The sequence below is a fragment of the Brevundimonas intermedia genome (genome assembly GCF_027922165.1).
In the GTDB taxonomy this organism is placed as follows: domain Bacteria; phylum Pseudomonadota; class Alphaproteobacteria; order Caulobacterales; family Caulobacteraceae; genus Brevundimonas; species Brevundimonas intermedia.
In genome coordinates, this window is the sequence record NZ_BSFD01000001.1 from 18883 (window position 1) to 130395 (window position 111513).

Below are 111513 nucleotides of genomic sequence, written 5' to 3' on the forward strand. Positions count from 1 at the left end.
CGCGCCCTCTGCTTTTGAGTTAGGCAAGGTCGCCGGCCAGGGCCCAGCGTTGCGAGCCTTCGCCGAACGGACGCACGAACCAGTCGCGGTACTGTTCAAAGGTCTCGATGATCTTCTGACGCAGGTCCGGCGTGTTGACCGCCTCGCCGCGCTGACGCTTGAGGGCCGCGACGCAGTCCACGACCAGATTCTGATGGGCCGAACCGCCCATGCTCTTGAGCACGGCGGCGATATCCTGGGCCAGGCTTTCCAGCACCGTCTTCGGTGTCGTCTGAGCCATCTGGGAACTCCCCTGTTCTCGACAATCAAAGGCCTCGCAAAATCCGCAGGGGGATTCAAGCGTGGCCTGAGCAATTATCTTCCCAGATCAGGATTAACCTGACGTAACGGCGGTCAAACTTTTTGGTTCTCCGAATTCTACCCGCGTTTGCGCACGAACACGGTCCCGGCCGAGTACCCCGCGCCGAAGCTGCAGATCAGGCCGGTCTCGCCGGGGGCGAAGCCGTCGTTGTGCAGGTGGAAGGCGATGATCGAGCCGGCCGAAGAGGTGTTGGCATAGTCGTCCAGGATGATGACGTTCTCGTCCGACGTCGGTTCGCGGCCCAGCACCTTCTTGCCGATCATCGTGTTCATGTTGATGTTGGCCTGGTGCAGCCACAACCGCTTCAATTCGTGCGGATCAAGGCCCAGTTCGCCGGCGTGGTCGACGATCATGTCCGAGACCATCGGCACCACGTCGCGGAAGACCTTGCGGCCCTGCTGGATGAACAGCTTGTCGTTCTGGACGCTGTCGTCGGCGACCGGCGAATCCAGATGGTCGGTGTCGCGGGCGTTGCGGTTCAGGAAGCCGAAATTGTTGCGGATATTGTTGGAGAAAACCGTCTTCAGCCGCGAGCCCAGCACATCCCAGCCGCCCGGTCCGGCCGTCTCTGACGACTCCACGATCACCGCGGTGGCCACGTCGCCGAAGATGAAATGGCTGTCGCGGTCGGTGAAGTTCAGGTGGGCCGAACAGACCTCGGGGTTGACCATCAGCACGGCCTTGACCGAACCGCCGGCGATGAAGTCCGCCGCCGTCTTGATGCCGAAGGTGGCCGAGCTGCACGCCACATTCATGTCGAAGGCGAAGCCCTCGATCCCCAGGGCCTGCTGCACCTCGATGGCCATGGCCGGATAGGGGCGTTGCATATTGGAGGCGGCGCACAGGACGGCGCCGATCTCGCTGACCGGCTTGCCCCAGGCCTCGATGGCCTGACGCGCGGCCTTGACCGCCATCTCGGCCAGGATCGACAGCTCGTCATTGCTGCGTTCCGGCAGGTTGGGGGCCATGCGTTCGGGGTCGATCACCCCGGCCTTGTCCAGCACGAACCGCTGTTTGATGCCCGAGGCCTTTTCGATGAACTCGGGCGAGGAATGGGGCTTGGCCTCCAGTTCCCCGGCCTCGATCTGGGCCGCGTGGCGGGCGTTCCAGCCGTCGGCCCAGGCGTTGTAGCTGTCGACCAGCTCGGCGTTGGAGACCGATTGTTCGGGGGTGAAGAGGCCGGTTGCGGCAATAACGGCGTGTTGCACGGGTAGACAGTTTCCTTTGCGAACGCCTTCAATAGGACGGCGGCGGCCTGCGGTCGAGACTGGCGATGATCCCGGCGGCCCAGCGTTGGATCTGGCCGCGCGGGGCCTTGGGCGGCGGCTGGTCGCGGGCGGCGATCAGGGCTTGGACCAGATCCTCGGCCTCGCAGGGCCAGCCGGTCGGGGTGACATAGAGGGGATAATGGATCAGGGCGGCCAGGATCAGATGATCGACGGTCGCGCGGCGGCTGCGGCGCGCAAACCCCAGCCGGTCGTCGGTCAGGCCCCAGCCGGCGTAGAAGGGCCGGCCATAGACCGACACCGTCTTGCCCCGCATCAGGGCCTCGAACCCGGTCAAGGAGGTCAGGGTCGCCACCCGCGCGCAGGCGTTCAGACAGTCGACGATGTCCAGCCCGTCCGCCACGGCGTCGACGGCGGACAGGGCCGAGGCCTCCAGTCGGCCCGGCCGGTTGCCGGCCAGGACGTCGGGGTGGTTGCGATAGACCAGGAAGGCGTCTGGATGATCGGCCCGCGCCGCCTCGACCAGGGCGGAGTTGGTGGCCAGATCGGGTTCGCAGCCCAGCAGGATCGACTTGTCATTCTCGACCTGGCCGACGACCAGCAGCACTTCGCGATCCGCAGGCCAGTCGGCCGGCGCCTGGCCCTTCAGATTATATTTCGATAGGCCCGCCTCGACGATGCGGGTCCGCAGGGCGGCGGCGCGGGCCAGCTGTTCCGGCGTCGCGTCCGTCGTCTCGATCAGGGTCTCCAGCCGCGACGGGCGCGACGGGTCATAATAGACGCCCTGGTCGTCCAGGGCGACCGACAGGGCGCCGACGAAGTCGGACCCCAGGCCGCGCGAGCGGATGAAGCCGTCCTCCATACGGACGGTCGGGCCGCTAAAGTCGGCGGCGGCCTGGCGCACGGCCTCGCTCTCCTTGCCCGCCCACCAGATCAGCCGGCCGTTCGTGGCGGCGGCATGGGCGGCGGCGCGGGACGGCGACATGAAATAGCGCATCCGCGCCTTGGGCGAGTTCAGCAAGCGGCGCACCGGCGGGCGTTTGGCCGGGGCGAAGCCGACGGCGGACCAGGGCCCCGCCAGACGGTCGGCGCGGTCACGCAGGGCGATCAACCGCTCCAGCGCCTGTTCGGCCTCGCACCGTTCGCCGGTGACGGGATCGACATAGCGGCTGTAGGCGATCAGGGCGGCGGCGGCGAGCTGTTCCACCGTGCGGGCGACGCCGCGTCGGCCCGTGTCCACGGCGTCGGTCGTCAGACCCCAGCCGGAATAGAAGGGCGCTCCGAAACAGCGCACCGGCAGGCCGCGCAACAGGGCCTCGAACCCCAGGGCCGAGGTGACGCAATAGACGGCGTCCACTGCCTCCAGCAGGTCGGCCGGCCGCACGTCGGCGTCCACCAGGGTGACGCCGGCCAGGTCGGTGACGCAGCCCCGCTTCTTGCCCGCCGCCACGGCGGGGTGGCGTTTGACGATCAGCTGGGCGTCGGGTTCGTCGCGCCGGGCGGCGGCCACCATGGCGTCGAAACTGTCTTGCGTCGCCAGACCGTAGCCGATGGAGGCGTCGCCGAAGGTCTGGTCCACGATCAGGACGCGGCGGCCGGGCCGCAGCAGGCCGAGGTCCAGCGGCCCGCCCATATTGGTCTTGGACACGCCCGAAGCGACGATCCTGTCGATCAGGGCGCGGGCGCGAGCGGTCGTTGTGGCGTCGCACCAGGTGCAGGCGGTCTGGATCAGGTGTTCGAGCCGGCTGGGCCGGGTGGCGTCGTAATAGACGCCGAGGTCATCGACGATCAGGCTGAGACTGGCGGCCCCCGCCTCCCCTATCCCAACCGAACGGAGGAAGCCGTCTTCCAGCGCCACATAGGGCCGGTTGTTCGCTTCCGCCCAACGACGACCGGCGGCGGCCGTCGGCTTCATGCCCCAGCCCAGCACGGCCTGGACCTCGGCGCCCGGCAGGCGGCGCAGGTCGTAGTCGTTCAGGAAGACGTCGAGGAAGGGGACCTTCAGCACGCCGGGCGCGCAGACCCAGGCGGGAGTTTTGGCGGCGATGTCCGAAACTGGGGTCAAGGCGGGTCCGACGGAGTGAGCGCGAGGTTTAGGGCGGTTGGGGGCGGCGGGCTAGACCTGAGCGCTCAAGACCGAGTTCGCGGCTAAGAGCCCCTCCACCACCGCGCAAAGCGGCGCGGCGGTCCCCCTCCCCGCAAAGCGGGGAGGAGACGCGACGGACATCTGTCTCCTCCCCACGCAGTGGGGAGGTGGATCGACGCGCAGCGGCGAGACGGAGGGGCTCTTTTCTACCCCGCGATCTGACCGAAGTCCGCCACCTGGCCCATCACATCCCGCACCTGGCCCAGCAGCTTCAGCCGGTTGTCGCGTTCCTCAGCCACGTCGGAGTTGACCAGCACGTCCTCGAAGAATCGGTCCACCGGGGCGCGCAGCCCAGCCAGGGCGGTCATGGCGGCGGCGAAGTCCTCGGTCTCGAGCGCGGTTTCGACGGCGGTGCGGGCGGCGCCGACGGCGAAGGCCAGAACGGTCTCGGGCTCGGGCTGGTTCGGCAGGCCGGTCTGGACCATGCCGGTCGGAACGGGACCCTTCTTCTCCTCGGCGCGCAGGATGTTGGAGGCGCGCTTGTAGCCGGCCAGCAGATTGGCCCCGTCGTCGGTGGCGAGGAAGGCGGCCAGCGCCTCCACCCGACGCACGATGCGGACGAGGTCGTCGTCGCCCAGGGCGAAGACGGCGGCGACGAGGTCGTGGCGCTGGCCCCGGTCGCGGAGGAGGACGGTCAGGCGGTCTCTGATGAAATCAACGAGTTCATCTAAGAGCTTAATATCGCTGTAATCGTCATCCCGAGAAAGCTCCCAAGCCTTCTGATAGGCTAGAAGGTTAGGTCCTGGCCAAACATCGGTGATCGACTTAAGAGACAAGAAGGCGTCTCGCTCAAGTATGATCCGGATAACCCCAAGAGCTGCACGACGAAGCGCGTACGGATCCCTAGATCCGGTTGGTTTTTCTCCAATAGCCAAGAACGACATAAGCATGTCGAGCTTGTCGGCCAATGCAACTACTGTCGAAACACCGCCCACGGGCAACGAGTCATTCGGCCCAAGCGGCTTGTAGTGGTCGCGGATCGCGTCAGCAACCGCATCATCGTAACCTGCCAGACGTGCGTAGTAGCCCCCCATGGTGCCCTGCAACTCAGGAAACTCACCCACCATACTCGACGCCAAGTCAGCTTTTGAGAGTTTTGCCGCCTCTCCAGAAAGCGCAGGAGAGATATTGAGCTGCCGGCCAAGAGTACGGGCCTGCCGCTCGATGCGCTCGACGCGCTCGGCCAATGTGCCCAGTTTGGCGTGGAAGGTGACGCCGGACAGTTTGGCGTTCCAGGCGTCGAAGCCGACCTTCTGGTCCTCGTCCCAGAAGAACCGGGCGTCGTTCAGGCGGGCGGACAGGACGCGGCTGTTGCCGGCGGCCAGGGCCTTGCCGCCGTCGGTGGCCTCGACATTGGCGACGACCAGGAAGTTGGGGGCCAGGCCTTCTTTCGCCGGGTCACGAACGGCGAAATATTTCTGGTGCACCTTCATCGACAGACGCACGACTTCCGGCGGCAGGGCCAGGAACTGCGGGTCCATGTCGCCCAGGATCGGGGTCGGCCATTCGGCCAGGCCCGCCACCTCGTCCAGCAGACCATCGTCATCGACCAGGCTCAGGCCGCGCGCGGCGCAGGCGGCCTTGGCCTGTTCCAGAATGCGCAGCTTGCGGTCGGCCACGTCCAGCAGGACGAACTCCCGCTCCAGTTGGGTGCGGTAGTCGACGAAGTCGCTGACCTTCAGAAGTTGGCCCGAGCCGAGGAAACGGTGGCCCTCGGTGATCGCGTCGGACGGGATGCCGTCGATCTCGAACGGCACGACCTTGCCGTCGAACAGGCACAGGATGCGCTTGATCGGGCGGACCCAGCGCAATGTGCCGGACCCCCAGCGCATCGACTTGGGCCAGGGGAAGGTGCGGATGACCTGGTCCACCGTCTCGGCGACCAGATCCGTGGTCGCCCTGCCCTTGGACGACAGGACGGCGAACAGGACGCCGTCGCGCTCGGTCAGTTGATCGCGGGTCAGGCCGGTCTTGCGCAGGAAACCGTCCAGCGCCTGTTCCGGGGCCGAGGCGCGCGGCCCCTTGACCTCTTCCTCACGGTCGGGCGTGGCGGCGGGCAGGCCGTCGATGACCAGGGTCAGACGGCGCGGACCGGCGTAGGTGGTCAGGGCGTCCCAGGTCAGGCCTGCGGCCTTCAGCCGGTCGGAGACCATGCGCTCCAGGTCGCGCGCGGCGCCCTGCTGCATGCGGGCGGGGATTTCTTCGGAGAAGATTTCGAGGAGGAGTTGGGGCATCAGTCAGCTTGTCTGCGTTGGATCGACAGGTTGAGGTCGCGCACCACACCTGTCTCGTCGGCATGGAAACCGACCAAAATTTCAAAGGGCACAGGGCTGAGCGCCGCGCCGCTGATTATATCTGCGAACTGCTGGCCGATCACGAACTGAGCACTGACGCCATGTTCGTGCTCAAACACATGACCAAGGGGCTCATCGTCTTCTAGCGGAACCGCGAGAAACGAGCCTTGCAAGGGGCAGTCCTTCTCGCCGTCCAGTTCGAAAGTCGTCTGAAACGCCCACTGCACTTCCTGCAAAGCGACCTTGGTCATGGGGATATACAGCGCGTCATTGGCTACGACCGCTCCACCGCCGACCGGCTTGATCAGCTTTGGGCGGCGGTCAGCCAGAGAGATGACGGTCTCATCCCTCATGCCTCGGCCCGTTCCCGCTCGACATAGGCCAGGGCGCAGGCTTTGCAGAGTTCGCGGATGCGGCCGATGTAGCTTTGGCGTTCGGCGACGGCGATGGCGCCGCGGGCGTCCATCAGGTTGAACAGGTGGCTGGCCTTCAGCACCTGGTCATAGGCCGGCAGGACCAGGGGCTGGCCCTGGGGTCCAGTCATGGCCAGAAGGCGCGAGACCTCGGCCACCATGTCCTCAAACCGGCGCTTCAGACCGTCCACGTCATAGCCGTGGAAGTTGGCTTCCGACTGCTGGCGTTCGTTCTCCAGGAAGACCTCGCCATAGGTCAGGCCCTCCTTGGTGAACTTGAGGTCATAGACGTTGTCCACGCCCTGGACATACATGGCCAGACGCTCCAGCCCGTAGGTCAGCTCGCCGGAGACCACGTCCACCTCGATGCCGCCGACGCCCTGGAAATAGGTGAACTGCGTCACCTCCATCCCGTCGCACCAGACCTCCCAACCCAGGCCCCAGGCCCCCACGGTCGGGTTCTCCCAGTCGTCCTCGACGAAGCGGATATCGTGCAGCTTCGGATCGATCCCGATCGCCGCCAGCGACCCCAGGTACAGCTCCTGAAGATTGTCCGGGTTCGGTTTCAGGATGACCTGGTATTGGTAATAGTGTTGGAGGCGGTTCGGGTTTTCTCCATAGCGGCCATCACCGGGGCGGCGGCTGGGCTGGACATAGGCGGCCTTCCACGGCTTGGTGCCGAGCGCGCGCAGGACGGTGGCGGGGTGGAGCGTGCCGGCCCCGACCTCGATGTCGTAGGGCTGAAGAATGGCGCAGCCCTGCTCGCCCCAATAGCGGTGCAGGGTCAGGATCAGATCCTGGAAGGCGAGCGGCTCGGTCGAGGTGGTCAAATCGGGCTCGGGAGGGGCTGGAAAAAGGACGGCGGACCATAGGGCCCGGCGCCGCGCGCTTCAACACGCGCTGGGGATTTATGGCTCAGGCGGCGGCGAGGCGGGTCGCGGCGATCCAGGCGGCGGGATGGGCGGCGGCCAGGGCGGCGGCGGCGGCGGCGGCGTCTTCGCTGGACCGGCACAGGCCGAAGACGGTGGCGCCCGAGCCGGACATCCGCGCCAGGGCCACGCCGGGCGTGGCCGCCACGGCCTGCACTGCGTCGGCTATGGCGGGGGTCAGGGCCTCGGCGGGCGGCTGAAGATCGTTGCGCAGGCCCGCCAGCCAGTCGATGACGGCCGCAGGGCTCCAGTCAGCGGGGGGCGCAGGCCGGTCGGCGGCGCGGAGCGGCCCGGCGTCATAGGCGCGGTAGACGGCGCCGGTGGGTGAAGGCACGCCCGGATTGAACAGCACGGCCCACAGCGGCGGCAGGCGCGGTTCGTCGGTCAGGACATCGCCCCGGCCCTCGGCCCAGGCGGTGCGCATCCGCAGGCACATGGGGCCGTCGGCGCCGATCACCCCCGCCACCGCCTCCAGGGCCGCATCGTCGATGTCCAGCGCCAGAACCTGACGCGCCAGCTTCAGCGCGGCGCCGGCGTCGGACGAGCCCCCGCCCAGGCCAGCGGCGATGGGCAGGCGCTTGTCCAGCGTGACCTTCAGCGGCGGTTCGGCGGTTCCTGTCGCTTCGCCCAAGGCGCGAAGGGCGCGCAGAATCAGATTGTCAGGCTCAGCCGCCAGGCCCGCGCCGAACGGGCCGGTCACGGTCAGGGACATCCGCTCCGCCGGCTCGACCGTCACCCGGTCGCTGACATCGGCGAAGGCGACCAGGCTGGACAGCGGGTGATAGCCGTCGGCGTCCAACGGGCCGACGTGCAGGAACAGATTGATCTTGGCTGGAGCCAGGGCCGAAAGCGCGGACATCGGACGAACTGCGGCCTATTGCGACACGCCGGTCGCGGGCGTGGCGTCGTCCAGGCCGTTGGCGATCTTGCGCTCGACCTCGGACTTGCGCTCGGGCTCCGGGTCCAGGCTCAGGACGCGGTTCCACAGCCAGACCGCCTCGCGGCGGCGGCCTACCTGCCAATAGGCGTCGCCCAGGTGGTCGTTGATTTCGGCGTTGGCGGGTTCTTTTTCGACCGCCTCCTCCAGGGTGACGACGGCGGTGTCGAAATAGCCCTGTTTGAACTGGGCCCAGCCCAGCGAGTCCTGGATATTGCCGTTCTCGGGATCGGCGGCGTGGGCCTGGGCCAGCAGACCCGCGCCCTGATCGACGCGCAGCCCCCGGTCCACCCATAGATAGCCGAGGTAGTTCAGGGTGTCGGCGTTGTTCGGATCCGCCTGATGCGCGGCCCATAGCTCGGCCTCCGCCTCGGGGATGCGGTTCAGGGATTCCAGGGCCACGCCGCGCAGGAAGTGGATCTGGGCGCCCTGGTTCGCCGTGTTCAGCAGCGGGCCGTTCAGCAGGTCGAGCGCTTCCTGATGCTGTTCCAGTTGCAGCAGCTGGCCGGCCATGACCAGGGCGATGCGCGGGTCGTTCGGCTGGGCCGCAGCGGCGGCGCGCAGTTCGGTCAAGGCGGCGTCGAGTTGTTCGTCCTCTGCCAGATTGAGGGCCAGCTGGGCGCGGGCGTTGGCGTAGAGGACCGGGTCTTCCGGCCCGACACGCGACAAGGCCGTGCGGGCCGCCGCCTTCAGCCCGACCCGGTCCAGCACCTGGGCCAGCTGGATCTGGGTGGCGGAATCCTCGTGAAGGTTCAGCGCGAGACGCAGATAGACCACCGCGAACTCGTTGCCGCGCTCCGCCACGGCCTGGGCGGCGGCGGTGGTCAGGGCCTGGGCCGCGCCCTGGCGGAAGTCCGGCGCAGCGGGGGGACGCCCGCCGGAGCGCGCCCTCACCAGGGCGCGGGTGGTGGCCAGATCGACCGCCTGACCCTGAACAGCGGCAATATAGACAGCCAGGGCCTCGTCCCGCTTGCCGCGTCGCTCCAGGAACTCGCCATAGGCGCGGTGGAACAGGGCGCCGATAGTCGGCATGTCGGACAGGGCCTTCAACTCGGTTTCGGCCTCGGCATAGTCGCGGCGCTTCTCCAGCAGCAGGGCGCGGTTCTGGCGAGCGAAGGCCAGGGTCAGGGCGTCGCCCTGGGTCGGAGGGGCGGCCAGGGCGCGGGTCCAGTCGCCGGCGGCGGCCGCGATCCAGGGCGCGACCATCAGACCGGCGCGGCTGTGGGGGGCGGCGATGGGCCGGGCGGCCAGGGCGGCGTTGGCCGCGCGGGGGTCGCCGTGGACAAAGGTTTGAATAGCCGAGATCAGCCGGCCGCCCTCGGTAAAGGCTGGCGAGGCGTCGGCGGTCGGGGCAAGGCGCGCCGCGACGTCCAGATCGCCGCTGAGCAGGGCCGAGGTGAAGGCCTGTTCGCGCACGCGCGGCTGTTCCGGGGTCAGGGCGTTGGCTTGCGACAGCCAATCGGCGCCCTTCTCTCCCTCGCCCGTCATCAGGGCCAGTTTCCCGGCCAGATACAGGCCATAGGCGCTGCGGCCCTGGGCGTCGGTCGGGATTGGCGACCAGATTTCGGGAATGGGCGGCGCGGCCGGTTCTTCATCGGCCGCGACGTCGATGGCCGGGTCGCCGTTGGGCGCATCGGTTTGCGGCGCGCCGTCTTCCGGTTCGTCCTCGGCGGGCGTGGCTTCAGGCGTCTGGCCCGGCGCGAGAATGATGGCGGGCGGATGGGCGTCGGACGGATTGACGGGCGCCGAAGCCGGCCCCGTTTCCTGCGCCGCGACCCCATGGGCCATGGCCAGAGCGAGAACGGTGAGAGAGGCGGCGAACAGGCGCGAACGGGAGGCGATCATGCCGCGACCCTTCACGCTTTCACCCGCCCCCGCAAGAGGGCGGATGGTTGCTTTGCCAACTCCGCTCATCCCGGCGAAAGCCGGGACCCAGTGCTTTTGCATCCCCGGCGCGTCGGATGACCACCGACCCTCAACCTCGACCGCCTTGCGCCCAAAGATCTGGGTCCCGGCTTTCGCCGGGATGAGCGGGTTAGATGCGTTGCGTCACATGTTCGGATAGTTCGGGCCGCCGCCGCCCTCGGGCGTGGTCCAGACGATGTTCTGCGACGGATCCTTGATGTCGCAGGTTTTGCAGTGGACGCAGTTCTGAGCGTTGATGACGAAGCGCGGATCGGTCTTGGCGACCTCGTCCGCATAGACGACCTCGTAGACGCCCGCCGGGCAATACAGCCGCGCCGGTTCGCCGTATTTGGGCAGGTTGACCTGGATCGGCTTGGACGGGTCCAGCAGTTTCAGGTGGGCCGGCTGGTCCTCGGCGTGGTTGGTGTTGGAGATGAACACCGACGACAGCTTGTCGAACGACAATTTCCCGTCCGGCTTGGGGTAGACGATCGGCTGATAGTCGCAGGCCAGGCCGGTTGAGGCGGCGTCGGTCTTGTCGTGTTGCAGCGTCGGGATCGGCGACCAGCCGCCCAGCAAGGTCCGGCACCACATATCGACCATGCCCAGCGCCCCGCCCAGGGTGGTGCCGAACTTGGACAACAGGGGCTTGGCGTTCCGGACGACCGACAGCTCCTTGTAGACCCAGCTCTTTTCCAAGGCGGTCTGGTATTCGACCAGTTCGTCCCCGCCGCGTCCGGCCTGAACCGCGTCATAGGCGGCGTCGGCGGCCAGCATGCCGGTCTTCATCGCGTTATGGGTGCCCTTGATGCGGGGCACATTCACAAAGCCGGCCGAGCAGCCGATCAGGACGCCGCCGGGGAAGCTGAGCTTCGGAATCGACTGCAACCCGCCCTCGGTGATGGCCCGCGCGCCGTAGGAGATGCGCGTGCCGCCTTCCAGATGCGGGGCGACGGAGGGGTGGTGCTTGAAGCGCTGGAACTCGTCGAACGGCGACAGGAAGGGGTTCTTGTAGTTCAGGTGCACGACATAGCCGATGGCCACGTAGCGGTCGCCGAAATGATACATGAAGCTGCCGCCGCCGGTGTGCTCGTCGAGAGGCCAGCCGGTGGTGTGCTGGGCCAGGCCCGGCTGATGCTGTTCGGCGGGCACCTGCCACAGCTCCTTCAGGCCGATGCCGTATTTCTGGGGCGACTTGCCGTCCTGGAGCTTGTGCTTGGCGATGATGGTCTTGGCCAGGGAGCCGCGCACGCCCTCGGCGATGAAGACATATTTGCCGTGCAGTTCGATGCCCGGCTGGAAGTCGTCAGTCGGCTTGCCCTCGCGGTCGATGCCGAAGACGCCGGCGACGACGCCCTTGACCCGGCCCGTCTCTTCTTCCCAGACGACGTGGCTGGCGGCCATGCCGGGATAGACCTCGACGCCCAGGGCCTCGGCCTGTTCACCCAGCCAGCGCGAGACATTGCCGAGCGAGGCGATGTAGCAGCCATGGTTGTGCATGAAGGGCGGCAGCAGCGGCATGGGCAAAGACGCCTCGCCCTGCGGGCCCAGCAGCAGGAATTTGTCCTTGGTGACCGGGGTCTCCAGCGGGGCGCTGCGATCCTTCCAATCGGGGAAGAGTTCGTTCAGCGCCTTGGGATCGATCACGGCGCCCGACAGGATATGGCCGCCGACCTCGGCGCCTTTTTCCAGCACCGCGACGGTGATTTCCTTGCCGTCCTTTTCCGCCCGCTGCTTCAGGCGGATGGCGGCCGACAGGCCGGCGGGGCCGCCGCCGACGATGACGACGTCATACTCCATCACCTCGCGCTCGACGCCGGCCAGGGCCTCCAGCGGCGGCAGATTGTCGATGATCGCTTCCTGGCGGGCGTTCTCTGCACCGCCCTCGATGGCTTCTTCGGCCATGTCTTCCCCTGAAATCCAGCTTGTTCGTGTGGTTATGACGCTTATCGGAAGGTGACGCGAGGGCGGTCAAGGCCTATCGGTACCTTAGACATGAACGCGCAACCCCATGACATCGCTGCAGTCGAAAGCCTGCTCGCCTTCTGGCGGGATGCGGGGGTAGACGCCTGCTATGGCGATGCGCCGGTCGATCACACCCATCTGGCCCCGCCCCCGGCCCTGAAGGCGGTACAAAAGGCCACCGCATCGGTGGTCGCTCCCATCGGCGGATATACTCCCGAAGAAGCCGTCGCCGAGGCGCGTCGTCTGGCCGCAGGCGCCGCGACGCTGCAGGATCTGGCGGCCGCGGTGGCGGCGTTCGAGGGCTGTTCCCTGCGCGGCATGGGCGCGACCCAGTCGGTGTTCGGGCGCGGTGATCCGAACGCCCAGGTGCTGGTGATCGGCGAAGGCCCCGGCGCGGACGAGGACCGGACCGGCCAGCCCTTCGTCGGCACGGCCGGCAAGCTGCTGGACCGGATGCTGGCGGCGGCGGGCCTGACCGACAAGGTCTTCATCACCAACACCGTCTTCTGGCGCCCGCCCGGCAACCGCACGCCGACGCCGCAGGAACAGGCCGTCTGCGCCCCCTTCGTTGAGCGGACCTTCGCCCTGCTTCAGCCCAAGGCGGTCCTATTGCTGGGGGCGGCCTCGGCCAAGGCTGTGCTGCAAACCGAAGACGGGATCATGAAGCTGCGCGGCCAGTGGCGCGAATGGCGGCTCGCGGAGGGCGGCCTGTCCGCCCCCGCCCTGCCGACCCTTCATCCCGCCTTCCTGCTGCGACAGCCCCAGGCCAAACGGCAGGTCTGGGCCGATCTGCTGGCCCTTTCCGCGCGGCTGGACGGCGCAGGTTGAGGTTACCGCCGGTTTAAGGCATGCTGGTCGTTTGACGACCAACGCCACACGATCCCCGCCTGACGAGAACGGGCAGGGCGACGCCAACGGGGCCGCCGCGTATGAATATGTTCCGCCGGGCGAGTGTCGCCTCGACGCTGATTTTTGCACTTGCAGCTTCAGGCTGGGCCGCCGCCGGTTCGGCGATGGCGGAAACGCCTTTTGAGGGAATGTCCGGCGCCGCTTCCGGTTCCGCCCGCCCCACGGCCCTTAGCTCGGCTGACCGCCTGTCCTACACCACTGCCTTCGACGCCCTGCGGCGAGGCGATATCGAGGCGGCCCGCGCGTCGGCCCGCCAGGCCCAGGATCGGGTTCTGCTGGGTCAGGTCGAGTTCGAAAGCCTGTTCCATCCCGACCACGTCGCCACCTATGAGGAACTGACGGCCTGGCTGGAGACCTATTCCGACCTGCCCTGCGCCGGCCGCGTCTACGCACTGGCCCTGCGCCGCCGCCCGGACGGCGCGCCTGAGCCGGTCAAGCCCGGCGGCCTCCTGGGCCGGACCTGGAACAGCGTCGTCTCCGCCGTCTCGGGCGAACCCGCCGTCGATCCGATGAAGGCGGCGCGCATCGCCTATAACAACGACGACCTGACCGGGGCCTCGGCCCTGGGGCGCGAGATCGGGGACTGGTGGACGGTCGGGCTGGCGGAATGGCGTCTGGGGCAGTTCCACGAATCCTTCACCGCCTTCGAACGGGTCGCCAATGACCCGACCGAGGACCCCTGGGTGCGCGCCGGCGCCGCATTCTGGACCGCGCGCGCCGCCGCCCAGTCAGGCCGGCAGGACCGGGTGGAAGACTATCTGCGCCTGTCGGGCCAATGGCCGGCGACCTTCTACGGTCAGATCGCCCTGCGTCAGCTGGGCGAGGAGCCGGTGATCGAAAACCTGGGGCCCCGCCCCTATCAGGCCGCGCCCCGCCTGCAACGCGCCGTCTATTCGCCCCAGGGCGCGGGCGTCGAGGCCAATGAGCTGGAGGCCTTCGTCCGCAGCGACGCCCGGGCCAAACGCACCGTCGCCTATTATGAGGTGGGGCGCCGCTCCGAGGGCGAAAACGAACTGCGCTCGGGCCTGCGCACCGCCGCAGGCGACGCGGCGCGGATGTGGACGGCGCTGGCCCGCGTGATGATGTCGGGGAACGGCGGCGATGCGGCGCGGATCGACGCGACACGCTTCCCCATGCCGGTGCTCGAGCCGGAGGGCGGCTTCGTCATCGAGAAGGCCCTGGTCTACGCCCTGGCGCGCAAGGAGACCGACTTCAACCCCGACGCCCGCTCCAGCGCCGGCGCCTATGGGATGATGCAGGTCATGCCGACCACAGCGGCCGAGATGACCGGGGACCGGACCTTCGTCACGGATCCGTCCAAGCTGCTGGTTCCAGCCACCAACATGCGGCTGGGCCAAGCCTATATCAATCGGATGCTGCAGCTGCCGGCCTTCCAGGGCGACCTGCTGCGGGCCGTGGCCTCGTACAACGCCGGGCCGGGGCCGATGCTGACGGCGGTGCGCAAGCTGGGACCGGACGCCGATCCCCTTTTGCTGATCGAGACGATCGACGTGCCCCAGGCGCGCGACTATGTGGAAAAGGTCGTCGCCGGCTACTGGATCTACCAGCGTATGTTCGGCGGGCCGCTGAACACCCTGGACGCCGTGGCTTCCGGCGCGAAGCTGGTGCCGGTGTCGCTGGACTATGTTCCGCCCGCGCCGCCGGCCGAGCCGATCCTGGTCGCCCAGGAGCCCAGGGTGGCGGGCGGTCGTTAAGGCCCGGAAGGCCTAGAAGATGGCCGTGAGCAGCATCGCCCAGAAGGCCGCGCTGACGACGGCGGCCAGGGCGTAGCCCGTGACCGGATTGATCAGTCGCGTTGCGACAACCTGAGCCCGGGCTTTTTCGCCCTGGGTGGTCTCGATGGCCGGAGCCCGCATTGGTCTTCCTCCCGGCGGAACAGTCGGTTCCGTGTGTGATCCACGGATAACGCCGTCAGCTTAATACAGGGTGCGCGGGACTGGTTTCCGGGCCGTTAAGCCAGAGCCTCAGCCTCCCATAGACGAAAGTCGGGCTGAGCCAGCAGGCTCGCCGCATAGGCTCCGGCGGTCCCGTCGTCGCCGTAGTCGGCGAGGTCAATCTGGAAATGCCGCAACCGCGCGGCGACGGGCGTATAGAAGGCGTCGGCGATCGACCATTCGCCGAACAGCCAGGGCCCGTCTGCGCCAAAACGACGGCGCATCTGCCCGAACAGGGTCACCAGCCGCGACAGATCGCGATCCAGGGCCGGGTCGGACGGGGTCTCCGACCGGGCGTCGCCGACCATGGGCCGGTCAGAACTCGTGCCGCAAAAGTTTCGCAGAGCGGAAAAGCCGGAATGCATTTCGGCCGTCGCGGATCGGGCCAGGGCGCGGGTGATTGAGTCGGCTGGCCACATCCGCGCCTGAGGATAGTGTTCGTTGGCCCATTCGGCGATGGCCAGGGTGTCCCAAATGAGTTCACCGCCCACTTTGAGCACCGGCACGAAGCCGGACGGCGACACCTCCCGCAGCGCCGCCTTCTGCGCCTCCGTCTCATAACGAGCGTCAATCACCGTGAAATCCGCGCCCGTGCGCTTCATCACCAGCCAACCCCGCAACGACCAGGTTGAGTAGGTCCGTGGTCCAATGATGAGTTCCATTTGGGTCCCTTTGCTGCGGTTTAGATCGCACTCTGCTTAGCTGCCTCAAGGCGGCCCGGAGTGCGATCCGTCTTGCGTTATATGGAGGTTCAATAGGCGAGTTACAGCAACAACGGTCCTACCGATATCAGGGCCAGGCTTTTATCCGTTCGTGCGGGGCGAACCGGCATGGTAACTGCAGAGCGAACGGCACTACTCCGGTTACTGGATCGATTTCGGCCAACTTTTCATCACCGCTAGGCTGTTCTTGTGCAGTGCGGTATATGAGTGTGTCGCTCGCTTCCCGACCGGAACGACCCTTAAAATCCGGCCCTGGCCGAGCCCTGATGATGGTGCGATGACTGATACGAACGAATATTCACCATCCCCTCGCGAAGCTGGTGGGGAGACGATCGACCTGCATCGCCTGATTGCGGTATTCCGTCGTCGGCTGAAGCTGTTCGCGGCCGTTGCGGCGGGGGTTTTCCTGATCGTCGCCCTCGTCACGCTGAGCGAAACGCCGAAATACACGGCCACTGCGAACCTTCAGATCAACACCCGTACTCAGGAGGTAGTCGACTCGAAAGCCGTCCTGTCCGGGCTGACGCCCGAGACCAGCGTGGTCGATACCGAAGTCGAGGCGCTGAAGTCGCCGGAGCTGGCGGCGGCCGTGGTCGATGAGTTGCGTCTGATCGAAGATCCAGAGTTCAACGATCGTCTTCAAACGCCAGGTCTGGTCGGAACCGTCAAGGGCTGGTTCGGCCTGGCCCCCGACCGCAGCGCCCCGACGACAGAGGCAGGTCGCGAGGCGGAACGCCAAAGAGTCATCAGTGGGATAGGCCAGCGGCTCAGCGCCCGCCGTGTGGGCCTGACCTATTCCATGAACCTGTCGTTCACGTCGGAAAGCCCCGTCAAGTCGGCCCGGATCGCCAACCTGCTCGCCGACAAATATCTCGAATCCCAGTTGAACCGTAAGCTGGACGCCACCGGCGACGCCAACAGCTTCCTGGGTTCACGCCTGAACGAACTGCGTCAGCAGATGCAGACGGCGGACGCTGCGGTTTCCAACTATCGCATCGCCAACAACCTGCTCAGCTCCGAGGGCTTCACCCTGACCGAGCAGGAAATCTCCGCCTATAATCAGCAGTTGGCGTCGGTTCGCGCGCAAGAGGCCGAGCAGGTGGCCCGTCTTCGCACTGCGCGCGCCCAGCTGGCCTCCGGCTCCAGCGGCGACGACGTCGGCGAAGCCCTGACATCGCAGGTCGTTCAGAACCTTCGGGCGCAACGCGCCGCCATCAGCGCCCGCGTCGCGGACATGAGCAGCCGTTACGGCCCGCTACACCCCGACATGGTGCGTTCGCAACGCGAACTGGCCGACATCGACGCGCAGATCCAGGCCGAAATCCGTCGCATCATCTCGAACCTGGAAGCCCAGGTCCGGGTCGCTCAGGAACGCACCGCTTCGGTGCAGTCCAGCCTTTCGGCGGCTCGCGGCGCCCTGGCCAGCAACAGCGGCGCTTCCGTCCAACTGCGTGAGCTGGAAGGCAACGCCGAGGCGGCGCGTGCGGTCTACCAAAGCTTCCTGGACCGCTATCGCCAGACCAGCGCCCAGGCGGGCACCGAACAGGCGGACGCCACCCTGGTGTCGCGCGCCTCCATCCCGACGTCGCAAAGCGCGCCGAATGTAATGCTGAACCTGGCGCTCAGCCTGGTTCTCGGTCTCGGCGCAGGTCTCGCCGCCGTCGTTCTGTTGGAGATGATGGAAGCCGGCGTCGGCACGACCGATGACGTCGAGCGCAAACTCGGCCTGGCGGCCGTCGGCTCCATTCCGCTGGTCTCGTCGATCGCGGAATCGGCGGATCGCGGCGTCAGCCCCATCGACTTTGCGGTCAAACGACCACTGTCGGTGTTCGCCGAGTCCTTCCGGTCGCTGCGGACCTCGATCAACTATGCGGCGGGAAGCCAGGGCTGCAAAGTCGTGGTGGTCACCTCGGCGCTTCCCGGCGAAGGCAAGACGACGACGACCGTCGGCCTTGCTCAAGTGTCCGCCATCGCCGGAAGCCGGGTTCTGCTGATGGACTGCGACCTGCGTCGCCGCGCCGTCACCCGCGCCATGGGCTTGAACACCGAAGCCGGCCTGGTGGAACTGCTTCAAGGCAAGACGACGCTCGAAGCGATCATGACGCGCGACGAGGAATCGGGCGCCTATATCCTGCCGCTGTCCAATGTGGTGGCGACCCAGGATGTGTTCGGCACACAAGCCATGGACGATCTATTGGCCAAGCTGCGCGGCTCGTTCGACCTGATCCTGATGGACACCGCGCCAGTTCTGGCCCTGGCCGACACACGGGTTCTGGCGGCCAAGGCCGACATGACCATCGTGCTGACGCGCTGGCGCAAGACCCCTGCCCGCGCCACCAATACGGCGATCAAGATGCTGCAGCAGTCCGGCGCCTACATCCTGGGCGTCGCCCTGACCCAGGTCGATGTCAACGCCCAGGCCAAGCAGGGCTATGGCGACGCCGGCTACTACTACAGCGAGTACAAGAAATACTACTCGGCCTAGCCCAGGCCAGGACGGACGAACCGAGCGCTGCGGCGCGCGGTTCGTCCGCCTTACTTAGACGGTCAGAATCACTGACGCCATCCATCGCCTTAAGGGGGAAATGGCGATAGACGGGCATCCTGTTGTTCAAGAAGGATGTTCGATGCGCGCGACCGGCATGATCGGGTGGTTGTCATGAAGACCCCGATCCTCGTCACCGGCGCGGCCGGCTTCATCGGCATGCACACGGCCGAACGGCTGCTTGATCGCGGCGAGACCGTGATCGGGGTCGATAATTTCAACGACTACTATGACCCGGCGCTGAAGGAAGCCCGCGCCGCGCGGCTGGAAGCGCGCGAGGGCTTCACCCTGGTGCGGGCCGACATCGCCGACCACGAACAGATGCTGGCCCTGGTGCGCGACACCGGCGTGGAGCGGATCGTCCATCTGGCCGCCCAGGCCGGGGTTCGCTATTCGATCGAGAACCCCTTCGCCTATGAGCGGTCCAACCTGGCGGGCCATCTGTCGATGCTGGAGGCCGCGCGCCACAACGGCGTGACCCATCTGGTCTATGCCTCGTCCAGCTCGGTCTATGGCGACCGGCCGCTGGAGGGGGCGGGCTTCCGCGAGGATGATCCGACGGTGGAGCCGGTGTCGCTGTATGCGGCGACCAAGCGTTCGTGCGAACTGCTGAGCCAGAGCTACGCCAAACTGTACGGCTTCCCCCAGTCGGGCCTGCGCTTCTTCACCGTCTATGGCCCCTGGGGCCGGCCCGACATGGCCTATTTCAGCTTTACGCAGAAGATCGCGCGCGGCGAGGCGATCGAGGTCTATGGCGAAGGCAAGATGGCGCGCGACTTCACCTATATCGACGACATCGTCGACGGGATCGTGGGCGTGCTGGACCATCCGCCGGCGCAGGGCGGACACGAAGTCTACAACATCGGCGACAGCTCGCCCGTCGGCCTGATGGAGATGATCACCACGCTGGAAGGCGCCCTGGGCGCAGAGGCGGAGAAGGTCATGCGGCCCATGCAGCCCGGCGACGTCACGGCCACCTATGCCGACGTCTCCAAGCTGAACGCCTTGACGGGGTACAAGCCCAAGGTGACGCTGGCCGAGGGCCTGCCCCGGTTCGTGGACTGGTGGCGGGGATACGAGAACGGGTGAGCCCCCTCGCCGCCCCGATCAGATGCTGAAATCCTCGGTCGAGAACCGGCCGTCCAGCCAGGCGACGATGCGTTCGGCGGCGTCCTCGGGCGACATGCTGGTGGTGTCGACGGTGATCTCGGGAGCCTCGGGGGCTTCGTAGGGGCTGTCGATGCCGGTGAAATTCTTCAGTTCGCCGGCGCGGGCCTTTTTATACAGGCCCTTGACGTCGCGCTGCTCGGCGACGGCCAGGGGGGTGTCGACATAGACTTCGACGAACTCGCCGGGCCCCAGCAGTTCGCGGGCCATGCGGCGTTCGGCGCGGAAAGGGGAGATGAAGCTGACCAGGACGATCAGGCCGGCGTCCACCATCAGTTTCGACACCTCGGCGACGCGGCGGATGTTCTCGACCCGGTCCTCCTCGGTGAAGCCCAGATCGCGGTTCAGGCCGTGGCGGACATTGTCGCCGTCCAGCAGATAGGTGTGGCGGCCGTCGGCGTGCAGCCGCTTTTCGACCAGATCGGCGATGGTGGATTTGCCGGCGCCGGACAGGCCGGTCAGCCAGACGACGCGGCCCGTCTGGTTCTTGATCGTGGCGCGCGCCGCCTTGTCGACCGACAAGGCTTGCCAGTGGATGTTGTGGGCCCGGCGCAGGGCGAAGTTCAGCAGGCCGGCCCCGACCGTCCGGTTCGAGATCCGGTCGATGAGGATAAACCCGCCCAGATCCTTGTTCTGGACATAGGGGGCGAAGGCGACGGGGGAGTCCAGCGAGAGGTTGCAGACGCCGATCTCGTTCAACTCCAGCCGCTTGGCCGGCTGCTGCTCGAGGGTGTTGACGTTCACCTTGTGCTTGGGCTCGGTGATGGTGGCGCCCACCAGTTTGGCGCCGATCTTGAGCAAATAGGGCCGACCCGGCAGCAGAGGCTCGTCGTCCATCCAGACCACGGTGGCCTCGAACTGATCCGCCGCCTCGGGCGGGGCGTCAGCGCTGGCCAAAACGTCGCCGCGCGAAACGTCGATCTCGTCGGCCAAAGTCAGGGTGATCGACTGGCCGGCGACGGCTTGATCCAGGTCGCCGTCGGCGGTGACGATGCGGGCCACGCTCGAAGTGCGGCCCGACGGCAGGACGCGGACGGGATCGCCGGGGCGCACGGTCCCGGCGGCGATCTGGCCGGAGAAGCCGCGGAAGTCGAGATCGGGGCGGTTGACCCATTGCACCGGCAGGCGGAACGGATCGGCCTGCAGATCGTCGCCGACTTCCAGCGTCTCCAGCAGGCTCATCAACGGCGGGCCGGCGTACCAGGGCGAATGGGGACTGGGCTCGGTGATATTGTCGCCGCGCAGGGCCGACAGGGGGATGGCGTCGAAGGCCTGCAGCCCGATCTGGCCGGCGAAGGCGCGGAAGTCGGCGACGATGTCGTCGAACACGGACTGCGACCAGCCCATCAGGTCCATCTTGTTCACCGCCAGGATGACGTGGCGGATGCCCAGCAGACTGACCAGATAGGCGTGCCGCCGAGTCTGGGTCAGGACGCCACGGCGCGCGTCGATCAGGATGACGGCGGCGTCGGCGGTCGAGGCGCCGGTGACCATGTTGCGGGTGTACTGCTCGTGGCCCGGCGTGTCGGCGACGATGAATTTGCGCTTTTCGGTCGAGAAGAAGCGATAGGCCACGTCGATGGTGATGCCCTGCTCCCGCTCGGCGGCCAGGCCGTCGACCAACAGGGCGAAGTCGATGTCGCCCCCCTGGGTGCCGACACGGCGGCTGTCCGCCTCCAGCGCCGCCATCTGATCCTCGAAGATCATCTTGGAGTCGTAGAGCAGCCGGCCGATCAGGGTGGACTTGCCGTCGTCCACGCTGCCGCAGGTGATGAAACGCAGCAGGCTCTTGTGCTGGTGGGCGTCCAGATAGGCGTCGATGTCGCGGGCGATCAGGTCCGATTGGTGAGCCATCAGAAATAGCCCTCCTGCTTCTTCTTCTCCATCGAGGCGGACTGGTCGTGGTCGATCATCCGGCCCTGGCGTTCGGAGGTGGTGGTCAGCAGCATTTCCTGGATGACCTCGGGCAGGGTCGCGGCGGTGCTCTCGACCGCTCCGGTCAGGGGGTAGCAGCCCAGGGTGCGGAACCGGACCGACTTCATCTGCGGCGTCTCGCCGGGGCGCAGCCGGAACCGGTCGTCATCGACCATGATCAGGGCGCCGTCCCGCTCGACCACCGGCCGTTCCGCCGCCAGATACAGGGGCACGATCGGGATCTGCTCCAGGTGGATATATTGCCAGACGTCCAGCTCGGTCCAGTTGGAGATGGGGAAGACGCGGATGCTCTCGCCCGGCCGTTTGCGGGTGTTGTAGAGCCGCCAGAGCTCGGGGCGCTGGTTCTTGGGGTCCCAACGGTGCTCGGCGGTGCGGAAGGAGAAGATTCGCTCCTTGGCCCGGGACTTCTCTTCGTCGCGCCGGGCGCCGCCGAAAGCCGCGTCGAAGCCGTGCAAGGTCAGGGCCTGCTTCAATCCCTCAGTCTTCCAGAGGTCGGTGTGCAGGGCCGAGCCGTGGTCGAAGGGATTGATCCCGCGCGCGACGGCTTCCGGGTTTTGGTGGACCAGCAGTTCGACGCCCAGATCGGCGGCGGCCTGTTCGCGCATCGCGTACATGGCGCGGAACTTCCACGTCGTATCGACATGCAGCAAAGGGAAAGGCGGCCTGGACGGATAGAAGGCTTTCCGCGCCAGGTGCAGCATCACCGCCGAATCCTTGCCGATCGAATACAGCATGACCGGGCGCTCGGCCTCAGCCGCCACCTCGCGCATGATGTGGATGCTCTCGGCCTCAAGGCGCTGAAGATGGGTCAGCCGCGCGGGGCTGGGCCGGGCCAGTCTGGATTTATTCAGGGCTTCGGTCAGAATAGCGGCGTCCACTAGGTCAGGCTCCATAGAGGGCCGACGTAAAACGATAGTGTGCAATGGGTCGCAAGCGATTGATACTGGTGGTCGCTGTGAGATTTTGGAGACGGTCCCCGTCCTGTCGCCCCTCGGTGACGGAACCTTGACCGCGTGTTGCGCCTTGATGGCGAGAACAGAAGGCTGATGTCCCCGATGAAATCCATGACCGCCGCTCTGGCGCTCTCCGCCGGCCTAGTTGCCTCACTTTCGGGCTGCGTGACCGCGCCTTCGCCGTCCGAATATCGGGCGCCCCAGCCGACCAAGGCTATAGAGCTGGAGCGGTTGTGGTCGGGGCGCTGGCTGGAAATCGCCCGGCTGCCGGACCGGTTGACGGACGGCTGCGTGGCGGGGGCGTCGATCTACACCCCCGTCGGCGGCGACCGCATCGACGTGCGTGACACTTGCCAGGTCGGTTCGCCCGAGGGCAAGGAGAAGGGCATCGACGGCGGCGGGCGCATCCTGGACCCGGGCACGAACGCCAAGCTGCGGGTGCGCTATCTGCACGGACTGGTCACCTGGGATTATTGGGTGCTGGATCGGGCCGACGACTACAGCTGGTTCATCTCGGCGGACCCGACATTCGAACGGCTGTTCATCTATACGCGCGAAATCCCGACCCAGGCCGAGGTGCGGGCGCTGACGGATCGGGCGCGGGCGCTGGGTTATGACGTCAGCCGGTTGGAGTTTCCTGCTCAGCCGACGCGATAGGCCGACAGCAAAAGGCCCCGGCGAACGCCGGGGCCTTTTTCATCGTGACGACGGTCAGTTCATCGGCTGGACCGATACCGTCGGCGGCGACTGGACCTGGACCGACGGAGCCGAGGCTGCCGGCGCCGTGTTCAGAGCGGGAGTGGACGCCGCGCTGTAGGGCTGCGGGCCGGTCGGCTCAGCCGGCGTTTCGACTCGGGCGGCGGGGCGTTCCGCCGCCGGCGCGGCGCGGCGTGGCGCAGGTTCAGCCTGGCGCGGCGTCGGCTCGGCTGCGGGGGCCGCCTGAACCGGAGCCTGAACAGGGGTCGGCTCAGCCAAGGGCGTTGCAACCGGCGCCAAGGCCGTCGGCGCCGTCTGCGTCGCGGGCGCCAAAGTGGAAACCGACTCAGCCGGGGCCGCCGGCGCAGCCTGCTCGCCGCCACCCATCATCAGAGCCGCCGCCGTGCCGATGACGGCGAGTGCGCCGATCGGGGCGATGATCATCCAGGTCTTCACCGGCTTGTTGCTCTTGTGACGGCGCTGCGCGTAGCGCGGCACAAAGACCCCGTCAGTGGCGCGACCGGTCGCATCCATAGAAGCGATGTCAGGCTTGGCGTCTGCATAAGTCATCGACATGATGTGTCCTCCATAAGATCGAACAAACAACACGCCGTTCTTCGAGGTTGTTCCCGCTCCCCAGCAATGACCTTGAAGAAGCACAGCTTCGGCCGCAGTTGGGGCGAGATCAGATCTTTTCCGGGTCTGAATGCACACATTAAAGCGGAAAAATCCGCGGGCAGGCTCTGGATTTCCCCGACGTCACCGGAACAAATGAGACACGGCCCTCGATGATCGCGATGGTTTCAAGGCGTTTATTCGCCGCGCGGTTGACCGGACGGGCCGCCTTCGTTCATCACGAGGGCGGGTGGAACACGCATAGACCGGAGTAACGGCGAGCATGGGTTTGGTAGCGAATATCGGTAGGGACGTGCGGTTCGCACGCGGCCTGTTCCGTCTGCTCAAGCGCATCAAGCCGATCGAGCTGGATAGCGACGTCCTGCTGTGTGACGACATTGAAGAAGCCGTCGACAAATTCCCCGACAATGTGGCCCTCGAGGACGAGCGCCGCAGCCTGACCTATCGCGACCTGGACGCCATGGCGAACCGCTATGGCCACTGGGCGAAAGGTCGGGGTCTGAACCGGGGCGACACCATCGCCCTGATGATGACCAACCGGGTCGAGTATCTGGCGGCCTGGATCGGTTTCTCCAAGGTCGGCATCGCCACGGCCCTGATCAACACCAACCTCAGCGGCCCCGGCCTAGCCCACTGCCTGACCATCTCCAACGCCTTCCAGGTGGTGGCGGACGAGGACTGCTGGCGTCAGGTCGAGGCGACTCGCCCCCTGGTCGGCCACAGCCTGATGCTGTGGGTTCTGGGTCTGGGCGACGAGGACGAGACCAGCGACCGGCGCGGCCTGGACAAGCCTGTGCGCGGCGCCTCGTCCGTGCGTCCCGCCCGCTCGGTCCGCGAGGGCCTGACCAACCGCGACACCGCGCTGTACATCTACACCTCGGGCACCACTGGCCTGCCGAAGGCGGCGCGCATCCCCCATTCGCGCGCCCGGACCTATATGCGCGCCTTCGCCGGCGCCACGCGCTCGACGCCGAAGGACCGGATCTTCAACGTCCTGCCACTGTATCACTCGACCGGTGGTCTGGTCGGGGTCGGCGCGGCCTTGCTGAACGGCGCCCGGCTGGTTATCCGCAAACGCTTCTCCGCCTCCAGCTTCTGGCCCGACGTCGTGGCGTCCGGGGCGACCATGTTCGTCTATATCGGCGAACTGTGCCGCTATCTGGTGAACTGCCCGCCCCAGGCCTATGAGCAGAAGCACAAGCTGCGGCTCGCCTTCGGCAACGGCCTGCGCGCCGACGTCTGGCCCGAGTTCCAAAGCCGGTTCGCCATTCCCGACGTACTCGAGTTCTACGGCTCGACCGAGGGCAATGTCTCCCTGTTCAACTTCGACGGCAAACAGGGCGCCATCGGCCGCGTGCCCAGCTATCTGAAGAAGCAGATCAATATCCGGCTGGTCCAGTTCGATGTGGACAGCGAACAGCCGATCCGCGGCCCGGACGGCCTGTGCCGACTGGCCAAGGTCGGCGAGATCGGCGAGGCCATCGGCGAGATCGGCAACGACATTCGCCACGACTTCTCGGGTTATGCCGACAAGGCCGCTTCGCAGAAGAAGATTCTGACCGACGTTTTCAAGAAGGGCGACCGCTGGTTCCGCACCGGCGACCTGATGAAACAGGACGCCGAGGGCTACTTCTACTTCGTCGACCGGCTGGGCGACACCTTCCGCTGGAAGGGCGAGAACGTTTCGACCTCCGAGGTCGAACAGGCGCTGATGGAGGGGCCCGGCGTGTCGGAGGCCATCGTCTATGGCGTGCCGGTGCCCGGTCAGGACGGCAAGGCCGGGATGGCGGCCCTGGTGACCGACGCCAAGTTCGACCCCAAGGCCTTCGCCGCCCATGTCGAGGAACGCCTGCCCGCCTACGCCCAGCCCGTATTCGTGCGCCTGATCGAAGCGGCCGAGACCACCGGCACCTTCAAATACCGCAAGGCTGACCTGGTGGCGGACGGCTTCGATCCCGACAAGACCGGGGCGGCGCTGTATGTGCGTGGCGGCAAGACCGGCTATCAGAAGCTGACGCCGGCGGCGCGCACCGCCATTCTGAACGGCGAAGGCCGCCTCTGAAGCGAGATAAGACGGCGTTCGCGAAACGCCGTCTTAATCATTAAAGGCCCATCCTTAGGCCCTCTCGGGTCAGGGTATTGCGTCACATGTTCCAGATCATCGGCATTGTGCTGCTGTTCGGTCTCGTCTTCGGCAGCTACGCCATCTCTGGGGGCAAGTTCGAGGTCATTCTCCACGCGGCGCCGCACGAACTCATGGCGATCGGCGGAGCGGGCATAGCCGCCTTCCTGATCTCCAATTCGATGACGGTCATCAAGGGCTCCATGGCCGGCCTGGGCAAGACCTTCGCCGGACCGAAGTGGAAGAAGCAGGACTACAAGGACCTGCTGTCCCTGCTGTTCCAGCTGACCAAGACGATGAAATCCAAGGGCGTCGTCGCCCTGGAAAGCCACATCGAAAAGCCCAAGGAATCGACGATTTTCCAGAAGTACCCCAAGGTGCTGAAGGACCATTTCGCGGTCGACTTCATCTGCGACACATTGCGGATGATGACGATGAACCTGGAGGATCCGCACCAGGTCGAGGACGCGATGGAGAAACAGCTCGAGAAGCATCACCACGAGCATCTCGAGAACGCCCACGCCCTGCAGACCTTGGCCGACGGCCTGCCCGCTCTGGGCATCGTTGCCGCCGTGCTCGGCGTGATCAAGACCATGGGGTCGATCACCGAGCCGCCGGAAGTTCTGGGCACCATGATCGGCGGCGCCCTGGTGGGCACCTTCATGGGCGTGTTCCTGGCCTATGGCCTGGTCGGTCCGTTTGCCGCGCGCCTGACCGCGATCGTCAATGAGGAAGCGGCCTACTACAAGATGATCCAATCGGTGCTGATCGCCCACCTGCACGGCAATGCGGCCCAGATTTCGGTCGAAATCGGCCGGGGCGACATTCCGTCCGCCTGCCAGCCTTCGTTCGCAGAAATGGAAGAAGTGCTGAACAATATCGGCAGCGACTGAGGCTGAACGGGCGGAACATCGGGTCCGCCGAACAGTTTCAGACGCGGCCTGACGCCGCCGTTCCCGGCTTGCCCCGGGGTTCCGGGCGGTCTTATCGTTTGAGGCGAGGCTTCAGACCTCGCGAACAGCAGTCGGAGGATATCCCATGCGCATCACCGCTATCGTCGCCGCCTCGGTCGCCGCACTCGTCATCGCAGGATGCCAGAAGGCGCCGGAGGAAAAGGCCCACGAAGCCGCCAGCGACGCTGTTGAAGCCGCCGGCACCGCCGCCGACGCCGCCCTGACCGCCGAACAGGCCGCAGCGGAGGCCGCAGCCGCCGCGAATGAAGCCGCACAGGACGCCGGCGCCGCCACGGCGGCCGACGAGGCTCATCCCGCAGGCGACACCACCCATGCCGCCGCAGCGTCAGCGCCAGCCGCTGCTCCGGCCGCCGCTCCGGCCCCCGATCATGGCGCCGACCATAACGAAGGGCACTGAAACCACCGGGTTCAGGAACAGGCCGCCTCCGCACGGAGGCGGCCTTTTTCGTATTGGGGGTCGGAGGTGCTAGAGCCGCGCCATGACGCGTGACGACACCTCCCCACACCTGACCTGGACTGATGAAGACGAACCCCGTTCGGGACGGTTCGGCGATGTCTATTTCTCGCGCGATGACGGGCTGGCGGAGACCCGGGCTGTCTTTCTGGAAGGCTGCGGACTGCCCGAAGCCTGGGCCGGGCGGCGCCGGTTCACCGTGGCGGAACTGGGGTTCGGCACCGGTCTGAACATCGTCGCCCTGCTGGACCTGTGGCGACGGACTCGGCCGGAAGGCGGGCGGCTGCACATCTTCTCCATCGAAGGCTTCCCTCTGACCGCCGAGGAGGCGCGCCGCGCCCTGTCGAACTGGCCCGAGTTGGCGCAGGCCGCGCACGCCCTGACCGAGGCTTGGCCGGATCGGACGCCCGGATTCCACCGCCTGGACCTGCCGGCGTTCAACGCGGTGCTCGATCTGGCTGTCGGGGACGCGGCCTGGGCGCTGGACCAATGGCCGGGTCAGGCGGACGCCTGGTTCCTGGACGGGTTTTCGCCTGCTTTGAATCCCGGCATGTGGTCGCAAGAGGTGATGGACGGGATCGCAGCCCGTTCAGCACCCGACGCACGCGTGGCCACCTTCACCGTGGCGGGGGCGGTGCGGCGGGGATTGGCGGAGCGCGGTTTCGTCGTCGAGAAAAAGCCCGGCCACGGTCGCAAACGCGAACGGCTGGAGGCGCGCCGAACGAACGAAGCCCCTGGCGCTCGCCCCGCCGGGCCTACCCGCGTCTCTGGCCGCGTCTCTGGCCGCGTCGCCGTCATCGGCGCCGGGATCGCTGGAGCCTCTGTCGTGCGCGCCCTGACAGAAGCAGGGATCGCCGCAATCGTCATCGAAGGCGAGCGTCCCGGCGCGGGGGGATCGGGCTTTCCGGCCGGTCTGGCGACGCCGCGACTGGACGCCGGCGATCAGGCCATCGCGGGCCTTTACGCCCAGGCGCTGGAGCGGGCGCGACATCTCTATGAGGCCACGCCCGGCGCCGTGCTGGACCGGGGCGTCCTGCAATTGCCACAGGCGCCGCGCGACGCCGCACGCTTCGCCAAGATTGCGGCCCAGCCAATCTGGCGCGAGGGCGCCATGACCGTCATCGACGCCGAGGGGGCGGAGGCGCGGTTGGGCGAACCGGTGACCGAAGGCGGGCTGCTGATGGCCGACGCCCGCGTCATCCAGCCCGCCGCCGCCCTGAACGCCTGGCTGGCTGGAGCGGACGTCGTAAAGGGCTTCGCAGCCCGGATCACACGGGACGCCGACGGCTGGATCATTCATGACGCCGAGGGGCGGGCTCTGGCCCGGGCCGACGCCGTCGTCGTGACGGCCGGCTGGGGGTCGGCCGAACTGTCGCCGACGAACAGCCTGACGCCCGTCCGGGGCCAGGCCGACTGGTGCGAGGGGCCATCCGCGCCCGCAGCGGCCTGGGGCGGCTACATCGCCCCGATGCAGACGGGCGTCCTGTTCGGGGCGAGCCATGGGCGGGGCGACGTCTCGCTCGAACCTCGAGACGCCGAAACCGCGAAGAATCTCGAAATCCTGCGCGACCGTCTGCCCCGGCTCGCCGAACAGGCGGAGACGGCCGACCGCCATCGCCGCGTGGCCATTCGCGCCACCACGCGCGACCGCCTGCCCCTGGTCGGACGGCGGGCGGACGGGGTCTATGTCTTGACCGGATTAGGCTCGCGCGGTCTCTGTGTCGCGCCCCTGCTGGGCGAACATGTGGCGGCGCTGATTTCAGGCGCCCCCTCGCCGCTTCCGGCAGCGTGGGCGTCGCGGGTCGATCCAGATCGCCCGTCGGCGGCCTGAGCGCGGTTCAGCCTCTGTTCATCTGCGTCGCGGTTAGCTTGCCCTGCCGCCAGCAAGGGGATTTTCGATGCGTATTCTGTCTTTGACCCTGGTCGCCTCGACAGCCGCCGCTCTCTGCCTTTCGGCCTGTGCGCCCGCAGCGACGACCGCGGCCGTCGCAGAGGGTGAAAGCACGACGGCCCGCTGTTTCCGCACCGACAATATCCGCAACTTCCGGGTCGACCGGCAAGCGGACCTCTATATCCGCTCGCTGCGTGACGATGTCTTCCTGATCAACACCGCCGGCGGCTGTCCCGATCTCGATTCCGCCGTATCAATCGCCGTGACGCCGACGGCCGGTGGTTCGGACAATGTCTGCGTCGGCGATTCCGTCCACGTCCTGGTGCCCGGCGCGTCGTTCGGATCGGGCAAATGCCGGGCCTTCGTGACCAAGTCGCTGAACGCTGAAGAGGTCGCCGCCCTGCCGAGCCGCGCCCGTCCCTGACTCCGTTCCTGGCCCTGCCGCTGCCCCTGTTCGGGGCGCCGGAACGCGTATTTGGAACCGGCTTGAAATTGGACGATCACGGGTATCAAATCCCTCCCCTAACGGGAGGATCATCATGCGCGGAATCGCCAAACTGACAGTCTTAAGCCTCGGCATCCTGGCGGCGGCCTCGCCTGTGGCGGCTGAGACCTGGACCCGCTTTTCAGCCAGCGACAGCATCGTCTACATCGTGGATCAGGACACGCTGACAGCCACGGACGGCGTCACGACTGTCCGTTTCGCCCGCGTTCCGGCCCGAGGCGAAGCCGCCGACCTGAGCCACGAGGTCGAGGATGTCGCCATCCGCTGTTCCGACGGTCAGTCCCGCACGGTCGCAACGATCACCCATGGCCCGGACGGAGCGGAAACCGACCGCTACGCCGATGAGAGCCCTTGGGACGCCACCCCGTCGGGCGGCGTCTATGGAGGACTGAAATCCTTCGCTTGCGAGGACATGCGGCCACAGGGCAAGTCCTTCCCGACGGTCTCCGCCTTTATCGCGGGCGGACGGGGCGGCTGATCAGGCCTTGGACGGCGCGGCCGGGACCCGACCGGCGAACTCGCTTCGCCAGCCGCCGACTTCGACAGACAGGTCATAGGTCTGATTGGCGTCCATCCCCTCGATGCGAATCCTGTGTTCGCCGTCGACGGCGACACCCCGTTCGCCTTGGCCGAGATCGACCCGCGCCGCGCCCTTGCCGGTCAGCAACAGGACAGGCGCCCGGCCGGACCAATCCAGCCGCGCGGACACCCTCTGAGCCGCGCCCGATCCGACGAAGCGGCGATGGAAGCCCTCCGGGCCCATGATCTGGACATCCACGCCGCCCGATCCCGCCCAGACGTCCTGAAGCTGTTTGCCGCCTTCGACCGTATAGCGCCGGGGGCCGGCCTCAAGGTCCAGACGGTCATAGACGTGGAACACCGCCGCCCGAACGCCGGTGTTGACGAAGGACAGACGCACGCCGCCGTCGGCCAGAATTTCGTGCCCGCACTCCAACGCATAAACGCTGGGGCAGGCTGGTCTGAAACCGGAGACCTGCTCGGCACGCGCCGGGGTCGCCGGGATCGGGGGGGTGGTGCGTCCGGCAAGGGCGGCGGCGCGCACGGCGGCGTCTTGGGTCGCGGGCAGTGAAACCAGCCGGGCGTCCAAGCCGCTGAAGTCCAGGCAGGAGGTCAGGTCGCCGCAGACGGCCCGGCGCCAGGGCGAGATATTGGGCTCCATGACGCCGAACCGGGCCTCCAGGAAGCGGATCACTGAAGTGTGGTCGAACACTTCGGAATTGACCTTTCCGCCTCGACTCCAGGGCGACAGCACATACATGGGCACGCGTGGGCCCAGGCCGTAGGGGCGCCCGCGATACTGTGGCAGGTCCAGCTGCTTGTCGGCGAGGGCGGCCTGAAGGTGATATTCGCCCGACAGATCGACGGTCGAGCCGCCCCGCAGGCCGCCCTGGGCGTCGCGCGACGGCGGCGCCGGCGGCGGCACATGGTCGAAGAAGCCGTCGTTCTCGTCGAAATTGACCAGCAGGACCGTGCGCGCCCAGACGTCCGGGTCCGCAGTCAGGGCGTCGATCACCTGAGACGTATAGTCTGCGCCCTGGGCCGGGCTGGACGGGCCGGGGTGTTCCGAGCCGCTGGCGGTGGCGATGACATAGGAGACCTGGGGCAGTCGCCCGGCCAGGACGTCGGCCTTCAGCCCGTCCAGCGCCCGCGTGGTCAGGCCCCGTTCGACCAGGGCCGGATCCGATCCCGGCGCACCTATTGCGGCCTTCTGGAAGGCCTCGAAACCGACCAGAGGATTGTCGGTGAAATTGTCGGCCATGTCCTGATAGACGCGCCAGTCGATCCCCGCCGCCTGCAACCGCTCCACATAGGTGGTCCAGCGATAGGGCTCCTCGTCGCCGCCGTCACGCGGCAGATTGTCGTGCGAATTGCCGATACAGGGGCCGCCCCGCTCGCCCGACCCGTCGTTCGTGCCCGACCACAGCATGACCCGGTTGGGATTGGTGCCGGTCTGCAGCGCGCAGAAATAGGCGTCGCACAGGGTGAAGGCGTCGGCCATGGCGTACTGAAAGGGGATGTCCGCCCGCTCGTAATAGCCCATGGAATGGGCATGCTTGGCCTCGGGCCAGCGCCCCATCCGTCCGTCATCCCAGGCCGCCTGGGCGTCGGGCCAGCTGTGCGGTGTGCCCTCGACCCGCATATGGGCGAAGGTCTGGCGGGTGTTCAGTGGAAAGGGCGCCAGCCACGCCGGCCCCTCGCCGCCGCCGTCGTGCTGGAGCAGGACGTCTCGGGACTTGCCGTCGACGCCCGGCGCCGGGGCCGGATGCGGATCCGAGAAGCCCCGCACCCCGTTCATCGTGCCGAAGTAGTGATCGAACGACCGGTTCTCCTGCATCAGGATCACCACATGGTCGACGTCCTGGATCGTGCCGGTCCGCACCCTGGGCGCAATACTCAAGGCCCGCGCCAACGACGGAAAAGCGGCGGCGGCGGCGAGGCCGGCCAATAGGCCGCGACGATCGATCTGGGGCATGGCGCGTCCGTGCTGAGGCGGCGGCCACGGGGGCCGACATAGGCGACGACGGCCTAGCTTAACCTCGGCGTCGATGCGCGAGGTTCATAGAAGTCGGGTGTGACAGAAAGACTTCAGCGGCGACATGTCGCGCGATTATTTCTCGGCCACATCGTCGATGGCGCTGGTCTATCGACAACGCCTTATTGAGACACGGCGACAGCGGCCCCAAGCGTCAAAGCGGCCGGGCGCAAGCCCGACCGCTCAATGAACCCTTTTGGGTATTCTAGAAGAATAGACGCAAGCTCGCGCTGATATTCCGGCCCGGCAAGGCGCGGGCTAGCGCCACGCCGGTAGCCGGCAAGGTTGGCGCGCTGACCTCCGTGAGCGCAATCTCATCCAGCAAGTTGGTCGCGTAAAGGGACACCACGACCCGCTCCATGGGCCGCACCTCCAAGAAGGCGTTCACCGTGGTGTAACCCGGCATGACCAGTTGGTTGACGTCCTGGGAGAAGCTCTCCGTCGTGCCGACGAGGCTGGCGCCGACCGTGAACAGGTTCGTTTCGTACTGCGGCATCATCGCGAAGATCATGTCCGCCTGGCGACGCGGCGTATTTCCGATCAGGGCGGGGTCCGCCGCTTCAGTGATCTCGGCGCTGGTCAGGGTCGCGCTGCCAGTCAGGCTGAAGGGGCCGCGCTGGATACCGCCTTCAAATTCAGCGCCGATCGCCTCATAGCCCTGGGTGACAAGGAAGAACGCCGTCTGACCGTTGGCGTCCGGCCGCAGTTGTTGATTGGTCTCGCCGACTTCGGCCCAGAAACCGGTCACGTTCGCGAAGAGACCGGGGGTCCGGAACTTTACCCCGACCTCGGCTTGATCGACCGGGTCGTAGGAGATGTCCGTGTTGGTCAGACCGCCCGTCGCCGGATTGATCGCCGTCGTGCGCAGAATGCGCTCGCCGGCCGCTCGGCCGCCGCTGCTGTAGCGAGCGAAGGTCGAGTAGCTCTGGGACAGGCGATAGTTCGCACTGATCGAGTATGAGGTGTAGTCGTAGTCATAGTTGACCGGAATACGGCTCGACGTCTGGCCGAAGGTTTGCTCGGCCTCAGAAAGCACGCCGTCGCCGTTGATATCGATCGCCCGGGACGAGGTAGGGGTGTTGCCAAAGGTCTCGCCACGCACTTCACCCGTCTCGAACCGCACGGACCCCCCCAGCGCCAGTCGCCCGATTCGGTAGTTGAGCGAGGCGTAGGGCGCCAGAATGCGGTACTCCACATCGGTCCGGGCGTTGGTGGCCCAGCTATAGACGCCATCCTGAGTACGGCGAGTGCCGTCGGTATTGATGATGTCCACCAGAGCCGAATTCCCACCATCGACAACGTCCTGGAAAGCCGTGATCTGCTGGCGATCAAAGGCGATGTCCTGAGTGGCGTTATAGACGCCGAAAGTGGTGGTCAGGTCGCCGCCGCCGACGGCCCATACGCGGCTCGCGCGCAGGTCATTGGTGAAGTTGTTGAGGCTATCGACCTGGCTGTTGACCAGACTGGTGACGGCGATGACGCCATTCCCGTTCAGGCTCGCAGGATTGGTGATCGCCTGCCCACGCTGCGGGCCCGAGGCATAGGCGATCGTTCCAGACCGGCCGCCGAAGGCCAGCGGCAGGGACGCGGCAGGGGCCAGCCCCACCGGGAAGTTGAAGAACTGGTCACCCGACTGATCCGAGAACCGCATATGTTCGGTGATCGTCCAGTCGCCAAGATTAAAGCGCGTCTGGAAGCCGATTGACCGGACCAGCGCATGACTGCCGTCTTGAATGTCGGTCTCGGCCACAGTCCCGTCGGGGGTCATGTAGGGAATGACGCCGATGTTTCGCGACGTGAGACTGCCCTCTCGGATCGAGAAGCCGGGGAGATCGCCATAGGACGGATCGTCATTTGTGCCGCTCACCGCGATTGGAGCAGACTGATAGATGGGCACGCGGTCATCGAGCAATTTGCCCTCGATGCGGAAGAAGCCGCCGTCAAAGTCCTTGGTCACATTGAAGCGGAGCTGCCCGCCGCGATGGCCTTCAAAGCCGATGTCGCGAACCCCCTCGCCTTCGCGGTAGAAGCCCCCGACGTGGAAGCGCAAAGTGTCGGAGAGGTGTCCGCCATAGCTGAAGTCCACGCGCTGGCTGTCATAATCCAGACCGGTCGAGACCTGCACCGACCCACCCTCGACTTCACCCGTGTTCGAGATCAGGTTGATCACCCCGCCGGGTGCGTTCGAGGCGAAGGTCGAGGCCGAGCCGCCGCGGATCGACTCGATCTGGGCGACGTTGAAGTCGAAGCGCATGAAATGGTCGGGCGTGAACGCCACAATGTCGCCAATCTGAAGCACCGGCAGACCATCTTCCTGGAACTGCAGATACTTGGCGCCGGTGCTTACCATCGGCAGCCCGCGAATCGTGTAGTTGCCGAGCGTCTCGCCGGAGCCGGCCTCGGCCCGGATGCCCGGAATGGTGCGGAAGATGGCGTTGATCGAGGTATTGCCGATCCGCAGCACATCAACATCGTCGATGGAACTGGTGGAGGTGGCGCTGTCGAGACGATCCCGCGCCTTGGCGACGCCCGTGACGACGACGTCGTCATTTGCCCTGGTGCGACTGGCCTCCCAAGCCGTCTGGCGCGCCGGGGCCTGTTGGGCCTGGGCGAAAGACGGTGTAGCGAACAACAAGGGCGCCAGCGCAACGCCAAGGTATAGAGATCTCAAAACAGCTCCTCCCGAACTTATTCAACGAATATTCGATCTAGAGGAGACATTTCTCATCTAAGCGAATTCGTCATTTGTGGTGATCAGACTGACCAAACAAATACGGCGAACTGCCCTTCAGATTTTATAATGAGGGACTAAGCATTTTTACTGAGTGTTTCAGCCGCCATGTCTGGCGAGACGCGTCGCCGAAGGTCACCCGATAAGACGGCCACGCAGAGGCGGTGTCGCCTCGCCCACCTCGTCGATAGGGTCAGACCTTCCGGCGCCGGAGAGCGGTCCCTTCGTCGCGCGCCTCAGTTGAGCGCTATGTCTTTGAAAGGCTTATCACACCCATTGCCACAGCCTGGGCCGTTATCTACGCTCGCAATCAAACGAAAGCAGAATTATCGGCATGAACAGATCCATTGGTGTGACCAGCGAGCGCCTTGGACGCATTGTCGAAGAAGCCGCAAGCGAAGTTTATATATTTGGCGCGGATGACTTCTTTTTTCGCCTTGTAAACAAGGGTGCAAGAGACAATCTCGGCTATAGCGCCGAAGAACTGACTCAACTGACCCCCTGGAACTTGAAACCCAACATCAGTCAAACAGAGTTTCTCTCGCTCATTGGGCCACTCCGATCAGGCGAGATTGACAGGCTCGACTTCGACACAACCCACAAACGAAAAGACGGCACGGAATACAATGTATCCGTCAAGCTTCAGCTGTTTGATGATGGAGCCGATGCGGTCTTCTATGCCGCGATCCGGGACACGACGGATTATCAAAGGGTCGAAGCCGAACTCCGGAGCACGGCCACCCGTCTGGATGTGATCCTGGGCAATACCACGATGGCGGTCTTCCTGATGGATGAACGGCAACATTGTGTGTTCATGAACAGGGCGGCGGAGAAGCTGACGGGCTATGCCTTGCACGAAACCGTCGGAAGGCCGCTTCACGATGTGATCCATCACACCTATCCGGACGGCTCGCCCTTCCCCCTGTCGGAATGCGCCATAGACCGCGCCTTTCCCGAGAAGGCCGGAATCCAAGGAGAAGAGGTTTTTGTCCATAAGGACGGCTCCTTCTACCCCGTCGCCTTCACCGCCAGCCCGATTTACGACAACGACGCCAGGGTCGTCGGGACCGTCATCGAAGCGCGCGATATCAGCGAGCAGAAGCGCAGCGAGGAGGCTCGCCAACTGCTGATGAACGAGGTCGATCACAGGGCGCGCAATGTTCTGTCGATCATCCAGTCGCTCACCCGCCTGACGCGCGCGGACAATCTGGAGAGCTACAAGGATACTCTCACTGGCCGGATCGGCGCCCTGGCGCGCGCGCAGACCTCGCTGGCCAGCCGGCGTTGGGAAGGCGGGCGGCTGGAGGATGTGATCCGGGAAGAGCTGGACGTTCTTTGTCCGAAAGACACCGTCGACACCCAGGGCCCTGAGGTCAGCCTGTCGCCGGAGCAGGTTCAGCCCCTCAGCATGCTGCTTCACGAACTGGCCACCAACGCCAACAAATACGGCGCCTGCAGCAATGGCGGCGGTCGCGTCTCGGTGACCTGGACGCTGGACGACAGCCAGGTGAGTATCCAATGGCGTGAAACCGGGGGACCTCCGGTCGTCGCCCCCACGCGAGAAGGTTTCGGCTCATCCCTGAAGGCCAATGTGGTCCGTCAACTTGGCGGCGTCATCACCCGCTCGTGGGAGACCAACGGCTTGGTCGTGAAGGTCGCCTTCCCTGTTGAATGCGCGCGAGCAACGGCCCCGAAGACGACAGACTGAGAATGGCGCTCTTGATCGCCCCGGTTCAGACATCCACGCGCTGGGCCTTGGGCGAACCCGGAGATTTCATCCTTTAAGGCCTGGTGCGGGCGGCCGGGGTCGAACCGGCAAGGACTTTCGTCCGGCAGATTTTAAGTCTGCTGCGTCTACCAGTTTCGCCACGCCCGCGAGCCGGTCCGGCTCTATAGCCAGAACCGACCCGCGGGGCCAAGCGGCTCAGTGCGCCGGCGCGGCCGTGGCGGGGCGCATGGCGCGGAAATCGACGCCGGAATCGGCGATCAGCCAGACCAGACCGGCCCAGGCGGCGACGTTCTGGCTCAGTTGGGCCGGATCGATCTTGTCCAGAGTGTCGTTAGCGGTGTGGTGCAGGTCGAAATAGCGGGTTCCGTCCTGGGCCAGGCCGAAGAAGGGCACGCCGAGCGGTCCGAGCGGGCCGATATCGACGCCGCCGTCGGTCTCGACGCGGTCCGACGCGAGGACGCCGATCGGATAGAGCACCCGCGTCGCCGCCTTCTGGAAGTCCGAGCCTTGCGCGCCGGCGGGCAGCCGCAGGGCGTAGACCCGGTCGGCTCCGAAGTCGCTTTCGCCGGCGATGATATGCTTCTCCGCCGCCGCGCCTAGGGCGCGGGCGTAGACCCCGCCGCCGTTGCCGGTCTCGGGCGTCGGCTGGGCCACTTCTTCGGAACCGTAGAAGATAACCCGGATCGTACGGGCGGGCCGGCGGCCGCTGTCGGCGATGGCCTTGGCCGCTGCGACCGTGATGGCCCCGCCTGCGCCGTCGTCGATGGCGCCAGTGCCCAGGTCCCAGCTGTCCATGTGCGAGCCCAGCACGATGACCTCGTCCGGCCGGGTGGCGCCCGGCAGATCGCCGATGACGTTCTGGCTGTGGGTCACATAGGTGTGGGCGGTCGAGATCAGGCGCATCCGCATCGGCTCGCCCAGGGCGATCAGACGGCTGACCTGGTCGGCGTCCGGCGCGGACAGGGCGAAGGACGGGATGGTGGGCTTTCCGTCGACATAGCGGGTGGTGCCGGTGTGGGGCATGCGATCCTCGTCCGAGCCGACCGACCGCATAACGAAGGCCGCCGCACCCTTGGCCGCCGCCACGCCCGGCCCGGCGCCGCGCACTCGGGTCTGGGGCCCATAGCCCGAGCCGTCCTGCATGGCGTGCATCTGGCCCAGGTCGACATAGACGATCTTGCCGCGCACGGCGGCGTCCGAAGCGGCCTGAAGATCTTCAAAACTGGAGAAGCGCACGACGTCCGCCTCGACCCCGCCGCGCGGCGTGGCCGGCGAGTGGCCCAGGGCGGCGGCGACCAGAGATTGGGCGTTCTTGCCGACAATGGCGGCGGAGCCTTCGCCCCGTTCCCAGCCGACCAGCGGGAATTCTTCGATGCGGACGTTCTGGAAGCCGTGGGCGCGCAGATAGTCGGCGGCCCAGGCGGCGGCGTCCTGTTCCGATTTCGACCCGGCCGGCCGGGCGCCGAAACGGGTGGTCAGTTGGGTGACATAGTCCAAGGCGATGTTGGACGTCAGAGCGGCGTCACGGATCGCGATGGCCCGCTCCACGGTCGCGGCGTCCTGGGCCGAAGCCTGGGGTGCGAGGGCGACAAGGCCGAGCGCGAGGGCGCTGACGGACAGCAGGCGAAGGGACATCGGCAGACTCCGGACTGGGGAAGACCGCGACCCTAGAAAGACTCAGCCGTTCTGGAAATAGGGTTCGACCGTGCCCTGGAGTTTGACGGTCAGAGCCTTGCCCTTGCGGTCAACCCGATTGCCCAGCGCAAGCCGCACCCAGCCCTCGGAGACGCAATATTCCTCGACATTGGTCTTTTCCTCGCCCTTGAAGCGAATGCCGACGCCGCGTTGCAGCACGTCCGCATCGTGGAAGGGGCTGGACGGATCGACGGAAAGGCGGTCGGGGGGCGTGTCGGACATGATCGTTCGGCGGCTCGAATATCGGGAAGGCGCGGTGATAGCCGCGCCCGGCCCGTATGCCAACCGAAACCGCCGATCAGCGGCCTATGACCATCTGGGTGGCCAGGGCCGCGAACCAGTAGACGGCGCCGAACAGACCCATGATCAGGGGCCGCCTCAGGCGGTGAGCAAGATAGAGAAATTCGCCGATCATGTCGGACCATCCACCATGAAGTCGCCCTCTGACGGAGCGTGGGAGGATAATCCGCTAGAATGGTTAGCTTGTCGGTTCAGCCGGACTAGGGATGAGTCCGGATGCGGCCTACTGCACGGTTTGGCGCGGCTGAGCGTTTTCCCCGCCGGAAGGCTGATAGGCCTGCGGCCCCGCAGCGGCGGGCGTGGCGGCCGGAGCCGCAGCACGGCGGGCGGGGCGGCGGGCCGCAGGACGCGGCGTCTGACGCGCCGGCGCTGCGGCGGGGGCGGCGACGGGCGTGGCGGTCGGGGCGGCCGTCTGGCCGGGGACCGGGTTCTGGGCTGCCTGAGCAGCCGGCGGCGGCGGGGCGGCTTCGGCGGCGGCGGCGCGGGCGGCCATCTGCTGGGCCTGGAAGCGGGCGGCCAGCTTTTCCGTCAGTTCCTTGGCCTGGGCCGGCGTCATCTGGGCCATGATAGCGGCCAGGGTGCGCGGGCGCATGGCGGCGGCGACGGGCAGACGCACACGATCTTCGAGCGTCGCCAGGACCGGAGCGGCCTCCTTGGGCCGCATGGCTGAATAGACCTGGACCAGACGGTCGATCTCGGCCTTCTCGCGCTCGTCGACCTGACCCAGCATCTGCTTCATCTCGGCCTTAAGCGCCTCGAGCGCCTTGACCTTCGCATCGAGTTTCTGTTCGGCGGCGACCATCAGCGGCAGGGTGGTGGCGAAGTCCTGATCTCGGGCGTCCAGTTCGGTGCGGCGCGCCGACAGCGATTGGATGATCTTCAGTTCGGCCGGAGAGATGCCCGCCTGCTGGGCCAGCTGTTCCGGCGACAGGGCGCAGGTGCCCGGCAGGGCCGGCTTGGGCGGCGCGCCCGCAGCGGCCGGCGCGGCTTCCTCGGCCCAGGCCTTGGCCCCCTCGAACAGGCCCGGCGCGACGCCGATGGCGCGTACCGCGACGACGCCGCCGATGGCGACGGCGATCAGGGGCAGAAGGCGGGGGATACGGGCCATGGACTAGGGTTCCGGACTCAGGCGGCGAACAGATCGTCGTCGAGATTACGACGCGCGGCGTTGAGGCTTTGTTTGGCAGTGTGGTTAGCGGAGCCGGCGGCCGTCAGGGCCTGAACGATGGCGGCGACATTGTCGCGTCCGCCCGGCGCCGCCGTGCGCTGTGCGCCGTCCTGGGTTTTCGCAGGCTTGGACATACCCTGGATCCGATCGGCGAGCGCCGCCATGCGGCGGGCGCGTTCTTCGTCGTCATTGACCAAGGCCGTCGAAGCGCCGACGGACGGCGCCGGCTCCAGGTCGCGTTCGCGCGCAGGCGCCGGCGCTTCGACCTGCTGCGCGACCGGCGCCCGGGCGATCAGGCTTTCCAGCTGTTGCTTGACCTCGCGCGCCTTGATGATGCGGTCATGAAGGAGATCCGTCTCCTGACCCGAGGCGCGCAGGGTCGCCAGCGCGGCCTCTGCGCGGCCGGCGGCCGTGTTCAACTCGCTCACCGCCTGGGCGAAGGCGACCTGGCCGGCGCGCAGGGTCGCCAGCTTGCGTTCCAGCTTGATCCCATAGCCCACCGCCGCGACCAGCAGCAGCATCAACACCGCATCCATGATCATGCCGGCCATCAGCGGGCTCCTCTTATGCGGGCGGCGCTCTCGGGATTGACCGGCGCCTCGATACGCACCGCGATATGCTGGCCCTTTCGGCCCATGCGTCCCGTCGTCAACGGAATCGAGCCCGCGCGGATCGAGACTTCCGAATCCGGCGTGGCGTTCAGCATCATCGTGTCGCCGACCTTAAGGTTCAGCACGCTGGACAAGGGCATCATCTGCTCATCCAGCACGGCGCGGACCTCGGTCTCGGTCGTCCAGAGTTCGGTGGCCAAGTGGCCTTCCCAGATGTTGTCGCGACCGAACTTCTCGCCCATGAACTGCTGCAGCAGCATTTTCCGGATCGGTTCCAGCGTCGCATAGGGTAGAAGAAGCTCGATTCGGCCGCCGCGGTCTTCCATGTCGATGCGCAGCTTGATCAGAATCGCCGCATTGGCCGGGCGCGCGATCGCCGCGAACCGCGGATTGGTCTCGAGCCGGTCAAGGTTGAAGCTGACGGGCGTCAGGGGTTCGAAGGCCTGGCGGGCGTCATTCAGCACCACCTCGACCATCCGCTGCACCAGCACCCGTTCGATGGTGGTGTAGGGCCGTCCCTCGATCCGCAGGGCCGCCGTGCCGCGGCGCCCGCCCAGCAGCACATCGACGATCGAATAGATCAGGTTGGAATCGACGGTCAGCAGACCATAGTTGTCCAGCTCTTCAGCCCGGAACACCGCCAGGATGGCCGGCAGGGGGATTGAGTTCAGATAGTCGCCGAACCGGATCGACGAGATATTGTCCAGCGACACCTCGACGTTGTCGGAGGTGAAATTCCGCAGCGAGGTCGTCATCAACCGCACCAGGCGGTCGAACACGATCTCCAGCATCGGCAGACGCTCGTAGGAAACGAGCGCCGAATTGATGATGGCGCGAATGCCGGATTTTTCACTGCCATCGTCGTCGCCCAGATCGAAGCCCAGCAGGCTGTCGATCTCGTCCTGGTTCAGGACGCGTTCAGCGACGGTGTCCGCAGGGTCACCCATGCCGCCGAAAGCCTCGAGCGAGGTGTCGGTCATGCCTACTGAACCAGCATTTCTTCGATCAGCACGGCGTCGACCTTGCCGGGCGCAGCGACCAAGTTGATGCGGCGCAGCAGTTCGGCGCGCAGCTGATAGGTGCCGGCCGAGCCGCTCAGATCCTCCGGCCGAAGCTCGCGCACGAATCCGGTGAACATGTCCTGCAAGCGCGGCAGTTCGGACTGAAGTTGGGTCGCCACTTCGGCGTCATGCATTTCCAGCGTCAGTTTCAGCTTCAGGAAGGTCGCCCGTCCGTCGGGCGACTGGATGTTCATGACCATGTCCGGAAGGGTGTAGAAGGTGACGCCGTCGGGACCTTCAGCGATCTTGCCCAGGGTCGGATCGGGCTCGCCGCCTTCCGCCGGCGCGCCATGCCCCCCTCCCTCTTCCTTTTTCTCTTCCTTGCCGTGCCCGCCGGCTTCAGCCTTTTCCTCGCCGTGACCGGCGGCCGCCTCTTCGCCGTGACCTTCTGCAGGCGCTTCAGCGGCCGGCTTGGGCTTCATCATGAAGAAGGCCGCAGCGCCGCCTCCCCCGAGGACCAGCAGGGCGACCGGGGCGATGATGAACAGGATCGGCAGTTTCTTTTTCTTGGGCGCGCCCTCCTCGCCCTCGGCGCCCTCCGCAGCGGCGGGCGCGTCGGCTTCAGCGTTCGGGTCGCCCTTTTTCTTGCCAAACTTCATTATGCGCTCGCCCCGGAGAATCTCATGGGGAAGATCGACCGAGCTTGGTTAACGCCACGTTTACAAACGGCAGATTTTGCCGGGCTAAGGGGTGACCCTTAGGGCGCAAACCCGCATTCCGCCTTGATTAACCCTGTTGGCACGGCCGTTGCGTGGAGGATTGGCGAAGGAGCACGCCTCTCGTGGAAAACGCCGCCTATATCGGATTGTCCCGTCAGATGACGCTGCGCCGCGAACTCGACATCGTGGCCAACAACGTCGCCAACGCCGACACCACCGGATTCAAGGTCGAACAGCTGATGGTTGGGACGGAAGTGGGCCAGCGCGCCCGCAACGACTCCATCCGCCCCTCGGCCAGCTTCGTGCTGGACAACGGCGTCGGCCGCGACTTCGGTCAGGGCTCGATGTCCGAGACCGGCCGCAGCCTCGACTTCGCCATCGCCGGCGAAGGCGCCTTCTTCACGGTCCGCGACGGCGCCGCAGGCGAAGCCTATACCCGCGACGGCGCCTTCACCCTGGATCCCGAAGGGCGACTGACCACCAAACAGGGTCTGGCCGTACTGGGCGGCGGCGCGGAAATCGTGCTCGACCCGGCGCTGGGCGAACCCTCGGTCGGCGCGGACGGAACCATCACTCAGGACGGCCAGATCACGGGTCGCCTGTCGGTCGTCCGCTTCGACACGCTCGGCGTGCTCGAGAAGGGCGGCGACGGCCTCTATCGCAACGGGTCCAATACGCAGCCGGTCGAGGCCAACGACGCCCAAATCCATCAGGGATCGCTCGAGGCGTCGAACGTCAACTCGCTGACCGAAATCACCAACCTCATCGAGATCAGCCGGGCTTACGAAAGCATCACGCGGATGATCGAAAACACCACCGACCTGAGCCGTCGCGCCGTAGAGCGCCTCGGCAAGGCCGCTTAAGGGAGAGCCGGACAATGCGCGCGCTCAGAACCGCAGCCTCGGGCATGGCCGCCCAACAGCTGAACGTGGAGGTCATCTCCAACAACATCGCCAACATGAACACGGTGGGCTTCAAGAAGCAGCGCGCCGAGTTCCAGGACCTGCTCTACCAAAACGTCGAACGGATGGGCGCGCAGTCGTCCAGCCAGGGCACCATCGTGCCGACCGGCATCCAGATCGGCGCGGGCGTCAAGGCCGGGGCCGTCTATCGCGTGACCGAACAGGGCACGCCGGCGCAGACCGGAAACGACTATGACATGGCCATCGACGGCGAGGGCTATTTCCAGATCACCCTGCCCTCGGGCGAGATCGCCTACACCCGCGCCGGCAATCTGCAGGTCAACCAGGAAGGCCAGATGGTCACCGACGACGGCTATGCGCTGGAGCCGGCCATCACCATCCCGCAGGATGCGGTGGACGTCACCATATCCAAGTCGGGCCTGGTCCAGGTCACCCAGGACGGCCAGACCGCGCCGACCACGGTCGGCCAGATCGAACTGGCCACCTTCTTCAATGAGGCGGGGCTTGAAGCCATCGGCGACAATCTGCTGCTGGAAACCGCCGCATCAGGCGCCGCCAATATCGGCACGCCGGGCGACGCCGGCTTTGGCAGCATCCTGCACGGCTACACCGAGGCGTCCAACGTCGACGCCGTGTCGGAAATCAGCTCGCTGATCATCGCCCAGCGGGCGTACGAGATGAACTCCAAGGTGATCTCCACCGCCGACGAAATGTTGTCGGTGACCGCTCAGGTGAAGGGCTAAGCCATGATCGCGATCCGCCGCGCCCTGCTTCTCGCCGTCGCCTTCAGCGGCGCCCTTTCCGGCGGCGCTTGGGCCGGCGCAGTCTCTCTGAAGTCGAATCCGGTGGACGACGACGGCCGCGTCACCCTGGGCGACATCTTCGACAACGCCGGCGCGGCCGGCGATGTCGTGGTCGCGCAACGCGTCGGGCCCTCGGTCGTTCTCGAGGCCGGCCAGGTCCAGGCCCAGGCGCGTCAGGCCGGATTGAACTGGGACAATCCCAATGGGCTCCGCCGCATCGCGGTCCGACAATCCTCCGGCCCGGTCCAGCCTGTGCGGGTTGCGACGGCCAGCCAGCAGGCTCCGGGCCAGATAAGCACCGCTGCCGGCCAGCAGGTCATCGCCCGCAACGACATGGTGCGCGTCACCTATCAGGTCGGCGGCGTGAACCTCAGCGTTATGGGCAAGGCCATGCGCAATGCCGCCGTGGGCGAACCCGTCGCGATCCTGAACACCAATTCCAACCGCATCATTGACGCGGTCGCCTCCGGTCCTGGACAGGCCGTCGCCGGCCCCGCCGCCGACATGGCGCGCGTCAACACCCAACAACTCGCCGCCCGCTAGGGAAACCTCGTCATGCGCAACATCCTGATCGTCGCCGCCGCCGCCGCCTCGCTCGGCGCCTGTTCCACCGCCGTCGAGGCCGTACGCGGCCCGCAACTGGCGCCCATCGGCTATCCCGCCGCCCTGATGCCGGTTCAGCAATCCTATATGGCCGGCCCCGGAATGCGGAGCGAAGCCACGCCCGCCAGCGCCAACAGCCTGTGGCGGGTCGGCGCCCGCACCTTCTTCGGCGACCAGCGCGCGCGCCATGTCGGCGACATCCTGACCGTCAATATCGACATCGACGACAGCGCCCAGACCCAGAACACCACCACGCGGGCGCGCTCCAACGATTCCTCCAGCGGCGTGTCCAACTTCTTCGGCCTGGAGAACAGCCTTGGCCGCGCCTTCCCCGGCGGCTTCGATCCCGCCAACATGGTCGGCCTGGAAAGCGAGACCAACGCCTCTGGCTCAGGCTCGGTGTCCCGCTCCGAGCGAGTCTCGCTGACCGTCGCAGCCGTGGTGACGGAGGTGCTGGCGAACGGAAACATGGTGATCCAGGGTCGGCAAGAAGTGCGCACCAACCGCGAGGTCCGCGAACTGACTGTCGCCGGCATCGTGCGGCCGGAAGACATTTCGTCGGCCAATGCGATCAACCACACCCAGATCGCCGAAGCCCGCATCTCCTACGGCGGTCGCGGCGACATCAGCCGGATGCAGGCGACCCCTGCGGCCCAGAGCCTGGTGGAGCGCTTCAGCCCATTCTGAGCTGATCCCTGTGATGCAGGGGCGCCACGGACGGAATTCGTTGAAGCGGAGCCGTGAACCCTTAACGTGTAACCGCGTTTGTTCGTCAGACGCGAGTGCTGACATGTTCAAGGTTCTGATCCCCGCCGCCGCCTCCATCGCGCTGGTCGCCTTCGCCGCCAGCACCCAATCGGTCGATTCCGTCGCTGCCGAGGCAATGCCTGTGGCCTCCCCCGTTCAAGCCCCGGCCATGGGTTGGCATCTTAGCCACGAGGGCGCGATGGCGAAACTGGCCTATGGCGTTGAGAATTCCGACCAACTGGCCCTGATGGTCACCTGCTCGCCCGGCGATTCCACCGCTGTGGTCTATGGCGACGTCCAGCCGGAAACGCCGCGCCTGATCGCAGCTTCAGACGGACCGGCGCCGATCGATCCTATCAGCGGTGGAGACGCGACCGAAACCCGGCTGCCCCTCCGCGACGCCAGCCTTACGGGCCTGGCCTCGCAAGGCGTCCTGAACGTTCAGGGCGACGCCGGATCCTTCGCCCTGCGCGCAAGCGCCGACGAACGTCGGATGATCTCGGGTTTTCTTACCTATTGCGGATCGTCGCGCGCTTGACGAAATGGATGGGGGCGCCGTTTCGCGCCGGAACGTCAGCGGGGGCTGATCGATGAGCTTCATCCTATCGGCCGTTCTGGCGCTTGGTCTGCAGGCTTCAGGGCCTCAGGCGACGCCGCCTTCAGCTTGGACATGGACGCTTTACGAGGGTGACGGCCCGATCGTTCTCGCCAACGAACGCCCCGACACCCCCGATCTCAAGGCCACCCTCCAATGCGCGCCGGGGTCCAGCGTCGTAGACATAACGGTGTATGCGCCGGACGACCGACGGTCCCCCGCCCCGTCCGGCTTTGCCCGCCTGACCTCGGGCGCCGAGACGACCACGGGCGAGGCCCGTTTCGGCAGGGGCGGTCGGGTGGAAACCACCTTGCGCACCGACCACCCTCTGTTTGCGGCCTTCGTCGGCTCGGGCGACATGGCCGTTTTGACCGGCGACCAGACCCTCGCCGTCAAGGTGGACCGGCCCCATCTTGCCAAGCTACGCCGCTTCGCGGATCGTTGCGCGGGATAGGGGAAGCCGTTCATGCATTTATCGAAAATCCTGCCGTCGGTGCTCGCCCTTTCCACCCTCGCCGCCTGCGCCACGCCAGGCGGCGCGCCTGACACGACACCTGGAGCGAGCTCTGGAGCGCCGGCGCCTCTGCCGAATTATGACTGGCATCTCAGTTTTGAACCGCAGGAGGCGGGGCTGGCCTATGGCGTGGCCAACAGCGACGAGGTGAAGCTTCAGCTGCGCTGCGCCACCGGATCGGGGGCGCTCGACCTGGCCGCCATGCTGGAAAAGCCGTCCCGCCAACTGCATCTGGAGTCCGGCGGCGACACCGAGCGCTATCCTGCCGCATCCGAGGAGGCCGGCATCACCGACGGCCACTACGCCCAGGCCTCAGCCAGGACCAAGGACCCGGTCTTCCAGCGCTTCCGGCGTCTGGGCTGGATCGCCGTCTGGGACGGTGAAACCCGGCGAACCTACGCCGCCCACCCGCAGTCGCTGGCCGACATCGAACGCTTCTTCGTCGCCTGCAAATAAACCGCGCGGCTTGACGCCCCCCTCGCGCTCGGCTTGCCTGTGCAGTCTGTTTCGGAGGGGTGTCATGAAGTTCCATTCTCTGGCCGTCGCAGCCATGATCGCGGCTACGCCACAGGCGGCGGCCTTGGCGCAATCTCGTCTCGCGACGCCCCCCGCCGCCGTTTCCGCCAGCCCGGCCGAACGCGCGCTGGACGCCGTGATCGCCGATTACGAGACGTATCTGAAGTCTATCGACCCCATGGCCGCCGCTAGCGAGGGCGACGTCGAGGCCATGGCGCGCGTGCCCGACCTGTCGCGCGCATTCGAACTGGCCCAGCGCGCCCCGCTCCAAGCCTTCGTCGACCGGCTCCAGGCCATCGACCCGGCAGGTCTTTCCCAGGCCGCAGGCATCAACCATGCCTTCCTGCTCTATACCCTGAACCGCAGCCTCGAGGGTCTGGACTACGACACCTCGCGTCTGGCCTTCGACAGCGAGGGCGGGCCGGGAACCTGGGCCCTCTACGTCGGCGGAAGCACGCGCCTGAACTCGGTCGCCGAGGCCGAAGCCTATATCCGTCGCATCCAGGGCTTCGGCGGCCTCTACGCACAGACCACCGACAACGCCCGGCGCGGCCTGGCGACGGGCATGGTCCAGGCCCGGTCCGTGACCGAAAGCGCCCTGGCCACGGCGCGCAACGACGTGGCGATTAAGACAGACGCCGAACCTCTGCTTAAGCCCCTGACCACCCTGCCCCCGACGGTATCTCAGGCCGATAAGGACCGGCTGACCGCCCAGGCCGCGTCGACTGTGGCCGAAGTCATCGTTCCGGCGCGTCGGGCCTGGCTGACCTTCCTCGAAACCGAATACCTGCCCAAGGCCCCGGTCGAACCCGGTCTGGGGAACCGCCCCGGCGGCAAGGCCATGTACGCCTATCTGGTGCGCGGACACACCACCACCGACCTGACGCCGGACCAGATCCACCAGATCGGCCTTTCGGAAGTGGCCCGCATCCGCGCCCGCATGAATGTGGAGATGAAGGCCGCCGGCTGGACCGGCGACTTCGCAGGCTTCCTGACCTTCCTGCGGAGCGATCCCCAGTTCTACGCCCCGACGCGCGAGGCCCTGATCGAGAAGGCGTCGGAGATGGCCAAGCGCGCCGACGGCGGTCTGCCGGCCCTGTTCGCCACCCTGCCCCGCCTGCCCTATGACGTGCAGCCGGTCCCGCCGCAGATCGAGGAAAACTACACCACCGGCCGCTATAACGGTGGTTCGATGCAGAACGGGGTCGCCGGGCACTATGTAGTCAATACGTCGAAGCTGAACCAGCGGCCGCTGTACGAACTGCCGGCCCTGACCCTGCATGAGGCGGTTCCCGGCCACCATATCCAGATCGCCCTGCAACAGGAGGCCGACGGCCAGCCCTATTTCCGTCGCCAGGCCAATGTGACCGCCTTCACCGAGGGCTGGGGCCTGTACGCCGAATATCTGGGCGAGGAGGTGGGCTTCTATCGCACGCCGTATGAGCGGTTCGGCCGTCTGTCCTACGAGATGTGGCGCGCCTGCCGTCTGGTCGCCGACACAGGCCTGCACTGGATGGGCTGGTCCGAGGAACAGGCCCGCGCCTGCTTCCGCGACAACTCGGCCCTGGCGTCCCACAATATCGAGACGGAGCTTCAGCGCTACATCGGCTGGCCCGGCCAGGCCACGGCCTACAAGATCGGCGAAATCCGCCTGCGCGAGATCCGCGCCCGGGCTGAACGCGAACTGGGGCCGAAGTTCAACATCCGCACCTTCCACGACGCGCTGCTGACGGAGGGACCGCTGCCGCTGGCCCTGCTGGACCAACGAATGGACGCCTGGATCGCGGCGGAGAAGGCGAAGTAGGCGACGGTGTCTCCTCCCCGCTTCGCGGGGAGGTGGCGCGGCGCTTCTTAAGCGCCGTGACGGAGGGGTTCTTTCCGCATCACCAGCGTCTGTGGGGCGTCCAGAACCCCTCCACCACGCTTCGCGCGGTCCCCCTCCCCGCTGCGCGGGGAGGAGACGGGCGTCTACGCCCACCCCGGAACCGGCAATCCCTTCGACGTCAGGAATTCCGGATTGAACAGCTTCGACGCATAGCGCGATCCCGGATCGCACAGGCAGGTGACGATGGTTTTGCCCGGCCCGATCTCGCGCGCCAGCCGCACGGCGCCGGCGATATTGACCCCGGCCGAGCCGCCCAGAGACAGGCCTTCGTACTTCACCAGGTCGAACAGGATCGGCAGGAACTCCGCGTCATCGATCCGGTAGGCGTGGTCCGGCTTGAACCCTTCCAGATTGCCGGTGATCCGCGCCACCCCGATCCCCTCGGTGATCGACGAGCCCTCGCCCGTCATCTCGCCCTTGGTGAACCAGTTGAACAGGGCCGCGCCCGCCGGGTCGGCCAAAGCGATCGTCACCTCCGGCTTGCGCTCACGCAGATAGGCGGCGACGCCCGAGATGGTGCCCCCCGACCCAACGGCCGAGACGAAGGCGTCGATCTTGCCGCCCGTTTGTTCCCATATCTCCGGGGCCGTGGTCGTGTAGTGGGCGTCGCGGTTGGCGGTGTTGTCGAACTGGTTGGCCCAGATTGCGCCGGCCTCTTCGCTCTCGTTCAACTCGTTCGCCAAACGCCCGGAATAATGGACGAAATGGTTGGGACTGGAGAAGGGGGCGGCGTCCACCTCGACCAGGCGCGCGCCCAGCGAGCGGATGGCCGACTTCTTCTCTTCCGACTGGGTGCGCGGAATGACGATGACCACCGGATGACCCAGGGCGGCGCCGACCAGGGCCAGGCCGATGCCGGTGTTGCCCGCCGTGCCCTCGACGATGGTCCCGCCGGGTTTCAGCGCGCCGGACGCCCGCGCGCCCTGGACGATCGACAGGGCGGCTCGGTCCTTGATCGAGCCGCCGGGGTTCATGAACTCGGCCTTGCCCAGGATTTCGCAGCCCGTCGCGTCGGACAGGCGGTTCAGGCGCACCAGCGGCGTATTGCCGATCAGGTCGATGACGGACGATGTGACGGACACGTTTCAGCTTTCAGGCGAGGTCGAACGGGAGGGGATCAGGCGGCGACCTGACGCTTGCCTAGGTGGATGCCGCACTCGACCTTGTCCATCCCCGACCAGCGCCCGGCGCGCGCATCTTCGCCGTCATCGACGGCACGCGTGCAGGGCCAGCAGCCGATGGAGCGATAGCCCTGTTCGACCAGGGGATGACGCGGCAGATCGTGCGCCTCCAGCCAGGCCTCGACATCCTCGGCGTCCCAGTCCGCCAGCGGATTGATCCGCAGCACCCCGTCGAGCACCTCGAACGGCTTCAGCTGGGCGCGTGTCGCAGCCTGATAGCGTTTGCGCCCGGTGATGACGGCGTTGAACCCCGCCGTCGCCCGCGCCAGCGGCTGCACCTTCCTCAGGTCGCAGCAGGCGTCGGCGTCGGTCCGCCACAGGTCGTCGCGGGCGTCCAGTCTGGCCTTCTCGTCCGCGTCCGGCGTGACCAGCCGCACGTCGGTCAGGCCCAGGGCCTTGGTCAGCTGGGTGCGATAGGACAGGGTCTGGAGGAAATGCTGACCGGTCTCCAGAAACACCACCGGCACGTCCCGGTCCGTCTCGGCGACGATGTGCAACAGGGCCGCCGATTCCGCTCCGAACGAGGATATGGCGCCGACGCGCAAACCCAGGGCCGGGTCCAGCGCCGCCTTCAGGATCTCCGACGCATCCTTGCCCGCCGTCTCGCGGTTCAGCCGGTCGGCCAGACCTTGCAGGTCGGGGTCGTTCGACGCCGCACGCCGCCTCTGCCAGATGGTGGGCGCCGGATCGACGGCGGGCTGATACGACCCGCTGAAGGCCTGATCCATCCGCGCCCAGGCCGCCGCATCCGCGCCCGGCGCCAGCTCGACCGCGTCGAAGCCCGATCGCCGCAGATGCCGCGCCTGATCCGGCAACACCTTGCCGGCCGCGATCAGCCGCCCGGCATAGCCCCGCTCGCGCAGCACCGCCGCCAGCGAGAAGCCGCGCCCGTCGCGAAAGGCGTCGAACTCCAGCACCAGGACGTCGGTCCCGGCGGCGGCCGCCTCGACCTCGTCCAGCGGCGTCGTGACCGACAGACGCGGTCCGTTTTGAACCCCCTCAAGCGTTTGCAGCATCGAGCGTCTCATAGATGGCGTCACGGAAGGGATCGGGACCGACGCGGCGCACCGTGTCGATAAACCGCTCGCCCTCGGCGCGGATTTCAAGATAGCGGTCCAGGGTCCGCTGGATGGCGGGCGCGACCTCGTCGGCGGGCAGGCTCTTGCCGACGATGTCGCCCAGGGCCGCCTGTTCGTCCGGCGAACCGCCGACGGTGATCTGGTAGTATTCCTCGCCCTTGCGATCGACGCCCAGCACGCCGATGTGGCCGACGTGGTGATGGCCGCAGGCGTTGATACAGCCGCTCATATTGATGCGGACCGGCCCCAGCCTCTCCTGATAGTCCATATCGGCCAGCCGCTTCGACAGGGCCTGGGCCACGGGGATCGACCGGGCGTTGGCCAGGCTGCAATAGTCCAGGCCGGGACAGGCGATGACGTCCGTCGCCAGATCGGCGTTGGCGGTCGCCAACCCCGCCTCGCGCAGCGCCCGCCATAGCGCCGGCACGTCGTCCAGTTTCACATGCGGCAGGACCAGATTCTGCTCATAGGCGGCGCGCAGTTCGTCGAAGCCATAGCGCTCGGCCAGATCCGCAACCGCGTCCATCTGGTCCGCCGTGATGTCGCCCGGCACGCCCCCGACCGGCTTCAGCGACACCACCACCGAGGCATAGCCCGCCTGGCGGTGACGCCGCACATTGTTGCGCGCGAACCGGGCGAAGTCCGGGTCGGCCAGCAGGGCGCGGTCGAACGGCGCGCTGGCCTTGGGCAGGTCCTCAAACGGCGGCGGGGCGAAATAGGCCTTGATCCGCTCGGCCTCGTCCTCAGGGATCCGCAGGTCTTCGTGGCGCAAGGTGGCGTAGCGCTTGTCCACCTCCTCGCGGAAGGCCTCCAGCCCGACCGAGGCGACCAGGATCTTGATCCGCGCCTTATGGATATTGTCGCGCCGCCCCAGCAGGTTCCACGCCCGCAGGATGGCGGTCAGATAGGCCAGCAGGTCCGCCGCCGGGACGGCCGAAGCGATCTCCTGGCCGATATGGGGCAGACGCCCCTGCCCGCCGCCGACGAAGACGCGGAAGGCGGTCCCGCCGTCCTCGCCACGCACGATCTGAAGCCCCACGTCATGGGTCCGGATCGCCGCCCTATCCTTCTCGGCCCCGATCACCGCGATCTTGAACTTGCGCGGCAGGAAGCTGAACTCCGGGTGGATGGTCGACCACTGGCGGATGATCTCGCACCAGGGGCGCGGATCCTCGATCTCGTCGTCGGCGGCGCCGGCGAAAACGTCGGTCGTGGTGTTTCGGATGCAGTTGCCCGAGGTCTGGATGGCGTGCATCTCGACCTCGGCCAGATCGCTCAGGATCGCCGGCAGGTCGGTCAGGGCCGGCCAGTTGTACTGGATGTTCGTCCGTGTGGTGAAATGGCCGTAGCCCTTGTCATAGGTGCGGGCGATATGGGCCAGCCGGCGCATCTGGCGACTGTTGAAGGTCCCATAGGGAATGGCGACCCGCAGCATATAGGCGTGCAGTTGCAGATAGACGCCGTTCATCAGCCGCAGCGGTTTGAACTCGTCCTCGGTCAGGGCGCCGGAGGCGCGGCGCGCCACCTGGCTCGAGAATTCCTCGACCCGTTCACGCACCAGGGCGTGGTCGAACTCGTCATAGCGATACATCAGGCGGGCTCCCGCACCAGGCTGTTGCCCACGGTCGGCCCGGTCGCGCGGATTCGCTCTTTCAGCCGGTCCCGGCCGGACGGCGTATGGTCCTGAACCTCGACCAGATAGGGGTTCACGAAGATGTCCGGTCGCGCGGCCGCATCGGCCAGCACGATCGCGGCCGTCGTCTCGTCGAGCACGGCGGCCTGCTCCAGCCGATCAACCGGCTGATTGTCCACGCCCGCATAGATGACCCGGCCGTCCGAGAGGCGGTTCGCCGTCACGATTTTCACGCCGCCACCTCGTCCCGCTGGTCTACCTGGCTCGCCGAGAAAGCCGCCGTCTCGCCGACGAACAACAGGGCCGGGCCGGTCAGGGCCGCGCCCCGCACCAAAGCGCCCAGCCCGTCCAGACGGCCGGTCAGAACCCGCTCGTCCGGCCGGCTGCCGTTCTCGACCACCGCCACAGGGGTCGATGGGGACCGTCCGGCCGCGATCAGATTGGCGGCCGTCTCCTCGGCCCGATCCGTGCCCATATAGATGGCCAGGGTGTGGTTCGGCCCCGCCAATCGCGACCAATCGGCCTCGGCCCCGCCGGGCTTGGCCTGGGCGGTCACGAAGGTCACCGCCTGGGCGTGGTCGCGGTGGGTCAGCGGAATCCCCGCCGAGGCCGCACAGGCCAAAGCCGCAGTCACGCCCGGCACCACAAAGACCGACACACCGGCCGCCCGCATCGCCTCCAGCTCCTCGCCGCCGCGGCCGAAGACGAAGGGATCGCCGCCCTTCAGCCGGACGACCCGGTGACCGGCGCGGGCCTCCTCGATCATCAGAGCCTCGATCTGGTCCTGGGGCACCGAATGTTCGCCACGCGCCTTGCCGACATACAGCCGCTTGGCGTCGCGCCTCGCCCGCTCCAGCACGGCGTCCGGCACAAGACGGTCGTGAATAATGACGTCGGCGTCCTGCAACACCCGAAGCGCCTTCAGCGTCAGCAGCTCCGGATCGCCCGGCCCCGCTCCGACGATATGAACCACGCCCTGTTCCGGCGCGGCCGAATTCAGCAGTCGCAGCATTTCACGCCGCGCCTCGGCCGTGCGGCCCGCTGCGGCCAGATCGGCCGCCGGTCCGCGGAACGCCTTCTCCCAGAACCGACGCCGGGCCATGAAGTCGGGCACATTCGCCTTCACCGTGTCACGCAGCTCGCGCGCTAGCCGGGCGACATTGGCCAGACCGGCCGGCAGCACCCCTTCGATCCTCGAGCGGACGTCGCGCGCCAGGATCGGCGCCGATCCGCCAGTGGCGACCCCGATCACCACCTCGTCGCGATCGATCAGGGCCGGGGTCTGGAAGTCGCTGAGGTGGGGCTTGTCCACCACATTGACCTGAGCCCCCGCCGCCCGCGCCAGGGCGCCCAGCCGCGTCAGCTCCTCCGCGTCGTCCAGCGCCATGAACACCAGCCGCGCCCCCGCCAGATCGCCGGCGTCCGGCGACCGCAGCAGCGGCGTCGGGGCCGTCTGGGGCGTCTCCATCCGGGGCGGCGCCCCGTCCGGTGTGAACCACAGCAGCTCGGCCGGGGTGTTCAGAAACAGTCGCAGCTTCGCCAGCGCCGGCTCTCCGCCGCCGATGAACACGATCTTTGCGGCCTCCAGCGGGATGGCGGCGAGAAATACACGCATGGGTCTTGCTTTCAGGGTCGCCGGGAGAGGAAGAAGGGCCAGCGGCAGGACGCGGACCTTCGGCTTCTGCCTCCAGACCCGCAAACCAGATTGCCTTTGGCTCGCTGATAGGATTTCTAACGGCGATGGCCCGTTCCCTGCTCCCGCTCAACGCCCTGCGCGCCTTCGAGGCCGCCGCGCGTCATCTGAATTTCTCGCGCGCCGCCGACGAACTGGCGGTAACGCCGGGCGCCGTCAGCCAGCAGATCCGCCTGCTGGAAGACATTGTCGGCGGCCCGCTGTTCGTGCGCGAGGCGCGCGGCCTCCAGTTGACGGACCTGGGCCGCTCGTCCGTGCCCCTGCTGCGCGAGGGGTTCGAGCGGCTGATGGACGCCTCGGCCCTGCTGCGCGAACCGCCGCGTCGCCGCCAGGTGTCGATCAGCGTGGCCCCCGGCTTCGCCTCAAAATGGCTGATGCCGCGCATGGACGACTTCCACGCCGCCCATCCCGAGATTGAGCTGTGGATCTCGGCTGATATGGAGCCGACCGACCTGAGCGAAGGCAAGGTCGACCTCGCCGTCCGCTACGGGCCCGGCGACTATCCCGGCCTGACCGTCGACCGGCTGATGACCGAGACGGTTCTGCCCGTCTGCGCCCCTTCGCTGATGGACGGCGAAAACGCCATCCGCAAACCCGCCGACCTGATGCGCCATATCCTGCTGCACGACATGTCCAACGACGGCGATCCCAGCCGCCCGGACTGGGCCATGTGGCTGAAGGCGCGCGGCGTGCGCCACCCTGACCCCCGCCGGGGTTCGCGCTTCAACCAGTCGGGCCTGCTGATCGAGGCCGCCATCGCCGGGCGCGGCGTCGCCCTGGCCAAACGCACGCTCGCCCAGGCCGATCTGGCCTCGGGCCGCCTGGTCGCCCCCTTCCCCGACGGCTCGGAAGCGGTCGGCTTCGCCTATTACGTCGTCCAGCCCCGCGACCGCCCCCCCTCGCCCAGCGCCACCGCCTTCGTCGCCTGGCTCAAGCGACAGGCTGTGGATCACGACAACACGATGGGGCAGCTGTAGGTCCCTTTAGACCGGCATCGTTCATCCGCCTGGGTGCACCGGAAGACGTCTTCTCTGTTTTGAAGAAAGACGAACTGATGCGGCTCGAGTCTTGATACAAGACTTTGCGCGGCGCGATGTAGCCGCTTAGAACGTGCCGAAATGCTACAACCGTCTCGCAAAAGGTCAAAGACGAGGAAGGTCGCCCGTCCGGACGCCCGTTGGTTCACGCCTGCGGTCCTGGGTCTAAGCCTAGTCACTGCGATCGGGTCGGCAGGTCTGGCCGCCAGCCTGACCTGGCCCGCGATACCATCTCCATTCGGCCTGGCCGCACATCACGAAAAGCGCGCCAATCTCGCCCTGGACACGAACAAGTCGACGCCGCTGACGCTTGAGCGGGCCGGCTTAGAAAACGAACTGACCCTGGCCGCCGCGCCCGCGACTGCGACCGCTTGGCTGCGCGCCGCCTATATTCGACAACAACAGCAGTCGGGCGTTCTGGACGCCGAGAGCCTGCGATATATCGAGACCTCGTATCGTGTTTCCCCGCTTGGACCCGGGGCAAGCCCTTGGCGAGTGCTGTTCGTCTTCGAAAACTGGAACCTTGTGACGCCCGCAATACGGGCGGCGGCGATGACAGAGGTTCGATCATTCGCCGCTCACGACAACAATGCACACGCCCTCGTGAACACCATCACAAACCCTGCCGGACGTATGGCCGCAAGACTTGCGATCCGTACGCCGCCGAAAGCGCCCGCCCCATGACGGCGTCTTCAAGGGTCAATACTGCTTTGATCTACGCTCGACCGTAACGCCGTTTTTTCTCTATCAAATCGCTACAATAAACGCTATATTTACCAACAATCGACTGAGAGGCTGCACGCAGCCCATGTTCGAAGGGGATAGTCATGAAGAACTTCAAGCTTGGCCAAGCCGCCATTGCCGTTGCCGCGCTCGCTTTGGCGACCGGGCCTGTGATCGCTGCTGACTGGACCGCTGTGGCCCAGGTGACGGCGTCTTCGACGGTGTCCGTCTCGCAACTTTCCGTTGAACTGAAGGCCGCAGTGTCTCAGACGACCGCCAGCCTCGTGGGTCGGAATGTTTCTGCGGCCGAAGCTCAGGCGGCCTATGCGAATGCTCTGCAGGCGGTTATCGCCTCAAGCGGCGCCTCGCCCGAAGTGGCGCTGGCCGCCCTGGAAGCCGCCGTGCAGGAACTGCAGGCGGCTTCAGCGCTCCCGCCGGCCGCCGCCGCCGCCGCGCAGCAGACTATCCAGATGATCCGCTCCAGCATGGTTGACGCTCCGGCTGCGACGGGCGGCCAGACCGGCTCTCAGCCCATCGGCGCGCCTCCGTCTTCCGGCGCCGGCGGCGGCGGTCCCGACTATAGCTCGGCCGCCTAGTCGTCTGATTTCGACTCAAAGCCGACCCTCCCCGGTTTGGCTTCTCAAGGACCTAAAGATCATGCGCTTTAAGAGCAGCACTAATCTCCTGCGCATGAGCGCAGCCTCGATCATGGCCTTCGGCTTCGCCGCCGTCGCCTCTGACGCATCGGCCCAGTCGGTGGCGTCCGCGCAGTCCCAATCCGTGGACATGTTCGCTCGTGATCGCGGGGTCGGAGTTCGTGAGCGCCCCAAGCCTGAATACGAAGCCCTGGGCATTGCTTCGGGCGCCTTCACGATCTTCCCGAAGATCCAGGTTGACGCCGAGTACAACAACAACATCTTCGCCTCGAGCACGGATGAACAGGACGACGTCGTCTTCCGCATCCAACCGGAAGTCTCGATCGAATCCGATTGGTCGCGTCACTCGGTGCAGGCCTTCGCCAACAGCGTGATCAGCCAAAACGTTGATTTCGACAGCGAAAACACCACCGACTGGACTGTCGGCGCCAATGGCCGTCTGGACGTCGTGCGCGGCTCTTCGGTCAGCGCCGGCGCCCAGTATGGTCACCTGACCGAACCCCGGACCTCCACCAACACGGCCTCGGCTTCGGTCAGCCCGATCGAATATGATACGGCCTCGGCCTACCTCAGCGCCGTGCGGGCCAAGGGTCGTGTACGCCTGTCCAGTCGCGCCGATGTCACCTCCTTCGATTATGAGGATGGCCGCACAGCTGCCGGAAATCTGATCGACCAGAGCGCGCGCGACCGCACCACCTTCTCGCTCGCGGGCCGGCTCGACTACGCCCTCAGCCCCGCCACGGCTGTTTTCGGACAGATCACGGGCAACGAGAAGGACTATGATCAGGGGACCATCAACACGCCGGCCCGTGACTCGTCGGGTTATGAAGCCCTCGTCGGCGTTAACTTCGAACTGGGCGCCGTCAGCCGTGGTGAAGTCGCCGCCGGCTACATCAGCCAGAGCTATGACGACGCCGCCTATTCGGACATCGACGGCTTCGGCGGTCGCGCCCAGATCGAGTGGTTCCCCACTGAACTGACCACGATCACGGCCTCGGCCTCGCGCACCATTCAGGACGCGGGCATCGTCGGGTCCGCTGGTTATCTGAGCTCGCAAGTCGGGGGCAAGATCGACCATGAATTGCTGCGGAACGTGATTGTCTCCGGACAATTCAGCTACAGCGAAGACGCCTACAACGCCGTGGATCGCGACGACCAGCGCGTCAACGCGTCGCTGGCCGCCACCTATCTGATCAACCGCTATTATGGCGTCACCACCACGGTCTCCTACCTCGACCAAAGCTCGGACGGCGCGTTCGCTGGCCCCAGCTATGATGTGACGCGCCTGTTCGTTTCGCTGGTCGGTCAGTTCTGACCTCGGAAGACGGCCTGGACATGAAGGCGGAGACTGCCGTCACGTCGCACGACGGCGCTTCCGGCGAACCTAGACGGCGCAGACGCAGTCGCCCGGCCGCCATGGCCCCAAATCGACAGCCCGTCGATTTGGGGCTGTCAGATTATGTGCTGTTGGGCGTCCCGATACTCGTATTCAGTCTCGCCCACCTCTTTGGCGGCGCGGCGGAGCCGACGACGGCTCTCTGGTTCACGGCGATCATCGCGCTTCTTCTGCCCGCATCCGTCTTCTTCGGCGAGCGCCGAAATGAGGTGGGGCTGGCCTGGCCTGAAAGGCCCGCATCCGTCCTGTTCCTTCTGGTCATCCTGGTCGCAATCTGGACCCTTGTGGCGCCGGCGCGCGGCGCCTCGACCCCATGGGCGGCCATAAACGGCCCGGGCGCCATCACCTGGGACAAGTCTTCGACAACGATTGAAATCGTCAAACTGGTCGGTTTGGCCAGCCTATTCTGCCTGGGCTGTTTCGAAGGCGTTCGAAGACGGCGCGTCACGGCGGCGCTTCATATCATTCTCATCATCGGCGCCGCCTGGGCGGCGTTTGGGGCTGTCGTCATGATCGGCGGCTTCGCCGATGGCCTGACCGGTCTTCATTTCAACTTCGGCGGTCGCCTTTCGGGCGGCTTTCTGAGCGCCAACAGCGCCGCAACCGTCTATGGGGTGCTTCTGGTTCTCTGCGTGGCCATGCTGGCCAGGGCCGTGCGCAATCGCCGGCTCGGCCGCAGCCCACAGCGCGCACTGGCCCTTGCGGCGGCTATAGGCGGCGTCCTGTTGTTCACCACCTGCCTTCTGTCCACGGCCTCACGCATGGGGGTGACGGCCACCGCCATCGCCGTGGCGGCATTTCTCATTTGGGAAAGTCTGAGCCGAAAGGAGATGCCGTCCCGCCGGCTGATCCTCCTGACCCTCGCCGGGGCTGCCGTCGCGGTGCTCGTCATCGGTGGCGGCGACACGCTTTGGACCCGTTTTGAGAGCGTGGACTCCGACTCCGCGACCCGCAGCGTCATCTTCTCGGTCCATTGGAACGCCTTCCTCCAGTCTCCTCTGTTCGGCCATGGCCTCGGCAGTTTCAGCGCCATCAACGCTCAGCAGATGACGCCGGAGAACTTCGGCTCCCTGCGGACGATCGGCGCCACCCACAATGTCTACATCCAGTGGCTCGAGGAGGCGGGCGTTCTGGGCGCACTGCCGATGTTCGCCCTGATCGCCCTGGTGATCGGCACAGCCATACGGCGGTCCGCCTTGCAGGATACGGGCGCCACCCTCCAGCGCGGCTTGATCGCCGCCAATCTGGTCCTGCTGATCCATGGGACGACGGACTATGCGATCCAGGTGCCTTCCATCGCCGCCTTCTGGGCCTATCTGCTGGGCTTGCAGTTTGCCTATGGCAAGGCGCGCACCGGCAAGTCTTCCGCCTGACGCGAACCGGCCGGGGCCATCCGGTTTGAAATCCAGGTTTTTGCGGGGTCCGTCTCTACAAACCTTGACTCCCGACCGCCCCGGACCGACACGACCGCCCCATGATCACCCGCTATTCCCGCCCCGACGCCGCCGCCATCTGGTCGCAAGAGACCAAGTACAAGATCTGGTTCGAGATCGAGGCCCACGCGGCGACAAAGATGGCCGAGCTCGGAGTCATCCCCCAGGATGCGGCCGACGCCATCTGGGCCAAGGGCAAGGACGCGAGCTTCGACGCCGACCGCATCGACGAGATTGAGCGCACCACTAAACACGACGTCATCGCCTTCCTGACCCATGTGGCCGAGATCGTCGGCGACGAGGCGCGCTTCCTGCACCAGGGCATGACTTCGTCGGACGTGCTGGACACCTGTTTCGCGGTTCAGCTGGCCCGGTCGTCGGACCTTCTGATCGACGGCGTGGACCGTGTCCTGGCCGCGCTGGAAAAGCGCGCCAAGGAGCATAAATACACCCCGACCGTCGGGCGTTCGCACGGCATCCACGCCGAGCCGGTGACCTTCGGCCTGAAGCTGGCCGGCTATCACGCCGAGTTCCAGCGCGCCAAGCGCCGCTTGATCACCGCCAAGGAAGAGATCGCAACCTGCGCCATCTCCGGCGCCGTCGGCACCTTCGCCAATGTCGATCCGGCCGTCGAACAATATGTCGCCGACCAGATGGGGCTTCAGATCGAGCCGGTCTCGACCCAGGTCATCCCGCGCGACCGTCACGCCGCCTTTTTCGCCGCCCTGGGCGTCGTCGCCAGCTCGGTCGAACGTCTGGCCGTAGAGATCCGCCACCTGCAGCGCACCGAGGTGCTGGAGGCCGAGGAATTCTTCGACAAGGGCCAGAAGGGCTCGTCGGCCATGCCGCACAAGCGCAATCCCATCCTGACCGAGAACCTGACCGGCCTGGCCCGTCTGGTCCGCTCGGCCGTGACCCCGGCGATGGAAAACGTCGCCCTTTGGCACGAGCGGGACATCAGCCATTCGTCGGTCGAGCGCGGCATCGGCCCGGACGCCACCATCCATCTGGACTTCGCCCTGCAGCGCCTGGCCAATGTGGTCGAGCGGCTGAACGTCTATCCCGAGAACATGCAGGCCAACATCGACCGCCTAGGCGGTCTGGTGCACTCGCAACGGGTTATGCTGGCCCTGACCCAGGCCGGGATCTCGCGCGAGGCGGCCTATGCCGCCGTGCAGGAGAACGCCATGAAGGTCTGGCGCGGCGAAGGCGCCTTCCTGGACTTCCTGAAGGCCGACGAACGCGTCACCCTGCCAGCTGAACAACTCGAGGCCCTGTTCGACCTCGGCTATCACACCAAGAATGTGGACGTGGTGTTCAAGCGGGTGTTCGGAGACTGAGGCCCATGACCGAGCGCACGATCCGGCTCAATCCTCGGCTCGACCCCCGCGATTATGCCGCGGCCTATGCGCGCGATGGAATGGTGCAGGTGCCCGACCTGCTGGAAGAGGCCGGCGCCGAGTGGCTGGAGCTGGCGCTGGAACATGACACTAACTGGCATCTGTCGCTGAAGACGCCGGAAGGCGGCAAGCTGTTGTCGCCACAGGAAATGCAGAACCTCGGGCGGGACGCCTTGAACAAGCAGGCCCAAAGGGCCTTGCTCGAGGGGCGAGACGGTTTCTCCTTCGTCTATCTGGCCTATCCCGTAATCCCGTCTTTTCTGGCGGGCCAAGACGCCGGTCACGCCACTCATGTGCTGCTTCAGTTTTTTAACGACACCCCCTTCATCGAGTTCGCAAAAGCGGTCACCGGAGAACACCGCGTGACCAAGATCGACGCACAGGCGACCTGGTTCCGTCCCGGTGATTTTCTGACGCTCCACGACGATACCGGCGCAGGCGAGCGACGCGCAGCCTACACCCTGGGTCTGACACGCGATTGGCGAACCGACTGGGGCGGCCAGCTGATATTCCATGACAAGGCGGGCGATATAGAGCGCGGCTTCAAGCCTGGCTTCAACGTCTGGACTGTCTTCAAGACGCCGCGGATGCACTCGGTCGCGCCGGTCGCCGCCTACGCGGGGGGTAAGCGGCGCTCGATCACCGGCTGGCTGCGCGACGATCCGCCGGTCAAGTGACGGATCCTCTGCAGGATGATCGCCGCATCGGCTTCCCCCCCGTCGTCGATGCGGACACCCGCCTGCTGATCCTCGGCAGCCTCCCCGGCGAGGCGTCCTTGAAGGCGGAGCAGTACTACGCCCATCCCCGCAACGGCTTCTGGCCCCTGATCGGCGGCGTGCTGGACGAACCCCTGACGAGCCTGCCCTATGCCGACCGCCTGGAGCGGCTGAAGGCGCGCGGGGTGGGTCTGTGGGATGTGATCGCCTCGGCCGAGCGATCCGGCAGTCTGGACGCGGCGATCCGCTCGCCTGAGGCCGCCGATCTGTGCGGCCTGGTTGAGAGCCTGCCGCGACTCCGCGCCGTCGCCTTCAACGGCGGTCTGGCGGCGAAGTTGGGAAGGCGCATCCTGGCCGATCTGGGCGGCGCCGGCTTGATCGACCTTCCGTCGTCCAGCCCCGCCCATGCAATATCCTTGTCGGCAAAGGCGACGAGCTGGGCCATACTGAGGAAGTTTCTTCCGGAAAAGCCTGCCGCCTGATGATCCTGACCCTTTCCTGCCCCGACCGCCACGGCATCGTCGCGGCCGTGTCCGCCTTTCTGCTTCAGCGGGACGCCAATATCTCGGACGCCCAGCAGTTCGGCGACGCTTCCAGCGCCACCTTCTTCATGCGTGTGGTGTTCGAGCCGGCGGACGGCGACGCCCTGGCCGCAATCCACCACGCCTTCAGCCCCCTCGCCGAACGGTTCACGATGCACTGGACCCTGCGGGGCCCCGAACCGCGCAAGGTGATGATCCTGACCTCGCGCTTCGATCACTGCCTGGCGGACCTGCTTTACCGTTGGCGGATCGACGAGCTGCCCATGGAGGTGACGGCCGTCGTCTCGAACCACCCGCGAGAAATGATCGGCCATGTCGATCTGGGCGACCTGCCCTTCCACCATCTGCCCGTCAGCGCCGCCGACAAGCCTGCGCAGGAGGCGGAGTTGCTGCGCCTGATCGAGCAGACGGGCACGGAACTGGTCGTGCTGGCGCGCTATATGCAGATCCTGTCGGACGATCTCAGCCGCCGGCTGGAGGGACGTTGCATCAACATCCACCACTCCTTCCTGCCGGGGTTCAAGGGCGCCCGCCCGTATCACCAGGCCCATGCGCGCGGGGTAAAGGTCATCGGGGCCACCGCCCACTATGTCACGCCCGACCTGGACGAAGGCCCGATCATCGAACAGGACGTCGAACGGATCAGCCACCGCGACACGCCGGAAGATTTGATCCGTAAGGGCCGTGATATCGAGCGACGCGTCCTGGCTCGCGCAGTCCGAAGACATATCGAGGACCGCGTTTTGCTGCACGGCACAAAGACCGTCGTGTTCGAAGACTGAACGGCCAAGCTGCGTCGTCTTGTCACGCCGCATGCATCCTTTAGGTGAACTCGGACGTAACCTTGTCGTGACCGCCACAGCGCGGGCCAACAGGGAACGAAACACCATGACCAATCTTCGCACGCTCATGCTCGTCGCCGTATCCGGCGGGGCGCTGATGGCGCTCGGCGCCTGCAACAACAATGAAGCGGCGGCGCCCGCCGAATCCACCGCCATGGCCCCGGCTGAAGGCGCAGCCATGGCCCCCATGACCGCCGACCCGATGGTGGGCGGCGCGGCCATGAGCCCGAACGAGACCATTGTCGCCAACGCCTCAAAGGCCTCGAACCTGTCCACCCTTGTCGCCGCCGTTCAGGCCGCTGGCCTGGTTGAGACGCTTCAGGGCCCGGGACCGTTCACGGTCTTCGCACCGGACAACGCCGCCTTCGACAAAATTCCCGAAGCGACGCGCACCGCCCTGCTGCAACCGGCCATGAAGGCCGACCTGACCAAGATCCTGACCTACCACGTCGTCGCCGGCCGCCTGACCGCAGCCGACATCGCCGCCCAGGCCCAGGCCAACGGCGGGACCGCCACTCTGGAAACGGTTCAGGGCGAGGAACTGAAGGTCGCGGCCGGCCCGAACAACACCTGGGTCATCACCGACGCCAAGGGCGGCACGTCCACCATCACCCAGGCCGACGTGGCCCAGTCGAACGGAATGGTCCACGTCGTCGATACGGTCCTGATGCCGTAAAAAATAATTTCAGTCCGGTCGCAACCGGCTGAAACCAAATCCGGCGTCTCGTGTTCTTCAAGGGCGCGAGACGCACAGTACGCCGGGTCAGACATCCCCCAACGTCCCCGGCAAAGAGAAAGGGCCGCACCTTCCCCCGGGTGCGGCCCTTTCGACGTCTGCAATCAGGCCCGAAGGCCGATATCTCTGATCATTATTCGCTGCGGGGCTCGCCGGCGCGAATCTGGTCGCGGGCGATGGAGGCCAGCTCGTCGATCTTGGAGCGGATCTCGCCCTCGGACACCGACAGGCCCGAGGCCTTGAAGTCGCCGGCGACCTTGCGGAACACATCCTCGTCGCCCGGCTGCTCCATGTCCGCGCGCACGATGGCGGCGGCGTACTGGTCGCTGCTTTCGGCCGACAGGCCCATTTTTTCGGCCGCCCAGTGGCCCAACATCCTGTTGCGCCGGGCGATGGCCTTGAACTCCTGCTCCTGATCGAGGGCGAACTTGGCCTCAAAGGCCCTTTCCCGATCGTCGAAGGTCGTCATGTCGCCAGCATAGCTCCGCACGCCCCACTAACCTAGGGGCAAGCGCCGTCTATAGCTGGACCGCGCCTGAACGCAACATGACTTCCGTCGCACCCGCTCTGACCGGCTTTCCAGTTCCGCCTTATTTGTATCGAGAGCCGCCTTCAGCTAAGGAGACCGCGAACGAGATTGACTGCCCGAACGATTCCGAAACGCGCCGCCAGGACCGGGTCTTCCCCTTTCCACCATGGCCGCGCGATTTTTGTTTCTGGAGGGCGCCCGTAAGCCGGGACCGGATTATGAACAGCAAGCGCAAGAAGATTTACGAAGGCAAGGCCAAGATCCTGTACGAAGGACCTGAGCCCGGCACCCTGATCCAGTACTTCAAGGACGACGCCACCGCGTTCAACGCGCAGAAAAAGGCGGTCCTCGAAGGCAAGGGCGTGGTCAACAACCAGATCAGCGAATTCATCATGTCGCGCCTGAACGGCATCGGCGTGACCAACCACTTCATCAAGCGCCTGAACCTGCGCGAGCAGCTGATCCGCGAAGTCGAGATCATTCCGCTGGAAGTCGTCTGCCGCAATATCGTCGCCGGCTCGATGAGCCAGCGCCTGGGCATCGAGGAGGGCACGCCCCTGCCCCGCTCGATCATCGAATTCTACTACAAGAAGGACGAGCTCAACGACCCGATGGTCACCGAAGAGCATATCACCGCCTTCAACTGGGCCTCGACCCAGGAACTGGACGACATCCTGGCCATGACCGTGCGGGTCAACGACTATCTGTCGGGCATGTTCGGCGCCGTCGGCATCACCCTGGTCGACTTCAAGATCGAGTTCGGTCGCATCTGGGAAAACGACTTCAGCCGCGTCATCCTGGCCGACGAAATCAGCCCGGACTCCTGCCGCCTGTGGGACGCCACGACCGGTGAGAAGATGGACAAGGACCGCTTCCGCCGCGATCTGGGCAATGTGATCGAAAGCTACACCGAAGTCGCGCGTCGCCTGGGCATCATGAAGGGCATGCCGACGGTGATTCAGGGAGGGCTGCACTAGTGGCTAAGGTAAAGGTTCACGTCTTCCTCAAGCCCGGCGTCCTGGACGTTCAGGGCAAGGCCGTCGAAGGCGCCCTGCAGGGTCTGGGATGGGCCGGCGTGTCGAACGCCCGCGTCGGCAAGCTGATCGAGTTCGATCTCGCCGGCGCCGAAGACCCCCAGGCCGAGGCCAAGAAGATGTGCGAGCAGCTCCTGGCGAATACGGTGATCGAAGGCTACCGTATCGAGGCGGCGTAATCATGAGAGCCGCTCTGAGCATCGGAGCGGCTCTTCTGCTATTTGGCTGTGGAGAGACCGTCGCGCCAGCGCGGGAAATCGGACCGGATCTGGATTGTGCTCCCGGATTCAAAGCTCTGGTCGCCGAGTTGGATGGCAATTCAGAACTGGTCGTGACCCGATATACGCGCGGCTCCAACGCATACCGGGACGACCGACATAATCGACTCTATGTCGTGACCCTGCCAGACCACCCTGCGCACCCGGCTCTGTTTGTCAGGGAAGTCGTACCGACCAGTGAAACGATGATTATCCACTCGAACGGTTGCGGGTTCGGGGACCAAGCAGCGTTTGATCTGGAAATGCGAGCTTATGACGCTTTCGACCGCCTGCTGAACGCTGAGGAGCCCTGCTATCTGTGCTCGTCTGATCGGCTACAGTCGCCGTCAGTCGACCCTAGGCTTCCACCGCCTCCCCAAAGTTGATGGCGATATCCAAGGCTACTGCATAGAGGCGGCCTGAGGCGCGCAGGACTAAGGTCACACCGACGCCGGCGGCGCGTCAATATCGCGCAAGAACAACTTGAGGTTGACATATCCTCAATAAAGATCATTGTTCTCCCAATCTTTGGGGGAACAGCCCATGACGTTCACCGATATCCAACAGGCCCTGAAATCTCGGGGCTTCGATCCCGGTCCGATCGACGGCGTATGGGGGACGCGGACCGCCGCTGCGGTTCGCGCCTTTCAGGCCAGCAAGGGCCTGACGGTCGATGGCCTAGTCGGCCCGCGCACGGCTGCCGCCTTGGGGCTCGACGCCACAGTCACCAACCCCCTGGTGGACATGTCGCTGGTCTGGTTCCAGGCCGCCTGGCGTCTGCTCGGCACGACGGAAGCGCCGGGAACCGCCAACAATACCGCTATCCTGCAATGGGCGTCGGCCCTGGGCATCCGCTACAAGGGCGATGATGTCCCCTGGTGCGGCCTGTTCGTCGCCCACTGCATCGGCTCGACCCTGAGCGCCGAACCCCTGCCGAACAACCCGCTCTCCGCCCGCAACTGGTTGAAGTTCGGCGTCCAGACGACCGGGCAGGTCGGGGCCGTCGCCGTCTTCTATCGCGGCGATCCGAAAGGCTGGCTGGGCCATGTGGGCTTCTACATGGGCCAGGACGACAAGGCCTATCATATCCTGGGCGGCAATCAGTCGAACGCCGTCAGGGTGGCCCGTATCGCCAAGGATCGGCTCCTGGGCTTCCGCTGGCCTTCGACGGTCCCGCCGGGATCCGGCAAACCCGTCCTTCTGACCCCCAGCGGGCAGTTGTCGACGAACGAGGGCTGAGCTTTCCGTTCGGGATCAGGATGACTAGGTTTGGCCTCCCTATCGGAGCGCTCCCATGACCTTCACCCTCACTTCAGACGACATCCAGGACGGCGGCGTCCTGCCCGACGCCCAGGTTCACGCCAAAGGCAATGTCTCGCCCCATCTCGCCTGGTCCGGCGCGCCCGAGGGGACCAAGAGCTACGCCGTCACCTGCTATGACCCCGACGCCCCGACGGGCTCGGGCTTTTGGCACTGGACCGTCGCCAACCTGCCCGCCGACGTGACCGAGCTGGCCGCCGGCGCGGGCTCGCCCGGCGGACACCTGCCGCTCAGCGCCGTCCAGGGGCGCACGGACTACGGCAAGGCCGGCTTCGGCGGCGCCGCCCCGCCTCCCGGCCACGGCCCGCACCGCTACATCTTCACCGTCTTCGCCGTGGACGTCGACCGGCTGGACGTAACCGCCGACGACTCCGGCGCCGTCTTCGGCTTCAACCTGTATTTCCACACCCTGGCCCAGGCATCGATCACAGCGACCTACGAAAACCGGGGCTGATTTCGGCGGTCGCCGCCCTTGTGGCGACATGAACGCTGATTATGTTGCGGCGCACAATGACAGACGCTGCACTCTCCCACGCCCCGCTTGCCCGTTCGCGGGCGGCGGTGGCCCTGGTTCTCATCGCCCTGGCCATGGGCGGTTTCGCCATCGGCGTGACCGAGTTCGCGGCCATGAGCATCCTGCCGGATTTCGCCGCAGGCCTGGGCGTCGACGCTCCGACCGCGGGCCATGTCATCAGCGCCTACGCCGCCGGCGTGGTGGTGGGGGCGCCGATCCTGGCGGTGCTGGGCGCACGTGCCCCCCGCTGGCTGCTGCTGATCGGTTTCATGGCCCTGTTCGCCATCGGCAACGGCCTGTCGGCCTTGGCCCCGACCTATGAGTGGATGCTGGTCTTCCGCTTCCTCAGCGGCGTTCCGCACGGCGCCTATTTCGGCGTCGCGGCCCTGGTCGCCGCGTCCGTCGTGCCGCTGCACCTGCGCACCCGCGCGGTCTCGACGGTCCTGATGGGACTGACGGTGGCGACCGTGATCGGCGTGCCCTTCGCCAATATGGTCAGCCACGCCTTCGGCTGGCGCTGGACCTTCGCCATCGTCAGCGTCCTGGCCGTGATCACCATGGGTCTGGTCGCCCTGTTTGCGCCGCGCGACCCCGCCCATGCGGACGCCAGTCCCTTGCGCGAACTGGGGGCCCTGAAGCGGAGCCAGGTCTGGCTGACCCTGGGCGTCGGCGCCATCGGCTTCGGCGGCATGTTCGCCGTCTACGCCTACCTCGCCTCGACGCTTCAAGCGGTGACCGGCGTGGCGCCGGAGATCCTGCCCTGGGTCTTCGCCGTCTTCGGCGTCGGCATGTTCCTCGGCAATATCCTCGGCGCCTGGGCCGCCGACCGGATCGGCTTCAAGGCTGCGGGGGGCCTGTTGCTGTGGAGCGCGGCGGCCCTGGCTCTCTATCCCGTCGCGGCGTCCAATGTCTGGGCCCTGATGGTCGTGGTCTTCCTGATCGGCGGCGGCGGCGGCCTGGGCTCCATCCTCCAGACCCGGCTGATGGACGTGGCCGGCGACGCCCAGACCCTTGCGGCCGCCCTGAACCACTCCGCCTTCAACACCGCCAACGCCATCGGTCCCCTGCTGGGCGGCATGGCCATCGCCGCCGGCTACGGCTGGACCTCGACCGGCTGGGTCGGCGTCGGCCTGTCCCTGGGCGGGTTTGCGATCTTCCTGATCGCCTGGCTGACGGGGCGGAAGCACGCGACGGCCTGACGTTTGGCGCGAACACAGTTTATGGTAGTATGGCTCATGGCCGACGTGACCAATGACCTCATCTATGAAGTTCTGAAGTCCATGCAGACACGCCTGGACCGCATCGACGGCAACGTGGCCGATGTGAAGGGCGAGCTTCAGGCCATGCGCTCCCACCTCAACGGGCTCAATCAGGACGTGGCGAACCTCTATCAGGTCGTTGATCGTCAGGACGCCCGTCTCGGCCGGATCGAGACCCGCCTCGGACTTCTTGAACCCGCGCACTGACATTTCCCGAAAACGGTGCTAGAGGGCCGCGCCATGAGCGCAGCCGTCATCGTCTTCCCCGGTTCCAACTGTGATCGCGACTGCAAGGTCGCCGTCGAACGCTCCACCGGCGAGCCCGTCTCGATGGTCTGGCACGCCGAGACCGAACTGCCCTCGGGCCTGGACCTGATCGTCATTCCCGGCGGCTTCTCCTACGGCGACTATCTGCGCTGCGGCGCCATGGCGGCCCAGTCGCCGGTGATGCAGGCGGTCAAGAAGGCCGCAGACGACGGCGTGGCCGTGGTCGGCATCTGCAACGGCTTCCAGATCCTGTGCGAGGCCGGCCTGCTGCCCGGCGCCCTGCTGCGCAACAAGGGCCTGAAATACGTCTGCAAGCCCATCGCCCTGACCGTCGCTAACGGCCAGACCCGCTTCACCGCCGGCTATCAGGGCCAGCGCGAGGTGGTCATGACCCAGGGGAACGGCGACGGAAACTTCTTCGCCGACGCCGAAACCCTGGCCCGGATCGAGGGCGAGGGCCAGGTGGTCTTCCGCTATGTCGAAAACCCCAACGGCTCGGTCAACGACATCGCGGGCATCCAGAATGCGCGCGGCAATGTCCTGGGCATGATGCCCCACCCCGACCGCGCCTTTGAAGCCGAACTGGGCTCCGCCGACGGCGCGGTCCTGTTCCAGAGCATCTACGCAGCGGCTTGACGGCAATCTCGAGTTGGGGCGCATTTGCACAATGCGCAGCCTGCTTCGACTCACCGCCGTTTTCATAGCTCTCGTCGCCGCGACGCCTGTACTGGCTCAGGAAGATGCTCCCCAGAGCGAGGACTGGGTTTTGACGTCGGTGCCGGAGCAGAAGGCCGTCATCGCGATGATCGACTTCACGTCCGGTCTGACCATCGCCGCGCGCTGCGTCGACGGCGTCTACGACGTGCTGATCGCCGGGCTGCCGGATGCGCCCAATCGCGCCCTGTCGCGCGAGTTGGGCATTCAGGCGGGCGATCAGAAGGAACCCTTCACCTCCGTCTGGACGGTGGGCACGCGACGCAATGCGGTGTTCAGCCGAATCCCGGCCGTCGTCGCGCGTGATCTGGCCAAGGGCGGCAAGCTTCAGGTCATCGTCCCAGCGACCTCCAGGTCGCCGCGGACGCGCTACGTCATGGAGTTGAATCCATCCAGCACCGCTATCGAACAGACCTTGACCGCGTGTGGACGTCCGATGGTGGATCCGCGTGAAGTTCGGTCGGATGAGATCGAGGGCAATGGCCAGGACGGACTGCCGAGCGGCGTGAGCTGGCAAACCGGGCCCCGACCGACCTTCCCCGACTCGGTCAACGGCCGAATCCCCGCAGAGGGCTATGTCGTCCTGTCCTGCGTCGTCGATGCGCTTGGCGGGCTGAACGAATGCCAGACGGAAAGCGAGCAGCCGGCCGGCTATAACCTGGGCCGTTCAGTCGAGCGTTCATTGCCGCGCGCCCGTGTCAAACTGACCGAGGAAGCGGCGGCCACGGGGCGCCCGCTCGCCGGTCGCATGATCCGCTTCTCCGTGATCTTCAAAATGGAGCCCTGACGCCTCTCGCGCTATCAGGTCGCCAGCTTCGGCGTCGCCCCGCCTCCGGCGTCGATGGCGTCGAACAGGGCGCAGATCAGCCCCTGCTCCTCCTCGGTGATCTCGGGTTTCCAGACGTCGAAGATCAGGATGGTCCGGTCCTGGTCGCTGTCGTTCCAGGCCTCGTGCTCGATCGTGTCGTCGAAGGCCCAGGCCTGGCCCTCCTCCCACTGACGCAGGTCCGAGCCGACCCGGAACCAGGACCCCGGCGGAGCCACCAGCGGTAGGTGACAGATCAGACGGGTGTTGATCAGACCGTGATGCGGCGGGATGCGCGCGCCCGCCGCCAGTTTCGAGAACAGAATCGACGGCGACCGTCCAGGGATGATGCTCAACGGCGCCGCCTCCAGCGCCTTCAGGGTCTGCGGACACCGCGCGGCGACCTCGGGAACCACCACACCGTCCTTCCACAGGAAGACCGCACTCCATTCCGGGTTCTCCAGCATCCCTGCCTGCCCGCTGCGCGGTCGGTTGGATCGGTCCTCCACATAGGGGGAGAACAGGCTGGGTTCCGCCAACACCGCCGCCAGTTCAGCGCGAATGGCGGGCGCCGCCGCCTCGATGTCCGCCAGCCACGGTGTGTCCTTACGCGGCTGGAACTGGACCTGCGGCAGGCCAGGAAACAGATAGAATTTCGGCTGTTGCTGATACAACGGCTTGCGCCCGGTCAGCAGGTCCAGCGACAGGGCGAAGCGCGGACTGGACCGGGCTTCGTCGAAGCCCCGCGCCCTGACGCCGGCCAGAAGTTCTTCCTCGAACCGGCGCTTCATGTCCCCCAGCGCCTGCTGCGCTCGCCGCAACTCGTCCCGCAATTCGGGCGCCGCGCCGCGCTGCTGCGCGCTCGCCAGGGCCGCACCATAAAAGGTCGCGGCGGAACGCGCCTCGCCCTGGGCGGCCAGGGCGTCCGCCTTCAGGATCGATCCCAGGATGTGGCGCCCGTCGACATCAAGAATCCGCTCCGCCGCCGCAAGCGCCGCCGCCGGATTCCCTCCCGCACGGGCGGACAGGGCTTCCTGTAAAAGCGCAGCCAAAGCGACGGCGGGTTTTGCGTTCATAGGTTACATGAACGCCGATCATCGAACCTCCGTCAAGCAATGGACGGCCCTGTCAGATCAATCGGGACGCGCCGACTGACCATTTTCCAGCTCTTCGTCCTCGTCGGCCGTAACGACGCCGCCGGGCTCGCGTTGGGCGGCCAGTTCGCGCGCGCCAACACCCTGCCCCTGTTCTATCGCGTGATTGGCTTCGACCTCGTCGGTCTCGAAGCGGGGGGTTTCGTCGTCGCGGTCGGCCATTTCGGTCTCCAGTTCATGCTGGTCTGACAAACCGGTCGCCGCCCCGCCGGTTCCCCTAACGACCGAAGAAGGGGTCCAGACTGGCGCGCGAAAGGGGGCGAAAAACCAGGAACTGCCCCGCGACGCTGACCGTCGCCTCATGCGCCTGCGGGCGCTGCAACACCGCCGGATCATCCAGAGACACCGCCCGCCCGGAGGCCAGGTCGCGGACATCCAGCGTCGGCATGACCGGCCGACCGTTCGCCGTCGCCAGGGCCGCCAGGAAGGCGCGAACCTCCATCGCCTGCTGCTGCGGCGTCGTCGCCAGCCGCACCCGCCCCCACGCCGCCTGCGCCGGCGCCGTCAGGACCACCGCCTGGTCAGCGGTCTGGGTCCGTCCGGCTGTGGCGACGGCGCACGACAGCGTCGCGATCAGAGCCAGAAAAACGGCGCGTCGCGAAGTGGGTCGAACACTCGTTCTATTGCTCTTCAGCCGGCTTTTCCTTGGGGTCGCTGTCGTTGATGACCACTAGAGCCGAACCCTCGTAGGAAAAGGTCCGTGACAGCGAGGCGTCGACGCCGCTCGTAAAGGTGGCTCCGCCGTAGGGCGTATAGGTGGTGGTGCTGCTTGTGCCGATGTTGATTGAGTCATAGCGTTGCCCGACTCGTGACGGATCGCTGGACACCAGCACATAGCGTTCGGCGGCGCGCGGACGGAACAGGACCGAGAAGTTCGCCCCCCGATACATGAACTCGTCAGACGCAAAGCGACGTGTCTCTTGCCCGGCGGCGTCCAGCACGCTCACCGTCGGAGAGAAGATGCGCGTCGCCTCCAGAGCGGCGCCGACGGTCAAGGTCTTGTCCTCGAAGTCCTCTGGCACGGCGAACAGCACATAGGCGGACGCCCCCGATGCGAGCGTCGCACAGGGCGTGGCGCTGTCGATCACGGTGGTGACGCTGTGAAGCGCCCGCTCCTTGTCCGGCGTCAGGCTGATCGCACGCGTCAGATCGACCTCGGCGCAATCATGTCGATCAAAGGTGAGGACCGGCGCAGGCGGCGGGACGCTTGCGCATCCCACCAAACCCAGCCCGGCCACGGCCGCAACGAAATAGGGACGCATGGTCCGCCTCAACGCAGCAATTGGGCGGCGGTGTCCGCCACCTGGTGCAGAGCGTCCTGAATGCCGGCCGCAGTGCGGGCCGGATCGGTCAGCAGTTCTTCGCGGTTCTTGAACTCATAGGCCGGGTTCGGCGTCAAGGTGATGGCGCCGGAACCTTCGGTGTTCATGACATTGTAGACGATGCGGTTGTCCATCAGCACCTTGGTCGGGTCGCTGGCCGAAACCAGACGCACCTTGGCGGCGACGGACGGGCGGAAGGGTTGGAAGGCGCCGGCGGACAGATAGCCATAGTGACTGATGACCACATCCAGATAGGCGTCGACCGACCCTTCGGGGGTCGGGTAGCTGACGAGAAACTCCCGCTTCTCGCGCGGCGTATCGACCTTTTGCACGGTCACCTTGTAGCCTTGCGCGCTCAGGCGTTCGGCGACGCGCGCCTCGAATACGGCTTCCCCGTCGAAAGCGGCGCTATCCAAGGCTCGGTTCAACGCGCCACGACGTTCGGCCTGGATGCCGGCGTCCACCAGAGCGCCGATCAATCCGAAATTCGACCCCATGGACGCCACTTCATAGGCGATCGCCTTGTCCTCGGCAGAGTCGTCGATGATGGTGACGGCCTGGACGTTTGACGAGGCGCGCTCGTAGGGCGTCGCGACATAGGGTGTGGCGCAAGCGGTAAGCAGCAAGGCTGCACTCAGCGCAGAGACTTTCTTAAACATTTGAATTCCCCCCGGAATTTTCGAACGACACTCTGTCCGAACACACGGGATGAATACCGCCGGCTGCGAATGTGTCAATCGTGACATATAATTTTCATGGACGCCGAAGACGGACGCCTGGGCGTCATAGGCGCAAGCTTCACATTTCGCGCCGGTACGGTGAACCTTCCGGCCTCCCGGCGCGTACACTCAACCTGACCGCCGCCGTATCGGAAACCCCATGTCCTCGATCCTCCGACCCACCCCCGCCCAGCGGACCCGCCGTCTGGTGGTTCTGGCCGCCGCCGTCTTCGCCCTGGTCGTGCCCCTGGTGCAGAACCTGGCCGGTCTGGGCCTGACCCAGGCCGAGTTTGCGGCGGATGGAAACTCGACCCTGCGCGTCGCCGGCTACGCCTTTTCCATCTGGGGCCTGATCTATCTGGGCCTTCTGGCCTATGCCGTCCGCCAGGCCCTGCCCCAGACCGGCGAGAGCACTCTGATCAACCGGATGGGCTGGCCGTCGGCGGTCGCCTTCTTCGGCATCGGGATGTGGATCGTCGTCGCCGCCCTGAACCTGAAGGCGGCCAGCGTCATCGTCATATTCGCCTCCCTGATCGCCCTGCTGGCGCCCCTGCTGGCCTATTCCGGCACCGTCCGGGCGCTCAGCCGAACGGATCGCGACCGCCTGCTGCTGGTCTGGCCCCTGGCGGCGCTCGCGGGCTGGCTGACGGTGGCGGCGCCGCTGAACCTGATCACCACCCTGACCGCCTTCGAGGCCCTGCCGACGGCCCTGTCGCCCGGCGCCTGGGCCATCCTGGCCATTGTCGTGACCACCGGCGTCGCCCTGGCGGTGACGGCCAGCCTGCGAACCATCGCCTATCCCCTGCCGACGGCCTGGGGCCTGCTGGGCGCCTTCGTCGCCGAACAGACCGACAAGCCCGCCGTCGCCTTCACCGCCCTGGCCGCTGCGATAGTTCTCCTGGTCGGGGGCGTGCTCCTGGCCTTCCGCCTGAAGCCGGGGGTCGAACGCTAGGAGTCCTTGGTCGGCGTCACGGGCGTATCGATCGCCGCATCTTCCCCGGCGCCGACGTCAAAGGCGCCGGTCTCCTGAAATCCGACGCTGCCGATCCCGGTCGCCTGTCCGGTCAGCCGCTGCCGCCGGCTGATCATGGCCTGCTGAGGCGCGGCCTTGTCCATTTCGCGCGTCGTGGCCGGATCATTGGAGCGGTCCATCTGCTGGCCGGTGGCGGGCGTGACCTTGGTCGAGGTGGAGGACATCAGATGCCCTCCCCCTCGTCTTTGACTTCATCTTCTTTCTGCGCCCGCTCGGCCATGGCCGAGGCGCCGGCGTCGTCGGCCGCAATCTCGGGCAGGTCTTCATCTTCAGGTGTTGCGGCCGGGTCGATAGGGGTGTCGGTCATGGTGAACTCCGTGTGGACTACACACGAAATGACGCCCAGCCCCCGGACGTTCCCCCCTACTCAGATCGTGATCGCCACGTCCGTCTTCGAAAAGTCGTCGCCCTTGAACAGCAGAGGTTCGCCGTTGGTCAGGCTCAGCGCATAGGCGAAACAGTCGCCATAGTTCAGCCGCGCCGGCTGCCGCCCCTTGCCGAACCGCACCATGGCCTCGCACGCGATCCGCATCTGGGCCTGATCGACCGGGACCAGGTCCAGCCGATACTCCTCTTCAAGACGATCAAGCACGGGCCGGGCGTCCATGCCCAGCCGGGACGTCAGCACCGCCGCCAGTTCCACCCAGGTCGCGACACTGACCCGGCGCGTCGTCGCCGAGCGAATCCGCTCATCGAACGCGGCCGCTTCCGGCTCTCTCAGAACAATGGCGACGAAGGCGGAGGTGTCGATGACCATCAGCGCGGCAGACCGTGCTCGTCGTACATTTCGTCATCGATCTCCTGAAGAGAGCGGCCGTCGCCGGGCGGCAGGGTCCGCAGATAGGCGAACAGGGCCTCGCGCTTGCTCGCCCGCTCCGCCGCCGCCTCATCGGCGGTCAGTTCCTTCCAGGTCTTGTCCAGGGCGATGTCGATGGCCTCGGTCAGACTGACCCCCAGCCGCTCGGCGACGGCGCGCGCCTTGCGCTCCGTCTCGGCGCGCTTGATGCTGAGGCCCATTCTAGAACTCCCAAAATGCTGTCTAGAATATAGCTTATCGGTCCGTCTGCGGCTAGAAGGCGCGCCCATGAGCGCTCCCCAGAAGACCATGGCCGAATTGGCCGCCGAATACGGCCTGGCCCCGAACGAATATCAGGTCGTCCTCGACCGGCTGGGCCGCGAGCCCAACCATGTCGAACTGGGCGTCTTCTCGGTCATGTGGTCCGAGCACTGCTCGTACAAATCCTCCAAGATCCACCTGGGCAAGTTCCCGACCACCGGCGACCGCGTCATCTGCGGACCGGGCGAGAACGCCGGGGTGATCGACATCGACGACGGCGACGCCTGCATCTTCAAGATGGAGAGCCACAACCACCCCTCCTACATCGAACCCTACCAGGGCGCGGCGACGGGCGTGGGCGGCATCATGCGCGACGTCTTCACCATGGGCGCCCGCCCGGTGGCCCTGCTGAACGCCCTGCGCTTCGGCGACCCGTCGCACGAAAAGACCAGGCGTCTGGTCAAGGGCGTCGTCTCCGGCATCGGCGGCTACGGCAACTGCGTCGGCGTGCCTACCGTGGCGGGCGAGACCAATTTCCACGCCGGCTACAACGGCAACATCCTGGTCAACGCCATGTGCGTCGGCCTGGCCAAGGCCGACAGCATCTTCTATTCGGCCGCCCCCTCGGCGGGCCTGTCGGTCGTCTATTTCGGCTCCAAGACCGGCCGCGACGGCATCCACGGCGCGACCATGTCCTCGGCCGAGTTCGACGACGAGTCGGAATCGAAACGCCCGACCGTCCAGGTCGGCGACCCCTTCGCCGAGAAACTGCTGATCGAGGCCACGCTCGAACTGATGGCCTCGGGCGCCGTCGCCGCCATCCAGGACATGGGCGCGGCCGGGCTGACGTCCTCCTCGGTCGAGATGGCCGGCAAGGGCGGCGTCGGCATCGAACTGAACATGGACGCCGTTCCCCAGCGCGAAGAAGGCATGACCGCCTATGAGATGATGCTGTCGGAAAGCCAGGAGCGGATGCTGGCGGTCCTCAAGCCGGGCCGCGAGGCCGACGGCGAGCGCATCTTCAAGAAATGGGGTCTGGACGCCGCCACCATCGGCGTCACCACCGACACGGGCCGTCTGGTGCTGAAGCATCACGGCGAGACCGTCTGCGACGTGCCCCTGGCGCCCCTGTTCGACGACGCCCCCCTGTACGACCGCCCCTGGGTCCAGCCGGAGCTCCAGCCGAAGCTGAACCCCGCCGACGTCCCCGCGCCCGAAAACTGGGCCGATGCGGTGATGAAGGTGATCGCCTGCCCCGACATGGCCTCCAAACGCTGGATCTGGGAACAGTACGACCGCCACGTCATGGCCGACACGCTTCAGGACTCGGCCACCGGCGCCGACGCCGGCGTGGTCCGCGTCCACGGCACGGACAAGGGTCTGGCCGTGACCTCGGACTGCACCCCCCGCTATGTCCAGAACGACCCCTATGAGGGCGGCAAGCAAGCCGTGGCCGAGGCCTGGCGCAACCTGACCGCCGTCGGCTCGCGCCCCATCGCCATCACCGACAATCTGAACTTCGGCAACCCGCAGAGGCCCGAGATCATGGGCCAGATCGTCCGCGCCATCGACGGCATGGCCGAGGCCTGCCGCGAACTGGCCTTCCCCGTCGTCTCCGGCAACGTCAGCCTGTATAATGAGACCAACGGCGTCGCCATTCCGCCCACCCCGACCGTGGGCGCGGTCGGCCTGCTGCCCAACTATGACGTCGTGACCAACTTCTCGACCATGGCGGCCGGCGACACCCTGGTCCTGATCGGCCAGACCCATGGCGAACTGGGCGCCTCCATCTATCTGCGCGAGGTCCTGGGCCGCGAGGACGGCGCCCCGCCCCCCGTCGACCTGAAGCTGGAAAAGAAGACCGGCGACTTCATGCGCGACCTGATCGAGGCCGGCGACCTGACCGTGGTCCACGACCTCAGCGACGGCGGCCTGATCGGCGCCGCCGCCGACCTGGTCCTGGCCTCCGACGTCGGCGTGACCCTGGACGCCTCCAGCGCCGCCCACGCCCACATCTTCCTGTTCGGCGAGGACCAGGCCCGCTATCTGGTCGCCGTCCCCGACGCCGACGCCCTGATCGCCAAGGCCCAGGCCGCCGGCCTTCACGCCTCGGTCGTCGGCCACGCCGGCGGCGACGCCTTCACCTCCAAGGGCGACAAGGGCGAGCTGTTCAGCATCCCCGTCGCCCACCTGCGCGAATGGCACGAAGGCTGGATGCCGGGCTGGCTCGGCGACGCCGCATGATCCGCACCGCCCCGCCGATCGCGCTGCTCCTCGTGCTAGGGGCCTGCGACGGCGGCGGCGACCCGGTGCAACAGGCGCTACGCGAGACCTCGGCCGCCAACCAGGCGGCGGCGACCCGCACCACGGCGGAAATGCAGGCCGCGGCTCAGACCGCGGATCAGGCCTATGTCGCCAAGATGATCGCCCACCACGAAGGCGCCGTCGCTACGGCCCGGGTCGCCCTGCGCGACAGCCGCGATCCGGAAATCCGGCGCATGGCCCAGATGGTCATAGACACCCGGACGCGTGAGATCGCCGAAATGAAGACCTGGGCGCCGACCGCCCCCAAGGCGAACTGAACTTGGCTAAGGGATCCTATCCCGGCGGCGGAAAACGGGCGCGTTCTCCCGGTTCCAAAGCTGCGCCGACTGGACGGCCTGCCGCACGGACGCCGTCCAAGCCTTCACAGATCACGAGAGACGAACTCAAGCACTTCAGTTTCCGCGGTCGATCCAAAGAGGCGTTTCTGGATGAGCTCGATCCGTGGCTCCGCGCCTGTTTCAAGAACGGCTTCACCCGGCCCAACGAGATCGCCGGCCTTCTGAACAAATTGCGGAAGACAACCGCCTGCGGCCAACCGTGGACGCCTCACCTTGTCTGGGGTCTTCAACGCTTTCTGTTCGAGCGACGCGAAAAGCGCAGAGCCGCTCAATCGGGTGAAGCGGCGCCGGCAGCCCCGGTTTTGAAGCCCGCATCCTCAGGCCAGGGCTCGAAGGATTTGAACGCCGACGATATGGCGCGGCTGCTCGGCGCCATCGGCAGGACGTCGCCTTCTCGTTGACGTCGTGCTGGTCCACTATGCTTCATGAACGCATGCACCAGATCGCGCGTTTTAGGGACGACGCGCCCGGCTGACGGGCGATTTGAACAGGAGCGTCTGATGGACGCGACGACCGCCGACGCCATCTTCCGCCCCGCCGTCCCGCCCCGTCGCACGGGCGGCCCCTTGGCGCTGCTGCCCTTCCTGTGGATCAGCTGGCGCGACCCGATCCGCATGTGGTCCGAGCGGCATTTCACCGAGCCGCAGCTGCACGGGAACTCAGCCTTCGGCGAAATCCTGGTCGTCAGCCACCCCGAGGGCGTCCGTCACGTCCTGACCGAGAACGCCGCCAACTATGTGAAGGGCGACCTGCAACGCCGCGTTTTAGGCCCCATGCTGGCCGAGGGCCTGTTGCTGACCGAGGGGGAGGTCTGGCGCCGCGCCCGCCGCATCCTCGCCCCCCTGTTCACCCCCGCCAAGATGGCCACCCTGAACGCCCGCATGGCCGAGGTCTGCCAGGCCCGTGTCGCCGGCTGGTCCCTGTCCGCGCGCGGCCGGGTGCTCGACATCGATTCCGAGATGTCCGGCCTGACCTTCGACATCCTGTCCGCCACCATGTTCTCCGACGAACTGGGCGGCGAGGCGCGCGGGTTCGAGCGCGCCCTGAACCAGTTCCTGGCCAATGGCGCCCGTATCGATCCGCTGGACGTGCTGGGCGCGCCGGACTGGGCCCCGCGCCTGGGCCGTCTGGCCAGTTTCCGCTCGGCCCGCTTCTTCGAGCAGCGCGTCACCACACTGGTCGAGGCCCGCCGCGCCCGGATCGAAGCGGGCGACGCCCCGCCCGACGACCTTCTCAGCGCCCTGCTGCTGGCCAGGGACGAGAACGGCGGACCCGGCCTGTCTGACGAAGAGGTCGCCGCCAACATCCTGACCTTCATCCTGGCGGGGCACGAGACCACGGCCCGCGCCCTGGGCTGGACCCTGCACCTGCTGTCGCGCCAGCCCGAATACCTAGCCCGCCTGCAATCCGAGGCCGACGCCTTCGACGTCTCCGATCCCAAATGGGCCGACGCCCTGCCCTGGACCCGCGCCGTGCTGGACGAGACCATGCGCCTGTTCCCGCCCGCCCCGACCATGGCCCGCAAGGCCCTGGCCGACGACGAGATCGGCGGCCAGCCGATCAAGGCCGGCGCCACCGTCATCATCTCCCCCTGGATCCTGCAACGCCACAGCCTGCTGTGGGACGACCCCGACGCCTTCAAGCCGGAACGGTTCCTGCCCCAGAACCGCAAGTCCATCGACCGTTACGCCTACATCCCCTTCAGCGCCGGCCCCAGGGTCTGCATCGGCGCCGCCTTCGCCATCCAGGAGGCGATGATCGCATTGGCCTCCATCCTGCGCGTCGCCGAGGTCGAGGCCCTGACCACGGTCGAACCCCGCCCGGTCCACCAGATCACCCTGCGCAGCCGCGACCCCATGCGCCTGCGACTGCGCGCCCGCCGACCCTGAATTTGACGGCGCTGACGATAACGACGGTCGGGCCGCTGTTACAAACCCATCGCGGACCCGACACAAACCGCCTATAGGCGGCGAATCTCTCGTCGGATCATCCCTTGCGCACCGCCGTCCTCCTGCCCCCCGGCTGTCTCTTTTCCCAAGCCCAGCCCAACTCGATGGAGACGGTCGTCCGCACCCTGCTGACGTCCGGCACGGCGCACGAGACGCGGGTCTTCTGCAGCCAGGGCGCCGACGACCACAATGCGCCGGGCGTCGTCGTCTTGCCGCGCCACGGCCGCCAGAACGCGCTGATCGCCGCCCTCAGAGACTTCCAGCCCGACCTGATCGAACACCACCAGCAGGTCAAACAGGCGCTCGCCGTCTCGTCGCATTTCCCCGACGCCGCCCACCTGCTGTACCGGCACAACGCGCTCAAGCCGGCGCGGCATCTGTTCGACCGCTGGCGCTACGCCGCGCGCTTTGGCCGGATGGACGGCTTCATCTTCGTCAGCGTCGCCGAGCGGGACGCCTTCGCCCGCACCTATCCCCGCCTCGCCGACCGCGCCCACGCCCTGCCCAACGCCATCGACGCCGCCCCCTGGCTCGCCTCGCCCGATGACCGTCTGCCGGTGATCGCCTTCGCCGGCCGGGCCATGCCGGAAAAGGGGCTGGACGTCCTGTGCGCCGCCCTGCCCGCCGTGCTCGACGCCCATCCCGACTGGCGCGCGGTTCTGATGTTGAACGACTGGGACAGGCACTCCGCCTGGGCTGCACCGCACCTCGCCCCGCTCGAGCGCTACGGCGCCCGTGTCGCCGTCCTGCGTTCCGCCCCCCTTTCGCAGGTGCGCGACCAGATGAAGACCGCCGCCATCGCCCTGACCCCCTCGGTCTGGGACGAGCCCTTCGGCCTGACGGCGGTCGAGGCCCATGCGGCCGGCGCGGCCCTGATCTCGTCCGGCCGGGGCGGTCTTCGCGAGGCCAGCGGCGACCACGCCCTCTATGTGAACGACATCACGCCCGAAAGCCTGGCGGCGGCGATGGAGCGGCTGATCAACCATCCCGATGAGCGCCTGGCCCTGGCCCACGCAGGTCAGCGCCATGTAGTGGCGACCCATACGCCGCAACAGCGATCGGCTGAACTGGAACAGATCCGAAAAACCGTCCTCCTGTCGCGCCGCCGCCTCGCCGCCTGACCTGCGACACAGCGCCCCGCGCCCTGCCGCGACGGCTGGAAAATCTGTCACATCGCGGCGATAGAGCCGGGCTCCAGTTCGGGGATTTTCGATGACCACGCTCGCCCTCTCGCGCCGTTCGATGCTGGCCGCCTTCGGGGGAGGCCTGGCGCTGTCGCCCACCGGCCCCGCCCTGGCCCAGGCCGTTTTCGACACCAACCCCTTCCGGCTGGGCGTCACGGCCGGCGACCCCCTGCCCGACGGCTTCGTCATCTGGACACGCCTGGCCCCCGATCCCGTCGCCTATGGTTCCGGCATGCCCCGGGCGCCCGTCGCCGTGAAATGGGAGGTCGCCGCCGACCGCGGTTTCAACACCATCGTCCGTTCCGGCGAGGCGATCGCCCGGCCCGAACTGGGCCACTCGGTCCATGTCGAGGTCGAGGGGCTCGAGCCCGCCCGCCTCTATTTCTATCGTTTCCAGTGCGGGACAGAACGCAGCGGCGTCGGCCGCGCCAAGACCGCGCCCCTAGCCGGCGCCTCCCCCGCTTCCGTCCGCTTCGGCGTCGCCGGCTGCCAGGACTATGAGCAGGGCTATTACACCGCCCACCGCAAGATGGCGGCGGAGGACCTGGATTTCATCTTCTGCTACGGCGACTACATCTACGAAGATCGCGGCGACCCGGTCTATCAGGCGAGCGACGGTCCTCAGGACAACGCCCGCATCCATCTGGGCGGCGAGGTCTATAGCCTCGACGACTACCGCCGCCGCTATTCCCAGTACACGATGGACACCGACCTTCAGGCCTCGCGCGCCTCGGCCGCCTGGTTCTGCACCTATGACGATCACGAGATCGATAACGACTGGGTCGGCGCCGCTGACCAGGACGGCATACCGCCCGAAATCTTCAGCCTGCGTCGCGCGGCGGCCATGCAGGCCTTCTACGAGTTCATGCCGATGCGGAAATCGGCCTTCCCGCGCGGCGCAGGCATGCAAGCCTATCGCCGCGCCCAGTACGGCGACCTGCTGGACGTGGCCTTCCTCGACACCCGACAGTTCCGCACGGACCAGCCCTGTGGCGGCCGCTTCAACTCCACCTGCCCCGGCATAGAGGCGACCGCCGCCCAGGTGCTGGGCGACGCCCAGGAGGCCTGGCTGTTGACCAACCTCGACCGCTCAAAGGCGCGCTGGAAGGCCCTGGCCCAGCAGGTCATGATGATGGATCTGAACCGCAACACCTCCGGCGGCCAGGGGATCAACACCGACAGCTGGGCCGGCTATCGCGTGCCTCGTAACCGCCTGCTGCGCCACATTCGCGACCGCCGCATCGACAATGTCGTGGTCCTGACCGGCGACGAGCATCAGAACTTCGCGGGCGGCCTGTGGCTGGACGGCAGCCAGCCCGAGGGCGCCCCCATTGCGGTCGAGTTCGTCGGCACCTCGATCAGCTCGCGCGGCAACGGCTCGGACCGGGGCGCCGACTACGACCGCTTCATGGCCGTCAATCCCCAGCTGAAGTTCCGCAACTCCCAGCGCGGCTACATGGTGTGCGAGGCCACCCCGACCCTCTGGACCACCCAGTTCAAGGTCCTGGACAAGGTCTCGGATCGCACCGGCGAGCTCAGCATCCGTCAGACGATGGTGGTCGAGGCGGGTTCGAACACGCTCAACCTGGCCTGACGATCAGAGAACCGGCACCGCCTGCGACAGCCGCCCGCCCACCCGGATCGGCTCGACCCGCGTCGCCAGACCGGTCTTGTCGTCCGTCTCGACGAACACGCCGCAAATCGTCGCCGGCCCCGAGGCCGGCATGTACCGCCCACCCGAGATCCGGGTGGTGAAGCGGCGCAGCGGCTCTTCCTTCTCGTTGCCGATCACACTGTCATAGTCGCAGCAGCCGCCGGCGTCGGTCTGATAGGCGGTGCCGCCGGGCAGGATCTGGCAGTCGGCGGTCGGGACGTGGGTATGGGTGCCGACCACCAACGACGCTCGCCCGTCGCAGAAATGGCCCATCGCCATCTTCTCGCTGGTCGCCTCGCAGTGCATGTCGACGATCACCGCATCGGCCACGGCCCCCAGGGGCGCCGCCGCCAGCTCGCGCTCCACCGCCCCGAACGGATCATCCATCGGGTCCATATGCACCCGGCCCAGCACATTCATCACCAGGACGGTGCGGCCGCTGTCGGTCTCGAACAGATTGGCCCCGGCCCCCGGCGCATCCATCAGGCGCGGATAGTTGGCCGGCCGGATCAGGCGCGGCTCGCGCACGATATAGGTCAGGGCCTCGCGCTGGTCCCACGAGTGATTGCCCAGGGTCAGGCAGTCGGCCCCCGCCATGAACAGCTCGCGCGCCGTATTCTCGGTGATGCCGAACCCGCCGGCGGCGTTCTCCGCATTGATCACCACGAAGTCGAGCTTCAGGTCGCGCTTCAGGCCCGGAAGATGGTCGCTGATCCCGTCACGGCCGGACTTGCCGATGACGTCGCCGAAAAATGCCAGTCTCATTCGTGTACGCCTTTAGCACGATCCGACCAGTCCTCGAACCTCAGGCCGGGAACGCGCTCGAACTCGCCAGTGTTGCGGGTGACGACAGTCAGCCCCCGACTGCGAGCATGACCCGCAATCTGATAATCATAAGGCGCGATGGGGCGTCCCTGACGTTCCAGATCCGCACGGATGGCCGCCGTATGCCGCGCCGCATCTTCGTCAAAAGCGAGAACGTCCAGCCGCGCCAGAAATGCCTCCAGCCGTTCGAAGCGACGGGAATCCGCTAGCTTGCTGGGTCCGACCGCCAGTTCCATGAGAACCACCGTCGAGACGTGAAGCGGCTCGTGCTCGGTTCTTAGACGCGCACTCAACGCGGCGCTGCGACCCCGCAGAATGTCGATACAGATGCTGGTGTCCAGCATATAGCCGGTGCTCACCAGTCCTCCCGCTTCTGCATCTCGGGCTGATCGCGATCCGGCCAATCCGAATCCGATATGCCGGGCTGGTCGAGAAAGTCGTCCCACAGCGCATCCACCGGCACCAGGCGCAGACTCTTACCTTCCTTGATGACGCGAAGCTCCTTCACGTCGTCGGGAAAGGCCACGGCCTTGGGCAGTCGCACGGCCTGCGAGCGATTGGACTTGAAGACCGTGGCTTTCAGCGGGGCGCTCATGGCCTCCCTATCGGCTTGCCGCACGTATATGTCAACGGCATATCCCTCAGAACGCCCGATACCCCGCCTCGGTCAGCACCCCGTGCAGCCGCACGTCATGCGCTTCCAGCGTCAGCCCCTCTACCACCTGCCCGGCATAGGCAAAGCCGACCCGGATCACATCCGGCCGCGCGGCAAAGGTGCGATCATAAAACCCCCCGCCCTGCCCCAGCCGTCCGCCAGACGCATCGAACGCCAGCAGTGGGGTGATGATCAGATCCGGTTCCATCACCTCCGCCAGCGGCAGGGGCGCGGGGCATCCGGCGGCGTCCAGCTCCAGCGGCTCGCCCGGCGACCAGGCGCGAAAGATCATCGGCGCATTCCGCTCCAGCACCACCGGCAGGCACAGACGCCGCCCCGCCGCCTCCAGCGCCACGGCCAGGGCCTCGGCGTCCATCTCGGAGCCCATGGCGCTGTAAAGGGCCACGACCTGTCCGGACGGCAGAGCTTCTGCATGGTCGGCGGCGCGCTGGGCGGCCATCGGATCGGCCTCGGCCAGCGCCTTGCGCCGCGCGCGGGCGGCCGACCGGAGTTCATGCTTCTCAAGGGTCATGACGCGGGCTTACACCCCCCATCCGGTCCCGCACAGAGACCATGCCCCTCGTATGCCCGGCTCGCTCAAGCAGCGAGCGACCGCGCGGCGAGCGGTAGTGCAAAGACCGCTCAAGCAGCGAGCGACCGCGCGGCGAGCGGTAGCGACAAAAATCGCTCAAGCAGCGAGCCGCTGCGCGGCGAGCGGTAGCGACAAAAAGAGAGAAGTTGGCGGCGCCGCAAGAACCGTGAAGGGCGTTTAAATCCTCTCGAACCTGGGTAGCCAGGTGGGCTCCATATGCCCAGGCCCTCGAGCCCGGACAGGGACAGATCCCTTTGAGTGAATTAAGGTCGCGAGGAAATGTATGCCTTCGACGAGGGCCGCAGCAGGACCCGCCGTCTGACAAGATAGGCGCTGCGCCCCGCCTTCTCAAGCGCCGTGATCAGATGTTTTGGGCGATCTTCTCGATCCGCGCCGCCACCGCGTTCAGCGCCTCGGCCACCCCGTCGCTGGTCGGCGGCGCAGGGGCCGCCAGCGGCGCGGGGACCCCGCCCGGATTCAGCCGCGCCTCGTGCAGTTCGTCCGACAGGATCAGGGCCGACATCAGGAACAGCCGCAGATCCCCGACATGGCCCACGTCCTGGGCCACCTGGCGCACCTGGTTATCAAACTGTTTGGCCAGGATGCGGACCCGCTCCTCCTGCCCGTCGGCGCAGCCCACCGCATAGGGCCGGCCGTTGACCTCCACCGTCACCGTCGCCATCAGCCGGCCTCGCTTTCGGTCTCTTCGTCGTCCTGATCCAAGTCGTCCTGAGCCAGCACCTCGCGCACGGCCGCCGCCGCCCGCGCCAGCGCCAGCGACGCCTCGCGCCCGGCGGCCTCCAGCTCGGCCACACGCGCCGCATCCGCCCCATTCCCCGCTCTGGGCGCGAACAGGTCGTCATCGGCGATCGCAGGAGCCGAGGCCGGTCGAGCCTTGATCTCCAGGATCTTGCGTTCAAGTTCGGCCAGGGCCCGGTCGATACGGGCCCGTGCGGCCGTGGTGGCGTCTGCCATCGGTCGCTCCTTATAAATTCCGTATAGAACCCGAGGACGCGCCGGGGTAAAGCGGCGCGCCCCTGAATTTCGCTTCCGCCGAAAGGTCTTCCCCCGTGACCGACGTCAAATCCGCCCCCAAGGCCACGCCCCAGCAGATGGCCAACGCCATCCGCGTCCTCGCCATGGACGGCGTCGAACAGGCCAAGTCGGGCCACCCCGGCATGCCCATGGGCATGGCCGACGTCGCCACGGTGCTGTTTTCGAAATTCCTGAAGTTTGACGCCAGCCGCCCCGACTGGGCCGACCGCGACCGCTTCATCCTGTCGGCGGGCCACGGCTCGATGCTGATCTACGCCCTGCTGCACCTGACCGGCTACAAGGCCGCGACCAAGGAAGAACTGTCCAACTTCCGCCAGTGGGGCTCCAAGACCGCCGGCCACCCCGAATACGGCCACATGCCCGGCGTCGAGGTCACCACCGGCCCGCTGGGCCAGGGCCTTGCCACCTCGATCGGCTTTGCGATGGCCGAGCGTCACCTGGCCGCCAAATACGGCGACGACCTGGTCGACCACCGCACCTGGGTCGTCGCCGGCGACGGCTGCCTGATGGAGGGCGTGTCCCAGGAAGCCATCGCCCTGGCCGGCCGCTACAAGCTGAACAAGCTGACCGTCCTGTGGGACGACAACGAGATCACCATCGACGGCAAGGTCTCCCTGTCCGACGCCACCGACCAGAAGGCCCGCTTCAAGGCCGCCGGCTGGGCGGTCAAGGCCATCGACGGCCATGACATGGACGCGATCAAGGCCGCCCTCAAATGGGCCACCCGCCAGGACAAACCGACCCTGATCGCCTGCAAGACCAAGATCGGCAAGGGCGCCGCCACCATGGAAGGCAGCCACAAGACCCACGGCGCCGCCCTGGGCGCGGCCGAGATCGCCGCCACCCGTCTGGGCCTGGCCTGGGATCACGAACCCTTCGAAATGCCCCAGACCATCGCCGACGCCTGGGCCAAGGTCGGGCGTCGCGGCTCAAAGGACCGCAAGAAGTGGGAGGCCCGCCTGGCCGCCTCGCCCCAGGCCGCCGACTTCACCCGCGCCATGAAGGGCGACCTGCCGGAGGGCGCCTTCGACGCCCTGAACGCCAAGATCGCCGAACTGATCGAGACCCAGCCGGCCCAGGCCACGCGCCAGTCCTCGGGCGCCGCCCTGGATCAGGTCTTTGCCTCCATCCCCGAACTGGTCGGCGGCTCGGCCGACCTGACCGGCTCGAACAACACCTTCGTCGCCGGCACCCCCATACTGGACGCCCCGTCCTATGAGGGCCGCTACGTCAACTGGGGCATCCGCGAGTTCGGCATGGCCGCGGCCATGAACGGCCTCGCCTTGCACGGCGGGATCATCCCCTACGCCGGCACCTTCATGGTCTTCTCGGACTACAGCCGCCCGGCCATCCGTCTGGGCGCCCTGATGGGGGTCCGCGCCATCCACGTCCTGACCCACGACTCGATCGGCCTGGGCGAGGACGGCCCGACCCACCAGCCGGTCGAACACCTGGCCGCCCTGCGCGCCATCCCCAACCTGAACGTCTTCCGCCCCGCCGACACGGTCGAGGCCATGGAGTGCTGGCAGATCGCCCTGCAATCCAAGACCACCCCCTCGGCCCTGGCCCTGTCGCGCCAGAAGACCCCCGCCGTCCGCACCGTCGCGGGCACGGAAAACCTGTCCGCCAAGGGCGCCTACGAGATCAAGCCCGCCTCGGGCGAGGCCAAGGCCACCCTGTTCGGCACCGGCACGGAACTGGCCCTGGCCCTCAAGGCCGCCGAGACGCTTGAAGCCGAAGGCGTCCCGACCCGCGTCGTCTCCGTCCCCTGTTTCGAACTGTTCGAGCAACAGGACGCCGCCTACCGCGCCTCGGTCATCGGCCGCGGCACGATCCGCGTCGCCGTCGAGGCCGCCATCAAGCAAGGCTGGGAAGGCTTCATCGGCGAGGACGGCGCCTTCATCGGCATGACCGGCTTCGGCGCCTCCGCCCCCGCCGAAGTCCTCTACGACAAGTTCGGCATCACCGCCGACGCCGTCGTCGCGGCGGTCAAAGCCCGGTTGTAATCTCTCTTCATCTCCCTCTCCCCCTGCGGGAGAGGGAGACCGCGCACGGCGGCGCAACCGTCGTCCTGGCGCGGTCGGGCGAGGGGTCGCACCGGCCGCGACGACCATCGACCGACCCCTCATCCGGCCCTCCGGGCCACCTTCTCCCGCAAGGGGGAGAAGGGACGTTGGAGCAGACGATGAAACTGGGCGTCCTTGGTCTATTTCTGGCATTCAGCCTCGCGACGACCGCCCACGCCCAAACGCCCGTCGCCATCGCCGAAACCCCCATCGTCATCGGCCGGTCCTACGCCCTGCCCTCGGCCGTCATGGGCGCCCCGCGCGAGATCAACGTCTGGCTGCCCCCCGGCTATGCCGACAGCGGCAAGACCTATCCCGTCCTCTATGTCCTCGACGGCGGCCAGGATCAGGACTTCCACCACATCTCGGGCCTGGCTCAACTCGGGACCGTCGTCGGCACGACCCGCGACGTGATCGTGGTCGGGATCGCCTCGGTCGATCGCCGCAACGAACTGGCCCTGCCGACCGAAAACCCCGAACTGATCGCCCGCTATCCGACCCAGGGCCATTCGGATCGCTTCCGCCGTTTCGTGTCCGAAGAGGTCCAGCCCTTCATCGAAACCCGCTTCCGCACCAGCGGCGAGACGGCCCTGATGGGCGAATCCCTGGCCGGCCTGTTCGTGGTCGAGACCTTCCTCAAGGAACCCCAGATGTTCGACGCCTATGTCGCCGTCAGCCCCAGCCTGTGGTGGGACGGCGGCGAACTGGCGCGTCAGTCCGGCGCCCGTCTGCGCGACCAGTCGAATGACCCCCGCACCCTGATCCTGACCCTGGGCGACGAAGGCCCCGAGATGCAGGCCCCCATGGACGTCCTGACCGCCAATCTGCGCGACCACGCCCTGCCCGGCCTGAGCTGGAGCTTCACGCCCCGCCCGACCGAGACCCACGCCACCATCTACCACGGCGCCGCCCTCGACGCCTTCCGCCGCCTCTATGCGGAGCTCGCCAAATGAGCCGTATCGGCGCGATCAGCCTCCTGGTCCACGACTATGACGCGGCCATCGCCTTCTATGTCGGCAAGCTGGGCTTCGACCTCAGCGAGGATACCGATATGGGCGGCGACAAGCGCTGGGTGCGGGTGACTCCAAAGGGCGGCGAGACCAGCCTGCTGCTCGCCCGCGCCACGACCGACGCCCAGAAGGCCCAGGTCGGAAACCAGGCCGGCGGCCGTGTCTGGCTGTTCCTCGAAACCGACGACCTGCTGCGCGATCACGCCGCCTGGCTTGCCGCCGGCGTCGTCTTCCGCGAAACCCCGCGTCACGAACCCTATGGCAAGGTGGTGGTCTTCGAAGACCTCTACGGCAACGCCTGGGACCTGATCGAACCCGCTACCGGAGCCTGACCCCGATGAAACTCGGCACCCCGCTTTCCGACACCGCCGTCCGCGTCATGCTTCTCGGCTCGGGCGAACTGGGCAAGGAGGTCGCCATCGAGCTGCAACGGCTCGGCGTCGAGGTCATCGCGGTCGACCGCTATCCCAGCGCCCCGGCCATGCAGGTCGCGCACCGCAGCCACGTCATCCCGATGACCGACCCCCAGGTGCTGAACGGCGTCATCCTGGCCGAGGCCCCGCACTTCATCGTGCCCGAGATCGAGGCCATCGCCACCGAGGTCCTGGCCGATATCGAGGCCGCCGGCCTGGCCGTGGTCATCCCCACCGCCCGCGCCGTGCAGCTGACCATGAACCGCGAGGGCATCCGCCGCCTCGCCGCCGAAGAGCTGGGCCTGCCCACCAGCCCCTACGCCTTCGCCGGTTCGGCCGAGGAACTGGCCGCCGGCGCCGAGACCGTCGGCTACCCCAACTTCGTCAAGCCGGTCATGTCCTCGTCGGGCAAGGGGCAATCCTTCGTCGAAAGCCCCGACGAAATCGCCGACGCCTGGACCTATGCTCAGTCCGCCGGGCGCGTCGAAACCGCCCGCGTCATCGTCGAGGGCCGCATCGACTTCGATTTCGAGATCACCCTGCTGACCGTCCGCTCGCGCGCCCCCGACGGCTCGACCCGCACGGACTTCTGCGCCCCCATCGGCCACCGCCAGGTCAAGGGCGACTATGTCGAAAGCTGGCAACCCCAGGCCATGAGCCCCGCTGCGCTTGCCGCCTCGCAAGACATCGCCGGCAAGGTCACGGACGCCTTGGGCGGTCTCGGCGTCTTCGGCGTCGAACTCTTCGTCAAGGGCGACCAGGTCTGGTTCTCCGAGGTCTCGCCCCGCCCCCACGACACCGGCCTAGTCACCCTGGCCAGCCAGACCCTGAGCGAGTTCGCCCTCCACGCCCGCGCCATCCTGGGCCTGCCCGTCGACGTGACCCAGCGCGAACCCGCCGCCAGCGCCGTCATCTACGGCGGCCTGGAGGCGCAAGGGATCGCCTTCGAAGGCGTCGCCGAAGCCCTGTCCGTCCCCACCGCCGACCTGCGCCTCTTCGGCAAACCCGAAGCCTTCGACCGCCGCCGCATGGGCGTCGCGACCGCCCGCGGCGCCGACGTCGATCAGGCCCGCGAACGGGCCCGCGAAGCGGCGGGATGCGTGAAGGTGGTGCGGGGCTGAGATCTTCCGTCTCCCCTTGCGGGAGAAGGCGCCTCCTCCCTTTCGTCATTCCGGGCGAAGCGCAGCGGAGACCCGGAACCCAGCGGCGCGCGAGAGCGCGAACCTGTCGCGGACTCTGATCTTCAACATCGTGCGGCTTACAGATTTCGCCTTCGGCGCCGCTGGGTTCCGGGTCTGCGGGCCAAGCGGCCCTTCGCCCGGAATGACGAAAGATGTTGGGGGTAGCGCGCACAATGACGCTGCCTCGCCCCCAACAATTCCAACCCCTTACAAAAATCTCACCCCCCGCTCCTAACCACCCTCCCAAACCCCCTCATAATCTCCCCGGTCTCGTCGCTAGGAGGGCTCGTAAGGCCTGCGACCTTGCGGCGGCGGGAGCGTAGGGATCAGGGGCGGGGGTGGGATTCCCTCGCGCCGCATGGCGGTGCATCGGTGGGCTCATCCCGCGCAGAAACGTCGGCGGAGGACACGGGGTTAGGAACCCGGTCGCACTCGGGACGGTCCTTCGCAGGGATCGCCGACCTGACGCAGGCCTTGGGGAAGAGGCATCACAACTGCCGCTTCAATATCCCCGGCCGGCAGAAACACCCTGCGCGCGGAGCGTCTGTCTTCGTCGAAACGGTAAAAACTAATCCATCCCGGGCGAGGCCCGGCGCTCCGTCCCGCCCTCCACTCGCGATGGGCCTCCAACTTCGCAGCGAAAGCGCGAGGGGGCTTCTGCACACCCGGCGTCGGCTGCGCCGAAAATGAACAGAGTCAACACTGCCTTAACCGTAAGGATTCACCATGACCGTCTCACTGTTCCGAGGCCGCGTTCCATGTCCGAGCTCAACACCCCCGTCCTCGCCAAGGACGTCATTCACCGCGGCGACTGTATCGCCGTGCTGAAAAGCCTGCCCGACGCCTCGGTCGACATGGTCTTCGCCGACCCCCCCTACAATCTCCAGCTGGGCGGCGACCTGCTGCGTCCGGACAATTCCAAGGTCGACGCCGTCGACGACGACTGGGACAAGTTCGACAGTTTCGCCGAATATGACGCCTTCACCCGCGCCTGGCTGACCGAATGCCGCCGGGTGCTGAAGCCCGAGGGCTCGATCTGGGTGATCGGCTCCTATCACAACGTCTTCCGCCTCGGCGCGGCGATCCAGGACCTGGGCTTCTGGGTGCTGAACGACATCATCTGGCGCAAGTCCAACCCGATGCCGAACTTCAAGGGCACCCGGTTCACCAACGCCCACGAGACCCTGATCTGGGCCGCCCGCTCGCGCGACCAGAAACGCTACACCTTCAACTACGACGCCCTGAAGGCCTTCAACGAAGACACCCAGATGCGGTCTGACTGGACCTTCGCCCTGTGCACCGGCGAGGAGCGGATCAAGGACGCCGACGGCAAGAAGGCCCATCCCACCCAGAAGCCCGAGGCCCTGCTGCACCGCGTGCTGCTGTCGGCCACCCGCCCCGGCGACGTCGTGCTGGATCCCTTCTTCGGCACCGGCACCACCGGCGCCGCCGCCAAACGCCTGGGCCGCCACTACATCGGCATCGAGCGTGACGAGACCTATGCGACCGTCGCCGAGACCCGCATCGCCTCGGTCATTCCCGCCAATCCCGAAGACCTGATGGTCATGGGCTCCAAGCGCGCCGAGCCCAAGGTGCCCTTCGGCGCCCTGGTCGAGGCCGGCCTGCTGCACCCCGGCGACCGCCTCTATTGCCCCAAGGGCGAGCGCGAGGCCCGCGTCCGCGCCGACGGCTCGCTGGTGTCCGGCTCGATGACCGGCTCGATCCACAAGCTGGGCGCCCTGTTCGAGAACGCCCCCGCCTGCAATGGCTGGACCTACTGGCGCTTCAAGACCGACCAGGGCCTGAAATCCATCGACGCCCTCCGCGCCGAAATCCGCGCCGGGATGCAATAGGCGGCGGGTTCAGATCAGGGCCGGTTCGCCGGCCCGATCCAGCGCCTTGGCGAAGACCGTGGGCAGAGCCGCCCGCGCCGCCTCGAGCCCCAGCCACTGATAGTCGCCCCCCGCCTTGACCCGCGCTGTCCGCACCGTCAGGGTCAGGCTGAAATGGGTGAAGACATGCTCGACCGCCCCCGCCTCGCGCCAGTCGCCGTCGACCGGCGGCGTCGCATCCGGCGAGGCGCTCCAGTCCGACGTCGGCAAGCCTAACATCCCGCCCAGCAACCCCTTGTCCGGCCGCCGCTCCAGCGCCACCTGTCCGTCGGGATCGATCATGACGAAGGCGAAACCCCGACGATGCGGACGCTCAGCCTTCTTGAGCTTTACCGGGAACCGCTCCGGCGCCCCGCTCGCCAGGCCCAGACACTGACCCGCCGCCGGGCACTGACCGCACAGCGGCGACTTGGGCCGACACACCGTCGCCCCCAGATCCATCAGCGCCTGCGCCCAGTCTCCGGGCCGCTCGTCCGTCACAAACAGACCCGCCAGCCGCTTCAGCTCGGGCCGGGCCGGTGGAACCGGGGTCTCGACCGCGAACAGCCGCGCCATGACCCGTTCGACATTGCCGTCCACCACATTGGCCGCGCGATCAAAGGCGATGGCCGCTACCGCCGCGGCCGTATAGGCGCCCACTCCCGGCAGGGCCAGCAAATCGGCCTCCGTATCCGGAAAAACCCCGCCATGCTCGCCCGCCACGGCCCGCGCACAGGCCAGCAGATTACGAGCCCGGGCGTAATATCCCAGCCCCGCCCAGGCGGCCATGACCTCCCCGTCCTCGGCCGCCGCCAGGTCCGAGACCGTCGGCCAGCGGGCGGTGAAGCTCTGGAAATAGGGCGTCGCATGCGGCGTCGTGGTCTGCTGCAGCATCACCTCCGACAGCCAGACTCGATAGGGCTCGGTCCGCCCCTCCGCCCCCGGCGGCGCGCGCCACGCCAGGCTGCGCGCATGCCGGTCGTACCAGGCCAGCAATTCGGAGCGGATCAGAGAGACGTCAGGCATGAGATGACGCTATATAGGCCCATGCGCCGCCCGCTGCCCACAGACGCCGAGGTCCGCGAGATCCTGTCGCGCCGCCGCACCCGCGCGGCGCCGCGCCCGGCGCCCCGCGCCGGCCAGGCCCTGACGCCCCTGATCAAGAAACTGGACGAGAAGTTCGGCCGCGGCGCCGGCGCGCTGGAGCCCCGCTGGCGCGAGATCGTCGGCGACCGTCTGGCCCGCGTCACCCGCCCCCAGAAACTGACCAAGGGCAAGGCCGGCCAGCCCGGCGTGCTGGAGCTGCGCGTCGCCGGCGCCGCCGCGCTTCTGGTCCAGCATCAGTCCGAAGACATACTGGCTCGCGTGAACCTGTTCCTCGGCGCGGGTTCGGTGGACCGCCTCCGCATCGCCCAGGGCCCGATCAAACCCTTGACCGAGGCCGCCGCCCGGCCCAAGCGCGCCGTCAAACCCCCGCCCCTGGCCGCCCAGGCCGAGGCCGATCTGACCGCCTCCATCGCCGACGCCCCCGACGAACTCCGCGCCGCCCTCGCCCGCCTGGGCCGCGCCACCCTGTCGCGTTCGAACGACCGCGATTGACAAATCTTCGCCGCGGAAACCTTCTTCGCCCCAGGCGAGGGAAATGGGCTGATGGATCGGCAGGGCAAGAATCGAAAGACCTATTGGTTCAGGGTTTTTGTCGGCTCATTCCTGGGCGCCGGACTGGGCTTTACCGTCGCAGCCATCCTCATCCCGCTCGACACGACCCTGATGGACAAGGCCCCCGCAGGCGTCATCTTCGCCCTCATCGTCTCGATCGGATCGACCCTTATCGATTTTACGCTCCATCGTGACAGGAAACGACCTAAGCGACCCGCGAGCAACGATCTTTGATCGCCGCGTACTTCGCGTTATCAGACAGTCGCGGCCCGGAAAAAGCCGCACCCAGTCTCGACTAATCTAGGGTTCCGTGGTTCCGAGAGAATCGCGCGATCATCCGGCAACGCTCCGACCAAGGAAGTCTCATGGCCAACTTCGAAACCCGCTTCGCCCGCATGAGCCGCCGTGCGGCCATCACCGGCGCCGCCATGGCGACCATGGCCCTGGCCGCTTGCGGCGGCGGCTCCAAGGGCGCGGCCGAGGGCGATATGGGCTTGGGCGCTCCGGAAGGCGCCAAGGTCACCGTGGTCGAATACGCCTCGGTCACCTGCCCCCACTGCGCCCTGTGGCAGAAGAACACCTGGCCGGCGTTCAAGGCCAAATACGTCGACACCAACAAGGTCCGCTACGTCTTCCGCGAACTGCCGACCCCGCCGGTCGACGCCGCCACCGCCGGCTTCCTGGTCGCCCGCTGCGCCGGCTCGGACAAGTATTTCGACGTCGTCCACCAGCTGATGGCCACCCAGCAGGAGATGCTGACCTCCTCGCCGCGCGACTGGCTGCTGCGCACGGCCCAGGCCGCCGGCATGTCCGAGCAACAGTTCAACGACTGCGTCACCGACAAGGACGCCGTCGCCGCCATGGAGAAGCGCGTCCAGGCCGCCCAGGCCCAGGGCGTGACCGGCACCCCGGCCTTCTATGTCAACGACACCCAGGTCATCACCCCGGGCGGCGAAGGCGCAAGCTTGGCCGACCTGTCCACGGCCATCGACGCCGAACTGGCGAAATAAGCCATGATCCGGCGCGCTGTCCTCACCTTCGCCCTCCTGACCGCCGCCCTGGCGGGGCCGGCCTTCGCCGCCGAGCCCCCGCCGCCCGTGACGGCCCAGGACCATGTGCTGGGTCGGGCCGACGCGCCGGTGACCGTGATCGAATACGCCAGCTTCACCTGCTCGCACTGCGCCGACTTCCACAACGAGGTCCTCCCGGCCTTCAAGGCCAAATACATCGACACGGGCAAGGTCCGGCTGGTGCATCGCAACCTGCCGACCGCCCCGGCCAATGTCGCCGCCGCCGCCGCCGCCGTGGCCATCTGCGCCGCGCCCGGCCGCTATTTCGACGTGGCCGAGGTCTTCATGCGCGACCAAGCCAATCTGCGGACCACCGGCGCCAAGCCCTGGTTCGACGCCGGCGTCGCCGCCAGCGGCAAGACGCGCGAACAGATCGAGACCTGCCTCAGCGACCCCGCCACCGGCGCGGCGCTTCAAGCTCAGATAGAAGGGGCGCAACAGGCAGGCGTGGCGGGCACGCCCAGCTTCTTCGTCAACGGCAAGCCCGTCGCCGAACACACGCTGGAGGCCCTGTCGGCCGCCGTCGATCCGCTGCTGCGCCGGTAAACGCCAGGACCGATGCAGTTTCAGCGCCTCCGGCTCGTCGGCTTCAAGTCGTTCGTCGATGCGGCGGAAGTGCATATCGAATCCGGCTTGACCGGCATCGTCGGCCCCAACGGCTGCGGCAAATCCAACGTCCTTGAAAGCCTGCGCTGGGTCATGGGCGCAAACTCCGCCAAGGCCATGCGCGGCCAGGGCATGGACGACGTCATCTTCGCCGGCGCCTCGGGCCGTCCTCCGCGCAGCCATGCCGAAGTCCAGCTGACCATCGACAACGCCCAGCGGCGCGCGCCCCAGCCCTTCACCGACAGTCCGGTGCTGGAGGTCTCGCGCCGCATCGACCGGGGCCAGGGCTCGACCTACCGGATCAATGGCAAAGAGGTCCGCGCCCGCGACGTCCAGCTGCTGTTCGCCGACGCCTCGACCGGCGCCAACTCCCCCGCCCTGGTGCGTCAGGGTCAGATCAGCGAACTGATCGCCGCCAAGCCCCAGAACCGCCGTCGCATCCTGGAAGAAGCAGGCGGCGTCGCCGGCCTGCACACCCGCCGTCACGAGGCCGAACTGCGCTTGAAGGCGGCCGAGACCAACCTCGAACGCCTCGACGACATCGGCCGCGAGCTAGAGACGGCGCTGAACCGGCTGAGGCGCGAGGCGCGCCAGGCCGAGAAATACAAAAAGATCTCCGCCGAGATCCGCGCCCTCCAGGCCGCCCTGCTCTACGCCCGCTGGAACGACGCCCAGCTCGCCGCCGAGGCTGCCGCTCAGGAGCTGCGCGACGCCGACCGCGCCGTGGCCGACACCACGACCGCAGCGGCCGCGGCCCAGACCGCCGCCCTCGCCGCCCAGGAAGCCCTGAAGCCGGCGCGGGAGGAAGACGCCGTCGCCTCGGCCCTGCTGCACCGCGCCAGCCTGGAGCGCGACCGCCTCGACATGGCCGAACAGGCCGCCCGCGCCGAGGTGGATCGCCTCAAGGCCGAGGCCGCCCGCATCGCCGCCGACGTCGAGCGCGAGACCAATATGGCCGCCGACGCCCGGCGCGAACTGGACCGGCTGGACCACGAACTGACCCGCCTCCAGGCCGAGATCGCCGCCGCCCCCGAACGCGGCCCCGAACTGGACAAGGCCCTGGCTGCCGCCGAGGAGGCCCGCAAGGCCGCCGACGCCGAAGTCGAACGCCTGGCCGGAACCCTGGCCGCCGTCGAGGCCCGCGCCAACGCCGAAGCCGCCCGCCGCCGCGACGCCGAGGCCCGCCTGTCCCGCGTCGTCGCACAGCGAGATCAGGCCCAGCGCGAACGCGAAGCCCTTGGGCCGCTGGAGACGCCCGAGCTTGAGACCGCCCGCCAAACGCTCGCGACGGCCCAGACCGAACTGACCGCCGCCCGCGAAGCCGTCGAGACGGCCGAAGCCAAACGCGGCGACCTGGCGCGCGCCGAGCAAGAGGCCCGCACCGCCGCCCGCGCCGCCGAGGATCGGCTGGGCCGGCTCCAGACCGAGGCGCGCGGCCTGGCCCAGCTGCTGGTCGGCGGCAAGCGCGACCATCCTCCCGCCCTCGACAAGGTCCGCGCCGACCGGGGCTATGAGGCCGCCCTCGCCGCCGCCCTGGGCGAAGACCTGGACGCGGCGCTGGACGCCCGCGCCGCCGCCTACTGGGCCGGCGCCGAGCCCCGCCCGCCGGTCTGGCCCGCCGGAGTCGAACCTCTGTCCGATCATGTCCAGGCCCCCGAACAACTCGCCGCCCGCCTGGCCCTGTGTGGCGTCGCCCCCCGCGCCCAGGCGGCCGACCTGGCCCGAACCCTGCCCGTCGGCGCCCGTCTGGCGACGCCCGAGGGCGACCTGTACCGCTGGGACGGCTTCGTCAGCCGCGCCGAAGCTCCCCGCCCCGCCGCCGTCCGCCTGGCCCAACGCACCCGGCTGGCCGAGCTGGAAGCCGAGATCGACAAGGGCAAGCCGGCGCTGGAGCAGGCGCAGGCCCAGCAGAAGGCCACGGCCGAGGCCTTCCGCGCGGCCGAGGAGGCGGTCAAGACCGCCCGCCTGAAGCCCTTCGCCCTCGACAAGGCCGTCACCGCCGGCCGCGACCGCGTCGAAAGCCTGATGCGCGACCAGACCCGCCGCGAGGCCCGCGCCCAGGCGTTGGACGAGGCTTTGGCCCGCTTGGCCGCCGAGGTGGCCGAAGCTGACGCCGCACTGGCCGCCGCCCAGACGGTCGAGGCGCCGTCTGAGACCTTGGCCGGTCTGCGGGACGATCTGTCCGCCGCCCGCTCCGCCGCCGACGCGGCTCGAATCGCCGCCCAGACCGCCCGGTCAGACCGCGACGCCGAGGCCCGCGACCGCCAGGGCCGCGAACAGCGCCTGGGCAGTCTGAGCCGCGCCCGCGACGGCTGGATCGCCCGATCCAAGGACAGCGGCGCCCGCGTCTCCGCCCTGGCCAAGGACGCCGAGCGCACCGCCGCCCAGCTGAAACAGGCCGAGGTGGCGCCCCAAGGCTTCGCCGAGCAGCGCAGCAAGCTGCTGGATGCACTGACCGCCGCCGAACAGCGCAAACAGGCCTCGTCCGACGCCATGGCCACCGCCGAGACCGCCGCGACCGAAGCTGACCGCACCGCTCGCGCCGCCGACGCCGCCGCATCCCAGGCCCGCGAAGCCCGCGCCGGTCTGGCCGCCCGCGCCGAGGCTGCAGCCGAGAAGCTGACCGAAGCCGAGGCGACCTTGCGCGAGACGGCGCAGATGTCGCCGGAGGATCTGGCCCGCAAACTGACCGACGAGGCCGTTGCCCGGCCGCCCGACGCCGCCGGGGCAGAGAGCCTGCTTTACGGGCTGGAGCGCGAGCGCGAGGCCCTGGGCGCCGTCAACCTGCGCGCCGAGGACGAGGCGACCGAATATGGCGACCGGCTGAACAGTATGAAGTCGGAACGGATCGACCTGACCCAGGCCATCGCCAAGCTGCGCGACGGCATCGACGAACTGAATGCCGAGGGCCGCGAGCGGCTGATCGCCGCCTTCGATGTGATCAACGCCAACTTCAAGGCCCTGTTCGAAGCCCTGTTCGACGGCGGCCAGGCCGAGCTGAAACTGGTCGAGAGCGACGATCCGCTGGAAGCCGGGCTCGAGATCTACGCCTGCCCGCCCGGCAAGCGGCTATCGGTCATGAGCCTGATGTCGGGCGGCGAACAGGCCCTGACGGCGGCGGCCCTGATCTTCGGCGTCTTCCTGGCCAACCCCGCCCCCGTCTGCGTGCTGGACGAGGTGGACGCCCCGCTGGACGACGCAAACGTGGACCGCTTCTGCCGGATGCTGCATGAGATGCGCAGGCGCACCGACACCCGATTCATCGTCATCACCCACAACCCGGTGACCATGAGCCGGATGGACCGGCTGTACGGGGTCACCATGCCCGAGCGGGGGATGAGCCAGTTGGTCAGCGTGGATCTGCACCAGGCGGAGAAACTGGTCGCATGATCGCCCTGCTGCTCGCGCTCGCCGACCCCCAACTGGTTGACACCGGCGTCGGCCGGTTCGCCGTCTATGCCGATGTGGCCTCCATCGAACGGGAGGGCGATACGGCCCGGATGCGCGAGCTTCAGGTGACCGAGGCGGGGTTCAAGGTCGGGGATGTGACCTATGTCGGCGGCTGGTCCCGCTGGGCCTTCGACTGTCGGGCGCACACGGCGGATCGGCTCGACTTCTCGTCCTTGAAGGAGGATGGGACGGAAGGCCCCGCGACGCCAGACCCCGCCCCGGCCTATGCGGCGGCGGCTGGCGGAGATGCGGTGGAACTGCTGGCTGTGGCGTGCGGGCATAGTCCTGCTCTCGCGCCAATCAGGCTGGACGAAGCAATCCGTCGGGGCCAAGCGGCGCTGTCGGACTGACGGGCTTGTCCTCCCCCTGCGGCCATTCCAGGCGGTCGCGCGGCAGGGCTTCGCGGCATTCGTCGCGCATGAAGGCCATCAGCTTCTCGCGGATCTCGCAGCGCAGGTCGAAGGCGACCGGGGCCGAGCGGGCGCTGGCCAGGCAGCGGACCTGAAGCACCCGTTCGGTGATGTCTGTCACCTGCATCACCTGGACATCGCCGTCCCACAGTTTCGAGCCCTTGACGATGCCCTCGAAGGCTTCGCGCAGCCGGTCGATCGGGGCTTCATAATCGACGTAGAAGAAGGCGGTGCCGATCAGGCGGGCGTTCTCGCGGGTCCAGTTCTGGAAGGGCGTCGTGATGAAATAGGACAGGGGCAGGACCATCCGCCGCCAGTCCCACAGCTTGACCACCACATAGGTGGCGGTGATCTCCTCGACATTGCCCCACTCGTTCTCGACGATGACGGCGTCGTCCAGGCGGATCGGCTGGGTCAGGGCGATCTGGATGCCGGCGACCATGTTCGTCAGGATCGGCTGCAAGGCCAGGCCGGCGATGATGCCCACCACCCCGGCCGAGGCCAGCAGGCTGACGCCCCACTGGCGGAAGCCGGCGATGGTCATCAGGGCCAGACCGACCGTGACGATGAACAACAGCACCTTGGCCACCCGCTGCAGAATGCGGGTCTGGGTCAGATGTTTGCGGGCCAGCAGATTGTCTTCGACGGCGATATTGTACCGCTTCAGGTGCATCACCGACCACATGTCCAGCAGGCCCGAGGCCAGCCAGCCCAGGGTCAGGACGAACAGGAACTGCAGGATGTTGCGGATGTCCTGGGACGGACCGGGGTCCATCGGCGAGACCGTCACGCCGATGCCGATGCCGATGATGATGATCAGGACCCGCAGCTTGACCCGCGCGCGTTCGACCGCCCCGCGCCAGAAGACGTCCTTGTTCTTCACGAGCCGGCGCAGAATGGCGAAGACGATCTTGTGCGTCAGCCAGCCTCCGCCGACGAAGACCAGCAGGACCAGACCGATGACCGCCCATTCGGGCAGCCAGTCGAACTGGCTCCACAGGGCGCGGATCTGTCGGGTGACGGCGATGATTTCGGGAGGCATGGGCTTCCTAACGCATCAGGTCCGTTGCGGTTGACCCTTTCCCGCCGTCGCCTCCACCAGATCGGCCAGGCGTTCGGCGGCGTCGGGTATGGCGACCGAGCGGGCCGCCGCCGACATGGACGACAGGCGGGCGGGGTCCGACAGCAGGGCGTCCAGGGTCGCGGTCAGGCCCTGAACCGTCAGGTCGTCTTCCAGCACCATCTCCGCCGCCCCGGCGTCGACCAGCGCCTTGGCGTTCAGGCGCTGGTGGTCGTCCATGGCGATCTTCAGCGGGATCAGCACCGACGGCAGGGCCGCGACCGCCAGTTCGGCGCAGGTCGAGGCGCCGGAACGGCCGACGATCAGATGCGCCTTGGACAGGCGTTCGGCCATGTCGCGGAAGAAGGGCGCGACCTCGGCCTCGATCCCGGCTTCCAGATAGATCTGGCGGGCGGTCTCCAACGTCTCGGGCCGCGACTGCTGCTGCACCTTCAGGCGACGGCGCAGGGCCTCGGGCAGAGCCGCCAGGGCGCGAGGCGTGGTCTCGGACAGGATGCGGGCGCCCTGGCTGCCGCCGGTCACCAGGACATGGATCGGACCGCCCTCGACCGGAGCGGCATAGGGGCGGTCGAACAGGGTGCGGATCTCGGCGCGCACGGGCGAGCCGACTACGTGCGACCGGCCCTGCACCTTGGCCGGCGCCCGCTCCAGCGTCGGGAAGGACGAGGCGACCTCGCCGACATAGGGGGCCAGGATGCGGTTGGTGCGGCCCAGGACCGCGTTCTGCTCATGGATGACGGTCGGGCGTTGCGACGTCACCGCCGCCACCAGGGCCGGGGCCGACGGATAGCCGCCGAAGCCGACGACTACGTCCGCACCCAGCCGGTCGAAAGCCTCGCGCGCCTGCATCACCCCCTTGAAGATGGCGACGCCCGCCTTGACCAGACCCAGCGGCCCGGAGCCGGTCGCCGCATCCAGGGCCAGCCGTTCCTCTGCCGGGAAGGCGTGGGCGTATTGCTCGCCGCGATGATCGGTCGCCAGCACCACGCGCCAGCCGCGCGCGGCCAGTTCCCGCGCCAGGGCCTCGGCCGGGAACATGTGTCCGCCGGTTCCACCGGCGGCGACGACGCAGAGTTTGGACATCAGGGGCGGTCTCCGAAAGGCTGTGTCTGCATAGTCTCAATTGGCCGCAGGGACACGGGGGGCGTGGCACGAAAACAGGGTGACAAAGCGCCAAAGCGCCAAAAGCGCCACGTACGATCTGCACTCATTAAAGCCACGCCTTTTATCCTCATCCTCCGAAGGCGACAGGATGGCACGATTGTCGGGGGTGGTAGGCAGAAGAGGAGTCGGCGTGGTCAGCGCCTTGATAAAGCTGACATTTGCGATGCAGATTGTGCGCGTTCGCACTCCCCCTCTTTCGTCATCCTTCGGCAAGCCGCGCCTTCGCGGCGCAGACCGGGGGACCCAGCGGCGCCGAAGGCGATGCGTACGCCGCTCGATGTTTGGCCCCTCGTCTGCAACAGGTTCGCGCTCGCGCCCGCCGCTGGGTTCCGGGTCTCCGCTGCGCTTCGCCCGGAATGACGAAAGAAGAGAAAGCGCGTTACAGCAACCGCCGCCCCGGCCGCGCCAGGCTGGCGCCCGGCTCATACGCCCCCGGCCGACGACGCGTCAGGGCCAGGGCGAAGCCCATGGTCAGGCCCATGGCCAGCATGGACGAACCGCCGTAACTGATGAAGGGCAGGGTCATGCCCTTGGTCGGGATCAGGTTCAGGTTCACCGCCACATTGATACAGGCCTGAAGCCCGATCAGCATGAACAGACCCGCCGCCGCCGTCTGCTCGAACGGGTCGGTCAGCTTCATGGCCCGGCGCATGCCGCGCACCACGATGAAGGCGTACAGGCCGATCATGGTCAGGCTGAGCACCAGGCCGAACTCCTCGGCGCCGACCGAATAGATGAAGTCGGTGTGCAGATCGGGGACGTGACGTTTCATCACCCCCTCGCCCACGCCGCGTCCGACCAGGCCGCCGGCGCGAATGGCTTCCGAGGCGGCGTCGATCTGATGGGTGTCGGTGGTCTCGGGCGAGAAGAAGCGGCTGAGGCGGTCGCGCATGTGGCCGAAGACGAAATAGAGCGACACCAGACCCGCCATGCCGGCGCTGGCCAGGACCGCCATCCATTTGAACGGCACCCCGGCCATGAAGAAGACGGCCATGAAGGTGGTGGTGATCAGCAGGGTCTGACCGATGTCCGGCTGGATCAGCAGCAGGCATACGGTCAGGGCGTAGAAGCCGAAGGCGATGGTGACGCCGGGCACCCCCTGCCCCTTCTGCGCCTCGGCGAACATCCAGGCGGCGAAGACGATCAGGCCGGGCTTGGCGAACTCGGACGGTTGCAGGCTGAAGGGGCCGAAATTGACCCAGCGCGCGGCGCCCTTCACCGTGTCGCCGATAAACGGCAGGGCCATCATCACGAGGATGGCGCCGAAGAGGGCCAGGACGGCGATGCGGCGCACCCCGCGCGGCGACAGCAGCGAACTGGTCAGCATCAGGGTCAGGCCCAGGCCCGAGAAGACCATCATCCGCCAGGAATAGTGGAAGGGGTCGGTGATGGATTCATCGGCCAGGATGGCGGCCGGGCTGGAGGCGAAACTCAGCGCCACGCCCAGCCCCATCAGCGCCAGGGCCGCGCCGAGCAGGCCGCGATCCACGGTCCAGAACCACTGGGCGACCGGGCTCTGGTCGTTGCGGGAGAAGGCGGGGGTGTAGGAGGCGCTCATCGGGCTGTCTCCGGGGTTGCGCCGAGAGCCAGCACGACGGCGCGGAACGCCTCGCCCCGCACCTCGAAGTCGGGGTACTGGTCGAAACTGGCGCAGGCGGGCGACAGTAGCACGATCTGGTCGCCGCCCGCAGCCTGGGCGTCGGCGGCGGCTGCGGCGACGGCGGCGTCCATGGTCTTTGAGATGACGTGGGGGGTCTCGCGCAAGGTCGTGGCGAACGACTCTGCGGCGTCTCCGATCAGATAGGCCTTGGCCACGCGCGGGAAGAGGTCGGTCAGGTCGTCGATGCCGCCGTCTTTGGGCTTGCCGCCCGCGATCCAGAAGACGGCGGGGTAGGAGGCCAGGGCCTGACGCGCGGCGTCGGCGTTGGTGGCCTTGGAGTCATTGATGAAGCGGACCGGGCCGATATGGCCGACGGCCTCCATGCGGTGGGCCAGGCCGGGGAAGGTCAGCAGGCCTTTGACGGCGGCGTCATGCGACACGCCCAGGGCGCGGGCGGCGGCATAGGCGAAGGCGGCGTTCTGGGCGTTATGGCGGCCGGGGAGAGAGCGGGCGGCGGAGAGGTCGGCGATCAACGCCCCATCACGGAATATCTGCCCGGCTCGCGCCACATAGCCTTCTCCCCTTGCGGGAGAAGGTGGGCCCGAAGGGCTCGGAAGAGGGGTTGGTTCAGCCTCGACGACGGAGGACGGCAAGCGCTGGAGCGACCCCTCATCCGTCTCGCTTCGCGAGCCACCTTCTCCCGCAAGGGGAGAAGGAAGGGTGGAGATGCGGGTGATGGCGCGGCGGCCGTCGGAGAGCGTTTCCACGACCTCCTGCCCCCAGTCTTCGTCCACTCCGACCAGGGCCACGGCTTCCGGTCCCTGGGCGGCGAAGATCCGCCGCTTCGCCGCGACATAGCCCTCCATCCCGCCATGCCGGTCCAGGTGGTCGGGCGAGACATTGGTCAGGATCGCCACGTCCGGCGCGAAGCCGGTCGTCAGATCGAGCTGATAGCTGGAGACCTCGATCACATAGACGGCGCCCGGCGTCGGCTCCGGCAGGGCCAGGACGCCGATGCCGATATTGCCGCCGACATAGACGGTCAGGCCCGCCTGTTGCAGCACCCAGCCGATCAGGGCGGTCGTCGTGGACTTGCCGTTGGTGCCGGTGATCGCCACCACCTTCGGCCGCTGCCCCTGCGGCAGGACGGCGATGGCTCGGGCGAACAGTTCGATGTCGCCGACGACCGGCACGCCGGCCTCGCGCGCCTTGTCCACGGTCCAGTGCGGTTTGGGATGGGTCAGGGGGGCGCCGGGCGACAGGACCAGGGCGGCGAAGCCGGACCAGTCGGCGGTCGTCAGATCCTCGACGACGAAGCCCTCGGCCTGGGCTTGAAGCCGGCCCGAGACGCCGTCGTCCCACAGGACAGGGATCGCGCCCCCGGCCTTCAGCGCGCGCGCGGCCGTGATCCCCGACCGTCCCAGGCCGAAGACCGCGACCCGCCTGCCCTCATAGCCGGGAACGGGGATCATTTCCGCCCCCCGTCATCCTCGGGCTCGACCCGAGGATCGGAGGATCCGCCGCTGGTGCGAACGTCTAGGCGCACAGTCCGCCCGGCGCCCGATCCTCGGGTCAAGCCCGAGGATGACGAAGCTCGGGTCAAGCCCGAGGATGACGAAGGATGGGGGAGCCGGCTCACCGCAGCTTCAGCGTCGACAGGCCGATCAGGGCCAGGGCGCCGGCGATGATCCAGAAGCGGATGACGACGGTCGATTCCGGCCAGCCCATCTTCTCGAAATGGTGGTGGATCGGGGCCATCAGGAAGATGCGCTTCTTGGTCAGCTTGTAATAGCCGACCTGGATCATGACCGAGGCGGCCTCCATCACGAACAGGCCGCCGACGATGCCCAGCACCAGTTCGTGCTTGGTGGTGACCGCGATGGCGCCCAGGGCGCCGCCGAGGGCCAGCGACCCGGTGTCGCCCATGAAAATCTTGGCGGGAGGGGCGTTGTACCAGAGGAAGCCCGCGCCCCCGCCGATCATGGCGGCGCAGAAGATGGCCAGTTCACCGGCGCCGGGCACATGGTGGACCTGCAGATACTGGGCGAAGACGAAGTTGCCGGCCAGGTAGGAGATCACCCCGAACGCCCCCGCCGCCATCATCACCGGCACGGTCGCCAGCCCGTCCAGACCGTCGGTCAGGTTCACGGCGTTGGAGAAGCCGACGATGGTGAAGGCGGCGAAGGCCACATAGAACCAGCCGATGTTCAGCAGCACGGCCTTGAAGAAGGGGAAGGCGATCGAGGTCTCAAGCCCCGGCGAGGTCGGCGAGGCCGTCATCCACAGCACGGTCAGCACCCCGGCGATCACCGCCACCACCGTCTGGGCCAGCAGTTTCTGTTTCGAGGTCAGGCCGGCCGAGGTCTGTTTCGTCACCTTGGCGTAGTCGTCGATGAAGCCCAGCACCCCGAAGGCCGCCGTCACGCCCGAGACGATCCAGATATAGGGGTTGGTCAGGTCGCCCCACAGGAAGACCGCCACGCCGATGCCGGCCAGGATCATCAGCCCGCCCATGGTGGGGGTGCCGACCTTGGACAGGTGGGAGACCGGGCCGTCGTCGCGGATCGGCTGGCCCTTGCCCTGTTTGGCGCGGATCCAGTTGATGAAGCGGCTGCCCATGGCCGCCGCGACGATGGCCGCCGTGGCCAGGGCCAGGGCGGTGCGGACGGTCTGATACTGGATCAGGTTCAGCAGCGGGTACTGATGCGCGACGTCGGCGTAATAGAGATACAGAAGATAGAACATGCGGGGGTCTCTATCGGGTCGCGGGCGGCGTGTCAGGGCTTGAAGGGGCGGTTTGCAGCTCGGCCAGGGCCTTGGCGACCAGGGACGCCTTGGATCCGTTCGAGCCCTTGACCATGACGATATCGCCGGCCGCCGCCAGCATGGACGCCTCGGCGGCGAGTTCGGCGGCGGTTTCGCGCCACAGGCCGCGCCGCGAGGCCGGCAGGGCCTCGTACAGATGACGCATCTCGGGGCCCGCCGCGTGGACCAGATCCAGACCGGCGGCCTCGATCGGCTGGGCCAGGCCTTCGTGCAGGGCGCGGCTCTGGTCACCCAGCTCCAGCATGTCGGTCAGGACCACGATCCGGCGGCCGGTCGTGGGGCGGGCGCCCAGGCTCTTGAACCCGGCGGTCATCGACAGGGGGTTGGCGTTGTAGCTCTCGTCGATCAGGGTGAAGCCGCCGCCGGGGATGGCGACGGTGCGGGTCTGGCCCCGGCCCGCGAGAGGCTGGAACTCGGCCAGGGCCTGAAGCCCCGTGTCCAGTTCGACGTCGAGGGCGTCCAGCATCAAGAGGACGCACAGGCTGTTCAGCCCCCAGTGGGCGCCGGATTGGGCCAGGCGGTACTCCAGCGGCTGGCCGAACAGTTCGGCGGCGACGGTCGCCCCTTCGGCGTCCGGGCGGAAATCCAGCAGGCGGGCGTCATGGCCCGGGTCGGTCCCGAAGGTGACCAGTCGCGCCCCAACCGCCCTGGCCGCGTCGCACAACAGGCCGGAGAAGGCCACGTCGCCGTTCGCGACCGCCGTCCCGCCAGGGACGAGCCCCTGGAAGATGGCGGCCTTCTCGCGCGCCACGCCCGCCTCGCCGTCGGCGAAGGCTTCGATGTGGACCGGGCCGACAGTAGTGACGCAGGCCGCGTGGGGGGCGACGAACTTCGACAGGGGAGCGATCTCGCCCGGAGCGTTCATGCCGATCTCGAACACGGCGCGCCGGGTCTCGACCGGCATGCGGGCCAGGGTCAGGGGCACGCCGATATGGTTGTTGTAGCTCTTGATCGAGGCATGGGCGGGCCCGGCCAGATCGAGGCCGGCCTTGACGGCCTGGGTCACGCTGGTCTTGCCGACGCTGCCGGTGACGGCGCCGCGCTTGATATGAGGCGCGCGCTCGCGCGCGGCGACACCCAGGGCTTCCAGCCCGTGCAGGGTGTCCGGCACGACCACATGGGCGCCGCCCTCGACCGTGTGTTCGACCAGGGCGGTCGCGGCGCCGGCGGCGAAGGCGGAGGCGGCGAACTCGTGCCCGTCGCGCGCGCCCTTCAGCGCCAGGAACAGGTCGCCGGGGACGATCTCGCGGCTGTTGTAGGTCAGGCCGGTGATCGGGCGGTCGTCGCCGTGCAGCACGCCGCCCGTGGCGGCGGCGACTTCGGCGGCCGTCCAGAGCGGGCGGGCGGATGGATCAGGCATTCAGCGACAGGGCCTCGGACGCAACGGTGGCGTCGTCGAACGGGTGGGTGACGCCGCCGACGATCTGACCCTGTTCATGCCCTTTTCCGGCGATGACCACCACATCCCCGTCGCGCATCATTTCGATGGCCGCCTCGATGGCCGCGCGGCGGTCGCCGATCTCGACACCTTCGGGGCAGCCCGCGCGGACCTGTGCGCGGATCGAGGCGGGGTCTTCGCTGCGAGGATTGTCGTCGGTGACGATGGCGACGTCAGCCAGACGGCCCGCGATCTCGCCCATCAAGGGCCGCTTGCCGCGATCCCGGTCGCCGCCGGCGCCGAAGACCACGATCAGACGGCCGGTCGCGTGGGGCCGCAGGGCTGTCAACACCGTCTCCAGCCCGTCGGGCGTATGGGCGTAATCGACATAGACTTCGCCGCCTCGCGTTTCGGCACCGCCGATCCGTTGCAGGCGGCCTTGCGCACCGGTCAGGCCTTCCAGAGCGCCGATCACCTCATCAGGCCGGTCGCCGGCCGCGATGCACAGGCCCGCCGCCACCAGGGCGTTCGAGGCCTGGAAGGCGCCGGCCAGGGGCAGCAGGATGTCGCGCACCTCGCCGCGCACGTCCAGGGTCAGGCGCTGCCCCTCCGGCGTCGCCTGACGGCCGATCAGCGTCAGGTCGCGCCCCCGCTCGCCCACACCCATCACGCCCAGTCCGGCCATAATCGAGGCGGCGGCGAAGGCGGAATAGGCGTCGGAATCGGCGTTCAGCACCGCCGTCCGCCCGCGCGGCAGCAGGGCCTCGAACAGACGCAGCTTGGCGGCGCGATAGTCCTCCATCGTGCCGTGATAATCGAGATGGTCCTGGGTCAGGTTGGTGAAGGCCGCCGCTTTCAGCGCCACGCCGTCCAGACGCCGCTGGTCGATGCCGTGGGACGAGGCCTCGACCGCCACATGGGTCACGTCCTTGGCGGCCAGCTCGGCCATCAGGCGGGCGGCCTCGGCGGCGTCGGGGCTGGTCAGGCCGGGGCCGGTCAGGGCGTAGGTCTTGTCGCCCTTCTGGCCGACGACGCCCAGGGTGCCCATGCTGGCCGACTTGTGCCCCAGGCCAGCCCAGATCTGGCGGCAGAAGGCGGCGACCGAGGTCTTGCCGTTGGTGCCCGTCACCGCCACGCAGGTCTTGGGCTGGACGCCGTAGAAGCCGCGCGCCGCAATGGCGTAGGCCCGGCGCACGTCGCCCGACGTCACCAGCACCGGCGCGGCGCTGTCCGGCGTATCGGTCGGTGCCAGAACGGCGGCCGCCCCCTGGGCCAGGGCCTGGGGAATGAAGGCGCGGCCATCCGCCGCCGTGCCCGGCAGGGCGACGAACAGGGCGCCCGGGGCGACCTTGCGGCTGTCGGAGGTCACGCCGGTGATGATCGGGTCGGACGCCAGGTCGCGGCGCAGCAGATCGGACAGGTGAAGCGCGCTCACAGGCCGTCCCCCTGCACGTCCTGGTATTGCGCGACCTTCTCGCCCGTGGCCGTGCGCCAGCGGTCGGCGCGGCGCTCGACGCCCAGGAAGCCGGCGATCCGGTCGGCGATGTTGCGCACGGCGGGCGCGGCCACATAGGCGCCGGTCTTGGGATAGGTCCCCGGCTCGTCCATCAGAACGAAGACGGCGTAGCGTTTGCCGTTGAGGGGCCCGTCCACCGGGAAGACGGCGGCGAAGGACCCCAGCGCATGGCTGGGATCATAGCGGCCGTTGACCAGCTTGTTGGCCGAGCCCGTCTTGCCGCCCACCCGCAGGCCCGGCGCATCGGCGAAACCGCCCGAGCCCCGGACCACATTGGCGCGCATGAGTTCCAGAACGGCGCGCGAGGTCTCCTCGGTGACGATCTGCTGGGGTTTGGCGCCCCGCGCGCCGCCGCGACGCAACGACAGGGGCACCATCCGCCCGCCGTTGGTCAGGGCGCCCATGGCCTGAACCATCTGCGCCGGGGTGATCATGATGCCATAGCCGAACGACAGGGAGGCCAGGGTCGAGTTGTCCCAGCGACGCGGCAGGACCGGGCGCGCGGATTCCTTCAGCTCGATCCCGGCGGCGTCCAGCAGGCCCAGACGGCGGAAATAGTCGCGCATCGTGTCCGGCCCCATCTGCACCGCCAGCTGGGAGGTGCCGATGTTGGACGAGTGGAGGTAGACCTCCTCCAGCGTCATGATCCGGTTCTGGGCGTGGAAGTCCTTGATCTTGCGATCGCCGATCTGGAAGGCTTCGGAGGCGTCGAACAGGGTGCTCATGTCGGCCCGGCCGGTGTCGAGCCCGGCGGCGACGGTGAAGGTCTTGAACACCGACCCCATCTCATAGTGGCCCGAGACGGCGCGGTTCAGGGTCGCGCCTTCCGGCGCGGCGCGGCGGTCGGCCTGGGTGAAGTTGGGCCAGCTGGCCATGCCCAGAACCTCGCCGGTCTGGACGTCGGTGACGATGGCGACCGCGCCCTTGGCCTGATGCTGGATCGCGGCGGCGGCCAGCTCGTTCTCAACCACGCCCTGGATCCGCAGGTCGATGGACAGGGGGAAGCTTTCGCCCCGCTGGCCCGCCGCGCGGATCTCGTCGTTGAAGGCCAGTTCGGCGCCGGCGGTCCCCTGCCCGCCCGTGTCGGCGTCGCCGATCAGGTGCACAGCCGAGGTTCCCAGCGGATAGGCGCGGCGATCCTCGGGCTCGAAGGTCACGCCGCCCAGAGCCAGGTCGTGAACCGCCGCCTTTTCCTGAGGCGTCAGCCCGGTCAGGACGATCAGGCGCCGATCCCCGTCCAGCACCTTGTGCAGCCGCGCCGCAGGCAGGCGCGGCAGGGCGCGGCGCAACTGACGGAAGGCCAGGTCGCGATCCCAGATCTCGGCCGGGTCCAGATAGAGGCCATAGTGAACGATGTTGGTCGCCAGCAGCTCGCCGTTGCGATCGGTCAGGTCGCCGCGCACCAGCGCGTTCGGATTGACGCCGGCCCAGCGACCGCCCGCCTCGCCGAACAGGGCCTTGTAGGAGGCGCCGATGGCGAGGCCGGCGAAGACGCAGGAAAAGACGATCAGGATCAGGAAGATGCGAACGCGAGTGTCTTCTTCCGGCCGGGCGTCGGCGCGGGCTCGCTCGAACCCATGCTCCAGACGCCAGACCAGTTCCGACAACCCTCGCCAAAAGGGCGAGAGCCGCCCCTGCAGGTCCACGCCCGGCGCGGGCCGGTGATAGCGGTGATCCTGGACGCTCATCGTTGCGCTCCCGGCGCGGCGACGACGACATCCGCCGGAGCGGCTTCGACGACAGGCGCAGCCCCAGAAGCGGCCTGAGGCGCGGGCTGGGCCGCCGATCGGGGCGCCGCCTTCAGCTGGGGAAGCTGGGCCTCCTGGGCCTGACGATGGACCTCGACCGG

109 protein-coding genes, 1 tRNA gene and 1 other RNA gene (1 of these 111 only partly in view) are annotated in these 111513 nt (G+C 67.2%); 56 read left to right on the top strand and 55 right to left on the bottom strand.

The window, feature by feature from the left end; genetic code table 11:
• Positions 1-19 precede the first annotated feature (19 nt).
• The 9 genes from PKE72_RS00080 to PKE72_RS00120 all read right to left on the bottom strand — a co-directional run bounded on the left by PKE72_RS00080 (position 20) and on the right by PKE72_RS00120 (position 12011).
• A complete protein-coding gene (locus PKE72_RS00080; protein WP_271163439.1) occupies positions 20-280 on the bottom strand; it encodes a hypothetical protein in 261 nt (86 codons plus the stop codon).
• Positions 281-417: 137 nt separating this feature from the next.
• Positions 418-1569, bottom strand: coding sequence for a beta-ketoacyl-ACP synthase III (locus tag PKE72_RS00085; protein WP_271163440.1), 1152 nt, complete (start codon positions 1567-1569; stop codon positions 418-420).
• Positions 1570-1597: 28 nt separating this feature from the next.
• Positions 1598-3652: a capsule polysaccharide biogenesis protein gene (locus PKE72_RS00090; RefSeq protein WP_271163441.1), complete on the bottom strand. Its 2055-nt coding sequence runs from the start codon at positions 3650-3652 to the stop codon at positions 1598-1600.
• Between the two features lie 227 nt (positions 3653-3879).
• Complete coding sequence (gene glyS, locus PKE72_RS00095) at positions 3880-5967, bottom strand: glycine--tRNA ligase subunit beta (protein WP_271163442.1); 2088 nt, start codon at positions 5965-5967, stop codon at positions 3880-3882.
• Complete coding sequence (locus tag PKE72_RS00100; protein ID WP_271163443.1) at positions 5967-6380, bottom strand: hypothetical protein; 414 nt, start codon at positions 6378-6380, stop codon at positions 5967-5969. Before PKE72_RS00100 ends, glyS begins: the two co-directional genes overlap by 1 nt.
• A complete protein-coding gene (locus PKE72_RS00105) occupies positions 6377-7270 on the bottom strand; it encodes a glycine--tRNA ligase subunit alpha (RefSeq protein WP_271163444.1) in 894 nt (297 codons plus the stop codon). The genes PKE72_RS00100 and PKE72_RS00105 overlap by 4 nt, the downstream gene beginning before the upstream one ends.
• 85 nt (positions 7271-7355) lie before the next feature.
• Positions 7356-8228 (bottom strand): 4-(cytidine 5'-diphospho)-2-C-methyl-D-erythritol kinase, encoded by an 873-nt coding sequence (locus PKE72_RS00110; RefSeq protein WP_271163445.1) that lies wholly within the window; start codon positions 8226-8228, stop codon positions 7356-7358.
• A gap of 15 nt (positions 8229-8243) precedes the next feature.
• Positions 8244-10151, bottom strand: coding sequence for a tetratricopeptide repeat protein (locus PKE72_RS00115; RefSeq protein ID WP_271163446.1), 1908 nt, complete (start codon positions 10149-10151; stop codon positions 8244-8246).
• Between the two features lie 204 nt (positions 10152-10355).
• On the bottom strand, positions 10356-12011 hold the full coding sequence (locus PKE72_RS00120) for an electron transfer flavoprotein-ubiquinone oxidoreductase (RefSeq protein WP_271163896.1): 1656 nt from the start codon (positions 12009-12011) through the stop codon (positions 10356-10358).
• A 195-nt stretch (positions 12012-12206) separates the two neighbouring features.
• Here PKE72_RS00120 and PKE72_RS00125 point away from each other — a divergent pair, with 195 nt between their 5' ends.
• Together PKE72_RS00125 and PKE72_RS00130 are read left to right on the top strand one after the other, a co-directional pair.
• Positions 12207-13004 carry a uracil-DNA glycosylase gene (locus tag PKE72_RS00125; RefSeq protein WP_271163447.1) on the top strand — a complete coding sequence of 266 codons (798 nt, stop codon included), beginning with the start codon at positions 12207-12209 and terminating at the stop codon, positions 13002-13004.
• Between the two features lie 209 nt (positions 13005-13213).
• Positions 13214-14800 (top strand): lytic transglycosylase domain-containing protein, encoded by a 1587-nt coding sequence (locus PKE72_RS00130; RefSeq protein WP_271163448.1) that lies wholly within the window; start codon positions 13214-13216, stop codon positions 14798-14800.
• Between the two features lie 12 nt (positions 14801-14812).
• Here PKE72_RS00130 and PKE72_RS00135 read toward each other — a convergent pair whose 3' ends face one another.
• Entirely contained in the window at positions 14813-14962 is a 150-nt protein-coding gene (locus PKE72_RS00135; protein ID WP_271163449.1) for a hypothetical protein, read from the bottom strand.
• 95 nt (positions 14963-15057) lie between these two features.
• The gene (locus PKE72_RS00140) at positions 15058-15702 is read right to left on the bottom strand and encodes a glutathione S-transferase (protein ID WP_271163450.1); all 645 of its coding nucleotides are present in this window, start codon (positions 15700-15702) and stop codon (positions 15058-15060) included.
• A 337-nt stretch (positions 15703-16039) separates the two neighbouring features.
• Here PKE72_RS00140 and PKE72_RS00145 point away from each other — a divergent pair, with 337 nt between their 5' ends.
• A complete protein-coding gene (locus PKE72_RS00145; protein ID WP_271163451.1) occupies positions 16040-18247 on the top strand; it encodes a GumC family protein in 2208 nt (735 codons plus the stop codon).
• 174 nt (positions 18248-18421) lie between these two features.
• The gene (locus PKE72_RS00150; protein WP_373878056.1) at positions 18422-19396 is read left to right on the top strand and encodes an SDR family NAD(P)-dependent oxidoreductase; all 975 of its coding nucleotides are present in this window, start codon (positions 18422-18424) and stop codon (positions 19394-19396) included.
• Between the two features lie 18 nt (positions 19397-19414).
• Here PKE72_RS00150 and cysN read toward each other — a convergent pair whose 3' ends face one another.
• Both cysN and cysD read right to left on the bottom strand, forming a co-directional pair.
• Positions 19415-21328 carry a sulfate adenylyltransferase subunit CysN gene (gene cysN / locus PKE72_RS00155; protein WP_271163453.1) on the bottom strand — a complete coding sequence of 638 codons (1914 nt, stop codon included), beginning with the start codon at positions 21326-21328 and terminating at the stop codon, positions 19415-19417.
• Positions 21328-22302, bottom strand: coding sequence for a sulfate adenylyltransferase subunit CysD (cysD, locus tag PKE72_RS00160; RefSeq protein ID WP_373878057.1), 975 nt, complete (start codon positions 22300-22302; stop codon positions 21328-21330). Before cysD ends, cysN begins: the two co-directional genes overlap by 1 nt.
• Before the next feature lie 171 nt (positions 22303-22473).
• Here cysD and PKE72_RS00165 point away from each other — a divergent pair, with 171 nt between their 5' ends.
• Positions 22474-23019 (top strand): lipocalin family protein, encoded by a 546-nt coding sequence (locus PKE72_RS00165; protein WP_271163455.1) that lies wholly within the window; start codon positions 22474-22476, stop codon positions 23017-23019.
• 54 nt (positions 23020-23073) lie between these two features.
• Here PKE72_RS00165 and PKE72_RS00170 read toward each other — a convergent pair whose 3' ends face one another.
• Positions 23074-23634 (bottom strand): hypothetical protein, encoded by a 561-nt coding sequence (locus PKE72_RS00170; RefSeq protein ID WP_271163456.1) that lies wholly within the window; start codon positions 23632-23634, stop codon positions 23074-23076.
• Positions 23635-23956: 322 nt separating this feature from the next.
• Here PKE72_RS00170 and PKE72_RS00175 point away from each other — a divergent pair, with 322 nt between their 5' ends.
• The 6 genes from PKE72_RS00175 (at position 23957) to PKE72_RS00200 (ending at position 30118) form a co-directional block, all read left to right on the top strand.
• Positions 23957-25756: a long-chain-acyl-CoA synthetase gene (locus tag PKE72_RS00175; RefSeq protein ID WP_271163457.1), complete on the top strand. Its 1800-nt coding sequence runs from the start codon at positions 23957-23959 to the stop codon at positions 25754-25756.
• A gap of 86 nt (positions 25757-25842) precedes the next feature.
• Positions 25843-26709 (top strand): flagellar motor stator protein MotA, encoded by an 867-nt coding sequence (gene motA, locus PKE72_RS00180; protein WP_271163458.1) that lies wholly within the window; start codon positions 25843-25845, stop codon positions 26707-26709.
• Between the two features lie 145 nt (positions 26710-26854).
• On the top strand, positions 26855-27187 hold the full coding sequence (locus PKE72_RS00185) for a hypothetical protein (protein ID WP_271163459.1): 333 nt from the start codon (positions 26855-26857) through the stop codon (positions 27185-27187).
• A gap of 82 nt (positions 27188-27269) precedes the next feature.
• Positions 27270-29075 carry a bifunctional tRNA (5-methylaminomethyl-2-thiouridine)(34)-methyltransferase MnmC2/FAD-dependent 5-carboxymethylaminomethyl-2-thiouridine(34) oxidoreductase MnmC1 gene (gene mnmC, locus PKE72_RS00190; RefSeq protein ID WP_271163460.1) on the top strand — a complete coding sequence of 602 codons (1806 nt, stop codon included), beginning with the start codon at positions 27270-27272 and terminating at the stop codon, positions 29073-29075.
• 67 nt (positions 29076-29142) lie between these two features.
• The gene (locus tag PKE72_RS00195) at positions 29143-29559 is read left to right on the top strand and encodes a DUF6491 family protein (RefSeq protein ID WP_271163461.1); all 417 of its coding nucleotides are present in this window, start codon (positions 29143-29145) and stop codon (positions 29557-29559) included.
• A gap of 115 nt (positions 29560-29674) precedes the next feature.
• Positions 29675-30118: a hypothetical protein gene (locus PKE72_RS00200; protein ID WP_271163462.1), complete on the top strand. Its 444-nt coding sequence runs from the start codon at positions 29675-29677 to the stop codon at positions 30116-30118.
• Here PKE72_RS00200 and PKE72_RS00205 read toward each other — a convergent pair whose 3' ends face one another.
• Positions 30119-32134, bottom strand: coding sequence for a phosphocholine-specific phospholipase C (locus PKE72_RS00205; protein WP_271163463.1), 2016 nt, complete (start codon positions 32132-32134; stop codon positions 30119-30121).
• Positions 32135-32399: 265 nt separating this feature from the next.
• Positions 32400-34826, bottom strand: a complete 2427-nt coding sequence (locus PKE72_RS00210) for a TonB-dependent receptor (protein WP_271163464.1) — start codon at positions 34824-34826, stop codon at positions 32400-32402.
• Between the two features lie 433 nt (positions 34827-35259).
• Between PKE72_RS00210 and PKE72_RS00215 the strand changes: the two genes are divergently transcribed.
• Positions 35260-36633 carry a PAS domain S-box protein gene (locus tag PKE72_RS00215; protein WP_271163465.1) on the top strand — a complete coding sequence of 458 codons (1374 nt, stop codon included), beginning with the start codon at positions 35260-35262 and terminating at the stop codon, positions 36631-36633.
• 81 nt (positions 36634-36714) lie between these two features.
• Here the strand turns inward: PKE72_RS00215 and PKE72_RS00220 are convergent.
• From PKE72_RS00220 to PKE72_RS00250, 7 genes are all read right to left on the bottom strand, one after another.
• Positions 36715-36801: transfer RNA gene (locus PKE72_RS00220), tRNA-Leu, on the bottom strand.
• Between the two features lie 48 nt (positions 36802-36849).
• Positions 36850-38289, bottom strand: coding sequence for a M20/M25/M40 family metallo-hydrolase (locus tag PKE72_RS00225; RefSeq protein ID WP_271163466.1), 1440 nt, complete (start codon positions 38287-38289; stop codon positions 36850-36852).
• A 42-nt stretch (positions 38290-38331) separates the two neighbouring features.
• Positions 38332-38571: a DUF3297 family protein gene (locus PKE72_RS00230; protein ID WP_271163467.1), complete on the bottom strand. Its 240-nt coding sequence runs from the start codon at positions 38569-38571 to the stop codon at positions 38332-38334.
• Positions 38572-38872: 301 nt separating this feature from the next.
• Complete coding sequence (locus PKE72_RS00235) at positions 38873-39757, bottom strand: MotE family protein (RefSeq protein ID WP_271163468.1); 885 nt, start codon at positions 39755-39757, stop codon at positions 38873-38875.
• 17 nt (positions 39758-39774) lie between these two features.
• Positions 39775-40368, bottom strand: a complete 594-nt coding sequence (locus PKE72_RS00240) for a DUF6468 domain-containing protein (protein ID WP_271163469.1) — start codon at positions 40366-40368, stop codon at positions 39775-39777.
• Positions 40368-41408, bottom strand: a complete 1041-nt coding sequence (gene fliM / locus PKE72_RS00245; protein WP_271163470.1) for a flagellar motor switch protein FliM — start codon at positions 41406-41408, stop codon at positions 40368-40370. Before fliM ends, PKE72_RS00240 begins: the two co-directional genes overlap by 1 nt.
• 2 nt (positions 41409-41410) lie before the next feature.
• Positions 41411-42088, bottom strand: coding sequence for a flagellar basal body-associated FliL family protein (locus PKE72_RS00250; protein ID WP_271163471.1), 678 nt, complete (start codon positions 42086-42088; stop codon positions 41411-41413).
• Between the two features lie 182 nt (positions 42089-42270).
• Here PKE72_RS00250 and flgF point away from each other — a divergent pair, with 182 nt between their 5' ends.
• The 8 genes from flgF (at position 42271) to PKE72_RS00290 (ending at position 48653) form a co-directional block, all read left to right on the top strand.
• Complete coding sequence (gene flgF / locus PKE72_RS00255; RefSeq protein ID WP_271163472.1) at positions 42271-43011, top strand: flagellar basal-body rod protein FlgF; 741 nt, start codon at positions 42271-42273, stop codon at positions 43009-43011.
• Positions 43012-43025: 14 nt separating this feature from the next.
• Entirely contained in the window at positions 43026-43814 is a 789-nt protein-coding gene (gene flgG, locus PKE72_RS00260) for a flagellar basal-body rod protein FlgG (RefSeq protein ID WP_271163473.1), read from the top strand.
• A gap of 3 nt (positions 43815-43817) precedes the next feature.
• Positions 43818-44417 (top strand): flagella basal body P-ring formation protein FlgA, encoded by a 600-nt coding sequence (locus PKE72_RS00265; protein WP_271163474.1) that lies wholly within the window; start codon positions 43818-43820, stop codon positions 44415-44417.
• A 12-nt stretch (positions 44418-44429) separates the two neighbouring features.
• On the top strand, positions 44430-45164 hold the full coding sequence (flgH, locus tag PKE72_RS00270; RefSeq protein ID WP_271163475.1) for a flagellar basal body L-ring protein FlgH: 735 nt from the start codon (positions 44430-44432) through the stop codon (positions 45162-45164).
• A gap of 103 nt (positions 45165-45267) precedes the next feature.
• On the top strand, positions 45268-45762 hold the full coding sequence (locus PKE72_RS00275) for a hypothetical protein (protein WP_271163476.1): 495 nt from the start codon (positions 45268-45270) through the stop codon (positions 45760-45762).
• 52 nt (positions 45763-45814) lie between these two features.
• Positions 45815-46273: a hypothetical protein gene (locus PKE72_RS00280; protein WP_271163477.1), complete on the top strand. Its 459-nt coding sequence runs from the start codon at positions 45815-45817 to the stop codon at positions 46271-46273.
• 12 nt (positions 46274-46285) lie between these two features.
• Positions 46286-46789, top strand: a complete 504-nt coding sequence (locus PKE72_RS00285) for a hypothetical protein (RefSeq protein WP_271163478.1) — start codon at positions 46286-46288, stop codon at positions 46787-46789.
• Positions 46790-46853: 64 nt separating this feature from the next.
• Positions 46854-48653 (top strand): DUF885 domain-containing protein, encoded by a 1800-nt coding sequence (locus PKE72_RS00290; RefSeq protein WP_271163479.1) that lies wholly within the window; start codon positions 46854-46856, stop codon positions 48651-48653.
• A 164-nt stretch (positions 48654-48817) separates the two neighbouring features.
• On the opposite strand, the gene PKE72_RS00295 is transcribed toward PKE72_RS00290, so the two are convergent.
• The 5 genes from PKE72_RS00295 to cysG are packed head-to-tail and all read right to left on the bottom strand — an operon-like array spanning position 48818 to position 54242.
• Positions 48818-49816, bottom strand: a complete 999-nt coding sequence (locus PKE72_RS00295; protein ID WP_271163480.1) for a cysteine synthase A — start codon at positions 49814-49816, stop codon at positions 48818-48820.
• 35 nt (positions 49817-49851) lie between these two features.
• A complete protein-coding gene (locus tag PKE72_RS00300) occupies positions 49852-50931 on the bottom strand; it encodes a phosphoadenylyl-sulfate reductase (protein ID WP_271163481.1) in 1080 nt (359 codons plus the stop codon).
• Positions 50915-52585: a nitrite/sulfite reductase gene (locus tag PKE72_RS00305; protein ID WP_271163482.1), complete on the bottom strand. Its 1671-nt coding sequence runs from the start codon at positions 52583-52585 to the stop codon at positions 50915-50917. Before PKE72_RS00305 ends, PKE72_RS00300 begins: the two co-directional genes overlap by 17 nt.
• Positions 52585-52860 (bottom strand): DUF2849 domain-containing protein, encoded by a 276-nt coding sequence (locus PKE72_RS00310; protein WP_271163483.1) that lies wholly within the window; start codon positions 52858-52860, stop codon positions 52585-52587. The genes PKE72_RS00305 and PKE72_RS00310 overlap by 1 nt, the downstream gene beginning before the upstream one ends.
• The gene (gene cysG, locus PKE72_RS00315; RefSeq protein ID WP_271163484.1) at positions 52857-54242 is read right to left on the bottom strand and encodes a siroheme synthase CysG; all 1386 of its coding nucleotides are present in this window, start codon (positions 54240-54242) and stop codon (positions 52857-52859) included. The genes PKE72_RS00310 and cysG overlap by 4 nt, the downstream gene beginning before the upstream one ends.
• A gap of 125 nt (positions 54243-54367) precedes the next feature.
• Here cysG and gcvA point away from each other — a divergent pair, with 125 nt between their 5' ends.
• The 10 genes from gcvA (at position 54368) to PKE72_RS00365 (ending at position 63741) form a co-directional block, all read left to right on the top strand.
• Positions 54368-55297 (top strand): transcriptional regulator GcvA, encoded by a 930-nt coding sequence (gcvA, locus tag PKE72_RS00320; protein ID WP_271163485.1) that lies wholly within the window; start codon positions 54368-54370, stop codon positions 55295-55297.
• Between the two features lie 141 nt (positions 55298-55438).
• Positions 55439-56041, top strand: a complete 603-nt coding sequence (locus PKE72_RS00325; protein WP_271163486.1) for a hypothetical protein — start codon at positions 55439-55441, stop codon at positions 56039-56041.
• 143 nt (positions 56042-56184) lie between these two features.
• Positions 56185-56676 (top strand): hypothetical protein, encoded by a 492-nt coding sequence (locus PKE72_RS00330; RefSeq protein ID WP_271163487.1) that lies wholly within the window; start codon positions 56185-56187, stop codon positions 56674-56676.
• A 61-nt stretch (positions 56677-56737) separates the two neighbouring features.
• A complete protein-coding gene (locus tag PKE72_RS00335; protein ID WP_271163488.1) occupies positions 56738-58051 on the top strand; it encodes an outer membrane beta-barrel protein in 1314 nt (437 codons plus the stop codon).
• 128 nt (positions 58052-58179) lie between these two features.
• Complete coding sequence (locus tag PKE72_RS00340; protein WP_271163489.1) at positions 58180-59505, top strand: O-antigen ligase family protein; 1326 nt, start codon at positions 58180-58182, stop codon at positions 59503-59505.
• A 101-nt stretch (positions 59506-59606) separates the two neighbouring features.
• On the top strand, positions 59607-60905 hold the full coding sequence (gene purB, locus PKE72_RS00345; protein WP_271163490.1) for an adenylosuccinate lyase: 1299 nt from the start codon (positions 59607-59609) through the stop codon (positions 60903-60905).
• Positions 60906-60910: 5 nt separating this feature from the next.
• Positions 60911-61642 (top strand): 2OG-Fe(II) oxygenase, encoded by a 732-nt coding sequence (locus tag PKE72_RS00350; RefSeq protein ID WP_271163491.1) that lies wholly within the window; start codon positions 60911-60913, stop codon positions 61640-61642.
• Positions 61639-62163 carry a DNA-deoxyinosine glycosylase gene (locus PKE72_RS00355; RefSeq protein WP_271163492.1) on the top strand — a complete coding sequence of 175 codons (525 nt, stop codon included), beginning with the start codon at positions 61639-61641 and terminating at the stop codon, positions 62161-62163. The genes PKE72_RS00350 and PKE72_RS00355 overlap by 4 nt, the downstream gene beginning before the upstream one ends.
• On the top strand, positions 62163-63005 hold the full coding sequence (gene purU / locus PKE72_RS00360) for a formyltetrahydrofolate deformylase (protein WP_271163493.1): 843 nt from the start codon (positions 62163-62165) through the stop codon (positions 63003-63005). The genes PKE72_RS00355 and purU overlap by 1 nt, the downstream gene beginning before the upstream one ends.
• A gap of 106 nt (positions 63006-63111) precedes the next feature.
• Positions 63112-63741, top strand: coding sequence for a fasciclin domain-containing protein (locus PKE72_RS00365; RefSeq protein WP_271163494.1), 630 nt, complete (start codon positions 63112-63114; stop codon positions 63739-63741).
• 193 nt (positions 63742-63934) lie between these two features.
• Here the strand turns inward: PKE72_RS00365 and PKE72_RS00370 are convergent, their stop codons facing one another.
• A complete protein-coding gene (locus PKE72_RS00370; protein ID WP_271163495.1) occupies positions 63935-64270 on the bottom strand; it encodes a DUF1476 domain-containing protein in 336 nt (111 codons plus the stop codon).
• A gap of 278 nt (positions 64271-64548) precedes the next feature.
• Here PKE72_RS00370 and purC point away from each other — a divergent pair, with 278 nt between their 5' ends.
• The 8 genes from purC (at position 64549) to PKE72_RS00410 (ending at position 70482) form a co-directional block, all read left to right on the top strand.
• Positions 64549-65307: a phosphoribosylaminoimidazolesuccinocarboxamide synthase gene (gene purC, locus PKE72_RS00375; protein ID WP_008263270.1), complete on the top strand. Its 759-nt coding sequence runs from the start codon at positions 64549-64551 to the stop codon at positions 65305-65307.
• On the top strand, positions 65307-65543 hold the full coding sequence (gene purS, locus PKE72_RS00380) for a phosphoribosylformylglycinamidine synthase subunit PurS (RefSeq protein ID WP_183196009.1): 237 nt from the start codon (positions 65307-65309) through the stop codon (positions 65541-65543). The genes purC and purS overlap by 1 nt, the downstream gene beginning before the upstream one ends.
• 621 nt (positions 65544-66164) lie before the next feature.
• On the top strand, positions 66165-66860 hold the full coding sequence (locus PKE72_RS00385) for an NlpC/P60 family protein (RefSeq protein WP_271163496.1): 696 nt from the start codon (positions 66165-66167) through the stop codon (positions 66858-66860).
• Between the two features lie 55 nt (positions 66861-66915).
• Entirely contained in the window at positions 66916-67395 is a 480-nt protein-coding gene (locus tag PKE72_RS00390; RefSeq protein WP_271163497.1) for a YbhB/YbcL family Raf kinase inhibitor-like protein, read from the top strand.
• 56 nt (positions 67396-67451) lie between these two features.
• Positions 67452-68654, top strand: coding sequence for an MFS transporter (locus PKE72_RS00395; protein ID WP_271163498.1), 1203 nt, complete (start codon positions 67452-67454; stop codon positions 68652-68654).
• A 36-nt stretch (positions 68655-68690) separates the two neighbouring features.
• Positions 68691-68921 carry a hypothetical protein gene (locus PKE72_RS00400; RefSeq protein WP_271163499.1) on the top strand — a complete coding sequence of 77 codons (231 nt, stop codon included), beginning with the start codon at positions 68691-68693 and terminating at the stop codon, positions 68919-68921.
• 33 nt (positions 68922-68954) lie between these two features.
• The gene (gene purQ, locus PKE72_RS00405) at positions 68955-69617 is read left to right on the top strand and encodes a phosphoribosylformylglycinamidine synthase subunit PurQ (protein ID WP_271163500.1); all 663 of its coding nucleotides are present in this window, start codon (positions 68955-68957) and stop codon (positions 69615-69617) included.
• Positions 69618-69756: 139 nt separating this feature from the next.
• Positions 69757-70482: a hypothetical protein gene (locus PKE72_RS00410; RefSeq protein WP_271163897.1), complete on the top strand. Its 726-nt coding sequence runs from the start codon at positions 69757-69759 to the stop codon at positions 70480-70482.
• A 14-nt stretch (positions 70483-70496) separates the two neighbouring features.
• Here PKE72_RS00410 and PKE72_RS00415 read toward each other — a convergent pair whose 3' ends face one another.
• The 5 genes from PKE72_RS00415 to PKE72_RS00435 form a co-directional block, all read right to left on the bottom strand.
• The gene (locus tag PKE72_RS00415; protein WP_271163501.1) at positions 70497-71576 is read right to left on the bottom strand and encodes an aspartyl/asparaginyl beta-hydroxylase domain-containing protein; all 1080 of its coding nucleotides are present in this window, start codon (positions 71574-71576) and stop codon (positions 70497-70499) included.
• A 57-nt stretch (positions 71577-71633) separates the two neighbouring features.
• On the bottom strand, positions 71634-71816 hold the full coding sequence (locus tag PKE72_RS00420; protein WP_271163502.1) for a hypothetical protein: 183 nt from the start codon (positions 71814-71816) through the stop codon (positions 71634-71636).
• A 55-nt stretch (positions 71817-71871) separates the two neighbouring features.
• Positions 71872-72168 (bottom strand): hypothetical protein, encoded by a 297-nt coding sequence (locus PKE72_RS00425; RefSeq protein WP_271163503.1) that lies wholly within the window; start codon positions 72166-72168, stop codon positions 71872-71874.
• Between the two features lie 106 nt (positions 72169-72274).
• On the bottom strand, positions 72275-72916 hold the full coding sequence (locus PKE72_RS00430; protein WP_271163504.1) for a MalM family protein: 642 nt from the start codon (positions 72914-72916) through the stop codon (positions 72275-72277).
• Between the two features lie 8 nt (positions 72917-72924).
• The gene (locus PKE72_RS00435) at positions 72925-73635 is read right to left on the bottom strand and encodes a hypothetical protein (protein ID WP_271163505.1); all 711 of its coding nucleotides are present in this window, start codon (positions 73633-73635) and stop codon (positions 72925-72927) included.
• A 220-nt stretch (positions 73636-73855) separates the two neighbouring features.
• Between PKE72_RS00435 and PKE72_RS00440 the strand changes: the two genes are divergently transcribed.
• Positions 73856-74647 (top strand): TspO-related membrane protein, encoded by a 792-nt coding sequence (locus PKE72_RS00440; protein WP_271163506.1) that lies wholly within the window; start codon positions 73856-73858, stop codon positions 74645-74647.
• Here PKE72_RS00440 and PKE72_RS00445 read toward each other — a convergent pair.
• From PKE72_RS00445 to PKE72_RS00460, 4 genes are read right to left on the bottom strand one after another with little or no spacing between them, the layout of a single operon-like run.
• A complete protein-coding gene (locus tag PKE72_RS00445; protein ID WP_271163507.1) occupies positions 74644-74892 on the bottom strand; it encodes a Tat pathway signal protein in 249 nt (82 codons plus the stop codon). The two genes, PKE72_RS00440 and PKE72_RS00445, sit on opposite strands and share 4 nt — an antisense overlap.
• Positions 74892-75035: a hypothetical protein gene (locus PKE72_RS00450; protein WP_271163508.1), complete on the bottom strand. Its 144-nt coding sequence runs from the start codon at positions 75033-75035 to the stop codon at positions 74892-74894. The genes PKE72_RS00445 and PKE72_RS00450 overlap by 1 nt, the downstream gene beginning before the upstream one ends.
• 60 nt (positions 75036-75095) lie before the next feature.
• Complete coding sequence (locus PKE72_RS00455; protein ID WP_271163509.1) at positions 75096-75485, bottom strand: type II toxin-antitoxin system VapC family toxin; 390 nt, start codon at positions 75483-75485, stop codon at positions 75096-75098.
• Positions 75485-75745, bottom strand: a complete 261-nt coding sequence (locus PKE72_RS00460) for a type II toxin-antitoxin system VapB family antitoxin (protein ID WP_271163510.1) — start codon at positions 75743-75745, stop codon at positions 75485-75487. The genes PKE72_RS00455 and PKE72_RS00460 overlap by 1 nt, the downstream gene beginning before the upstream one ends.
• Before the next feature lie 67 nt (positions 75746-75812).
• Between PKE72_RS00460 and purL the strand changes: the two genes are divergently transcribed.
• The 6 genes from purL (at position 75813) to PKE72_RS00490 (ending at position 83175) form a co-directional block, all read left to right on the top strand.
• The gene (gene purL / locus PKE72_RS00465) at positions 75813-78029 is read left to right on the top strand and encodes a phosphoribosylformylglycinamidine synthase subunit PurL (RefSeq protein ID WP_271163511.1); all 2217 of its coding nucleotides are present in this window, start codon (positions 75813-75815) and stop codon (positions 78027-78029) included.
• Positions 78026-78367: a DUF305 domain-containing protein gene (locus PKE72_RS00470; protein ID WP_271163512.1), complete on the top strand. Its 342-nt coding sequence runs from the start codon at positions 78026-78028 to the stop codon at positions 78365-78367. Before purL ends, PKE72_RS00470 begins: the two co-directional genes overlap by 4 nt.
• Positions 78368-78369: 2 nt before the next feature.
• Positions 78370-78849: a hypothetical protein gene (locus tag PKE72_RS00475; protein ID WP_271163513.1), complete on the top strand. Its 480-nt coding sequence runs from the start codon at positions 78370-78372 to the stop codon at positions 78847-78849.
• A 99-nt stretch (positions 78850-78948) separates the two neighbouring features.
• The gene (locus PKE72_RS00480) at positions 78949-80337 is read left to right on the top strand and encodes a cytochrome P450 (RefSeq protein ID WP_271163514.1); all 1389 of its coding nucleotides are present in this window, start codon (positions 78949-78951) and stop codon (positions 80335-80337) included.
• Positions 80338-80441: 104 nt separating this feature from the next.
• The gene (locus tag PKE72_RS00485) at positions 80442-81518 is read left to right on the top strand and encodes a glycosyltransferase family 4 protein (RefSeq protein ID WP_271163515.1); all 1077 of its coding nucleotides are present in this window, start codon (positions 80442-80444) and stop codon (positions 81516-81518) included.
• A gap of 91 nt (positions 81519-81609) precedes the next feature.
• A complete protein-coding gene (locus tag PKE72_RS00490) occupies positions 81610-83175 on the top strand; it encodes an alkaline phosphatase D family protein (RefSeq protein WP_271163516.1) in 1566 nt (521 codons plus the stop codon).
• Positions 83176-83178: 3 nt separating this feature from the next.
• Here the strand turns inward: PKE72_RS00490 and PKE72_RS00495 are convergent, their stop codons facing one another.
• The 7 genes from PKE72_RS00495 to PKE72_RS00525 all read right to left on the bottom strand — a co-directional run bounded on the left by PKE72_RS00495 (position 83179) and on the right by PKE72_RS00525 (position 86282).
• Complete coding sequence (locus PKE72_RS00495; protein ID WP_271163517.1) at positions 83179-84000, bottom strand: TIGR00282 family metallophosphoesterase; 822 nt, start codon at positions 83998-84000, stop codon at positions 83179-83181.
• A complete protein-coding gene (locus tag PKE72_RS00500; RefSeq protein ID WP_271163518.1) occupies positions 83997-84419 on the bottom strand; it encodes a type II toxin-antitoxin system VapC family toxin in 423 nt (140 codons plus the stop codon). Before PKE72_RS00500 ends, PKE72_RS00495 begins: the two co-directional genes overlap by 4 nt.
• Positions 84416-84655, bottom strand: coding sequence for a type II toxin-antitoxin system VapB family antitoxin (vapB, locus tag PKE72_RS00505; protein WP_271163519.1), 240 nt, complete (start codon positions 84653-84655; stop codon positions 84416-84418). Before vapB ends, PKE72_RS00500 begins: the two co-directional genes overlap by 4 nt.
• 46 nt (positions 84656-84701) lie before the next feature.
• On the bottom strand, positions 84702-85247 hold the full coding sequence (locus PKE72_RS00510) for a 5-formyltetrahydrofolate cyclo-ligase (protein WP_271163520.1): 546 nt from the start codon (positions 85245-85247) through the stop codon (positions 84702-84704).
• Between the two features lie 208 nt (positions 85248-85455).
• A non-coding RNA gene (gene ssrS / locus PKE72_RS00515) (6S RNA) lies at positions 85456-85618 on the bottom strand.
• A 50-nt stretch (positions 85619-85668) separates the two neighbouring features.
• Positions 85669-85989, bottom strand: a complete 321-nt coding sequence (locus PKE72_RS00520; RefSeq protein WP_271163521.1) for a cell division protein ZapA — start codon at positions 85987-85989, stop codon at positions 85669-85671.
• A complete protein-coding gene (locus PKE72_RS00525; RefSeq protein WP_271163522.1) occupies positions 85989-86282 on the bottom strand; it encodes a hypothetical protein in 294 nt (97 codons plus the stop codon). Before PKE72_RS00525 ends, PKE72_RS00520 begins: the two co-directional genes overlap by 1 nt.
• A 95-nt stretch (positions 86283-86377) precedes the next feature.
• Between PKE72_RS00525 and tkt the strand changes: the two genes are divergently transcribed.
• The 5 genes from tkt to PKE72_RS00550 all read left to right on the top strand — a co-directional run bounded on the left by tkt (position 86378) and on the right by PKE72_RS00550 (position 92886).
• Positions 86378-88369: a transketolase gene (gene tkt, locus PKE72_RS00530; protein WP_271163523.1), complete on the top strand. Its 1992-nt coding sequence runs from the start codon at positions 86378-86380 to the stop codon at positions 88367-88369.
• A 179-nt stretch (positions 88370-88548) separates the two neighbouring features.
• Positions 88549-89382, top strand: a complete 834-nt coding sequence (locus tag PKE72_RS00535; protein WP_271163524.1) for an alpha/beta hydrolase — start codon at positions 88549-88551, stop codon at positions 89380-89382.
• Entirely contained in the window at positions 89379-89771 is a 393-nt protein-coding gene (locus PKE72_RS00540) for a VOC family protein (RefSeq protein WP_271163525.1), read from the top strand. The genes PKE72_RS00535 and PKE72_RS00540 overlap by 4 nt, the downstream gene beginning before the upstream one ends.
• A gap of 5 nt (positions 89772-89776) precedes the next feature.
• Positions 89777-90973 (top strand): formate-dependent phosphoribosylglycinamide formyltransferase, encoded by a 1197-nt coding sequence (gene purT / locus PKE72_RS00545; RefSeq protein ID WP_271163526.1) that lies wholly within the window; start codon positions 89777-89779, stop codon positions 90971-90973.
• Positions 90974-91791: 818 nt separating this feature from the next.
• Positions 91792-92886, top strand: coding sequence for a site-specific DNA-methyltransferase (locus PKE72_RS00550; protein WP_271163527.1), 1095 nt, complete (start codon positions 91792-91794; stop codon positions 92884-92886).
• A 9-nt stretch (positions 92887-92895) separates the two neighbouring features.
• On the opposite strand, the gene mutY is transcribed toward PKE72_RS00550, so the two are convergent.
• A complete protein-coding gene (mutY, locus tag PKE72_RS00555; RefSeq protein ID WP_271163528.1) occupies positions 92896-93930 on the bottom strand; it encodes an A/G-specific adenine glycosylase in 1035 nt (344 codons plus the stop codon).
• Positions 93931-93951: 21 nt separating this feature from the next.
• Between mutY and PKE72_RS00560 the strand changes: the two genes are divergently transcribed.
• The 6 genes from PKE72_RS00560 (at position 93952) to PKE72_RS00585 (ending at position 100039) form a co-directional block, all read left to right on the top strand.
• The gene (locus PKE72_RS00560) at positions 93952-94503 is read left to right on the top strand and encodes a DUF721 domain-containing protein (RefSeq protein ID WP_271163529.1); all 552 of its coding nucleotides are present in this window, start codon (positions 93952-93954) and stop codon (positions 94501-94503) included.
• A 51-nt stretch (positions 94504-94554) separates the two neighbouring features.
• Positions 94555-94797, top strand: coding sequence for a hypothetical protein (locus PKE72_RS00565; RefSeq protein WP_271163530.1), 243 nt, complete (start codon positions 94555-94557; stop codon positions 94795-94797).
• 131 nt (positions 94798-94928) lie between these two features.
• A complete protein-coding gene (locus tag PKE72_RS00570; RefSeq protein ID WP_271163531.1) occupies positions 94929-95573 on the top strand; it encodes a DsbA family protein in 645 nt (214 codons plus the stop codon).
• Positions 95574-95576: 3 nt separating this feature from the next.
• Positions 95577-96179, top strand: a complete 603-nt coding sequence (locus PKE72_RS00575) for a thioredoxin domain-containing protein (RefSeq protein WP_271163532.1) — start codon at positions 95577-95579, stop codon at positions 96177-96179.
• A 12-nt stretch (positions 96180-96191) separates the two neighbouring features.
• A complete protein-coding gene (locus tag PKE72_RS00580) occupies positions 96192-99629 on the top strand; it encodes an AAA family ATPase (RefSeq protein WP_271163533.1) in 3438 nt (1145 codons plus the stop codon).
• On the top strand, positions 99626-100039 hold the full coding sequence (locus PKE72_RS00585) for a surface-adhesin E family protein (RefSeq protein ID WP_271163534.1): 414 nt from the start codon (positions 99626-99628) through the stop codon (positions 100037-100039). The genes PKE72_RS00580 and PKE72_RS00585 overlap by 4 nt, the downstream gene beginning before the upstream one ends.
• Here the strand turns inward: PKE72_RS00585 and PKE72_RS00590 are convergent.
• From PKE72_RS00590 to ftsL, 9 genes are all read right to left on the bottom strand, one after another.
• Positions 99990-101141: a mechanosensitive ion channel family protein gene (locus tag PKE72_RS00590; RefSeq protein WP_271163535.1), complete on the bottom strand. Its 1152-nt coding sequence runs from the start codon at positions 101139-101141 to the stop codon at positions 99990-99992. The genes PKE72_RS00585 and PKE72_RS00590 overlap by 50 nt on opposite strands.
• Before the next feature lie 15 nt (positions 101142-101156).
• Positions 101157-102263: an undecaprenyldiphospho-muramoylpentapeptide beta-N-acetylglucosaminyltransferase gene (gene murG / locus PKE72_RS00595; protein ID WP_271163536.1), complete on the bottom strand. Its 1107-nt coding sequence runs from the start codon at positions 102261-102263 to the stop codon at positions 101157-101159.
• A gap of 460 nt (positions 102264-102723) precedes the next feature.
• Complete coding sequence (locus PKE72_RS00600; protein WP_271163537.1) at positions 102724-103902, bottom strand: FtsW/RodA/SpoVE family cell cycle protein; 1179 nt, start codon at positions 103900-103902, stop codon at positions 102724-102726.
• A complete protein-coding gene (locus tag PKE72_RS00605; protein ID WP_271163538.1) occupies positions 103899-105416 on the bottom strand; it encodes a Mur ligase family protein in 1518 nt (505 codons plus the stop codon). Before PKE72_RS00605 ends, PKE72_RS00600 begins: the two co-directional genes overlap by 4 nt.
• Positions 105417-105579: 163 nt before the next feature.
• Positions 105580-106689, bottom strand: coding sequence for a phospho-N-acetylmuramoyl-pentapeptide-transferase (gene mraY / locus PKE72_RS00610; RefSeq protein ID WP_271163539.1), 1110 nt, complete (start codon positions 106687-106689; stop codon positions 105580-105582).
• Positions 106690-106699: 10 nt separating this feature from the next.
• A complete protein-coding gene (locus tag PKE72_RS00615; RefSeq protein ID WP_271163540.1) occupies positions 106700-108130 on the bottom strand; it encodes a UDP-N-acetylmuramoyl-tripeptide--D-alanyl-D-alanine ligase in 1431 nt (476 codons plus the stop codon).
• Positions 108123-109583: a UDP-N-acetylmuramoyl-L-alanyl-D-glutamate--2,6-diaminopimelate ligase gene (locus PKE72_RS00620; protein ID WP_271163541.1), complete on the bottom strand. Its 1461-nt coding sequence runs from the start codon at positions 109581-109583 to the stop codon at positions 108123-108125. The genes PKE72_RS00615 and PKE72_RS00620 overlap by 8 nt, the downstream gene beginning before the upstream one ends.
• On the bottom strand, positions 109580-111352 hold the full coding sequence (locus tag PKE72_RS00625; protein ID WP_271163542.1) for a peptidoglycan D,D-transpeptidase FtsI family protein: 1773 nt from the start codon (positions 111350-111352) through the stop codon (positions 109580-109582). The genes PKE72_RS00620 and PKE72_RS00625 overlap by 4 nt, the downstream gene beginning before the upstream one ends.
• Positions 111349-111513 carry the final stretch of a cell division protein FtsL gene (ftsL, locus tag PKE72_RS00630; protein ID WP_271163543.1) on the bottom strand. Its footprint extends 291 nt past the window's final position, so only the last 165 of its 456 coding nucleotides appear in the window; its start codon lies off the right edge, out of view; its stop codon occupies positions 111349-111351. The genes PKE72_RS00625 and ftsL overlap by 4 nt, the downstream gene beginning before the upstream one ends.

What these genes read in the sequence shown, in the direction of transcription:
- PKE72_RS00080 (WP_271163439.1), bottom strand. Translation starts at nt 280, where the DNA reads ATGGCTCAGACGACACCGAAGACGGTGCTGGAAAGCCTGGCCCAGGAT.
- glyS (WP_271163442.1), bottom strand. Translation starts at nt 5,967, where the DNA reads ATGCCCCAACTCCTCCTCGAAATCTTCTCCGAAGAAATCCCCGCCCGC.
- PKE72_RS00100 (WP_271163443.1), bottom strand. Translation starts at nt 6,380, where the DNA reads ATGAGGGATGAGACCGTCATCTCTCTGGCTGACCGCCGCCCAAAGCTG.
- PKE72_RS00110 (WP_271163445.1), bottom strand. Translation starts at nt 8,228, where the DNA reads ATGTCCGCGCTTTCGGCCCTGGCTCCAGCCAAGATCAATCTGTTCCTG.
- PKE72_RS00115 (WP_271163446.1), bottom strand. Translation starts at nt 10,151, where the DNA reads ATGATCGCCTCCCGTTCGCGCCTGTTCGCCGCCTCTCTCACCGTTCTC.
- PKE72_RS00120 (WP_271163896.1), bottom strand. Translation starts at nt 12,011, where the DNA reads ATGGAGTATGACGTCGTCATCGTCGGCGGCGGCCCCGCCGGCCTGTCG.
- PKE72_RS00125 (WP_271163447.1), top strand. Translation starts at nt 12,207, where the DNA reads ATGAACGCGCAACCCCATGACATCGCTGCAGTCGAAAGCCTGCTCGCC.
- PKE72_RS00130 (WP_271163448.1), top strand. Translation starts at nt 13,214, where the DNA reads ATGTCCGGCGCCGCTTCCGGTTCCGCCCGCCCCACGGCCCTTAGCTCG.
- PKE72_RS00135 (WP_271163449.1), bottom strand. Translation starts at nt 14,962, where the DNA reads ATGCGGGCTCCGGCCATCGAGACCACCCAGGGCGAAAAAGCCCGGGCT.
- PKE72_RS00140 (WP_271163450.1), bottom strand. Translation starts at nt 15,702, where the DNA reads ATGGAACTCATCATTGGACCACGGACCTACTCAACCTGGTCGTTGCGG.
- PKE72_RS00145 (WP_271163451.1), top strand. Translation starts at nt 16,040, where the DNA reads ATGACTGATACGAACGAATATTCACCATCCCCTCGCGAAGCTGGTGGG.
- PKE72_RS00150 (WP_373878056.1), top strand. Translation starts at nt 18,422, where the DNA reads ATGAAGACCCCGATCCTCGTCACCGGCGCGGCCGGCTTCATCGGCATG.
- cysN (WP_271163453.1), bottom strand. Translation starts at nt 21,328, where the DNA reads ATGGCTCACCAATCGGACCTGATCGCCCGCGACATCGACGCCTATCTG.
- cysD (WP_373878057.1), bottom strand. Translation starts at nt 22,302, where the DNA reads ATGGAGCCTGACCTAGTGGACGCCGCTATTCTGACCGAAGCCCTGAAT.
- PKE72_RS00165 (WP_271163455.1), top strand. Translation starts at nt 22,474, where the DNA reads ATGACCGCCGCTCTGGCGCTCTCCGCCGGCCTAGTTGCCTCACTTTCG.
- PKE72_RS00170 (WP_271163456.1), bottom strand. Translation starts at nt 23,634, where the DNA reads ATGTCGATGACTTATGCAGACGCCAAGCCTGACATCGCTTCTATGGAT.
- PKE72_RS00175 (WP_271163457.1), top strand. Translation starts at nt 23,957, where the DNA reads ATGGGTTTGGTAGCGAATATCGGTAGGGACGTGCGGTTCGCACGCGGC.
- motA (WP_271163458.1), top strand. Translation starts at nt 25,843, where the DNA reads ATGTTCCAGATCATCGGCATTGTGCTGCTGTTCGGTCTCGTCTTCGGC.
- PKE72_RS00185 (WP_271163459.1), top strand. Translation starts at nt 26,855, where the DNA reads ATGCGCATCACCGCTATCGTCGCCGCCTCGGTCGCCGCACTCGTCATC.
- mnmC (WP_271163460.1), top strand. Translation starts at nt 27,270, where the DNA reads ATGACGCGTGACGACACCTCCCCACACCTGACCTGGACTGATGAAGAC.
- PKE72_RS00195 (WP_271163461.1), top strand. Translation starts at nt 29,143, where the DNA reads ATGCGTATTCTGTCTTTGACCCTGGTCGCCTCGACAGCCGCCGCTCTC.
- PKE72_RS00200 (WP_271163462.1), top strand. Translation starts at nt 29,675, where the DNA reads ATGCGCGGAATCGCCAAACTGACAGTCTTAAGCCTCGGCATCCTGGCG.
- PKE72_RS00205 (WP_271163463.1), bottom strand. Translation starts at nt 32,134, where the DNA reads ATGCCCCAGATCGATCGTCGCGGCCTATTGGCCGGCCTCGCCGCCGCC.
- PKE72_RS00215 (WP_271163465.1), top strand. Translation starts at nt 35,260, where the DNA reads ATGAACAGATCCATTGGTGTGACCAGCGAGCGCCTTGGACGCATTGTC.
- PKE72_RS00225 (WP_271163466.1), bottom strand. Translation starts at nt 38,289, where the DNA reads ATGTCCCTTCGCCTGCTGTCCGTCAGCGCCCTCGCGCTCGGCCTTGTC.
- PKE72_RS00230 (WP_271163467.1), bottom strand. Translation starts at nt 38,571, where the DNA reads ATGTCCGACACGCCCCCCGACCGCCTTTCCGTCGATCCGTCCAGCCCC.
- PKE72_RS00235 (WP_271163468.1), bottom strand. Translation starts at nt 39,757, where the DNA reads ATGGCCCGTATCCCCCGCCTTCTGCCCCTGATCGCCGTCGCCATCGGC.
- PKE72_RS00240 (WP_271163469.1), bottom strand. Translation starts at nt 40,368, where the DNA reads ATGGCCGGCATGATCATGGATGCGGTGTTGATGCTGCTGCTGGTCGCG.
- fliM (WP_271163470.1), bottom strand. Translation starts at nt 41,408, where the DNA reads ATGACCGACACCTCGCTCGAGGCTTTCGGCGGCATGGGTGACCCTGCG.
- PKE72_RS00250 (WP_271163471.1), bottom strand. Translation starts at nt 42,088, where the DNA reads ATGAAGTTTGGCAAGAAAAAGGGCGACCCGAACGCTGAAGCCGACGCG.
- flgG (WP_271163473.1), top strand. Translation starts at nt 43,026, where the DNA reads ATGCGCGCGCTCAGAACCGCAGCCTCGGGCATGGCCGCCCAACAGCTG.
- PKE72_RS00265 (WP_271163474.1), top strand. Translation starts at nt 43,818, where the DNA reads ATGATCGCGATCCGCCGCGCCCTGCTTCTCGCCGTCGCCTTCAGCGGC.
- flgH (WP_271163475.1), top strand. Translation starts at nt 44,430, where the DNA reads ATGCGCAACATCCTGATCGTCGCCGCCGCCGCCGCCTCGCTCGGCGCC.
- PKE72_RS00275 (WP_271163476.1), top strand. Translation starts at nt 45,268, where the DNA reads ATGTTCAAGGTTCTGATCCCCGCCGCCGCCTCCATCGCGCTGGTCGCC.
- PKE72_RS00280 (WP_271163477.1), top strand. Translation starts at nt 45,815, where the DNA reads ATGAGCTTCATCCTATCGGCCGTTCTGGCGCTTGGTCTGCAGGCTTCA.
- PKE72_RS00285 (WP_271163478.1), top strand. Translation starts at nt 46,286, where the DNA reads ATGCATTTATCGAAAATCCTGCCGTCGGTGCTCGCCCTTTCCACCCTC.
- PKE72_RS00290 (WP_271163479.1), top strand. Translation starts at nt 46,854, where the DNA reads ATGAAGTTCCATTCTCTGGCCGTCGCAGCCATGATCGCGGCTACGCCA.
- PKE72_RS00300 (WP_271163481.1), bottom strand. Translation starts at nt 50,931, where the DNA reads ATGCTGCAAACGCTTGAGGGGGTTCAAAACGGACCGCGTCTGTCGGTC.
- PKE72_RS00305 (WP_271163482.1), bottom strand. Translation starts at nt 52,585, where the DNA reads ATGTATCGCTATGACGAGTTCGACCACGCCCTGGTGCGTGAACGGGTC.
- cysG (WP_271163484.1), bottom strand. Translation starts at nt 54,242, where the DNA reads ATGCGTGTATTTCTCGCCGCCATCCCGCTGGAGGCCGCAAAGATCGTG.
- gcvA (WP_271163485.1), top strand. Translation starts at nt 54,368, where the DNA reads ATGGCCCGTTCCCTGCTCCCGCTCAACGCCCTGCGCGCCTTCGAGGCC.
- PKE72_RS00325 (WP_271163486.1), top strand. Translation starts at nt 55,439, where the DNA reads ATGCTACAACCGTCTCGCAAAAGGTCAAAGACGAGGAAGGTCGCCCGT.
- PKE72_RS00330 (WP_271163487.1), top strand. Translation starts at nt 56,185, where the DNA reads ATGAAGAACTTCAAGCTTGGCCAAGCCGCCATTGCCGTTGCCGCGCTC.
- PKE72_RS00335 (WP_271163488.1), top strand. Translation starts at nt 56,738, where the DNA reads ATGCGCTTTAAGAGCAGCACTAATCTCCTGCGCATGAGCGCAGCCTCG.
- purB (WP_271163490.1), top strand. Translation starts at nt 59,607, where the DNA reads ATGATCACCCGCTATTCCCGCCCCGACGCCGCCGCCATCTGGTCGCAA.
- PKE72_RS00350 (WP_271163491.1), top strand. Translation starts at nt 60,911, where the DNA reads ATGACCGAGCGCACGATCCGGCTCAATCCTCGGCTCGACCCCCGCGAT.
- purU (WP_271163493.1), top strand. Translation starts at nt 62,163, where the DNA reads ATGATCCTGACCCTTTCCTGCCCCGACCGCCACGGCATCGTCGCGGCC.
- PKE72_RS00365 (WP_271163494.1), top strand. Translation starts at nt 63,112, where the DNA reads ATGACCAATCTTCGCACGCTCATGCTCGTCGCCGTATCCGGCGGGGCG.
- PKE72_RS00370 (WP_271163495.1), bottom strand. Translation starts at nt 64,270, where the DNA reads ATGACGACCTTCGACGATCGGGAAAGGGCCTTTGAGGCCAAGTTCGCC.
- purC (WP_008263270.1), top strand. Translation starts at nt 64,549, where the DNA reads ATGAACAGCAAGCGCAAGAAGATTTACGAAGGCAAGGCCAAGATCCTG.
- PKE72_RS00385 (WP_271163496.1), top strand. Translation starts at nt 66,165, where the DNA reads ATGACGTTCACCGATATCCAACAGGCCCTGAAATCTCGGGGCTTCGAT.
- PKE72_RS00390 (WP_271163497.1), top strand. Translation starts at nt 66,916, where the DNA reads ATGACCTTCACCCTCACTTCAGACGACATCCAGGACGGCGGCGTCCTG.
- PKE72_RS00395 (WP_271163498.1), top strand. Translation starts at nt 67,452, where the DNA reads ATGACAGACGCTGCACTCTCCCACGCCCCGCTTGCCCGTTCGCGGGCG.
- PKE72_RS00400 (WP_271163499.1), top strand. Translation starts at nt 68,691, where the DNA reads ATGGCCGACGTGACCAATGACCTCATCTATGAAGTTCTGAAGTCCATG.
- purQ (WP_271163500.1), top strand. Translation starts at nt 68,955, where the DNA reads ATGAGCGCAGCCGTCATCGTCTTCCCCGGTTCCAACTGTGATCGCGAC.
- PKE72_RS00415 (WP_271163501.1), bottom strand. Translation starts at nt 71,576, where the DNA reads ATGAACGCAAAACCCGCCGTCGCTTTGGCTGCGCTTTTACAGGAAGCC.
- PKE72_RS00420 (WP_271163502.1), bottom strand. Translation starts at nt 71,816, where the DNA reads ATGGCCGACCGCGACGACGAAACCCCCCGCTTCGAGACCGACGAGGTC.
- PKE72_RS00430 (WP_271163504.1), bottom strand. Translation starts at nt 72,916, where the DNA reads ATGCGTCCCTATTTCGTTGCGGCCGTGGCCGGGCTGGGTTTGGTGGGA.
- PKE72_RS00435 (WP_271163505.1), bottom strand. Translation starts at nt 73,635, where the DNA reads ATGTTTAAGAAAGTCTCTGCGCTGAGTGCAGCCTTGCTGCTTACCGCT.
- PKE72_RS00440 (WP_271163506.1), top strand. Translation starts at nt 73,856, where the DNA reads ATGTCCTCGATCCTCCGACCCACCCCCGCCCAGCGGACCCGCCGTCTG.
- PKE72_RS00445 (WP_271163507.1), bottom strand. Translation starts at nt 74,892, where the DNA reads ATGTCCTCCACCTCGACCAAGGTCACGCCCGCCACCGGCCAGCAGATG.
- PKE72_RS00450 (WP_271163508.1), bottom strand. Translation starts at nt 75,035, where the DNA reads ATGACCGACACCCCTATCGACCCGGCCGCAACACCTGAAGATGAAGAC.
- PKE72_RS00455 (WP_271163509.1), bottom strand. Translation starts at nt 75,485, where the DNA reads ATGGTCATCGACACCTCCGCCTTCGTCGCCATTGTTCTGAGAGAGCCG.
- PKE72_RS00460 (WP_271163510.1), bottom strand. Translation starts at nt 75,745, where the DNA reads ATGGGCCTCAGCATCAAGCGCGCCGAGACGGAGCGCAAGGCGCGCGCC.
- purL (WP_271163511.1), top strand. Translation starts at nt 75,813, where the DNA reads ATGAGCGCTCCCCAGAAGACCATGGCCGAATTGGCCGCCGAATACGGC.
- PKE72_RS00470 (WP_271163512.1), top strand. Translation starts at nt 78,026, where the DNA reads ATGATCCGCACCGCCCCGCCGATCGCGCTGCTCCTCGTGCTAGGGGCC.
- PKE72_RS00480 (WP_271163514.1), top strand. Translation starts at nt 78,949, where the DNA reads ATGGACGCGACGACCGCCGACGCCATCTTCCGCCCCGCCGTCCCGCCC.
- PKE72_RS00490 (WP_271163516.1), top strand. Translation starts at nt 81,610, where the DNA reads ATGACCACGCTCGCCCTCTCGCGCCGTTCGATGCTGGCCGCCTTCGGG.
- PKE72_RS00495 (WP_271163517.1), bottom strand. Translation starts at nt 84,000, where the DNA reads ATGAGACTGGCATTTTTCGGCGACGTCATCGGCAAGTCCGGCCGTGAC.
- vapB (WP_271163519.1), bottom strand. Translation starts at nt 84,655, where the DNA reads ATGAGCGCCCCGCTGAAAGCCACGGTCTTCAAGTCCAATCGCTCGCAG.
- PKE72_RS00510 (WP_271163520.1), bottom strand. Translation starts at nt 85,247, where the DNA reads ATGACCCTTGAGAAGCATGAACTCCGGTCGGCCGCCCGCGCGCGGCGC.
- PKE72_RS00520 (WP_271163521.1), bottom strand. Translation starts at nt 85,989, where the DNA reads ATGGCGACGGTGACGGTGGAGGTCAACGGCCGGCCCTATGCGGTGGGC.
- PKE72_RS00525 (WP_271163522.1), bottom strand. Translation starts at nt 86,282, where the DNA reads ATGGCAGACGCCACCACGGCCGCACGGGCCCGTATCGACCGGGCCCTG.
- PKE72_RS00535 (WP_271163524.1), top strand. Translation starts at nt 88,549, where the DNA reads ATGAAACTGGGCGTCCTTGGTCTATTTCTGGCATTCAGCCTCGCGACG.
- PKE72_RS00540 (WP_271163525.1), top strand. Translation starts at nt 89,379, where the DNA reads ATGAGCCGTATCGGCGCGATCAGCCTCCTGGTCCACGACTATGACGCG.
- purT (WP_271163526.1), top strand. Translation starts at nt 89,777, where the DNA reads ATGAAACTCGGCACCCCGCTTTCCGACACCGCCGTCCGCGTCATGCTT.
- PKE72_RS00550 (WP_271163527.1), top strand. Translation starts at nt 91,792, where the DNA reads ATGTCCGAGCTCAACACCCCCGTCCTCGCCAAGGACGTCATTCACCGC.
- mutY (WP_271163528.1), bottom strand. Translation starts at nt 93,930, where the DNA reads ATGCCTGACGTCTCTCTGATCCGCTCCGAATTGCTGGCCTGGTACGAC.
- PKE72_RS00560 (WP_271163529.1), top strand. Translation starts at nt 93,952, where the DNA reads ATGCGCCGCCCGCTGCCCACAGACGCCGAGGTCCGCGAGATCCTGTCG.
- PKE72_RS00565 (WP_271163530.1), top strand. Translation starts at nt 94,555, where the DNA reads ATGGATCGGCAGGGCAAGAATCGAAAGACCTATTGGTTCAGGGTTTTT.
- PKE72_RS00570 (WP_271163531.1), top strand. Translation starts at nt 94,929, where the DNA reads ATGGCCAACTTCGAAACCCGCTTCGCCCGCATGAGCCGCCGTGCGGCC.
- PKE72_RS00575 (WP_271163532.1), top strand. Translation starts at nt 95,577, where the DNA reads ATGATCCGGCGCGCTGTCCTCACCTTCGCCCTCCTGACCGCCGCCCTG.
- PKE72_RS00580 (WP_271163533.1), top strand. Translation starts at nt 96,192, where the DNA reads ATGCAGTTTCAGCGCCTCCGGCTCGTCGGCTTCAAGTCGTTCGTCGAT.
- PKE72_RS00585 (WP_271163534.1), top strand. Translation starts at nt 99,626, where the DNA reads ATGATCGCCCTGCTGCTCGCGCTCGCCGACCCCCAACTGGTTGACACC.
- PKE72_RS00590 (WP_271163535.1), bottom strand. Translation starts at nt 101,141, where the DNA reads ATGCCTCCCGAAATCATCGCCGTCACCCGACAGATCCGCGCCCTGTGG.
- murG (WP_271163536.1), bottom strand. Translation starts at nt 102,263, where the DNA reads ATGTCCAAACTCTGCGTCGTCGCCGCCGGTGGAACCGGCGGACACATG.
- PKE72_RS00600 (WP_271163537.1), bottom strand. Translation starts at nt 103,902, where the DNA reads ATGAGCGCCTCCTACACCCCCGCCTTCTCCCGCAACGACCAGAGCCCG.
- PKE72_RS00605 (WP_271163538.1), bottom strand. Translation starts at nt 105,416, where the DNA reads ATGATCCCCGTTCCCGGCTATGAGGGCAGGCGGGTCGCGGTCTTCGGC.
- mraY (WP_271163539.1), bottom strand. Translation starts at nt 106,689, where the DNA reads ATGTTCTATCTTCTGTATCTCTATTACGCCGACGTCGCGCATCAGTAC.
- PKE72_RS00615 (WP_271163540.1), bottom strand. Translation starts at nt 108,130, where the DNA reads ATGCCTGATCCATCCGCCCGCCCGCTCTGGACGGCCGCCGAAGTCGCC.
- PKE72_RS00625 (WP_271163542.1), bottom strand. Translation starts at nt 111,352, where the DNA reads ATGAGCGTCCAGGATCACCGCTATCACCGGCCCGCGCCGGGCGTGGAC.